Annotated in this window: 67 protein-coding genes, 3 tRNA genes and 2 rRNA genes (2 of these 72 cut by a window edge); 48 read left to right on the top strand and 24 right to left on the bottom strand. The window is 42.1% G+C overall.

Annotated features, from left to right (window positions below; all coding sequences use genetic code 11):
• The 6 genes from GD630_RS01640 to GD630_RS01615 form a co-directional block, all read left to right on the top strand.
• Positions 1-2,068, top strand: partial view of a SusC/RagA family TonB-linked outer membrane protein gene (locus GD630_RS01640; protein WP_143867646.1) — the 3' portion only. It extends 1,301 nt beyond the left edge of the window; only the last 2,068 of its 3,369 coding nucleotides appear in the window; its start codon lies off the left edge, out of view; it ends in the stop codon at positions 2,066-2,068.
• A 13-nt stretch (positions 2,069-2,081) separates the two neighbouring features.
• Complete coding sequence (locus GD630_RS01635; RefSeq protein WP_143867644.1) at positions 2,082-3,767, top strand: RagB/SusD family nutrient uptake outer membrane protein; 1,686 nt, start codon at positions 2,082-2,084, stop codon at positions 3,765-3,767.
• Between the two features lie 76 nt (positions 3,768-3,843).
• Complete coding sequence (locus tag GD630_RS01630) at positions 3,844-6,315, top strand: hypothetical protein (protein ID WP_143867642.1); 2,472 nt, start codon at positions 3,844-3,846, stop codon at positions 6,313-6,315.
• Between the two features lie 8 nt (positions 6,316-6,323).
• The gene (locus tag GD630_RS01625; protein ID WP_143867640.1) at positions 6,324-7,583 is read left to right on the top strand and encodes an alginate lyase family protein; all 1,260 of its coding nucleotides are present in this window, start codon (positions 6,324-6,326) and stop codon (positions 7,581-7,583) included.
• A 2-nt stretch (positions 7,584-7,585) separates the two neighbouring features.
• Complete coding sequence (locus GD630_RS01620; RefSeq protein ID WP_143867639.1) at positions 7,586-10,003, top strand: alginate lyase family protein; 2,418 nt, start codon at positions 7,586-7,588, stop codon at positions 10,001-10,003.
• A gap of 10 nt (positions 10,004-10,013) precedes the next feature.
• The gene (locus tag GD630_RS01615) at positions 10,014-11,243 is read left to right on the top strand and encodes a glycoside hydrolase family 88 protein (RefSeq protein ID WP_143867637.1); all 1,230 of its coding nucleotides are present in this window, start codon (positions 10,014-10,016) and stop codon (positions 11,241-11,243) included.
• On the opposite strand, the gene GD630_RS01610 is transcribed toward GD630_RS01615, so the two are convergent.
• Complete coding sequence (locus GD630_RS01610; RefSeq protein ID WP_143867635.1) at positions 11,244-11,759, bottom strand: hypothetical protein; 516 nt, start codon at positions 11,757-11,759, stop codon at positions 11,244-11,246.
• A gap of 531 nt (positions 11,760-12,290) precedes the next feature.
• Between GD630_RS01610 and GD630_RS01605 the strand changes: the two genes are divergently transcribed.
• The 11 genes from GD630_RS01605 (at position 12,291) to GD630_RS01555 (ending at position 34,110) form a co-directional block, all read left to right on the top strand.
• Positions 12,291-16,316, top strand: a complete 4,026-nt coding sequence (locus GD630_RS01605; RefSeq protein WP_143867633.1) for a hybrid sensor histidine kinase/response regulator transcription factor — start codon at positions 12,291-12,293, stop codon at positions 16,314-16,316.
• A gap of 334 nt (positions 16,317-16,650) precedes the next feature.
• Positions 16,651-19,788, top strand: coding sequence for a SusC/RagA family TonB-linked outer membrane protein (locus GD630_RS01600; protein ID WP_143867631.1), 3,138 nt, complete (start codon positions 16,651-16,653; stop codon positions 19,786-19,788).
• Between the two features lie 13 nt (positions 19,789-19,801).
• Positions 19,802-21,271 carry a RagB/SusD family nutrient uptake outer membrane protein gene (locus GD630_RS01595; RefSeq protein WP_143867629.1) on the top strand — a complete coding sequence of 490 codons (1,470 nt, stop codon included), beginning with the start codon at positions 19,802-19,804 and terminating at the stop codon, positions 21,269-21,271.
• 13 nt (positions 21,272-21,284) lie between these two features.
• Positions 21,285-21,896, top strand: a complete 612-nt coding sequence (locus tag GD630_RS01590; RefSeq protein ID WP_143867627.1) for a fasciclin domain-containing protein — start codon at positions 21,285-21,287, stop codon at positions 21,894-21,896.
• A 28-nt stretch (positions 21,897-21,924) separates the two neighbouring features.
• Positions 21,925-23,463: a hypothetical protein gene (locus tag GD630_RS01585; protein WP_143867626.1), complete on the top strand. Its 1,539-nt coding sequence runs from the start codon at positions 21,925-21,927 to the stop codon at positions 23,461-23,463.
• A 302-nt stretch (positions 23,464-23,765) separates the two neighbouring features.
• Positions 23,766-25,310 carry a hypothetical protein gene (locus GD630_RS01580; RefSeq protein WP_143867624.1) on the top strand — a complete coding sequence of 515 codons (1,545 nt, stop codon included), beginning with the start codon at positions 23,766-23,768 and terminating at the stop codon, positions 25,308-25,310.
• A 61-nt stretch (positions 25,311-25,371) separates the two neighbouring features.
• Entirely contained in the window at positions 25,372-26,382 is a 1,011-nt protein-coding gene (locus GD630_RS01575) for a DUF6528 family protein (protein WP_143867622.1), read from the top strand.
• A 63-nt stretch (positions 26,383-26,445) separates the two neighbouring features.
• Complete coding sequence (locus GD630_RS01570; protein WP_143867620.1) at positions 26,446-28,242, top strand: glycoside hydrolase family 71/99-like protein; 1,797 nt, start codon at positions 26,446-26,448, stop codon at positions 28,240-28,242.
• Positions 28,243-28,250: 8 nt separating this feature from the next.
• On the top strand, positions 28,251-30,608 hold the full coding sequence (locus GD630_RS01565; protein WP_143867618.1) for a glycoside hydrolase family 31 protein: 2,358 nt from the start codon (positions 28,251-28,253) through the stop codon (positions 30,606-30,608).
• Between the two features lie 17 nt (positions 30,609-30,625).
• Positions 30,626-33,301: a glycoside hydrolase family 2 TIM barrel-domain containing protein gene (locus GD630_RS01560; protein WP_143867616.1), complete on the top strand. Its 2,676-nt coding sequence runs from the start codon at positions 30,626-30,628 to the stop codon at positions 33,299-33,301.
• A 17-nt stretch (positions 33,302-33,318) separates the two neighbouring features.
• Complete coding sequence (locus GD630_RS01555) at positions 33,319-34,110, top strand: sialate O-acetylesterase (protein ID WP_143867615.1); 792 nt, start codon at positions 33,319-33,321, stop codon at positions 34,108-34,110.
• Positions 34,111-34,399: 289 nt separating this feature from the next.
• On the opposite strand, the gene GD630_RS01550 is transcribed toward GD630_RS01555, so the two are convergent.
• Positions 34,400-34,472 (bottom strand) — tRNA-Met (locus GD630_RS01550).
• 236 nt (positions 34,473-34,708) lie between these two features.
• Between GD630_RS01550 and GD630_RS01545 the strand changes: the two genes are divergently transcribed.
• The 4 genes from GD630_RS01545 to GD630_RS01530 all read left to right on the top strand — a co-directional run bounded on the left by GD630_RS01545 (position 34,709) and on the right by GD630_RS01530 (position 39,231).
• Positions 34,709-35,299, top strand: coding sequence for a TetR/AcrR family transcriptional regulator (locus GD630_RS01545; RefSeq protein WP_007763961.1), 591 nt, complete (start codon positions 34,709-34,711; stop codon positions 35,297-35,299).
• Between the two features lie 17 nt (positions 35,300-35,316).
• Positions 35,317-36,063, top strand: coding sequence for a 3-oxoacyl-[acyl-carrier-protein] reductase (fabG, locus tag GD630_RS01540; RefSeq protein ID WP_007763962.1), 747 nt, complete (start codon positions 35,317-35,319; stop codon positions 36,061-36,063).
• 9 nt (positions 36,064-36,072) lie between these two features.
• The gene (locus GD630_RS01535; protein ID WP_143867613.1) at positions 36,073-36,744 is read left to right on the top strand and encodes an RluA family pseudouridine synthase; all 672 of its coding nucleotides are present in this window, start codon (positions 36,073-36,075) and stop codon (positions 36,742-36,744) included.
• Positions 36,745-36,963: 219 nt separating this feature from the next.
• The gene (locus GD630_RS01530; RefSeq protein ID WP_143867611.1) at positions 36,964-39,231 is read left to right on the top strand and encodes a GH92 family glycosyl hydrolase; all 2,268 of its coding nucleotides are present in this window, start codon (positions 36,964-36,966) and stop codon (positions 39,229-39,231) included.
• Between the two features lie 119 nt (positions 39,232-39,350).
• Here GD630_RS01530 and GD630_RS01525 read toward each other — a convergent pair whose 3' ends face one another.
• From GD630_RS01525 to GD630_RS01470, 13 genes are all read right to left on the bottom strand, one after another.
• Positions 39,351-41,861, bottom strand: coding sequence for a glycoside hydrolase family 95 protein (locus GD630_RS01525; RefSeq protein WP_143867609.1), 2,511 nt, complete (start codon positions 41,859-41,861; stop codon positions 39,351-39,353).
• Between the two features lie 141 nt (positions 41,862-42,002).
• Positions 42,003-43,148 (bottom strand): DUF1735 and LamG domain-containing protein, encoded by a 1,146-nt coding sequence (locus GD630_RS01520; protein ID WP_182505683.1) that lies wholly within the window; start codon positions 43,146-43,148, stop codon positions 42,003-42,005.
• 24 nt (positions 43,149-43,172) lie between these two features.
• Positions 43,173-44,201 carry a glycoside hydrolase family 18 gene (locus GD630_RS01515; RefSeq protein ID WP_143867605.1) on the bottom strand — a complete coding sequence of 343 codons (1,029 nt, stop codon included), beginning with the start codon at positions 44,199-44,201 and terminating at the stop codon, positions 43,173-43,175.
• A gap of 20 nt (positions 44,202-44,221) precedes the next feature.
• Entirely contained in the window at positions 44,222-45,736 is a 1,515-nt protein-coding gene (locus GD630_RS01510; protein WP_182505682.1) for a RagB/SusD family nutrient uptake outer membrane protein, read from the bottom strand.
• A gap of 116 nt (positions 45,737-45,852) precedes the next feature.
• The gene (locus GD630_RS01505; protein WP_238482954.1) at positions 45,853-49,002 is read right to left on the bottom strand and encodes a TonB-dependent receptor; all 3,150 of its coding nucleotides are present in this window, start codon (positions 49,000-49,002) and stop codon (positions 45,853-45,855) included.
• Positions 49,003-49,072: 70 nt separating this feature from the next.
• Positions 49,073-49,153 (bottom strand): hypothetical protein, encoded by an 81-nt coding sequence (locus tag GD630_RS21555; protein ID WP_394368253.1) that lies wholly within the window; start codon positions 49,151-49,153, stop codon positions 49,073-49,075.
• Between the two features lie 183 nt (positions 49,154-49,336).
• On the bottom strand, positions 49,337-50,326 hold the full coding sequence (locus tag GD630_RS01500; protein WP_143867600.1) for a FecR family protein: 990 nt from the start codon (positions 50,324-50,326) through the stop codon (positions 49,337-49,339).
• A gap of 52 nt (positions 50,327-50,378) precedes the next feature.
• Complete coding sequence (locus GD630_RS01495; protein WP_143867599.1) at positions 50,379-50,924, bottom strand: RNA polymerase sigma-70 factor; 546 nt, start codon at positions 50,922-50,924, stop codon at positions 50,379-50,381.
• Positions 50,925-51,265: 341 nt separating this feature from the next.
• On the bottom strand, positions 51,266-52,426 hold the full coding sequence (locus tag GD630_RS01490) for a glycoside hydrolase family 130 protein (protein WP_182505758.1): 1,161 nt from the start codon (positions 52,424-52,426) through the stop codon (positions 51,266-51,268).
• Between the two features lie 280 nt (positions 52,427-52,706).
• Entirely contained in the window at positions 52,707-54,152 is a 1,446-nt protein-coding gene (locus tag GD630_RS01485) for a glycoside hydrolase family 125 protein (RefSeq protein WP_143867596.1), read from the bottom strand.
• A gap of 43 nt (positions 54,153-54,195) precedes the next feature.
• Positions 54,196-55,356: a glycoside hydrolase family 76 protein gene (locus GD630_RS01480; RefSeq protein WP_143867594.1), complete on the bottom strand. Its 1,161-nt coding sequence runs from the start codon at positions 55,354-55,356 to the stop codon at positions 54,196-54,198.
• A 50-nt stretch (positions 55,357-55,406) separates the two neighbouring features.
• Complete coding sequence (locus GD630_RS01475) at positions 55,407-56,357, bottom strand: endonuclease/exonuclease/phosphatase family protein (RefSeq protein WP_143867592.1); 951 nt, start codon at positions 56,355-56,357, stop codon at positions 55,407-55,409.
• A 50-nt stretch (positions 56,358-56,407) separates the two neighbouring features.
• The gene (locus GD630_RS01470) at positions 56,408-58,690 is read right to left on the bottom strand and encodes a GH92 family glycosyl hydrolase (protein ID WP_143867590.1); all 2,283 of its coding nucleotides are present in this window, start codon (positions 58,688-58,690) and stop codon (positions 56,408-56,410) included.
• Between the two features lie 210 nt (positions 58,691-58,900).
• On the opposite strand from GD630_RS01470, the gene GD630_RS01465 reads away from it, so the two are divergent.
• The 7 genes from GD630_RS01465 (at position 58,901) to GD630_RS01435 (ending at position 74,507) form a co-directional block, all read left to right on the top strand.
• Positions 58,901-62,938, top strand: a complete 4,038-nt coding sequence (locus GD630_RS01465; RefSeq protein ID WP_143867588.1) for a response regulator — start codon at positions 58,901-58,903, stop codon at positions 62,936-62,938.
• A gap of 160 nt (positions 62,939-63,098) precedes the next feature.
• Positions 63,099-65,021, top strand: a complete 1,923-nt coding sequence (locus GD630_RS01460; RefSeq protein ID WP_143867586.1) for a LamG-like jellyroll fold domain-containing protein — start codon at positions 63,099-63,101, stop codon at positions 65,019-65,021.
• Between the two features lie 17 nt (positions 65,022-65,038).
• The gene (locus tag GD630_RS01455; RefSeq protein WP_055279267.1) at positions 65,039-66,286 is read left to right on the top strand and encodes a SusE domain-containing protein; all 1,248 of its coding nucleotides are present in this window, start codon (positions 65,039-65,041) and stop codon (positions 66,284-66,286) included.
• A gap of 14 nt (positions 66,287-66,300) precedes the next feature.
• Complete coding sequence (locus tag GD630_RS01450) at positions 66,301-67,689, top strand: glycoside hydrolase family 76 protein (protein ID WP_143867584.1); 1,389 nt, start codon at positions 66,301-66,303, stop codon at positions 67,687-67,689.
• A gap of 32 nt (positions 67,690-67,721) precedes the next feature.
• A complete protein-coding gene (locus GD630_RS01445) occupies positions 67,722-70,967 on the top strand; it encodes a SusC/RagA family TonB-linked outer membrane protein (protein WP_143867582.1) in 3,246 nt (1,081 codons plus the stop codon).
• Positions 70,968-70,980: 13 nt separating this feature from the next.
• Complete coding sequence (locus tag GD630_RS01440; protein ID WP_143867580.1) at positions 70,981-72,909, top strand: RagB/SusD family nutrient uptake outer membrane protein; 1,929 nt, start codon at positions 70,981-70,983, stop codon at positions 72,907-72,909.
• A gap of 35 nt (positions 72,910-72,944) precedes the next feature.
• On the top strand, positions 72,945-74,507 hold the full coding sequence (locus GD630_RS01435) for a LamG domain-containing protein (RefSeq protein WP_143867579.1): 1,563 nt from the start codon (positions 72,945-72,947) through the stop codon (positions 74,505-74,507).
• A gap of 122 nt (positions 74,508-74,629) precedes the next feature.
• Here GD630_RS01435 and GD630_RS01430 read toward each other — a convergent pair whose 3' ends face one another.
• Together GD630_RS01430 and GD630_RS01425 are read right to left on the bottom strand one after the other, a co-directional pair.
• Positions 74,630-74,899 carry a hypothetical protein gene (locus tag GD630_RS01430; protein WP_055279272.1) on the bottom strand — a complete coding sequence of 90 codons (270 nt, stop codon included), beginning with the start codon at positions 74,897-74,899 and terminating at the stop codon, positions 74,630-74,632.
• 287 nt (positions 74,900-75,186) lie between these two features.
• Entirely contained in the window at positions 75,187-76,530 is a 1,344-nt protein-coding gene (locus GD630_RS01425; RefSeq protein ID WP_143867576.1) for a sigma-54-dependent transcriptional regulator, read from the bottom strand.
• An 87-nt stretch (positions 76,531-76,617) separates the two neighbouring features.
• Between GD630_RS01425 and GD630_RS01420 the strand changes: the two genes are divergently transcribed.
• The 15 genes from GD630_RS01420 (at position 76,618) to rodA (ending at position 101,873) form a co-directional block, all read left to right on the top strand.
• On the top strand, positions 76,618-77,457 hold the full coding sequence (locus GD630_RS01420; protein WP_007764021.1) for a peptidylprolyl isomerase: 840 nt from the start codon (positions 76,618-76,620) through the stop codon (positions 77,455-77,457).
• A 5-nt stretch (positions 77,458-77,462) separates the two neighbouring features.
• Positions 77,463-78,695 carry a M16 family metallopeptidase gene (locus GD630_RS01415; protein WP_143867574.1) on the top strand — a complete coding sequence of 411 codons (1,233 nt, stop codon included), beginning with the start codon at positions 77,463-77,465 and terminating at the stop codon, positions 78,693-78,695.
• A complete protein-coding gene (locus GD630_RS01410; RefSeq protein ID WP_007764028.1) occupies positions 78,692-80,044 on the top strand; it encodes an MATE family efflux transporter in 1,353 nt (450 codons plus the stop codon). The genes GD630_RS01415 and GD630_RS01410 overlap by 4 nt, the downstream gene beginning before the upstream one ends.
• Before the next feature lie 19 nt (positions 80,045-80,063).
• Positions 80,064-82,391 (top strand): ATP-binding response regulator, encoded by a 2,328-nt coding sequence (locus GD630_RS01405; protein WP_143867573.1) that lies wholly within the window; start codon positions 80,064-80,066, stop codon positions 82,389-82,391.
• A gap of 42 nt (positions 82,392-82,433) precedes the next feature.
• Positions 82,434-86,945, top strand: a complete 4,512-nt coding sequence (locus GD630_RS01400; protein ID WP_182505757.1) for a translocation/assembly module TamB domain-containing protein — start codon at positions 82,434-82,436, stop codon at positions 86,943-86,945.
• A 2-nt stretch (positions 86,946-86,947) separates the two neighbouring features.
• Complete coding sequence (gene tamL / locus GD630_RS01395; RefSeq protein ID WP_143867571.1) at positions 86,948-89,284, top strand: translocation and assembly module lipoprotein TamL; 2,337 nt, start codon at positions 86,948-86,950, stop codon at positions 89,282-89,284.
• Positions 89,285-89,412: 128 nt separating this feature from the next.
• Positions 89,413-90,324 (top strand): nucleotidyltransferase family protein, encoded by a 912-nt coding sequence (locus GD630_RS01390; protein WP_143867569.1) that lies wholly within the window; start codon positions 89,413-89,415, stop codon positions 90,322-90,324.
• Positions 90,325-90,465: 141 nt separating this feature from the next.
• Positions 90,466-92,424: an ABC-F family ATP-binding cassette domain-containing protein gene (locus GD630_RS01385; RefSeq protein ID WP_143867567.1), complete on the top strand. Its 1,959-nt coding sequence runs from the start codon at positions 90,466-90,468 to the stop codon at positions 92,422-92,424.
• A gap of 48 nt (positions 92,425-92,472) precedes the next feature.
• Positions 92,473-94,509, top strand: coding sequence for a M13 family metallopeptidase (locus tag GD630_RS01380; protein ID WP_143867565.1), 2,037 nt, complete (start codon positions 92,473-92,475; stop codon positions 94,507-94,509).
• Positions 94,510-94,660: 151 nt separating this feature from the next.
• A complete protein-coding gene (purH, locus tag GD630_RS01375) occupies positions 94,661-96,184 on the top strand; it encodes a bifunctional phosphoribosylaminoimidazolecarboxamide formyltransferase/IMP cyclohydrolase (protein ID WP_007764054.1) in 1,524 nt (507 codons plus the stop codon).
• Positions 96,185-96,199: 15 nt separating this feature from the next.
• A complete protein-coding gene (locus tag GD630_RS01370) occupies positions 96,200-97,222 on the top strand; it encodes a rod shape-determining protein (protein WP_007755856.1) in 1,023 nt (340 codons plus the stop codon).
• Positions 97,223-97,229: 7 nt separating this feature from the next.
• Positions 97,230-98,075 (top strand): rod shape-determining protein MreC, encoded by an 846-nt coding sequence (gene mreC / locus GD630_RS01365; protein ID WP_143867563.1) that lies wholly within the window; start codon positions 97,230-97,232, stop codon positions 98,073-98,075.
• Entirely contained in the window at positions 98,072-98,569 is a 498-nt protein-coding gene (mreD, locus tag GD630_RS01360) for a rod shape-determining protein MreD (RefSeq protein ID WP_007755858.1), read from the top strand. The genes mreC and mreD overlap by 4 nt, the downstream gene beginning before the upstream one ends.
• 3 nt (positions 98,570-98,572) lie before the next feature.
• Positions 98,573-100,435: a penicillin-binding protein 2 gene (mrdA, locus tag GD630_RS01355; RefSeq protein WP_143867561.1), complete on the top strand. Its 1,863-nt coding sequence runs from the start codon at positions 98,573-98,575 to the stop codon at positions 100,433-100,435.
• Positions 100,416-101,873: a rod shape-determining protein RodA gene (rodA, locus tag GD630_RS01350; RefSeq protein ID WP_007764064.1), complete on the top strand. Its 1,458-nt coding sequence runs from the start codon at positions 100,416-100,418 to the stop codon at positions 101,871-101,873. Before mrdA ends, rodA begins: the two co-directional genes overlap by 20 nt.
• 307 nt (positions 101,874-102,180) lie before the next feature.
• On the opposite strand, the gene GD630_RS01345 is transcribed toward rodA, so the two are convergent.
• From GD630_RS01345 to GD630_RS01315, 7 genes are all read right to left on the bottom strand, one after another.
• Positions 102,181-103,077, bottom strand: coding sequence for an Abi family protein (locus GD630_RS01345; protein WP_143867560.1), 897 nt, complete (start codon positions 103,075-103,077; stop codon positions 102,181-102,183).
• A gap of 243 nt (positions 103,078-103,320) precedes the next feature.
• Complete coding sequence (gene gldH / locus GD630_RS01340; RefSeq protein ID WP_007755869.1) at positions 103,321-103,791, bottom strand: gliding motility lipoprotein GldH; 471 nt, start codon at positions 103,789-103,791, stop codon at positions 103,321-103,323.
• Complete coding sequence (locus GD630_RS01335; RefSeq protein WP_007755872.1) at positions 103,769-105,139, bottom strand: PSP1 domain-containing protein; 1,371 nt, start codon at positions 105,137-105,139, stop codon at positions 103,769-103,771. The genes gldH and GD630_RS01335 overlap by 23 nt, the downstream gene beginning before the upstream one ends.
• Before the next feature lie 16 nt (positions 105,140-105,155).
• Positions 105,156-106,283 carry a DNA polymerase III subunit gene (locus GD630_RS01330; RefSeq protein WP_143867558.1) on the bottom strand — a complete coding sequence of 376 codons (1,128 nt, stop codon included), beginning with the start codon at positions 106,281-106,283 and terminating at the stop codon, positions 105,156-105,158.
• 1 nt (position 106,284) lies between these two features.
• On the bottom strand, positions 106,285-107,238 hold the full coding sequence (metF, locus tag GD630_RS01325; RefSeq protein ID WP_007764101.1) for a methylenetetrahydrofolate reductase [NAD(P)H]: 954 nt from the start codon (positions 107,236-107,238) through the stop codon (positions 106,285-106,287).
• A gap of 187 nt (positions 107,239-107,425) precedes the next feature.
• On the bottom strand, positions 107,426-107,938 hold the full coding sequence (locus GD630_RS01320; RefSeq protein WP_007764121.1) for a ferritin-like domain-containing protein: 513 nt from the start codon (positions 107,936-107,938) through the stop codon (positions 107,426-107,428).
• A 366-nt stretch (positions 107,939-108,304) separates the two neighbouring features.
• Entirely contained in the window at positions 108,305-108,481 is a 177-nt protein-coding gene (locus GD630_RS01315; protein WP_182505681.1) for a hypothetical protein, read from the bottom strand.
• A 797-nt stretch (positions 108,482-109,278) separates the two neighbouring features.
• On the opposite strand from GD630_RS01315, the gene GD630_RS01310 reads away from it, so the two are divergent.
• The 5 genes from GD630_RS01310 to GD630_RS01290 form a co-directional block, all read left to right on the top strand.
• On the top strand, positions 109,279-109,620 hold the full coding sequence (locus tag GD630_RS01310) for a hypothetical protein (RefSeq protein ID WP_152276079.1): 342 nt from the start codon (positions 109,279-109,281) through the stop codon (positions 109,618-109,620).
• Between the two features lie 982 nt (positions 109,621-110,602).
• A 16S ribosomal RNA gene (locus tag GD630_RS01305) occupies positions 110,603-112,130 on the top strand.
• 235 nt (positions 112,131-112,365) lie between these two features.
• Positions 112,366-112,442 (top strand) — tRNA-Ile (locus GD630_RS01300).
• Between the two features lie 35 nt (positions 112,443-112,477).
• Positions 112,478-112,551 (top strand) — tRNA-Ala (locus tag GD630_RS01295).
• A gap of 140 nt (positions 112,552-112,691) precedes the next feature.
• Positions 112,692-115,343, top strand: a 23S ribosomal RNA gene (locus GD630_RS01290) (it continues 228 nt past the right edge of the window).
• Together the 16S and 23S rRNA genes with 2 tRNA genes alongside form the textbook arrangement of a ribosomal RNA operon.

The following is a 115,343-nucleotide window of genomic DNA, read 5'->3' as shown; positions in this document are numbered from 1 at the left end:
GGCTTCGTTAGGATATGTCGATATAGATGGTTTATATACTAATAGTGGCTATAAACGCTACATGTTTCGTGTGAATAATGATATTCGTTTGCATAAGATGCTTTCTGCAAATTTGGATGTATCATTTAAAAGGTCGAACAACAAATCTCCGGCAGATAGCTATATTTCTTCAAGAAGTGTGGCTTATATGGCTCGGGTAATGCCAGGGATATATGATGATAGGTATGATGATGGTCGTTATGCTTTGGGAAAAGATGGTTCGAATATATTGGCAGAGGTGAATGATGGGGGAGTAAATGAAAAAATATACAATCAGTTAGTAGGTCGTTTTGTTTTAGATTTTAAGCCATTGGAAGGGTTGTCATTGAAAGCTGTACTTGCTCCTACGTTGAACTTTAATAAATTTAAGGCCTTTGCCAAAGTTGTTGAGTATACAGATAAGAACGATCCTTCCAGAGTTCTATACACTAGTCGTCCAAAAACGACTCTAAATGAAACAAGGGCTGATGGTACTGTTTTTAATGGCCAGTTCTTGGCTAATTACAAAAAGACATTTGCCAAAGTGCATAATTTAGACTTCTTGTTGGGATACGAAGAAAATACAATAAAATCTGAAGCATTGAAAGCGTCACGTGAAGGATTTTTGATTACAGAATTTCCATATCTTGATTTGGGAGCGGAAGATTTGAGAGATAATAGCGGCTCTGCTTCGGAGTCAGCTTTAAGGTCTTACTTTGGGCGTATCAATTATAATTATAAGAATAAATATTATCTTCAGGCAAATGCCCGCTATGATGGCTCTTCTCGTTTTCATAAAGATTCGAGGTGGGCGTTTTTTCCCTCTTTTTCTGCAGGATGGATTATATCAGAAGAAAAGTTTATGAAGAATATTTCATTCATGTCCTATCTTAAATTAAGAGGATCATGGGGGCAAGTAGGGAATGAGAGGATAGGAGATTATCCATATCAGGCGGCAATAACTCATAATGATGCTCTTTTTTGGCAAAATGGAGAAATTGTATCAAGCAAAACTGGTGCTCAGACGATTTATGCTATTCGGGATATCACATGGGAAACGACAGAATCTTATGACATAGGAGTAGACATGATGTTTTTTAATGAGAGATTAAAATTAACGGCAGACTATTATAAGAAGAGGACTAAAAATATTCTTCTTAAATTGGATATTCCGAGTTATCTTGGATATGCAAACCCTAACCAGAATGCAGGAGAAATAAGTACTAAAGGCTGGGAACTTGAAGCGTCGTGGAGAGAACAGATTGGAGATTTTAAATATTCATTTTCTTTTAATATATCGGATGCAAAGACTGTAATTGATGACTTGAAAGGAACTCAACAAAAAGGGAATCTTGCAAAAATAGAAGGAGGAGAGTTTGACGAGTGGTACGGATACCGTGCAAAAGGAATTTATCAAAATCAACAACAAGTGGATAATCTTCCGAAGATGAATTCGTCTGTTCAGATAGGTGATATCTGTTATGAAGATATTAGTGGTCCTGACGGAGTTCCTGATGGGATAATATCTGATTATGATAAAGTATTGCTGGGTGGTTCTCTTCCTCGATATACGTATGGGGGCAATATATCATTAGGTTATAAAGATTTAGATATATCGTTGGCATTTCAAGGCGTGGGAAAAATGAAGTCCCGACTGTCTAATGTTCAGGTTCAACCATTTATGGAGTCGGGAATCGGAAATGTTCCTAAAATAATTGATGGAAAGTTTTGGAGTCGTAACAATTCCGTAGAGCAGAATATGGCTGCCCGATATCCTCGCTTGTCAACATCTAGTGCCACAAATAATTATACGATGTCGGATTTCTGGCTGATAGATGGCTCTTATTTTCGGTTAAAGAACATAACTGTGGGATATAGAATACCTGTTGGAAGAATGTTAAGCCAGTATATTAAAAATATAAGGGCTTATGTAAGTATAAACGATTTGTTGTCCATAAATAAGTATCCGAAGGGCTGGGACCCGGAATCGTCTGCAACTGGTTATCCTATTGTTACTACTTTTATGGGAGGTTTCAATCTTAATTTTTAAAATACACATGAATATGGAAAAGATAAGAATATTTTCAGTATGGATGATGGCATTGATTCTAACGTCATGTAATAATCTGGATTTGAATCCATTGTCCGAATCTTCTACCGGCAATTTTTATTCTAATCAACAAGAACTGGAAATGGCGATCAATGATTTATATCGCTCTCCTTTTTATTCGGTAGATGATGAATTAATGACCGATAATATGACTACTCGTACCATTAGTAATGCTGTGGTGACGGGAACTATAAATAGTGATTGGACAGGTTCTGCCGATTTATGGACCAATAGTTACAAAGCTATAGCGAGAGTAAATAGTTTTATGCTTTATAAAGACCAGGCTAAAGACAATACTGATCCTGATGTCATGACCCGGCTTGAAGCGGAAGCTCGCTTTATCAGAGCATATCAATATTCTGTATTAGTTAATCATTTTGGTGATTTACCATTTCTCACCAACTATATAAGCTTAGAAGATTCATACAAAATGGGAAGAACTAGTAAGAATAAAATCTTGGATTTTGTATATGATGAGTTAGGTTGGGCGGCAAACAATCTTCCGGAAACATATGCTACGAATCAACAACAACGGTTTACCAAAGGAGCAGCATTAGCTGTAAAAGCACGAACGGCATTGTATGCAGGCGAATGGGAAATAGCTAAAACTGCAGCAAGCGCAGTTATGGAACTGGAGAAAAAAGGGATTTATCAATTGCATCCTGATTACAGGACGCTGTTTCTGTCGGAAGGACAAAATAATAAAGAAATAATAATGAGTAATCCTCGGTCAGAAACATACGGGGTAGTGAACGCGGGAGCTACGGTGTTGGGGCGTTATCTCACACGTACGGCTGGATTTACATGTTCGGTGATGCCTACTCGAGAACTTATAGATTCCTACGAATGTACCGATGGTTTGCCTATAGATAAATCGCCTCTTTACAATCCTCAGAAGCCATTTGATAATAGAGACCCGAGATTGATTGAAACAATCGTGAAACATGGTTCTGACTGGCTTCAATTCCGATATCAGCCTCATCCGGACACTCTTAAGGTGAGGAGTTATAAAGACAATAAATTAGTTGATAATAAGGATTCGAGAGGAAAAGATTCTTATGCAAGCTATACCGGATTTGTATGGAAAAAAGGATATGATCAGACGATGGCTGATAGAAAGGTCGATGATGTTGATTTGATAATTATACGTTATGCTGAGATGCTGTTGACATATGCTGAAGCGAAGATAGAACTGGGCGAAGTAGACTCATCAGTTTTGGAGGCTATAAATAAAGTTCGGGCTAGAGCTTATAAGACAACTGTGGAAGCTACTGATTATCCAAAGGTTGTAACAACCAATGTAGAACAACTTCGTACAATAATAAAAAGAGAACGGAGAGTTGAATTCGTAAAAGAAGGCTTGAGGTATATGGACCTAATTCGTTGGAGAATAGCAGAGGATGCATTGACTAAACCTGTATTGGGTATGCCTGACGCTGTTAATCAAGATAGAAAGAAATGGCCCTTTCCGGGAACTCCTACTATTGATGAAAATGGTATCCCCGATTATACTTCAATGCTTAATGATTGTAAAATATTGGGGGAAAGAAGTTTCAATAAAGAACGGCAGTATTTGTGGCCGATCCCTAGTAGTGAGCTTCTTGTAAATTCTAACTTAAATCAAAATCCTAATTATTAACAGATAAACTAATTCTTGGGGAAAGATGCTTTGTTTTAGAAAAGATACTTTTCTCAACTAAAGTTACATGAATAATATGAAACGAATAGGTTACTTATTTTTAATAGTTTGTCTCTTGACTGGATGTCAGAGCAGTAAACAGAATGAACCGATACACTCTAGTTTCAGTGGTATTTATCCTCACTTAGCCTATTATAATAATGAGGGTGAATGTGGAACGGGAGCTGTTGTAAACTGGGCAGATCGTTTATGGGTAATTACTTATGGACCTCATTTGCCTTACGGCTCTTCAGATAAATTGTATGAAATTACTTCTGATTTACAACAAATAGTGAGGGAGGAAAGTATTGGTGGTACACCTGCTAACAGATTTATTCATAAAGAGAGTAATCAGTTATTCATAGGTCCGTATGCCATAGATAAAGAGCGCAATGTAAGAGTTATTCCTCTCACTGAATACCCGGGACGTTATACGGGAATTGCCCGTCATTTGTCTGATCCGGCTAATAAACTGTATATTGCTACAATGGAAGAAGGATTTTATGAAGTCGATGTAAATACCTTGGCGGTGAAAACTTTATATGTGGATGGAAATGTGATGAATGCACATGAAGATGATACAAAAGCTAATAAACCTAATCCATTATTGCCTGGAGCACATGGAAAGGGGTTCTATTCGGGGCAAGGAGTAGTGGTTTATTCAAATAACGGAGAGGCGGATGAAAGGGCATTAACCGATTTTAATCTCACTTCCGGAGGATTATGCGAATGGGATGGGGAGAATTGGAAGTTGGTTCGTCGTAATCAGTTTACTGAAGTTAGTGGCCCCGGAGGTATTTATGGTAGTGCAAATCCGGAAGCAGATCCGATTTGGGTGACAGGCTGGGATTCCCGCTCCATATTGGTTGGGGTGAGAGATAAAGGTACATGGGCATTTTACCGTTTGCCAAAAGCAAGCAATAGTTATGATGGTGCGCATGGCTGGAATACTGAATGGCCAAGAATAAGAAATGTAGGGACAAATGATAATCCTGACTATTTGATGACTATGCATGGAATGTTTTGGCGATTCCCAAAAACATTTTCTGCGGATCAAACGGTAGGTATACGTCCTCGGTCGGCTTATTTGAAGGTTATCGGAGATTTTACACGTTGGAATGATAAACTTGTTTTTGGTTGTGATGACTCTGCTCATAAGGAATTTCTAAATAAGCGTACGGTGAAGGGAGATATTGAAGGTCCCGGACAATCAAATTCTAATCTTTGGTTTACTGATGTCGATAAACCTGATAAACTGGGTAGTACAACTGCAATAGGCGCAGTATGGATTGATGATTTGGTGAAGAGTGGTGAAGTTTCAGAGCCTTTTCTATTTGCAGGTTGGGAGAAAAGATGTGCATGGCTCCGAAACTCGGGAAAAGTTTCTGTAAATATATTATTGGAAGTAGATGAAAAAGGTAATAATCAATGGCAGAAACTGAAGACGGTTAATGTACCTGCCGGACAGTCTGTTTTTGTAGAGTTTACAGACTCGGAAAAGGGAGAGTGGATACGTGCCACCCCTGATAAATCTGTAATATTGAGCTTAGAATTTGCATATACGGGGAATGAACGTAGTATGGAGAATAATGATAGCTTTGAGGGAATTTCAGTAATAAATGATAATACATCTGCTGGAGCTCTTTTGTACGGTTTGGGAGATAATCGTCGGGTATTAGGTGTGTTGGCCGGAACATTTCATGGAGATAAATTTGTAGAATCGGGATATTACGAATTGGATGGTAATATGAGTTTAGAGAAAAAAGTGGATGTGAAAACCGAAAACTTTATCCGTACCCGTTTTGCCATACCTCAGAATGTGATTTCAATCGAAGAATCCTCTGTGCTCATTGTTGATGACAATAATCGTCGTTGGCGTCTGCCTTTAGGCAATGAAGCTTATAAGCCACTGACTGATGCCGGAACTTTGCGCATTTGTCGTGAGGTAGCCACCGAACGTGATCTTTTTAACTGTATGGGGACCTTCTTTGAATTACCGGCAGAGAATGCAGATGGATTTGCTAAGATACGTCCGATATCTTCTCACAATTTTCGTATTCATGACTATGCATCATACAGGGGATTACTGGTTATGAGTGGATTGAATCCATATGAGGTTCAAAACAATCCCCATGTCATATGTTCATCGGATGGCAAGGCAATGCTATGGGCCGGAACGATAGATGATCTTTGGACACTTGGAAAGCCTGTTGGACATGGCGGTCCATGGAAAAATGCACAAGTTAGTGCAGACGAATATTCTGATCCTTATTTAATAGGCTTCTATGATAAAAAAGAATTGGTTCTTTCTCATAATCACAATTCGGATGTGACATTTACCTTAGAAGTAAATCCTATCGGACATGGAGAATGGATAACTTACAAAAAGATAAAGGTGGAAGCAGGCAAATCGTTTAATTTTAAATTTCCAGATAGCTTCCAGGCAAGGTGGATACGTTTTTCTGTGAATAAAAGCTGTAAAGCAACTACATTTTTAACTTATAAATAATACTGTATATGAAAACAATACATTTTTATATAAATCTACTACTCATCGTAGTGTTAACGTTTAGTTTTGAATCTTGTGCTGAATTTAAAGTTCCTGTGATAGAAGAGTATGCAAATGCTGAAGAACCCAAACCTGAGGAACCGGAGGAGCCTGAGGAACCGGGTGAAAATGACTTAATTATACCAATTTCTCAAAGTACGCAATTTCCTAGATTCCATACACAGGCTCAGATTGAATTTGTTGCCGGAAAAATCAATAAAAAAGAAGAACCTTGGAAAAGCGCTTATAATAAACTTATCGAGTTAGCTGATTTTTATCAGGATAGAGAACATGAGGCTGTGGAAGATTTTCATACTCCTGCTTTTTATGGTGGACAGGATGAGAATATTGATGCTAAGCAAGGTTTGGCTCTTGATAGCCATGCGGCATATGCCAATGCTTTAGCATATGCATTGAACGGTGATAAGAAATATGGAAATAAAGCTATTTACTTTTTGAATGCATGGGCTGCGATAAATAAAACTATAACAGAGAATGATAAAGATGGCAATGATACAGGGACGGTACTCACTGCTGCAAACTTGATTTCACAGATGATGATTGCGGCAGATTTGTTGCTGGGACAAGATATTTGGGCTGTTACAGAAAAAACAGCCTTCAAAACGTGGATACAATCTGTGGCTTTGCCACAATCATTCCGATTAATCAGAACCAAATCTAATAATTGGGGAGATTGGGGACTTTTTGCCACTGCTATGGCTTATCATATTTTAGAATTGAACGATAAAGTTAAGGAAGAACTGGATAGAATACCGGCACGTCTTCCTAAATGTATATCGGCTGATGGAGCAATGCCTAATGAAACAAGAAGAGAAGCTAATGGGTTATGGTATACTTATTATGCGCTGACGCCCATAACATTGTCTGCTCAATTAGCATATAATACGATTGAAACGAATTTGTTTACATGGCAGTCAGGAGAAAAATCATTAAAAAAGGCATTGGATTACTTACTTTATTATGAGTTAAATCGCACAGAATGGCCACATTGGACTTTTACAACAGATAAGGTAAGGAGTAAAGATGCTCCTACTGATTTGTATGAGGCTATGAATGACTATTTTGATGATGAGTATAAATCATTTGTCGGTAGTTTTCAACCAGTTTTGGGAGGTTATAAAGGAAACAGGGTATCTCATCATGGGTGGACGTTTGCAACATTAATGAGAGTTACCGATCGTAAGATGTCTAAATATCCTAACTTGTAAAAATGAAGAATAAAGTATTGGTTCTAATATTTTGTATGGGAGTTTGTCTTCCATACAAAATATATAGTCATGACTGGTTGCCTTCCGATTCTCTCTTTTTTAGTTCACTCAGACTTGATATCCCGGATATGCTGAATGTGAGGAACAGTGTGGAAAAAGGCGACTATTCGGCAGCTAAATTTCTTTTGCTTCAATATAAAAGGTTGGCTGGTGGTGGAAAATGGTTCATGGAACCATTTGTAGCTGAGCGACTATCAGACGAAACAGATATTGCAGCTGATAGTGTTTGTATGCATTATATTTATGATGATATAAATTTGAAACGACCTTATGTAGAGGGAAGGGTATATATGGGAGAACATTTCGACTGGCTATTTAATCCTAGGGAAAGCGGTGACCCCAATTATACTGTTGAATGGACTTATAGTTGTGTTTCGCGAATCAATTTTTTAAATAAACTTGTAGTAGCATATAAAAAGACAGGAAACGAAAAGTATCTGGAGAAGTGGAGGTGGTTTATGTATGACTTTGCGAAAGATAATCCTTTGACAGTGAAACCTATTTGGAGAACTTTAGATACAGCAATAAGAATACGGACATGGCTTAATACATATTTGACTTTTAGGAATTCTGCACGATTTACTGCAGAAGACAATACGCTTTATTTAAAGTTGATTTATGAACATGCAGAGCATCTTAAAAATACACTGTTAAGGGATTTTGAGCGTACGGGAAATCACGTGACGACAGAGTGTGCGGCATTATTTACCATGGGTTGTGTATTTCAGGAATTTGCAAAAGCAGAAGAATGGCGTACAGTCGCAATGAATAGGTATGTGGATGAAATAAAGAAAGTTGTGCCTCCTGACGGGTTGCAGGCCGAATTATCGCCTAGTTATCACTATGGGGTGGTAGCTACCTATAAACAATTGTATGATATTGCAAAAATAAATGATATCAGATTACCGGAGTCATTTACATCCAGATTGTTGGATATGTATCGGGCGCCAGTCTTACTTATGGATCAATGGGGAGACCATGTGAGGACTAACGATTCAAGTTTGAAAAAGATTAAAGAGATATCAAAAGAAGGGTTGAAGATTGGTTATGATCCGGTATTGGCATGGGTAGTATCGGATGGGAAAGAAGGTGAGGAATTACCTAGTACGACATTTTTGAATTATGCGGGATTTTATATGATGAGAAGTGGATGGAGGGACAATGGTATGTTTTTATTCTTCAGAGGGGGACCGCAGGGAATTGGTCATGTCGAACAGGAAAAACTTCAGATAGTATTGAAGGCGTGGGGGAAAACATTATTATTTGATCCGGGCAAATATCCTTATGATCAGTCCGACTGGAGGCGTTTTTCAATTAATACTCCTTCGCACAATACTATCATAGTAGATGGAAAATGGCAATACCGAAAGAAGGTGATACCTGAAAAATTCTCTCCGGTAGATAATCTTTTTTGTACGACGCCTTTGTTTGATTACGTTTCCTCCAGTTATACCGACGGATATGTGACTAATGTATATAACCCGAAGAAAAGTTACCAGCCTCAAATATGGATGAATGATCGGGACACAACAGTGACACATACTCGGAATGTCTTGTATCTTAAACCTTATTATGCTTTGATTATTGACCAGCTCGAAGGTAGTGGAGAACATGTATTTGATGCACATTTTCATCTTGATGCACCGACAGCTGCATTAAATTCTGATGGTCATTACGTGCATAGTGTGCGAAATGATAGCGTACAAATAGGTATATATGCAATAGATAAAGAGAATTTGCAAACGGAAATAATTCAAGGGCAGGATACGCCTTTATTAGGCTGGTATCCAATAGAACACCGTGCTATCCCAACTGTACGTTTTCGTAAAAAACAGGAAACTCCGGCGTCTTTTGCTACGTTCTTATATCCGTATAAAAATGTAAGTCCAATGTTTAGTACGGAAAATATAGATGTTAGGTCAGAATATATGATTTGGGGACAACGGATTTTTACAGACGAAGAAACGGCTGAGGTAGTATTAGATAAAAGGAATAATCTGTCTGCATTCAGTTTCCAATCAGTTTTGATCGGTAATCTTGATATAGTTGGTAAAGGCGTAGTTATTAGGCAAAGTAAAGTGTATGCAGATTTGGTAAGTGTAGGAATATGGGGTGCTTCAGACTATCAAGATAAGATGTTTGCTTTTCGTTTCCCTGACTTGACAGATGTTGTCTTACAACAAAACGGTGATTCAATCATTGCATTTAATGCAGGAGAAAAAGAATCTAGGATGCTGATTCGTAAGCCGTTCAAAAAAGAAGTTATACTAGAGCCAGGAGAATGGGTTGTGATTTCGGAGGCAAAAGAAGAAAAAAACGTGCAGCCTTTGATGTTTCCATTGTTTAACGAACGAAAATAAGAGTGTAATAATGAAAATAAAACTAGCAATTATAATTTTGGCTTTTTTTTCCATTGGATGGGAGGCTAAAAGTCAGGATATTGTAAAAAAGAACTTTGAATTAGCAGAGATTCAATATCAAGCTATGCTCAAGAAAGCTATGGATATAACCTGTTTTCCTCGTACGGTGAAACAAGATAAATTATGGTGTGTACCGGCTGAGGACTGGACATCCGGTTTTTGGCCGGGCATTTTGTGGTATATGTATGAGTATACAAAGAACAATCGTTGGAAAGATGAAGCAATGAAATGGACTCATAGTCTGAAAGATATTCAGTTTTTCGTTGGTCATCACGATGTTGGATTTATGATGTATTGCAGTTATGGTAATGGTTTTCGTTTGACTGCTAATCCGAAATATATTCCCATACTTGTTCAATCTGCCAAGTCTTTATGCAAGCGATACTCGTATAATGTGGGATGTATTCAATCGTGGAATGCAAGAAAGTCGATTGGGAGGAAAAATACTTGGGAGTATCCTGTAATAATTGATAATATGATGAATTTGGAGTTGCTGTTCTGGGCAACTCAGGCTACAAATGACTCTGTTTATTGGGATATTGCGGTAAGTCACGCTGAGAAAACGATGAAAAATCAGATTCGATCAGACTTTAGTTCCTATCATGTAGTAAATTATGCTCCTGACACTGGGGAAATATTACATAGGCAGACTGCTCAAGGCTATGCTGATAGTTCTACATGGGCTCGTGGGCAGGCATGGGGAATTTATTCGTTTACGATGGTTTATAGATATACCAAAGATGAGCGTTTTCTGCAGACAGCCATAAATATGGCCGATTTTTTTCTGAATCATAAGAATCTGCCTAATGATTGCATTCCATATTGGGATTTTAATGCTGGCGAAAAAGGTTTTAATCCTGATTTTGAATATGTTTCCTCGGATTATAAAGTGATTCCTCGCGATGTTTCAGCGGCTTGTATTGTGGCTTCTGCTTTATTTGAATTGTGTGGCTATGTTTCAGATATAAATAAGAAACAAACTTATTATGATATGGGTATAAGAATATTGAATAATCTAAGTAATAATTATTATAGGGCGAAAGAAAAAGAAAACCATGGTTTTCTTTTAAAACATAGTGTAGGCAATCTTCCTGGAAATAATGAAGTAGATGTTCCATTGATATATGCGGATTATTATTTCTTGGAAGCATTAATCAGATATTCAAAGTTTCGCAAGTAGTCATATACCGCATGAATTCTCCTCTTTCTCGAAGGAGGAGAATCCATGTGGTATATTTGTAAAACTTGAATAAAATAGTTGGCGCGATTCGTCAGAAACTCTCAGAACATCTTGATATTGTTTCTTTGTACAAATGATGGCTGTTGTTTGAGTAAAACATCGGTGCTTACGCCTGCATTGATGAGATTGCCCTTTCGCGTGGTGGGCAAAACCGGATTCTTGATTTTGGGAAGAGTGGAACGAATCATTCAGATACATTAAGTAGTCGCCCCTTAAAAAGCATATTTCAGCGAAAGCATCTCCACTCGGAATGTTTCGCTGAAATATGCTTTTTAAGGGACGACTATTGAGCTCACAGGTGAAACTACCGAATCTACGGTTATTGTCTCCATCTCGGCCTTCCGGAACGCATACTTGCATTTCTGTGTCAGCGATATCAATACCAGCAGCATCTGGATTTACAATTGCCAGTTTGTTCCCATCAGGGGACTTGATCGTTTTCGTATTTCTTGTCATAGTCTATAAGTATTTGTAAGAAGAATAGGCAGGCCTGCAGTCTTTCGGAATGTGAGGTGCTCTTCCATATGGCATCTATCGGCCAATAATCATTCTACAGACCTGCAGTGTCACACTTTTAATTGAACTTGAAAATTCATTAGTGCTCTGACTTACTTACTTGCTAACAACAAAGATATGATAAATGATATATGATAGAAAAATGAAAAACGAGCGGTTATGGCTATGCCATAACCGAATGGGTTCTTTTTATTTCATTCACACACAGTGGGTCAGGGACTTTTAATGAAGCTCATGGCAGAAAATCTACTCAAGACCTCCCTATGCTTAATTGAATTGCCCTGAATTTACTTAAAAATGAAAAACAAACAAAAGGGCTAAAGAGAAAGGTTAAAAGCTGGATGAGATAACTCTTGTCTGAGCAAGCTTATCAATAATTAGATGCGTTTGCCTTGATCTAATTTGGGGAATATCATAAAAACTGTTACTTTTGTGGGAGATTAATGTGTGCTATAAACCATCATTTTTGATATGCGCGAACAAAGACTATCTAAGATCCATTTTTTTATTCTGCTATCTCTTTTTGGATTTGTATTTCCACTCCGGTCACAGGAATACAAGTTCAGAACATTGGGTGTGGAAGATGGATTGTCGCAAATAACGGTGAGCGATATTTGCCAGGATGAGAAATCGCGTATATGGATTGCCACTCTGGACGGGCTGAATTGTTTCGATGGCAATCACATCAAAGTCTTCAACCACTTTCATAACGACTCTATCAGTTATGGTAATTTATATGTGACTCAAATGGTGGAAGACGGTCAGGGAAGTCTTTTCCTGTTGGCCTCTACCGGACTTTTCCAGTTCGACCTTGAAACAGAAAAATATTATATTCTTCCGGTGACTTCTCCCTCCACTCTTGCCAAAGGAAAAACGGGAGTGTGGATTGCAGAAGGAGGGAAACTGTTCTTATACAATAAGAATACCCGCCTCTTGAAACCGATGTATGCCGATTTGCAGCTGCCGGATAGTGGCCCGACGATGGTGGAAGGTTCCGAAGGAAGTCTCTGGATTGCTTTGAAAGAGGGCGGGGTGATGCGTGTAGATACTTGCGGATCGATGTCACTTCACTTGCCCGGAATTAAAGTGATGAAACTGATAAAAAGTAACGACCAGAATATTTGGATCGGTTCGCAGGATCAGGGTGTTTTCTGTTTTTCACCTCAAGGTACGATCATACATCACTATGAATATAATGACAAGAGTGTTTACACGGTTCGGGATGATATGGCGAGAGCGTTATGTCAGGATCTGGAAGGGAATATATGGGTAGGCTACAGAAGTGGATTGAGTAAGATTGAAGTGGCTACCGGGAAAATATTCCATTATCAGGCTGATCCTAACCGGGTGGGTGCTATGTCCAATCGTTCGGTGACGTCTCTTTATACGGACAAACAAGGAACTGTTTGGGTGGGGACTTATTGGGGAGGGGTAAACTTCTTCTCTCCGGAATATCAGCATTTTGTGCATTATCATGCTTCGGACACCGGATTGTCTTTTCCGGTGGTCGGTGCTATGGCAGAAGATAAAGCCGGGAATATCTGGATTTGTACGGAAGGAGGGGGATTAGATTTATATCAACCGGAACAGGGAAAGTTCAAGCATTTTAATGCGCATACGGGATATCATTTCAGTACGGACTACCTGAAAGATGTTGTTTTTGATGAGGCTAATAATTGCTTATGGATTGCAGCCGACTTTACCAATAAGGTGAATTGTTTTCATCTTAATAACTATCGGAATGATATCTATAATCTCGAACCGCTTGGAGAAGAAAGTGTAGGAGAAGCCCTGTTTGCCTTGGCGGATACTCCTCGTAAATTGTATGTCGGGACAACATCCGCTATTGTGAGTTTGGATAAACAGACCTTGAAATCCGAGGTGTTGTTTCACCAGAAGGAACTGTTTACACATAATTATAACACCCTATTGCTTGATTCGAAAAACAGATTATGGTTTGCTGCCGACGATGGTTGTGTAGCCTATGTGATTGATGAAAAGCGGTTTGAAACCTATAGGATAAGTCTGAAGAAACGGGTCAGATCTCAAAAAGAGTTGGTCAATGTTATCTATGAAGATCGAAAGGGAAATATTTGGGTCGGGACACATGGCAACGGACTTTTCTTGCTGGATAAGAAAGAACGTTTGTTTCGTTTACATACTCCTGAAAGTGTGTTGTCGGGAGAAAATATCAGGGTACTGGGGGAAACCCCTTCTGGGAATTTATTGATTGGTACCGGGCATGGATTGTCAATGCTGGAACAGAAAGAGGGGAAAGTGATAAACTTCAATTCTAAAACCGGATTCCCGCTGACTCTTGTGAACCGGAAATCCATGCATGTATCCCGCAACCATGATATTTATATGGGAGGAGCTACCGGATTGGTAACCATTCGTGAAAGTAGTCTGTATTATCCTCCGAAAATATACGATCTGGAGTTGGCTCATTTGTATGTCAACAACAAAGAGATAACAACAGGCGATCAAACCGGTATTTTAAATAAATCCTTTGCCTATACCGGACGGATCAAATTGAATTACTTGCAAAATGTGTTTTCTATCGGTTTTTCAACAGATAATTTTCTGCATATAGGCGGTGGTGAGGTAGAATATCGGTTAATGGGGTATAATGATGAATGGAGCGAGAACCGTCTGGGAAATGACATTACTTATACAAATATCTCTCCGGGTGATTATGTCTTTGAGATCAGGCTGAAGAACTTCCCGGAAGTAATCAGATCGCTGGATATAACGATTACGCCACCTTTCTATGCTACTTGGTGGGCCTATACTATTTATGTATGCGTGATTCTGACTATTCTATTCTTCATTGTGAGAGAATATAGAATCCGTCTGTTCCTGAAAACTTCATTGGATTTTGAACTTCGCGAGAAGCAATACATTGAAGAGATGAATCAATCCAAACTTCGTTTCTTCACGAATATCTCGCATGAAATCAGAACTCCGATCACTCTTATCCTGGGGCAGGTTGATCTGTTGCTGAATTCCGGCAAATTGTCTACCTATGCTTATTCAAAACTGCTGAATATACATAAAAATGCAGGTAACCTGAAATCATTGATTACGGAGTTGCTTGATTTTCGGAAACAGGAGCAGGGACTTTTGAAACTGAAAGTTTCTCAATTTGACTTATATTCTTTGCTCAAAGAGCATTATGTATTGTTTAAGGAGTTGGCTGCTAATAGGAATATTTCGTTTGTTTTGCATGTCGACTGCGAGCAATGCCTCGTGTGGGGAGACCGGATGCAAATACAGAAGGTGGTTAATAACTTGCTGTCTAATGCTTTTAAATATACTTCAGACGGTGGAACTATCCGTATGGAATTGGCTGATGGAACGGAGGAATGTATGTTTTCCGTTTCCGATAATGGTGCGGGAATATCCGAGGAAGACTATGTTAAGATATTCGAGCGGTTCTATCAGGTTGAGAATATAGGACAGTATGGAGGAACAGGTATCGGACTGGCTTTGAGTCAGGGTATTGTGAAAGCTCATCAGGGGGATATAACAGTAGAAAGTCAGTTGGGAAAAGGTTCTTGTTTTAAGGTCACTCTGAAAAAAGGGGATGCTCACTTTGACTCTTCTGTGGCCCGGATTGAACCGGAGCAGGATAAGGAATATATTTATTATTCGGAAGACAAAGAACTGCTGGTTAAAGAGGTGCAGTCAGCCCAAAGTGAAAGCGGGACTACTGACTGTAAATTACTGGTGATCGATGATAATGAAGAGATCAGAAATATCCTTGTGGATATCTTCTCTCCGTTGTATACGGTTGAAACTGCAAGTGATGGCAAGGAAGGGTACGAGAAAGTAAAGGTAATGCAACCCGACCTGGTTATTTCGGATATCATGATGCCCGGAATGCCCGGAACAGAGTTATGTGCCAAGATCAAGAACAATATAGAAACCTGCCATATACCTGTCGTTCTTCTGACTGCCCTTAGTGCTCCCGAACGTGAGTTGGAAGGATTGAGAATTGGAGCGGATATTTATGTGGTGAAGCCATTTAATATGCGGCGGCTGGTGATGCAATGCAATAATCTGATTAATACCCGCAGACTTTTACAGAATAAATATGCCCATCAACTGGATAGCAAGGCGGAGAAGATTGCAACAAATGAACTCGACCAGAAGTTTATCGAACAAGCTACTCAAGTGGTGGAAGATAATATGGAAAATCCCGAATTCAGTGTAGATGCTTTCTCACGGGAGATGGGAGTAGGACGTACCGCCTTATTCCAGAAGATAAAAGGTATTACGGGAAGTACGCCAAATAATTTTATCATGAACCTTCGTTTGAAAAAAGCAGCATATTTTCTACTGAATGCTCCGGAGATGAACATTTCGGATATTGCTTACCGGTTAGGATTTGGAAATCCTCAATACTTCAACAAATGCTTTAAAGAACTTTTTGATATTGCTCCTACACAGTATAGGAAATCTCATGATGCCCCTTCCGATCCCTCTGTAAAGTGATTAAAATAAGTCATCTGAATTTTTAGACTAGATAAAACGAATAATTCGATAGGGTGCAATATGCCCAAATACGATACTTTTGTGGCGTTGGATCATGCCAGCTTGTACTTGAGTTTTCTTTAATTGGGTGTGTCCGCACACACTCTTATTTAGCAGACCGGGTATTGTATAATCTTATTCTAATATAATAATTATTGTATAGTATTATGAAAGATGATTATTTGTGTAATAAATAAAAGACAACATTTTACGGGAGAGTACCAATGTATTTCTCCTGATTAATAAAATAGTGAGTCAAACCTTAATAATTAACCAATTTAATTTTATTCTAGTTATGAAAAATGTACAGAACAGGACAAAAGCACGGTGGCTTCAGTCGCTTCTTTTGATTTCCTTGAGTCTCTTTTCCTTTGTCAGTCCGACTTATGCTCAAGGCGGATTTACGGTGAAAGGAGTGGTGGTGGATAAAACCGGATTTCCTTTACCTGGTGCCAATGTGATGGAAAAAGGCACGTCTAATGGAGCTATTACAGATCTGGATGGAAATTTCTCATTGACAGTTTCTAAGAAAGGGGTCACTTTAACCGTATCGTTTATGGGATACACTACTAAAGATGTAGTGGTGAAAGATAAAACGATGAATATAACACTTGAAGAAAATTCCAAATTACTGGATGAGGTAGTTGTAGTAGGTTACGGTACGATGAAGAAGCGTGATGTGACGGGAGCTATTACTTCTATTTCAAGTGAGGCCATCGAACAGAAAATGGCGACTAATGTATTTGAGGCATTGCAGGGTACCACTGCCGGTGTGCAGGTTGTATCCGGTTCAGGGCAGCCCGGTGAATCTTCATCCATTAAGATTCGTGGTACATCTACTTTCTCTGCCGAAGGAGTCACTCCTCTTTATATTGTAGACGGTGTGCCTTTGGAGAGTATCGATGGTATCAATACCAATGATATTACTTCTATGGAAATATTGAAGGATGCCGCTTCCGCAGCTATTTACGGTTCCCGTTCAGCAAACGGTGTGATCATTATCACGACTAAAAGCGGTCAGGAAGGTAAAGCACGTATTGATATAAAGTATAATCACTCATGGGGCACATTGTCTCATAAAGTGCCGCAGGCTAATCGTGCGGAACGTTTGCTGTACGACCAGTACCGTAAAGAGTATTTTGAAACGTATGGTGGAGGTAATGCGAATGAAAGTATAGATATTCTTGATGATCCTTTGAACTCATTCTTCAATGTAGATAATGATTATCTGGACATGATCACGACTACTGCCCAAAAGGACCAAGTAGATATCAGTGTAGGTGGCGGTACAAAGAAATTGAAATATTTCATCAATACCGGTTACTATAATGAGAAAGGTATTATTTCGAATACCGGCTTCCAAAGACTGAACACCCGTATCAACTCAGATTATTCACCGACAGACTGGATGAATATGGGTAGCCGTATTTCTTTGACTTATTCTAAAAAGAAAGGTCTGAATGAAGGTACTTTATTGAGTGCAGTATTGACTCGTCGTCCTTATTTCAATACTTATTATCCGGATGGTTCTTTGGTCGGGGTATTTAATGGTCAGAAGAACCCCATCGCACAAATTAATTATACTACTGACTTTACTGATTCTTATAAGGCTAACTTCTTCCAGTTCTTTGAAATCAAATTCAACAAATATCTGAAGTTCAGAGCTAATATTAATGCTAACTTCTATTTGGACAAACGAAAAAAACTGGAACCGAGTCTTATTACTGATGAATGGCAGAAACAGAATAAAGGTTATTCTTATAATTACCTGAACTGGAACTGGATGAATGAAGACATCCTTACTTATGCGCGCAAAATAAAAGATCATAATTTTACGGCTATGGTAGGTATCAGTGCTCAGCAATGGCGTTATGAAAACGAGACATTTGTGGGGATAAACTCGTCTACAGATTTTATCTATACAATGAATGCTTTTGCCGCAAACCTGGATTTGTCATCTACAGGTTCAACATTAAGTAATCACTCTATGGCTTCCGTTTTTGCTCGCGTGACTTATGATTATAAAGGAAGATACCTGCTCAATGCCATTATGCGGCGTGATGGTTCTTCTCGTTTTGCCAAAGAAAACAAATGGGGTAATTTCCCTTCCGTATCTGTGGGATGGCGTTTCTCGGACGAGAAGTTTATGAAATTCTCGAAGAAGTTTCTCGAAGATGGCAAGATCCGCGCAAGTTTCGGTATTACAGGTAACGAAGCGATTGGAAACTATGACTATATCTACTCTTATTCTCCGAATTCTATCTACGATGGAGTGGGAGGGGTTATTCCTACCCGCATCGGCAAGGACAATCTGAAATGGGAGGAAACTAAACAGTTCAACCTTGGTTTGGACTTGAATTTTTGGAATAGCCGTTTGACAATCACTGCCGATTACTATGATAAATATACAGACGGTTTGCTGGCAAACTACCAATTGCCTAAAGAGTCCGGTTTTGCATATATGAAGACCAATGTCGGTGAAATGAGTAACCGCGGTTTTGAAATAGCCGTTACCGGTGATATTATTCGTACGAAAGATTGGAAGTGGAATGCTTCTTTCAATATCTCCAGAAACATCAACCGTATTGAAAAATTGTCTGAAGGTAAGGCGTATATGGAAGGTGATATCTGGTGGATGCAGGAAGGTGGTCGTGTGGGTGACTTCTATGGATTCAAAAGTGCAGGTATCTTTGCATACGATGAATCGAATGCTTTCACTGATAAATGGGAACAACTGACTCCGGTATTTGAAAATGGCGTATTCCAATATAAATATTTGTTGAATGGAAAGGAATATACAGGTGATATTCGCCAGAAAACGTTACCGAATGGCAAACCGTTCCGTGGAGGAGATTACAACTGGGAGGAACCGGAAGGAACCCGTGACGGTGTGATTGATGATAATGACCGTATGGTGATTGGTAATGCCATGCCTGATGTAACGGGTGGTTTGAATACAACCGTGACTTGGAAAAACTTAAGCCTGTATCTGGGATTCTATTATTCATTGGGAGGACAGATTTATAATGCGGCCGAACATAATCGTAATATGTTCAAATACACCGGAACCACTCCTTCGCCGGAAGTCATCCATAATATGTGGTTACATCCGGGTGATCAGGCTATCTACCCGCGTCCATATAATGATGATTATAACAATGCACGTATGGGTAATTCGTTCTACTTGGAAGACGCTTCATTTATTCGTTTACAGAACATACGTGTGGCCTACGATCTTCCTGAAAATTGGATAAAGAAGCTGATGCTGAAGAATATAAATATCTACGCTTTTGTAAACAATGCGTTGACATGGACCAACTATTCGGGATTCGATCCTGAATTCTCTACCAACAATCCTCTGCAAGTCGGTAAAGACTCTTACCGCTATCCGAGAAAGAGGGAATATGGTATTGGCTTTTCTGCAAACTTTTAATTGAAGATATCGTATGAAGAATATAAAATATTTTGTTGGAGCTGTATGTCTGGCTCTATCATTGAATAGCTGTTCTGATTTTCTGAATGAGGAACCGGTAAGTGAAATCCCGGCAGGTGATATGTGGCAGACTGCCCGTGACGCCAAGGCTGGTATAAATGAAATTTATGGACTGTTGCGTTCCACTTTACGCGAAAATTATTTCTATTGGGGGGAGTTCCGTTCGGATAATGTAGCTCCCGGAGCACCGGTAATGGCCGATCAGGCACGTGTGATTAATAACCTGATGTCTACAGATGAGAAATGCGGGAAGTGGACTACTTTGTATCAAATGATTAACCAGGCAAATCTGGCTATTAAGTATATTCCCAATATCAGTATGCCTGATGTGGCAGACCGGAATGATTATCTTGGACAAGCTTATGCATTGCGTGCTTTAGCTTACTTTTATGCTATTCGTGTTTGGGGGGATGTACCTTTGTTTACAGAACCTACAGAGAAGTATTCGGAAGCGATCTACAAGGAGCGTACGGATAAAAACTACATTTTGGAACATGTTATTCTTCCGGACCTGAAGAAAGCGGAAGGACTGATAAACCGTAACAAGAATTACGAACGTAAACGCATCTCTATCTGTGGCGTATGGGCCATCATGGCGGATGCTTATATGTGGACAGGAGAATATAATCTGGCCGATCAAACGATTGACAAGATGGCGACTATTGCTTCCAAAAAGGGTGGGCGTTTTGTAGATTTCGAGCCTAATATTGCTACTTGGCATACCATGTTTACGGAAGAACTGACTAATAAACCTTCTGATGATACACCGGAAAATGATGAATATAACTCCAGAGAGTTTATTTTCCTTGTTCATTTCAACATGGATGAAGTTGGCACGAATGGCTACAGTTATATGTATCAATGGTTTTCCGGCTCAGGAAATCGTGCGGCAGTCATGTCCGATAAGTTTATGAGTATCTTTGATGAGAAGGATATGCAAGGTGACCAGCGTAAAGACTTTACGGTGAAAAACTATCAGAACGGGAACGAACTGCGTAAATATATGGCGGGTGATATAAGTAACTCTCTGAACAAAACCTGTGAAGTGGCTTATCCGATCTATCGTTATACAGACATGATGTTGCTCCAAGCGGAGGCTCGTGCTCGTCAGGGGAAATGGGGCGAAGCTTTGGAACTGGTGAAATCTGTACGCGACCGTGCCGGTCTGAATACACTGACAGAGAATGATTTTGCTTCTGAAGACGAAGTCGTTAATTATATATTACGTGAACGCCAGGTGGAATTGGCCGGAGAAGGACGTCGGTGGTTTGACTTGCTGCGTACCGGAAAGTGGAAAGAAGTGATGAAACCTATCAACGGTATGGAGCAGGATGGAAATGAACTTTTCCCGATTCACTATTCACATATCTTGGAGAACCCGAAGATTGTACAGAATACGTATTATGGTAATACTAACAACTAAAATGGTAGAAACAATGAAAAAGACAATATTATATAAGACTCTTTTCTTTTGTTGGGCAATATTGGCATTGACCGGCTGCGACCTGGACTTACAAAAGAATTATGATTATGAGCCTTCGGTAGATGACCCGTATGTAAAAGTGACAGCGTGGGAGTATTTTCAAGATCACAAAGATATGTTCTCGGAAATGATAGCTGCAATCGAATATACAGGTTTGAAGGATTATTATACGCAGACAGATAATAAATATACATTTCTAGCTTTGAATAATACGGCTATGCAGACATATCTCCTTGATAAATTTCCGGGTGAAACGTCTATTACTGATTGTGATAAAGAAACTGTAAAAGATATGCTTCTATATCATATAGTAGATGGTGAATACAGTTCTTATGGACAGTTGCAGGTAGAGCCAATGTTCGTATTGACTATGTTGAAAGGAGAGAATGGACTGATGACAATGTCTGTTTGGAAGAATCCATGGCAGGCTGCAGTTGGTAAGATTCTCGTGAACCAGACCGGAAGTAATGGAAAATCACCGCAACGGCAGGCTAAGACTAGTAATATTCTGCCGACAAATGGTGTGATTCATATATTTGAGAACTATTGTAAATATTCCAAATAACCACAGTTAATTAAAAAGAGAACTAATTATGATTCGTAAAATATATACCTTATTAATACTAGGACTTTGCTTGGGCTTTGCTGCCTGTGGCGACGATAATGATGGTCTGGATCCTAATGCGGCTGCCCCTGTGATCAATTTTCCTATGGAACAACTGGACATTGACTTGAATAAAGTAGACAATCTGCCGGTAGTGGCCGTTATTAAATCACAGGCAGGACTTCAGAGTGTGACAATGAAATTGCAGACAGTAGAGGGAGTGACAGAATATAAAACTGTAACCGACTTTTTCAATCCCAATTCTTATAGTCTCTCTGAAAACTTGGAATATAATGCTAACTACGAGGCTTTTATAATTGAGGCTACGGACAAACTGAATCATGTAACGAGCGGAACTTTGCCGATTGCTGTTACTGATGTAATGGCACGTCCTGTCATAACATTCGATCCCGAAGAGATTGTATATGATGAGATGGATGAAAATCCTGTAATGCCACAGACTACTTTCAAGGTTGTTTCGGAAGCTGGTCTAAAGAAAGTGGAGAGATTCTTGGTTTCTGCAGATGGTCAAACATCAAAAGGGGGTGATGTTTTGAATGGTGATAAAGAATATAAATATGAAGGAGATATCGCCTATAAGGAAGGAGATAAAGGTTTTAAAGTGAAAGCGGAAGATGTATATGGTAATGTCACGATTTCAACTTTACCGGTAATATATAAGACTGTTCCAGCTCCTGTGCTTACACTAGGTAAAGAGTTGATTTCTACTGATGAAGGAGTAGATACGGAAGTACCGATGCATATAGAGTCTGTTCGTGGTGTGAAATATGTTGCGATTTCACGGGTGGAAAATGGAGTAAGTACGGAGATATTCCGTGAGGAAATAGTAGGTGAGAATAAGAATTTTGATTATAAGCCTACAGTACAGTTGACAGAAGAAACATCTCAACTTAAAGTGATTGTTTCTGATGGTCGAGAGGGGAAGGAAGTCATTGGAACCGTGAAGACGTATGTGAATATGGAAGTAGTCCAACTTAAGGTTGGTAGCCACATATTGGCGAATGCAGAACCGTTTGCTGTGATTTCGTTGAATGATATGAAAACTTATTCGGTGGATGAAGCTATTGCTAGTGAGGAAAGTGCCAAGAATGTCGATATAAAATTCTTTATAAATTCTAATAATAGCGTTCTTTCGTTCCGCTTTTATTCTATGGAAAATGTGGATCAGAAAAATAGTTTATACAAAGGATCAGGAGGGAAAACATTAAGTAATTTGCCGATAAAGAATATGACTAAGTACGTTTTATTTCCTGCAAGTTTTGATTATGATACAGCTTCCCGTTCCTCTATTGAGAATGAATATTTGACAGGAAATGCAGATCAGAAAGTGTATATGACAATAGAGAACTTTGTCGGTAGTGTAATAGGATTTAAGACGGGTGGCTCTTCAAGTGCCGGTGGAGAAAGATATGGAGTTATGAAAGTCCTTGATGTCTCTGGTAAGATGGATAATAATACGACGAAGCAGATTGCAACTGTCGAAATTAAATTCCCCAAGAAGAAGTAATACAGGGCAGTATTACCACTTACTATTTAAGGAATAGAAAACTTCGTCTTGATTAAGACAAAATTTTCATCTCATTAGAAGTAAAGTTGCTGTCGATTGGATGTAAACTATAAACGGAGCTTTCGTCTTTATAAATGAAGCTTTCAATTATAAGAACAAAGCCTTCATTTATAAAAATAAAGCTTGCGTTTATAGTTTGTAACTAAGGCAAGTGAAGTTTGCAGTAAAAGGGAAGAAAGTTCTCCGTTAGTAGAGAAGAATTTCTTTATTGATAGATAATGTGGAAGCTAATAGGAACTCTTATGAGAAAGCATATATATAGACATTTCCTCTTTTTGTCTTTGTTGGGACTGATGCAGTTTGTTGTTGCCGGTTGTTCTTCCTCAGACGAAAAAGAACCTTTGAAACCGGAAGGGGGAGACATCCCTTCGGACAAAGAAGAATATACTTTTCTGAATGTAGAATATCGGAAATGGCAGAATGGAACCTTTCAGGCGTGGACAACGGCTGATTCACAGGAAACCCGTACTATCGACAATATGAATTGGTATACTCCGTCTTCTGATTATACTCGGACGGCATGGGGAGGGCGAATTGGTTTGCAGCCATCTTCTGTGGTTGGAAAGGAGGGATTCTTTCGTGTGGCTAGTTGTGGAGGACGTTCTTATTTGCTTGATCCGGATAATGGAGCGGTTATAATTCATGGAATTCAGCACGTCCGTCCGGGAGAATCATCCGCTCATAAGGAGACTTTCAATACTCGGTTCGGTAGCGAAACCCGATGGAGTGAAGAGACTGGTAAATTGATAGCGGACAATCATATAAACTACATATCGTATGGCTCTAGCCGTATAGAAGCATTTCCGGCAGCAGTTCGCGCTAATTTGCTTACACCAAAGACACAAAAGATGGCGTATGCGGAAAATCTGTATTTGCTTCGCACTTTTATGTGGGATATGAGTAAAAATTTAGGCTATGCGTTTAATGATGATAAATATAATCGCCTGGTGCTTCTTTTCGAGCCGACATTTGCATCGTACATAGATAATCTGGTATGTGAAAAGTCTGCCTTATTCGCAGGTGATAAGCATTTTATCGGTTTCTATCTCGACAATGAATTACCATTTGCCAGTTATCAGAATGCTGACCCTTTGCGGGGAATTGATTTAAAGCATTTCCTAGCTTTGCCCGAACGCTATAAAGCGGCACGGGAGTATGCTGAAAAGTTTATGCAGGATAGAGGGATCGTTTCAGTTGCTAATATCACGAAAGAGAATCAAGAGGAGTTCCGGGGAATGGTTGCTGATTATTATTATCGGCTGACTACTGAAACCGTGAAGCGACATGATGCGGAACACCTGATATTGGGAACACGGTTACACGATTGGAGTAAATATAACCGGAGGGTAGTGGAAGCTTGTGCTCGCTATTGTGATCTGGTCTCTATCAATTACTATGCTCGTTGGCAGCCGGAAACCGATTTCCTGGCAAACTTGAAAGCATGGTGTGGAACGAAACCTTTTTTAGTTTCCGAATTTTATACGAAAGCGGAGGATGCAACTTACAAAGGTATCAAATATGCTAATGTTGAAGGCGGTGGTTGGCTGGTGCGTACCCAAAAGAACAGAGGAGAATTTTATCAGAATTTCTGTCTCCGCTTACTTGAAGCCCGAAATTGTGTTGGCTGGGTACACTTTGAATACAATGATGGCTACGATTCGGATGGAAAAGCGTCCAATAAAGGAATTGTCTCTATCGAATATGAACCTTATAAATCATTCCTGTTGCCGATGCGACAGTTGAATCTCGCTGTTTATTCATTGATAGACTACTATGATAAAGAGTAGATTCGATACGGAAAAACGAAAAACTTTAAGAAACGAATAGATAATTAAAATAAAGAGAACCATGAAAAAACTTAGTTTATTAGCAGTCCTTTTAGGATTTAATATAGCTTTGGGAGCTTGCTCCGATGATGAGACTCCTGATGTGAAAAATGAATTGTTCCAGCTTCCTGAAAAAGCTTACGTTTTGGCGGAACAGTCCAGACGTGCTATCGTAATCAGGGATGCGGTGACACAACATAATATTTGGAGTTGGGACCCTTATACGGCTTGTGTACCTGCTGCACAGCAGGGTTGGTTTGTTAATCCGAGTGAAGTAAAACCGGTTTTTAATAGACGCTATATTTTGATGACTGCTTCTGGTGGGGCGGTGGCATTAATTCGTATATCGGACCATAAACTGATGTTCTACGCAAATTGCGGACAGAACCCTCACTCTGCAGAGATATTGCCGGATGGAAATATTGTGACGGCAGAGTCAAAATCAGGTGAAATCAATACCTTTGTAGTGGATACAGTTAAAGTATTGGGAGCGAAAGCCAATACTTGGAAAATCGGTAATGCTCATAATGCGGTATGGGACAGAAAAAGATCTTACCTTTATGTTACGGGTACTATTAGCGGTGGGGTTACTGCTTTATTCCGATTCAAATATAACGGTGATCGTACCAATCCGAAGTTGACCAACCAGACTCGTATCTATACATTCACCAATGAATCGGGAGGACATGATTTATTTCCGGTATATGGTGAAGAGGATAAATTATGGCTTACTGCCGCTTCAGCTGTCTATAAATTTGATCTCACAGGTATTACGGACGCTACGACTAATGAGTCTGCCGAACCTGCCTGTGAGAAAGTTTACAGTATAGCCGATATAAAAAGTATCTGTAACAGTCCGGATGGAATTCTGATGCTGAAACCGACTGAAGAGTGGTGGGCTGAAGGACTTGTAAATGAGAAGGGAGAAGAACTCTTCAAGATGGACGGAGCGAAGCTTTATAAAGGACGTTGGATGATAGACAATACTTTCAGTTATCCGGAAAAGCATGATTTGGTGCTGGGTGAGGACTGATAAAGCATTGTATTTGTAGAAGATTGATAAAGTACATAAGTTGAATAATTAAGTTATAGAATAATGAGGAAACCTCTTCTTCTTTTATTATTGGTATCGGTCGTATTACCGGGCTTGGCGCAGAATGGAAAGAAAGTGTATGCCGATTTTCATGGCGTGCGCTATACTCGTCAGCATGATGGAAAGCTGGGGCGTTGGGAGATGTATGCCAATACGGAAAAATCAACAACCGGAAGAAAGTCGCTGTGTTATAACGCTGATCTGATAGACAGTGAAGGACGGCATGAGATTGCGGCAGTCGCTTATCCGCAAGTCGGGATGCAATCGAATTTGGATCCCGATTATATCGAATATCAGATACTGTCGGCTAAGGTGGCCAAGATAGACGGCTTCTTTATCGAATGGGGATTCAAGCCTCATGAAAATGACATCCTGTTGCGTGAAATGCAGAAGGTGGCGGCGAAGTATAATTTCGAGATAGGTGTAAACTGGTGCGACGGTTGGCTGTATTATGATTGGATCACTAAAATCTATCCGCAAATAAACACTCGTGAAGCGAAGACAGGATATATGGCAAAGTGTTATCAATATCTTGTCGACAGTGTCTTTACTGGTCCTACTGCACCTATTGTAAAAGGAATGCCCGTTTTCTATCACTTCGGTCCGGGAGCGAAAGTTGACGAATACCGGAAAGTTCTGTCAGAAGTAAAACTTCCTCAGGGAATGAAACAACCTGTTGCCTTACGTCGGTGGGCTGATTGGGGAAAACTGGAGAATGATAAATATGTTCCCGTCACTCGTAGTGATGAAATGGATGCATGGAAACAAGTCGGGGAAATTCCAACCGCATGGCTTCCTGCACGTGTCCGGACAAGAGATCAGGAACACGCCGAATGGGATAATTATGCTACTCAGGATGATGTCATCGAATTTATGAAACCTTTCCGTGACTCGATCTGGCACAGTAATAATCCTGCCTATACAATTAAATCCGGATTTGCAATGCCGGGTATGGATAATCGGGGATGTGCAGGTTGGGGACGCGGACATTTCTTCTATATACCTCGCAATAACGGAGAAACATATAGTAGTATGTGGAAATTTTGCATGGCGGAGAAAGACAGTCTGGATATGATGTTCATCGCTTCCTGGAGTGACTACACCGAAGGACACGAGATCGAACCGACCATCGAGAATGGGGATCGTGAACTGCGTACCACTTTGAAATATGCCGCGGAGTTCAAAGGTGAACAGGCGGACGAACGTGGTTTGACCTTGCCGTTAATGCTCTTCCGTTTGCGGAAAGAAACCCGTTTCTTGGAAAAGTCGAAGATGGATGTGTCTGCTTGTTATCGTTCGCTTGATAAAGCGGCATTGCTGATTAGTCAGGGGCGCTACCCGGTAGCGATAGGACTATTGTCTCAAATAGAGAACGATATAAAGACAGCTAAGTCAGCCTTGAGTGTTGAGATGAAACGTTTGCGTGAGTCGGATATGAAGATTCAGGGAAAACGTAAATCCGGGGGATATACTGCTGAAGAAACACTTTCCATATCCTTGCCCAAAGAATTGGTTTCCAAACTACAGATGAATAACTATGTGGGATACTTATATTTTGAATATCTGGATAAAGGGAATGAAGCTCTCTTTATACGGTCGTCCACATTGCGTGAGCCGAAAGAACCGTTTAAAATCGTATCCCGGATACGTACTGACAATACGGGAGAATGGAAGAGAGCGAAAGTGGAATTGTATAAGGACAACATCGTCAACGGATTTAATATGCCTACCTTCTATTTGAAAGGAAACGTTGTAATCCGCAATTTGTCATTAGGTTATAATATCTACACAGTCAAATAAATCTATTGATGAAGAGTTTGAAATATTGGTTATTAGTTTTAGGGATACTTTCGTGCTTCGGATGTTCCTCTTTAATACATGAAGATAACAGAGGTTGTTCATTTATCTGTGACAGTATTCAATATAGAATTGAGTTTATGTCGGCGGGATGTGTACGGATTCTGTCATACCCCGAAGGTGATACTTTGGTCACAAAAAGACTGGTTGTCGATGTGGAGAAACCGACGTTTACCGATTATAAATGGGAGGAAACCGAACAAGCATTCGTCTTTTGTACTCATGAACTTCTTGTGAGTTTCGACAAGTCGGATGAGGCTTTTACTTTCCGTGAGGCATCGACCGGAAAATTGCTGTTAAAAGAGAAAGACCGTAGAAAGGCACGAAACTTCAAACGTTCGGAAGTAGGCGGAGAACAATGTCTCGAAGTTACTCAGCGATTTATACCTACTGATGAGGAGGCTATTTACGGACTGGGGCAGTATCAGAACGGTATCATGAACTATCGTGGAAAATCCGTACTTCTCTTACAGGCAAATATGGACATTGTCAATCCGTTCCTTATATCGACGAATGGATATGGTATCTTATGGGATAATTACTCTTCAACTAAGTTTGAAGATACAAGCGAAGGTTATTCTTTCATTTCCGAAGTGGGCGACGCTTCCGACTATTATTTCGTATATGGTAAAAATATGGATGAAGTTGTTGCCGGTTATCGTGAATTGACGGGAGATGTGCCGATGTTTGGGAAATGGGTATATGGTTTTTGGCAGTCGAAAGAACGCTATAAATCGTTTGATGAGTTGAAAGCGGTCGTGAAGGAATATCGTAGACGGGGAATTCCGTTGGATAATATTGTACAAGACTGGGAATATTGGGGAGACAAGCCTCATTGGAACAGTCTTACTTTCAATCCGGTTCATTTTGATAATCCCCGACAGGTCATTGACGAATTACATCAACAGGATAATGTCCATTTCATGCTCTCTGTATGGCCTGGTTTTGGACCGGAAACCTCAGTTTACCACTCGTTAGATTCCATCGGAGCTTTGTTTGATGAACCTACATGGGCGGGTTATAAAGTTTTTGACGCTTATAATCCTGCCGCACGGACCATTTTCTGGCAATACCTGAAGAAAGGGCTCTATGATATGGGAGTGGATGCTTGGTGGATGGATGCGACAGAACCGTCTTTCCGGGATGGGTTCACCCAACTGAAGCAAGAAGAGCGGACTAAATCGGCTGGAAAAACTTATTTAGGCAGTTTCCATCGTTATCTGAATACTTATTCTTTAGAAATGCTGAAAGATTTCTACCGACGTCTGCGGGCGGAAAGTAAACAGAAACGTGTATTCATTCTTACCCGTTCCGCTTTTGCTTCGCAACAGCATTATGGAACAGCTGTATGGTCAGGCGATGTCTCGGCGTCTTGGGAGAATATGCACAAACAACTGATTGCCGGACTCAACTTATCCATGTCCGGCATTCCGTATTGGACGTCTGATACCGGTGGATTCTTCGTTACCGAACGTGATGCGCAATATCCCGACGGGCTGAAAAGCAATGATTATAAGGAACTGTATTCACGTTGGTTTCAGTTTAGTGCATTCACTCCGATTTTCCGTGCTCACGGTACAAATGTGCCACGTGAGGTATGGCAGTTCGGTGAGAAGGGAACCTCCTTCTATGATAATCAGGTAAAATATATAAATCTGCGTTATCGTCTGTTACCTTATATTTACTCAATGTCTCATCAAGTGACGGCTGATCATTATACCCTGTTGAGAGGATTGGCAATGGACTTTACGGCAGATAACCGGACTTTTGATGTCGATAATGCCTATATGTTCGGTACATCTTTCTTGGTACGTCCGGTATTTCATTCGCAATCGGAAGAAAAGAATGTTACTGTCTATCTGCCGGAACATGAAGGCAGGTATTGGTATGACTTTTGGACAGGAGAGGCGTTTAACGGTGGAAAAGAATATGTACAGGCAAATATTCCGGATGTACTTCCTTTGTATATAAGGGCAGGTTCTATTCTTCCTTTGGCTGAAGCGAAACAATATGCAATGGAGTATCCGGACCGTGAATTGGAACTTCGTATTTATGGTGGAGCGGACGCTTCTTTTTTATGGTATGAGGATGAAGGGGATTCCTACCGTTACGAAGAGGGAGTCTGCTCGCAAGTTCCGATGGAGTGGAAGGAGGCGGAGCGGACATTGATTATCGGGATGCGTGATGGTAGCTATCCCGGTATGCCGGAACGGGTGAAAATGTATGTGAGATTGTATCTGCCTGATGGAACTGTTCTTGAAAATAAGGAGTCTGTCTATACAGGTGAAGAGATGAAAATAAAATTTTAACTATAAGTGTTTAGATTATGAAGAAGTTTCTCTATATCTTTATTATGTTGTTTGTTGTTGGATGGGCACAAGCTCAACAGCGTGTGGTGTATACCATAAACGACGGATGGAAGTTTACCAAAGGCTCTCCGTTTGAGGCGCAGTTAAATAATTGCGATGATTCTTCATGGGAGACAGTCAATATTCCTCACACCTGGAATGATAAGGATGCGGATGATGAAACTCCGGGATTTTATCGGGGACCAGCTTGGTATCGGAAACAGTTGTTTGTAGACAAAAGCCAGGAAGGGCGTCAGGCTGTTATTTACTTTGAAGGCGCTAATCAGGAAGTACAACTCTATCTGAACGGACAATTCGTTGGGGAGCACAAAGGCGGATATACCCGTTTCTGCTTTGACATTACTTCCAAACTACGTTATGGGCAGGAGAATTTGTTTGCCATTTGTGTGAATAATGCCTATAATCCAAATATTCCACCCTTGTCCGCAGATTTCACTTTCTTTGGTGGTATCTATCGCGATGTCTATCTGCAATTTATGAATCCGGTACACATTGCGACGAATGATTATGCTTCGTCAGGAGTTTATATCCGTACTCCCGAAGTGAATAGCTCCGCAGCCTCTGTGGAAATAACTACGCTATTGACGAATAATACACTCCGGTCTGCAGAAGTCATTGTGGAAAATCTGATTTGCGATGCGGATGGCAAAGAAGTGAAAAGGACTCAGGCGGATATAAAATTGGTATCCAGTGAAACAAAGGCGGATATCTCTAAAAAGATAAAAATAGATTCTCCTCGTTTGTGGGATATAGACGATCCTTATCGGTATATGGTATATACGCGTATTTTTGATAAGAAAAAAGGTGCGTTGCTGGATGAGGTCGTGAGTCCGTTAGGTTTGCGCTGGTTTGAGTTTGATTCGGAGAAAGGCTTTTTCTTGAATGGGAAATGGCGTAAACTGATCGGTACTGCCCGTCATCAGGATTACTTCCAGAAAGGGAATGCGTTACGGGATGAACTGCATGTGCAGGATGTGCTCATGTTGAAAGAAATGGGAGGCAATTTCCTACGTGTTTCGCATTACCCGCAAGATCCTGTCATTATGGAGATGTGTGATAAACTGGGTATTGTGACTTCGGTTGAGATTCCCGTCGTTAATGCTGTTACAGAAACGGAAGAGTTTTTGACTAACAGCGTTGAAATGGCAAAAGAAATGGTACGTCAGGACTTCAATCGTCCGTCTGTCATGATTTGGGGATATATGAATGAGATTTTTTTGCGTCGTCCCTACACGGAAGGTAAGCAACTCGAAGATTATTATCATTTTACTGAAAAGGTAGCCCGGACTTTGGAAGCGACAATACGTAAGGAAGATCCTTCAAGATATACTATGATGGCCTATCATAATGCACCTCGATTTTACGAAGCTGCTCATCTGACGGAGATACCGATGATTCAAGGATGGAATCTCTATCAAGGTTGGTATGAACCGGATATTAATGAGTTCCAACGTCTGCTTGACCGTGCTCATAAGATGTATAAGGGCAAAGTGCTGATAGTGACGGAATATGGTCCGGGTGTAGATCCCCGTGTTCATTCTTATCAACCGGAACGTTTCGACTTCTCGCAGGAATACGGCTTGATTTATCATAAACATTATCTTGACGAAATGATGAAACGTCCTTTTGTTGCAGGTTCCAGCTTGTGGAATTTGAATGATTTTTATTCGGAATCCCGTGTTGACGCGGTTCCTCATGTCAATAACAAAGGCATTCTCGGATTGGATCGGGAAGTGAAAGATACTTACTTGTTCTATAAGACAGCCTTGATTCGCCGCCCGATACTTGCTATCGGTAATAGAGAATGGAAAGCCCGCGGTGGCGTTGTGAATACGGAACAGAATGAGTGTGTCCAATCTGTTCCTGTCTTTTCTAATGCAGAAGAAGTCGAACTGTTTGTCAATAACAAAAGTTTGGGAAAGAAAAAAACGGAAAGCGGTTATGCCTTGTTTGATGTGCCGTTTGTTAATGGGGAAAATCAATTGGAAGCCCTTGCAGTAGCAGGTGATACCAAATTGCATGATATGCTTAGAATCCACTTTCAGTTGGTCTCTTCTCAGTTGAAAGACAAGACTCTGCCATTTACGGAAATAAATGTAATGCTGGGTTCTCCGAGATATTTTGAAGACCGTGTCGCCAATGTCGCATGGATTCCCGAACAGGAATATAAGCCGGGAAGCTGGGGCTTTGTCGGTGGAACCCCTTATCGTCGTAAAACAGGTTTCGGCACTATGCTGGGCTCGGATATTGACATTTGCGGTACAGATATGAATCCGGTTTTTCAGACCCAGCGTGTGGGTATAGAGTCTTTTAAGGCCGATGTGCCGGATGGGGAATATTCTGTATCTTTGTATTGGGCGGAATTGGATTCGGACAAAAAGAAAGAGGCTTTGATTTATAATTTGGGGGCAGACTCGGAACAGACGCTTGTTGGAAACCGTAGTTTCGGAATCTCAATCAACGGAGTAACCGTTGTAGATGATTTCAATGTTGCCCGTGATTATGGATATGCTCGTGCTGTAATCAAGAAATTTGTAGTAACGGTGAAAAACGGGAAAGGATTAAGTATCGATTTCCATAAGAAAGAAGGAGAGACTATACTGAACGCTATCCGTATTTATCGAAATTATTAATAACAAATACTGTATAAATGAGGCGAACTTTTTATTTATTGTCTTTGCTGCTTTTACAGTCCCTGTTTGTATGGGCAGGGAATGGCAAGGATATTCCATCTTCATTGGATTTGTATGTATGTATCGGACAGTCCAATATGGCAGGTCGTGCAACATTGACACCGGAAGTCATGGATACTTTGCAAAATGTGTATCTGTTGAATGATAAAGGACGTTTTGAACCGGCAGTAAATCCTTTAAACCGTTATTCTACCATCCGGAAAGAGATGTCAATGCAGCGTTTGGGGCCGGCCTATAGTTTTGCAAAAGAGATGTTCCTGCAAACGAAACGTCCTGTCGGACTGGTAGTAAATGCCCGTGGAGGCTCGTCCATCAACTCCTGGCTAAAAGGGAGTAAAGACGGATATTATGAAGAAGCGCTTTCCCGGATTCGGACCGCGATGAAACAGGGAGGTATTTTGAAAGCAATCATTTGGCATCAGGGAGAAGCCGATTGTTCGAATCCGGAAGCATATAAGCAGAAACTGATTTCTTTAGTGAAAGATCTGCGTACCGATTTGGAACTGCCGGATCTGCCGGTTGTTGTAGGACAGATTTCTCAATGGAACTGGACGAAAAGAGAAGCTGGTACAATTCCCTTTAATCAGATGATTAAGAAGGTTTCGTCATTTATTCCCAATTCCGATTGGGTATCGTCAAAAGGATTGGGATGGTACAAAGACAAGACGGATCCTCATTTTAATACGGAAGCGCAATTGTTATTAGGAAAACGGTATGCAAAAAAGGTATTGAAGTTCTATAAACATTAATAGCCATAGCCCTTTTCGGAAGAATATGAAAGTCGGTTGATTCATTGGGAGTCAGTCGACTTTTTATGTTGTAAATAAGCTCCCCAACTGAGTAGTGAATAACTAAATGTTACCTTGTTGATATAAAATGGCTCTATCGGGTTAACTGTTTTATTATAAATGAATTAACCTGTTGATAACTTTGTTGATATCCTTGTTGATAACGAAGATGGGGTTGTGAATAGAATCATTACAGGAGAGTCGTCATAAAAAAGAAGAACCGCATTTCTGCGATTCTTCTTTTCCTTAGTTGCGGAGATCCGACTCGAACGAATGACCTTTGGGTTATGAGCCCAACGAGCTACCAACTGCTCCACTCCGCGATGTTTAACGGGTGCAAAGGTACGGCTTTTTTTGAAACAAACAAATAATTTACTGAATATTTTTCGAATAAATCATCGGTTTTTTCTTATTTAGTTGAGAATGAGTAGAATAATGATGAAACTTTTTCTTAGCACCTATTAATATACAAATGTTAATATTCTCTCCTTTTTCTTGTACGGTCTAAAGAAAAGAGTTACTTTTGCTCAAAATATTCAGCAATGTGCAATTATAATCTATGACCGTATCCAAGACAAAAGCCAAATTAGTAGATGTAGCCCGTCAGCTTTTTGCAAAGATGGGGGTAGAGAACACAACTATGAATGATATCGCTCTTGCTTCTAAAAAAGGTAGAAGAACCTTGTATACCTATTTTAAAAGTAAGGATGAGATCTACCTGGCTGTTGTGGAATCGGAATTGGATATTTTGTCGGATATGATGAAGCGGGTAGCCGAGAAGAATATCTCACCGGACGAGAAGTTGCTGGAGATGATATATACCCGGTTGGATGCGGTAAAAGAGGTAGTCTATCGAAACGGAACCTTGCGTGCTTACTTCTTCCGTGATATATGGAGGGTGGAGAAAGTTCGCAAGAAGTTTGACGCAAAGGAAGTGCAGCTCTTTAAAGCCGTTCTTTTGGAAGGGCAGGCAAAAGGCGTTTTCCATATTGATGACGTGGAGATGACAGCCGATCTGATACATTATTGTGTGAAAGGGATCGAAGTTCCATATATTCGTGGACATATAGGCGCACATCTGGATGAAGATACAAGAAATAAATATGTGTCCAACATTGTGTTTGGCGCACTGCATAGAACAGAAATTTAATTAAATAACTTTTTAGTATGGGATTATTAGACGGAAAAACAGCCATTGTAACCGGTGCTGCTCGCGGTATTGGTAAGGCTATCGCTTTGAAGTTTGCTGCCGAAGGCGCAAACATCGCATTTACTGACCTTGTCATTGACGAAAATGCAGAAAATACAGCTAAAGAACTTGAAGCAATGGGCGTGAAAGCCAAAGGTTATGCTTCTAATGCAGCTAACTTCGAAGATACTGCAAAGGTTGTAGAAGAAATACACAAAGACTTCGGACGTATTGATATTTTGGTAAACAATGCCGGTATTACGCGTGACGGTTTGATGATGCGTATGAGTGAACAGCAATGGGACATGGTTATCAATGTGAACTTGAAGTCGGCATTTAATTTTATCCACGCTTGTACGCCGGTTATGATGCGTCAGAAAGCTGGTAGCATTATTAATATGGCATCTGTAGTAGGTGTTCACGGTAATGCAGGGCAGGCTAACTATGCTGCTTCTAAAGCCGGTATGATCGCATTGGCTAAATCTATCGCACAAGAACTCGGTTCTCGTGGTATCCGTGCCAACGCCATTGCTCCGGGCTTCATTCTGACAGACATGACAGCTGCCCTCTCTGAAGAAGTAAGAGCTGAATGGGCAAAGAAGATACCTTTGCGTCGTGGTGGAACTCCTGAAGATGTGGCAAACATCGCTACCTTCCTTGCTTCTGATATGTCATCATACGTATCAGGTCAGGTGATTCAGGTAGATGGTGGTATGAATATGTAATCGAACAGAATGACTGTTGTATACGAAGACAACCATATCATTGTAGTCAATAAGACCGCTTCCGAGATTGTCCAGGCAGACAAGACGGGGGATACACCGCTTTCGGAGACTGTGAAACAGTACTTGAAGGAGAAGTATCAGAAACCCGGAAATGTTTTCCTCGGTGTGACGCACCGGCTGGACCGCCCTGTAAGCGGTCTTGTTGTTTTTGCAAAAACGAGTAAGGCACTCACCCGGCTCAATGAAATGTTTCGTACGAGCGAGGTGAAAAAGACTTATTGGGCAGTGGTGAAGAATGCTCCGAAAGAGCCGGAAGGTGAACTGGTACATTTTCTTGTGCGTAATGAAAAGCAGAATAAAAGTTATGCATACGACAAGGAAGTGCCAAACAGCAAGAAAGCGATCTTGCATTACCGGTTGATCGGTCATTCGGAGAATTACTATTTGCTCGAAGTCGATTTAAAAACCGGACGTCATCATCAGATTCGTTGTCAGCTGGCAAAAATGGGATGCCCTATCAAAGGGGATTTGAAATACGGTTCTCCACGCTCCAATCCGGATGGGAGCATTTGTCTGCACGCCCGGAGAGTACGGTTCACACATCCTGTCTCAAAAGAACTGATAGAGCTTGAAGCTCCTCTTCCCGAAGGGAATTTATGGAAAGGATTCGCCATAGATTAACACGGATTTCCACAGATTCATCTATTATGTTATTTAGTAGACAGTATGTAGTTTTTCTGTGGAAAATCGTGTAAATCTGTGGTCGGAACTTGCCAAAAGAGTAAACCTGCCTGCCATTTTTCTTGTAAACTCTAGCGACAGTTAGTTAATTCCTAAATAGGTAGTATATTTGCATCATTCGCTAACTATAATTTTCAATCATACCAAAGAAAAATACGAATGAAGGCATTTAAACTACTTGCACTTACTTCTTGTGTCTTGCTTGCAGCGGGAAATGGAGTAGCGCAACAGAACTATTCAAAAAGTGAAGGATTATTGCAGTACGTCGATCCGTATATCGGATCCGGTTATCATGGACACGTCTTTGTTGGGACGAGTGTTCCGTATGGAATGGTACAGTTGGGGCCTACCAATATCCATAAAGGTTGGGACTGGTGTTCGGGTTATCATTATTCCGATAGTATTTTAATCGGCTTTTCACATACACATTTGAGCGGTACGGGTTGTACTGACTTATGTGATATTCTCATCATGCCATTGAATGAGATCCGCACCCCCAGAGGCAATCAGGATGATATACGCGATGGGTATGCTTCCAGATATTCTCATGCGAATGAAATCGCCCGTCCCGAATATTACTCTTTGCTTCTCGCCCGTTACAACATCAAAGCCGAACTGACAGCTACAGATCGTGTAGGCTTCCATCGTTATACTTATCCCGAAGGAAAACCTGCTTCCATATTGATCGACTTACGTGAAGGAAACGGATCGAATGCTTATGACAGCTATATCCGTAAGGTAGATGATTATACAGTAGAGGGTTATCGTTATGTGAGAGGCTGGAGTCCTTCCCGCAAAGTTTATTTTGTGTTGAAAAGTGATAAAAAGATAGAGCAGTTTACTGCCTATGACGATAATGCCCCGCAACCTTGGGACCAACTGAAAGTGGCATCGGTGAAGAGTGTCCTTACTTTTGGTAACGTGAAAGAAGTGAAGATAAAAGTCGCTCTTTCTTCTGTCAGTTGTGACAACGCAGCGATGAACCTGCAATCCGAACTTACTCACTGGGATTTTGATAAGGTGGTGGATATGAGTGCCGCCCGATGGAACAAGCAACTGGAGAAGATGACAATAGAAACTGATGATGAGGCTTCCAAACGAGTGTTCTATACCGCCCATTATCATACTATGATTGCCCCTACGCTTTTTTGCGATGTGAATGGAGAGTATAGAGGAATGAATGACATGATTTACACAGACCCGAAGAAAGCCAACTATACGACTCTTTCTTTATGGGATACCTACCGTGCATTAAATCCTTTGATGACTATTACTCAACCTGAAATGGTTGACCATGTAGTCAATTCGATGATTTCCATCTATCGTCAGCAGGACAAACTCCCTATCTGGCCTTTGATGAGTGGAGAGACCGATCAGATGCCGGGGTATAGCTCCGTGCCAGTGATTGCCGATGCATATCTGAAAGGATTTACCGGGTTCGATGCGGAAGAAGCATTGCAAGCAATGATAGCTACAGCTACTTATGAAAAGCAGAAAGGAGTACCTTATGTAGTCAAAAAAGGCTATATCCCTGCCGACAAAGTTCATGAAGCTACTTCCATAGCCATGGAGTATGCCGTGGACGATTGGGGAATTGCCGCTATGGCACGTAAGATGGGAAAGGCAGAAGATGCTGAAACATTCTCAAAGCGTGCTCATTATTACAAGAACTATTTTGATTCTTCTATCCATTTTATTCGTCCGAAACTGGAAGACGGTTCTTGGCGTACTCCTTACGATCCGGCACGTTCCATCCATACTGTTGGAGATTTCTGTGAAGGAAACGGATGGCAATATACTTTCTTTGCTCCACAAGACCCGTATGGGCTGATTGCCTTGTTTGGAGGTGACAAACCTTTTGCAACGAAGCTTGATGGTTTCTTTACCAACACCGACAGTATGGGCGAAGGAGCTTCGAGCGACATAACCGGATTGATCGGACAATATGCGCATGGAAACGAACCGAGCCATCATGTTGCTTATCTTTATGCGTATGCCGGTGAACAATGGAAAACGGCGGAAAAGGTTCGTTTTATCATGAGTGATTTTTACACAGACCAACCAGACGGCATCATCGGTAATGAGGATTGTGGCCAAATGTCTGCCTGGTATCTTCTTTCATCTATGGGACTCTATCAGGTGAACCCGTCGGATGGTGTATTTGTTTTCGGTAGCCCTTGTTTTAAGAAAGTAGAAATGAAGGTACGTGGTGGTAACACTTTTACTGTAGAAGCACCAAATAACAGCAAAGAAAATATCTATATCCAGAAAGTGTATTTGAATGGCAAGCCTTATGATAAGAGTTATATCACTTATCAGGATATAATAAATGGCAGCACATTGAAGTTTGTAATGGGAAAAAAGCCTAATAAGAATTTTGGTAAGGCTCCGGCAAACAGACCAGTTGTTTTGAATAAGATAAATTAAGTGAGAAGATTGTTTTAAATAGGGATGTATTTTTACAGATGAAGTTATATTAGTGATGAATTGGAGATAGAAGAATGATTCTAATTTTCCTATTCATCACTAATATTTAAAAAATAATTTTATTGACACTTATCTAAAGTATACTTCTGGCCACCGACCGTTTGTATATCATATTCATAGTACATTTTTACTTTGGGTAGCTCAAGAGGGGCATTGGCAGCAACCAAAGGTCTGTTTATAGGTTGTCCGACGATAAATGTATTTGTACATTTTTCATTTGTCGCCAATAAAAGACTTCCGTTTAATATTAAAGGAACTTCCGACCGTATTCGCAATGTTCCTCCAAGTTTTGATGTAATAGTAACTTTTTCTAGTGAGTTATTATCCCATTGCATATCGTCTATTACAAATCCTCCGCGACATCTCAACCCTTTTACAGAGCCTTTAGACCATGCGGATGGAAGTGCTGGTAACAAATGAATAGCATTCGTATGACTTTGAACTAACATTTCGGCAATACCGGCAGTGCAACCAAAGTTTCCATCGATTTGAAAGGGGGGATGTGCGTCAAATAGATTAGGATAAGTACCTCCATGTGTACCTTCTTGAGCTAAAGTGGGACTTAATTGTTCCGTAATGAGTTTATATGCTTTTTCTCCATCCAGAAAACGCGCCCAAAGACAAACCTTCCATCCCATAGACCAACCGGTTGAATGGTCTCCTCTATTTATCAAGGACTTTTTTGCTGCTCCAAATAGCAAAGGAGTGTCGAAGATATTAATCTGACGTCCCGGATATACTCCCCATAGGTGAGATAGATGCCGGTGTTGATCGCTAGGATCATCCCAATCATCTATCCATTCTTGTAATTGTCCCCATTTGCCTATTTGCATGGGAGGAAGATTTTGGGCGTAATAATACAAACTATCTACAAATGATTGAGATTCTATAAAAGAATCTGATTTTGTAGGCGATTTTGAATCTGAAAGAATGATTGCAGCGGCAGCTGTATTATGGAATAAATCATATAACATTTGGTTGTCAATAGTAGCTCCAGCCACTAAAGAGGCCTCGCTGCGTACTCCATTTAAAATAGGACTGTTTTCGGGAGAATAGGAGGGGGTAGCAACCAGCCAGTTATTTCTAGGATCACGGACCAGGAAATCAAAGAAGAATTCACAGGCACCTTTCATGATAGGATAAATATCTTTCAGGTACTTTGAGTCACCTGAAAACAAATAACGATCCCATAAATGTTGGCAAAACCAGGCGCCGGCGGTAGGCCAGATACCATAGAATGGGCTATCTACGGCACCGGTAGCACACCAAATATCAGTGATGTGATGTACGGTCCAGCCTCTGCATCCATACATTCGGGCGCTTTCTTTACCTTGTTCTGCTATATTTTTAATTAAGTCAATTAATGGAAGGTGCTCTTCTGATAGATTGGTCAGTTCTGCCGGCCAATAATTCATTTGTAAGTTTATGTCGTTTGCAAACTTGCCATCCCAAGGAGCATATCGTTTTTCATTCCAGATACCTTGTAGATTGGCAGGTTGTCCTCCCGGCTGTGAACAACATATTAATAAATAACGTCCAAATTGGAAATAAGTGGAAATCAAGTGTGGATCAAAATGCTCTTTGGATTCAGCCAGACGAATATCGGTGGCCTTTTGTGCTTGTGCGTTTTCTCCCAAGTTGAGCGAGACAGTACCAAATTTGGAACGATAGAAATCTATATGTTCTTGTTTGGCTTTTATATAAGATTTATATGAAGAATTCAGGTGAGCTAGTGCTTTCTGCTCTTGATTTGCAGAAATGTCTTTGTAGTTTACAAAATTGGTTCCTATGGATACATAGAGAGTTACATTATCAGCGTTTTTAATATGAATGACGCTATCAGATATGGCTTCTATTTGTCCGCCTTGATGTTTTATTTTTACTAAAGTGGTAAAGCGAACTTTTCCTTCTACTCCTTCATGGTCATCGGTTTTCCCATCCAGACGTAGCATTTGCTTTCTGAAAATCTTTTTTTCAACATTGGGATAGGGAGAAGTAAAATGAGCATTAAAAGAAATCTTTCCTTTTTGGGAAGCTGTCAAATGAATAATCAATAATTGGTCGGCAAAAGAAGTGAATGCCTCACGTGTATATTTTACTCCATTAGATTCAAATCGTATTGTAGAAAGAGCATTTTCAATGTCTAAATCTCTGTAATAATTTGAATAGTTATCTATGTTTTGAAAGTCTAATCTTAGAGAACCGACTGTTTGATAAGGCATGCCATTAGAGCCTGTAGAACAAATAGCAGGGCCTGCCAGATTTTGTGCTTCCATATTCTTACCTGAAAAGATCAGATTGCGGATAACGGGAAGTGCATCTTTAGCTTTAGTGTTAACATTATTATAAGGAGAACCACACCATACAGTCTCTTCGTTTAACTGATATTCCTCATGTTGAGGATCTCCGAATACCATAGTACCTATTCGGCCATTACCTAAAGGTAGTGCTTCTATCCAGGACTGGGCTGGATGATTATACCAAAGTTTTAAGGGGACGGATGAAAAGACCTCCATTGTTCCCAATAACATAAGTACATTCGAAAGAAAAATTGCAATATTTTTGTTCATAATTACTATCTTGACGATTCGTTAGAATAAAGGAACAGCCACATTAGTTCGGAAAAAAATATCCCTATGTGGCTGTTCTACTTTTGGGTATATAAGGTTACTTTGTTACCTTTATTTTATTTTTATAGGCAATATTATTTGTTACTCATTTGGGCAACGTACATTGCTAATCCACTGTAAATCTCCCCAGCCTTGCCATTCAGCATCCCATCCGTGACCGGTAACGTCATGAATAATATTTCCTTCGCCTTCATTAATTCTCCAATAAGCGAGCAGACCGTCGGTCAGAGGATTTACGCCACACATATTGTTTATTATTTCTTTGGCAGTTAGGGCTTTGTTCCAAACACGCACTTCACTAATGGAGCCATTTAGAGGTCGTCCGCCTTCAGACCGGCCAATATAGAAACCGCGGCTCTTTTGCTCATCCCTTAAATCAATCCAGGGGGCAGTAGTAGCCTTGGAAATCTCCAGTTTCCCGTTAACGTAGATTTTTACGGTCGCAGCATCAAATACAGCTGCCAAATGATACCATTTTCCGGCAACCAGTTCTGTAGGGACTGTTGTTTCTACACCGTCGCCTGCAATCTGAATTTGATTCGGTTTGATTGTTACATCTCCGAAACGGAAGTTGAAATGTCCTTCTATTCCCATTACAGTGCTGATATAAGGACTGTATTGCTGGAATTTATTAACGCAGACGCGAGCCTCATATGATAGTTGGGATAATTTGAGTGAACTTGGGTGGTTTTCAAAAGGAATTTTGAAATACCGGCTACTGATATTAGCCGCATACGTGCGTAGAGGTTTAGAAACTATAATGTAGACGGTACGAGAAGCCTCTAAAACGGAAAGCCCTCCTCCTTGTACCTGAACAATGCTGACGGGCAATAAATAAGTAACTTCCGGCTCAAACTGATCAAGATTTTGAATTGTTAGTTCCAGTGACTTGGAAACGTGCTCTCCTTGTTCAATTTTTAATTCAGTAGAGGAGAATTTGTAAGTATTCTCCGGGAGTAGTTTGTAAGAGGTGCCTTCTTTTTTATTATATTCTTCTACTTTGGCTGCATTCACTTCTGTATTTACTGTAACTTCAGATTCAACTTTGCATGATGCTGTCACAGAAAGACCGATAGAGGTCGGATTTTCCGTAGATATTCTTTTAACAACAGAAGACTCTGTACCTGTAAAGTACAACATATCTTCATAGGGTGTCGCATCCTGACATGAATTCAGACACAGAATTCCAGCCAAAATGATTCCAATGCTAAAACATATTTTTTTCATATTCATCGTATTTACATTAAATAATTATTTACCGGCCGGATTCATAATCTGAATGGCCTGACGTACATATTTGTAATTGACTTCATGTTTTGCGTCATTCTCAATATTAAGAGCACCGACTCCGCCTTTTGTACCGTCTGCCGGATTCCAATAGGCAAATCCTAAGATTGCAGGTATTTTTCCATGTTCTGAATCCGTAAAGTCTCCTCCTCCAGTTTCCCATTTTTCATAATTCACAGCTGGCACATACTGGTCGGGACGAAATTTAGATTTCTTTGCATACCCCCATCCGCTGGTATCTAAATAGCTTGGTGTAGTGGCCTGATAAGACTGATGAATAAAATAGTCAAAATGTTTGGTTGTCTGGTCTGCAATGGAGGGATCCAGTGTTTCACCATCAATTACCAACATTTTTCCTGTTCCTGATGCAGGACCCAGTCTTTTTCCCAGCTCTTCTACTAGAATAGCCATTCTATCGTTATAGCTTGCTAGATTTCCGTGACCACCATAATGTGGCTCATAGTCCAAATCGAAACCGTCAAAATCATTAGCATATACAGAATCGCATATTGCATTTGCATATTTTCGAATTGCTGCTTCATAGGTTGACGGATCATTGTTGTCCCAGCCCCAGAATTTTTCTCTACTTGTTTGATCCGTATTATGCTCTATGGGAGTAATCTCGGCACCGATGTTATTAATCACAAAACTAATTAATACACGTGTCCCTTTTTTGGTCTGCACATGACGCATATCTTTTAGGCGGGCTTCATCCATGTTTTGCCAGCCTCCCCAACCAGCAAAGACTAAATCCAGACTGTCAGGAAGTCCATCTAAATAATTCACTCTGTTAGGACCTTTGGCTGACCATTGTTTAAACCAGCCGCACGAAATTGGATGCTTGCTTTGCTTGTAAGCTCGCAGGTTTTCGTAATATTCATCACTCATTTCAAAAGGTCTCTGTAAGAACAATGCTTCCGGTTCATTTTCACAAGCCTGGAAAACAGTGAATAATACACCTAGTAATCCGAATATTTTTATATATTTTCTCATAATCTGTTATCTATAAATGATTATCTCTCTTTTTTATCCCACCATAGTTTGGTACCACCAGTGTCAGGCCCGCCTAGCAGACTTATAGCTTTGGTTACTTCCACAGTATTGTTATCATACTCTGATTGTGGGAAAGTCATACGCCTTACCTGAAGTTCTGTATCAATTGTATTTCCGCTTTTGTTCACTATTACCGGGAAAACTTTAGGGTAATCTGTGCGTCTGAACTCAGTCCATGCCTCCTGTCCATCGGGAAACATTGCAATCCATTTTTGAGTAATGATTCGTTCCAGTTTTTTCTCAAATCCATCAGACTCTTTCCATGGAATGGTGATAGTAGACAAAGAATGATCTCCTTTTTTAATATCATTACCTCCAACCTGATCGATAAATTCAGCTGGAATTTTGGATTCATTTGTTAGATAATCAGCTCTCATGACAGCTCCCCAGTCCTTGAAAGATAATTGGATACCTTCCTCATATAAATCTTTGGCATTTCCTTTCATTTCTTCAGTCCAACCGCGAAGAGCTCCTTCTGCTCTTAAAAAATAGACTTCGGACACACACATCCATCGAACTGGATTTTCGGCTTCTATGTTGGGTACGGATAACGGTAAATAATTCTTTTTAGCGTTGATTTGAACTCCGTTTCTCACTCCGAAATAATCATTTTTTTTATCCTTGAATGTCGATAGTCTGAAATAAGAAGATATACGGGCATCATCATAGCCGGATAGGAAAGATTGCATATTGGCTCCCATGCGGGTATCGCTATAGTCATCCCAAATTTTCTTTAAAGGGTTGTAGACTGTCAATCCGTTTGCAGAAGCTAATTGTGCATTATCTTCTACGGCTTCCATTACACCGGAGGCTACAGCCTCTTTGGCATATTGTTTTGCTTTACTCTCATTTACATATACAGTATGCATGGCCAGACGGAGCTTCAGGGAGTTGGCAAATTTCAGCCATTTGGTAAAATCACCTCCATATACTAAGTCGTAATTCTTCAGAGGGCGAGCTTCGGGAGTCTTTTCTACAAAATCTTCTATAATTGCGATCGCTTCATTTAATTCTTTGAAAAAAGTCTCGTATACAACGTCTAGAGCGTCATAGGGAGTTGTAATGAGTCCTTTGCCGAATTCGTTATACGGGAGTGGACCGTAATAATCGGCCAAACGGTGCATGGCTGCAACTTTTAGGACCAGAGACAATGCATATTCAATGTTGTTTTTCTCAGCTTTCTCCGAAACCATTTTCCATGCGGGCATAACCTTTTCAAAAGCAACTTTGAAGGCCCTGTCTTTCCATCTTACCTGATGATTCAAGTCATAAAAATTATTTGCTGCAAATTTATCATTGATAGCTCCCATATATCCGGCGAATATATCTCCGGCCAGATTCTGTGCTTCCTGATAGTCACCTGCAGCCGCATCTGTCGGAATAACGTCTCTCTGCATAGTTGTTATGAAACCTCCCACTTTCAGGTTATCATAATTCAGCATATCATCAGTAACTCCATAGTCATTTGTATTCATATCTCTAAACTCACTTGTGCATGAGCTAAAAAAGCAGCAGTAACTCATTACAGAGCATATTGCAATGCCATATTTCAATTGATTCTTTAAATTCATGTCCATACATTTTTGATTAATTAAAAACCAACTTTCAAGCTAAAGCCTACACTTCTTAAGCTCGGTTGCATAAAATAGTCGAATCCTTGATAGTAAGTCGATGTAGAGGCAGACAATTCCGGATCGAAAGGAGCTTTGTTGTGAAACATAAACAGGTTCTTGCCTATAACAGAAAGTGTCAATTTATCAATAATATTACCTAACCATTTTTTAGGAAATGTGTAACCGAGTGAGAGTTCCTGCAAGCGCACATTGGTAGCACTGTATACATATTGCGAGAGGATACCGGTATTGCCTTTGCCTACTACTTCATAGTAATCGCGCGCGTCGATAGGATTGTTGCCATTCAAAGGTACTCCACCGTTGTCACGTGCTATAGCCGATGCTTCGGATACTCCATAGCGGTCCATTATGGCTTGTGTGGCTGATACTCCCACGCCACCGATACGAGCAGTAATCAAGAAGCTTAGGTTCACCCCTTTCCACTCAAATGAGTTGTTGAATCCCCAGTTAAAACGAGGGGCGGCACTACCGGCTTTGATCCAGTTATTGGAATCTTCTGAAATGGCACCGGTGGCAGGATCCATATAGATATATCCTTTTTCATCGGTCCGCAGACCTGATACGTAAATATCGTTCATCGTTCCTCCTTCTTTCAGAATCATTTTGTAAGAACCTTGTGGTTGGAAGGGTTCTATCTCATTTACTTGGAGTTTTTCTCCAGTTAATGGATTTACTGCGTCATCCGGTAAAAGTTCTTTTATTTTATTACGGTTCATCGTGAATGTAATACCGGAGCGCCAATTCACAGGTCCTAATGCTTGTTTGTATACAAGGCTAGCTTCAATTCCCCAGTTATTGACTTTTCCTCCATTCAAATAGAACTCTTTATATCCGGAGCTGGGAGGCATTGTGAATGTGAAGAATTGGTTATAAGTATTGGAGTTGTAATATGTTGCGTCAATTGAAAGTTTGCCGTCAAACAATCGTAAATTAATACCCGTTTCGAAAGATTTTGTCCGTTCTGGCTTTAAAAATGTCGCGGGCACGTTAGGCAACGTCTCCAATATACCTTCATTGATATTATAAGTGGTGTTGGTAACAAATCGCTGTGGGGCATTACCTACCGCACTATAAGAAGCTCTGATTTTTAGGAATGAAATTTTTGCTTTTGATAGGTCAAAGAATTCGGTCATGACTGCTGACAGTCCGACTGAAGGATAAAAGAATCCCTTCTTTTCATGGTCGGTAAAAGCCAAAGAAGAATACCAGTCGTTACGTCCTGTTACATCCAAAAAAATACCACTTTTGTAACTTAGCTGGGCAGTACCGAATACGGCTTGATTGTTTTCTTCATATCCACTTTGAATAGCGTGTGTATCTGCTCCTCCTTTAATAATATTAGCGAAGATAAATAGGTTAGGAACTGTTTGTAAGTGTCCTTCATATCCGCTTACTTCTTTTTTCGAAGTAGAGAAATTGGCACCTAAATTAAAATTCATTCCAAAATCTCCGAATTTACGATCGAAATTAGCAATTATATCACCATAAACGTTCTTATAGTCAGTCTTTTGTTGCATATAGTTACCTTTGTCCGAAGCAAAAAGTAGGTCTGTTGAGGCAGAAAGTTTTCTTTCATACGTGTCTCCTGCATTATCCATGCGCAGACGACCAGTGATATTCAATCCGTCCATGATGCGATAACGTAATGTTCCTGAAAAGATATACCGGTCTTTTACATTTTCAAATCGTTCCCGATTCATAATCCAGAATGGGTTTTGCATCGACAAGTCTTGAACTCCGTACTCCCAATATTGAGTCTTGAAACCACGCTCGGGGTTATAGCGTTCATAAAGCTTATACTTTTCAATATCATCACCACGGGGGAATAAATACAAGGGGATCAAAGGATTATGATACTGACCTTGTGACATCATATTCTGGCTAAAGCTTTTGATATAAGAAGCGCTAAAATCAAAAGTGAGCTTATCTTTAATCAGCTCAGCTGTATTACGAACAGTCAAATTGTAGCGGTTATACTCATTATTGGGAATAATACCCCTTGCATTAGTGGCAGCTACAGAAATATAGGTCTGGTTTCTATCAGTACCGGTAGACACACTCAAAGAGTTTGTTTCTGTAAAGCCAGTTTGGAGATAATCAAAAGGATCATACGTAGAAGGAGTTTCCAGTTGGTTTCCCCAACTGCTGAATTGTCCTTCTTCAGAACCGTATGTGTTTTGGAATTTAGGTTTTACAAAAGGAGTCATAAATTGTGTGTCATTGCTGTAATTCACTTTAATCTTTCCTTCTTCTCCTTTTTTAGTTGTAATAAGAATGACTCCATTTGCACCTTGTGTTCCATATAAAGCAGCTGCTGCAGCACCCGTCAAAACAGAAACGCTCTCGATGTCATCAGGGTTCAGGTTGGAAATACCATCACTGTCGCCGCCATCCGGATTTTCATAAAATGATTCTGTCTGATCTGTTCTCATGGAAGAGAGAGGAATGCCATCTAATACATACAGTGCGTTATTGTCACCAAACAAAGATTTGGTACCACGCATGACAACGCGAGTAGATCCCCCAATACCTGATGCACTTTGATTGATGGTCACACCAGCGATTTTTCCAGATAAACTATTTACAAAGTTTGCGTCTTTCACTGCTGTCAAATCAGCAGATTTCATTTCCTGTACATTGTATGTCAATGATTTTGTCTCACGTTTAATACCCAGGGCAGTTACAACAACTTCGTTAAGAAGCTGATTGTCTTCAGACATAACAATAGACAGGTTTGAATTATTTCCTATAGCAATTTCCTGTGCGGCATATCCTATATAAGATATATCCAGCATATCTGTTTCTTTGGCCGATAGGGAGAAATAACCATCCATATCAGTAATGGCACCAGTGGGCTTACCTTTTATTTTTACATTGACTCCAATTAAAGGTTCACCTCTTGAATCTACAACATGTCCCGTTACTTTTTTGTCTTTACTATCTTTAACATTCTTCTCGGGGACAATCATAATGTAATCATCCTTTATTATATAAGTAAAGCCGGTTTTTTGAAGGATATTATTCAGGGCTTGTTCTAAAGGTTGATTCTCAATGTTTAAAGAAATCTTTTCTTTGGGAAATTTAGAGTCATTATATGCAATAGACATATTAGACTGTTTTCGGACTTCCGTTAAGGCAGTCTGCACTGAAATGTTTTTTCTTATTATAGTTATTTTACTATTTCTTTGTGCGTAAATATTCATCCCTATTAATAGTAGGAGAATAATTAAAATGCTTTTTCTTGCTGTTTTTAGATATAAATTCATATCTTAGTAGCGTTTTTAGTGTTAAACTTATGGTATTCTTCGCAGGTTACAATAGCAGTTTACTGCAGTTTTAAGACTAGATTCATTTCATATCCGGAGAAGGTGGGGCCTCTTCCGGATACTTTTTTTACATAGGCGTATCCGATTTAGTAGTTAAACAATTAAGGTAAGTGCCTTATTTCCAATAGATATAACAACTGTTTTCTTTTAAGTGATAATCAAATTCACCGATGACTGTCTGCATTACTTCCAGTACCTCTTTTATATTTGCATTTTCTTTGAATACAAGACTATATCGGTCTTGGCTAATTTCCTTTCTTGAGGTATGGAATGCTATTCCGTAATGGCGTTCCAATGTTTGTATTATTTCATTGATAGTGGCTTTGTTGAGTACAATTTCTCCACGTTGCCATGCAGTTACGTCTGCTACGTCTGTCTCAACTAATACACTCTTCAATGTGCTTTTAGTATATACCACTTGTTGTCCTGGTGTCAAAATATAATTTGTGGTATCATTACAGTTCACTCTCACTTTACCCTCTAATAGGGTAGCAGTCAGAAGGTCTTCTTCCGGGTAAGCTTTTACATTAAATTCGGTACCCAAAGCAGTGATTGCCATATCGGCAGATCTCACAATGAATGGTTTTTCTGGATTTTTGGCAACCTTGAAATCTGCTTCTCCCAATAAGTAGACTGTGCGGGTCTTGCCTTCCAAATTTTCAGGGTAGAATATATGAGAACCGGAATTCAGATGAATGGTACTGCCATCAGGAAGAGTTATTATTTCTCTCTTTCCATTTTTAACATAGTGCTCTATCATTGCTACAGCATCTTTTTCGATATGGCTTTCTGTAAACCATAAAGTACCGGTGATTGATAAACAGATGATGAAGACAGCGGCAGCAGCATATCTCCATATCGGTAGGCGGTTTATTTTAATTATAGGAGCTGGTTGCACACCAATCTTATCTAGTACTTGGCGGAATGATTCTTCTGTATTTTTATTAGTATTGCTTTTAGTCTTACGCCACAATTTGCGAAAGACCTCATCTTTTTCTGTTGCAGAATTATCACTTATCATCCAGCGATAGAAAAGATTGGTTGTCCGTTTTGAATAATCAAAACGAATGAAGTTATTTACTATTTTTTCAAAGTTACTTTTCATGTATCTAATTCAAGTGTTTATATATAAGAGACAACTTGCTATACACACATACTTAGTCTAAATAGAAAAAAAATAGAAATAAAATGATTTTTTTCAAATCCTGGAGAGATTTATAGATATGATGCTCTACTGTACGGACTGAAATATTAAGTTTTTCGGCAATTTCCTGGTTGCTTAGGCCTTCTTCCCGGCTCATGGTAAAAATACGCCTGCGCTGTTCGGGCATGTGTTCCAGAGTCATTTGCACTAGAAGTTGGAGCTCATGAATCCGAAGTTCATCGTCCGGCTTTGGTAATTCCTGCTCGGATATTTTCATTTTTTCAGCAGCGATTTCCAGATAGTCAAGTTCTACAATTCGATGTTTTAGAAAATTGTAGATATGATTTCTTACTATGGTATAAAGATAGCTATCCATTTTCTCGCGATTCATCCATAGATCTGGCTGTTCCCATAGTTTTACAAAAATGTCTTGGGCTATATCTTCTGCATCTTCTTCCGATTTCAGAAGTTGCCAGGCGAAAATTTTTACTTTGGGGAAATTCTTATTGAAAAAAGTTCGAAAATGTACTACTTTGTCTTCTACATCTGTAATAGCCATTGTGTTTTATCCTTTGCTTTTATGGTTAACAAGTAAACTACAACTATAAAATTAGAGAGTTTGTGGCAAAGTTACAGATTTAATATTCAAATCAAAAATTTCACTATCAATTTAATTGAAATTTGTTTTAGGGGATATTTTATGATCTTGAAGTCGATATTGGAGAATTGTTCATTCTAAATTGAACAGTAGTTTTAGGTTTGTATGTTCTTCTATGGCTGTTTATGCTTGTTTCGTATCTATTTAATTGTAATTTGTGTGGAGCCATCTTGATAAATTGAAATCAGGTATTGACCGCTAAATTAGCAGATATCAATACCTGATTTTCGATGTTATATTGATTATGGCAGCGGATCAGCCTTTGCCGGCCGTTTCGGATCATAAACGGCTACTCCTACTTTAGAGTCAGCACAACCATAATACAAATACCATTTGTTTTTGAAGTAGACCATTCCTTCGATAAATACGGTTCCATCCACATATTGCCCACTCTTTTCAAAGCTGTCCATCGGGCGGAAGAACGGTTCGTCGAGACGGGTGATAAAGCGGGTAGGATCGTTGGCGTCGAAGAGTGCTTGTCCGGCAGCATAGACATTGGCGGTATAGCGTTTGTCACCTCTTCCAGAATGGTTCTTACCATTATAAAGGAGGACAATACCTTTCGGGGTGTAGATAGCAGGAGGTCCACATTCGGTGAGGTGACTGTCGAAATAGCCGTCGCGGGGGGAGAATAATTTCTTCAGAGAACCGTCAATGTTTACAATCGGTGTCCAATTGATCAAATCATCGGAAGTAGCTGCAAAGACATGCTCTTCTCCCCAGTACATGAAGTATTTCCCGTTGATTTTCTTGATGAGCTGTTTCCCTTTAACAACTTCGGTCAAGATAGAGCCGGACTTACAACCCAAGTTGAAGAACTTTCCATCATATGCTTTGGCAAAAGCGGGACCATGTTTCGTCCATTCTTTCAGGTTACGGGAAGTTGCTACGGCCAGGCGGGGAATGTGGCGGTTCCATTGTGTATACATCATCACATATAATCCGTCTTCTGTGACTGCTACTCGAGGATCTTCGCAGCCACCCGGCCATTCCAGTTCTTTCTGCGAATCAGTGTCGGGATAGAATACAGGTGCTTTTTCTCGTTTAAAATGGGTGCCGTCGGTGGAAGTGGCATAGCCGAGACGGGAAGTACGGTGGCCGATACCGACTCCGGATTTGTCTTCTGCGCGGTATAACACAACAATCTCTCCGTTGTAGAGTGTGGCTGCCGGATTGAACGTATCGTTTGATTCCCAAGCGATGGAATCTTTGGTTAACGGACAATAAAACTTAGTGTTTTCAATAGGGGAGATTACCGGATTCACATTCTTTGGGCGTTCAAAACCTCCGAAAGCCCAGTCGGGTAACTGATTTTCTTTATGTTGGGAGGACTGTCCGTGAATGGTACAGGTCATCATAGTCGTAACAAGTAGGAATAAAAAAATTGGTTTCATATTGCTTATTGTATATTATTTAATCGTTGTTCATATTATATAGGTTATTCCTTTTTTAGAGGACAGATATTCTCTACATACAAGTTAGAAAATAAATAAATGCTGTCATCTGTCACATGATCGGGTGCAAATGATTGATCCTAAATATATTATTATGTGACAGCATGGTGTGATAGCAATGTGACGATTATGTTGCTGTCACTTTGTTCAAGATTGGGATTCTATTACTTTTCTGCAATGAAGATACTGTTACTTCATAAGCAGAATCCGATAAGAAAGTAGCAGGAGCCTACCGGATACTATTCAGTAAATTGACCTTTCCTTCATTGACAAGCTTTAGAATCAGTTCTCCAAACAATGTATTTTGCCATGCAAACCATGCTCGGGTGAAGTTTTTGGGATCATTTTTATGGAAAGATTCGTGCATGAAACCTGTTCCGGCATCCGTATCCATCAGCATTTTGATACAAGTCTTGATTTCCGCATCGTTCTGGCTGGTAAATGCTTTCATCATGATACTCATAGGCCAGATCATGTCATATCCGATATGTGGACCACCGATACCTTCGCCGGCCGTACCTTTGAAGAAATAAGGATTGTCTTCACTCCAAACAAATTTGCGGGTATTCTGGTAAATCGGATCACTCACTTTGACATCCCCCAGATAAGGCAGGGCGATAAGGCTCGGCACATTGGCGTCATCCATTAACAGCTGATTGCCGAAGCCATCCACCTCAAAAGCATAGATCTTACCATATTTCGGATGATTGTAGACAGCGTACTTTTTCAAGGCTTTCTCTACTTTGTCTGCCAGTGTGGTGCATTCTTTGGCTAAAGCCGGCTTTTTATTAACGGCATTCAGAATCTCGGCAGCTTTGCGCAGGGAAGTAACGGCAAAGAAGTTAGACGGAACGAGGAACTGGAAAGTCGTGGCGTCATCAGAGGGACGGAAAGCGGAAGCTATCAGCCCGACCGGTTTCACCGGGTTACCCCAACCGTCGTTTGTCATTGTGTCAAGTGCGCGTTCCGTTTTGCGTTGGAAACGATAAGGACCTTTCGGATCTTCTTTTCGTTGCTGTTCCTTAAACGTTTTCAGAACCTTGGCGATGGCTGTAAGCCATTCGTCGAAGAATATACTGGCGTCTCCCGTTGTCTTCCAGTAATGATAAGCGAGCCGGATAGGATAACAAAGTGAGTCGATTTCCCATTTACGTTCATGCAGTTCGGGCTTCATGTCAGTAAGGTCGCTCATCCATTCGCCCCCTTCGGCATTCATATTGAAAGCATTGGCATACGGATCGATGTTAATGCATTTGAACTGGCGGTTGATAACGCCTGCCAACATCTTTTTCAGTTCCGGGTCTTTGTTGGCGAGTTGCACGTAAGGCCATACTTGTGCTCCGGAGTCACGCAACCACATGGCATGGATATCACCTGTATACACAAATGTGTCGTCTTTCCCGTCAAAATGGACAGTGGTATCCAATGTGTTTGGAAAACAGTTCTCAAACATCCATGCCAGTTTGGCGTTAGTCAGCAATTGCTTGATATGCGCAATCTGTTCTTCTACGGCTTGTGAGACAAACAGGCGTTTGGCAGCTTCCGGACGATTACTCCGGTAATTATTGATTTTCGTATTGTCTTGTTGGATGACTATTTCACTGTTTGCCATCGCTTGTGCGCTGGTTGCGCCAAACAGTGCTATAGATAAACCTATGGCTTTTGTTATATTCATGGTAATTGTTTTAAAATAAATGATGAATGAGTAATGAATAAGGTTAATTTATTTCGGCAAAAAACTCAATGAGGCAGGCATTGTCTAGCAACCATTTATACGGTTCTTCTTTGTGCCCCGACCAATCTCTTCCTAATAGTCCGTTTTCATCCCGATAGTTTTCCCAAGCATGAAGTACATTTTCCACCATCGCATTGACATAGGCAGGATTCTTGTCAATCTTATATAGAGCTTTCAACCCTCTGAATAAGATAACGTTAAACCAGGCCATGTCTTTGTGTACCTTGAATGTCGGATCTTTCTTATCAGCTTTTGTACGGAAAAATGTGTCCGTTCCTGCAGCCGTTTGCTGAGCGTCACGCAAGTACTGCTCGTCTCCTGTTTCCTCATAAAGTAGTACGCCTGCCTGAATCATTTGCCCGCTGTTGTAAGCATATTTTTCTTTGGCGATATTTCCTTTCAGGTTGATATTGTCCCAATAGAGATGATCGTTGGGATCGGAGAGATTTTTCTTTGTCCAAGCATAAGTCTCTTTGGCTTTTTCCAGATACTTGTTGTCTTTGGTCAACCGGTACAACTTGACACCCAGCACCGCAGACGGTGCATTGGAACAAGTGTGCTTTCCCTCTTTCTGCTGTTCACACCAGAAGATTCCACCACCCAGTTCGTCGCTCCATCCGCTGTAGATGTATTGATACAAGGCAACAGCCTTCTCCAGATAAGCCGGATGATGAGTGAGACCGTAATAGTCGCAATAATCCAAAGCAATCCAGATGTTATCATCATAATAGCGTCCGTGCTGTCCGTACTTGGTAAGATATGACTGATAACAAGCCGGTTGGCGGCTGTCGTCCCAATACTGGTTCATTCCTGCGAGAATTCTGTTTTCTAGTATTTTCTTGTACTTTTTGTTTCCGGTGGCCTTGTACAGCGCCACACAACCCGACATCATTCCTGAGTAAGGCCACAAGAAAGAAGCTTTTAGCATTCCGTTTTGTTGCATACCTCCCGCCAGGTAAGTGATTTTCTGGTCGGGGTTGACGGGATAGGTCTCTGTGAGCAGCCCGTCTGCGGTATGGTATAAATTCAAGACATTGTTTAACACCGAGTCGGCAATGGAAAGATAGCGATTATTCTTCGGTGTCTTTCCGATTGCGGAAGCAAGGCTGAACAACATACATACGAGGATACATATATTTTTCATGCGAATATCAGGTTGTGTGGTGAAACTTTCCGGTTTGTTTGCTGAAAGGATTATTTCTGCCGATGTTGGTCAAACTCCAGTTCTACCTTTACAGGGAAATGGTCAGAGGGAGTGCGAGCTTGATAAACTTTGATGTCGATTTCTTCCGGGCAGTCATTGGCGTTCTTTTTTTCACCATTGCCTACGATACTCCGGTAAGTATCCGTCAGTACACCATATCTTTTCACATGGAAAGAAGGAGAAACGAATACATGGTCGATACGGCTTTCTGTAAAGCTGTTCGGATCGAAATCATTGAATGTTCCGTTGGTCGCATAACGGAAATCGCACTTCTCGTATGAGTCGCACAATACACCTTTGCTTACGAAAGCGTCGTATGACTGATGAGTTTGGTCGACATTGAAATCACCGGTCAGGATTGCCGGAAGATTTTTACCTTTGCCGAGTTCTTTCATCTTGTCTTGTACAAGAAATGCACTTTCTACACGGGCTTTCTTACCGATGTGGTCCATATGCAGGTTGAAGAGCAGGAATTCAAAACCGGTATCCTTACATTTGAAATGTCCCCAACTGCAAATACGCGGCAATACGGCATCCCAACCTTTACTCGGTACGTCGGGAGTCTCCGAAAGCCAGAAGTCCCCCTTTTCTATAATATCGAATTTGTCGGTACGATAGAAAATAGCGGAATGTTCTCCTTTCTCTTTACCGTCATCACGCCCTACGCCGATGTAATCATATCCGGGTAATGCTTTTTTCATATCTTTCAATTGATGGAGAAAGCATTCCTGCGTCCCGAAAATATCGAAATCGTGGTATTGTACTATTTGGGCGATGACCGGATAACGTTGCCCCCAACCGTTTCCACGAGCTGAATCGCTGCCGTTGGCATTTCTCAGATTATAGGAAGCAACAGTAAGCGTAGTAGGCTGGTAGTTGCTGTGGCAAGCACAAAGGAGCGCCGAAACAAGGACAATTAGTAAAAGGTTTTTAAGTTTCATGTTTTTATGGTTTGTATAATAGATTTCTTGACCCTCAAAAATACGATATTTTATTCAAATGAAAGAGAATAAGGCACGTCTTTTTCTGTAATTCCCCGTTGTTTGTTGGGCTTAGAGCTCATTTGGAATTGAATATTGGCACCTTTCATCAGTTGGTCATGTGTAAGATAATTGCGGGAGTATGATTTTCCGTTTATTTTCATATCCTTGATGTAGCAATTGTCGGCTTGATTGTTTTCCGCCTTGATGGTTATTGTCTTCCCGTTTTCCAGATGCAGCTTTGCTGATTTGAACAAAGGAGTCCCCAAGATATATTCATCCGTTCCCGGGCAAACAGGGTAGAAACCTAGTGCGGAGAATACGTACCAAGCGGAAGTCTGTCCGTTATCTTCGTCGCCACAATATCCGTCGGGGGTAGCAGTGTAGAGTTTGTTCATAATTTCGCGTACCCGGTATTGAGTTTTCCAAGGCTCACCGGAATAATTGTAGAGATACACCATGTGTTGAATCGGTTGGTTACCGTGTGCATATTGTCCCATGTTCATTACTTGCATTTCACGCATTTCGTGAATCATGCCGCGACTCTCCATGCCTAGTTTGCCCGGAATCACAAAGACGGAATCCATCATAGTATTAAATTCTTTCTTGCCGCCCATCAAGTTAATAAGTCCTTGTGGGTCATGGAATACACAGAAACTCCAATGCCAGCTGTTCCCCTCGCAGAATTCACCACTCCAGTCTACCGCATCGAAATTACGGTTGAATACTCCTTTGTCATCCTTGCCGACCATCAGTTTGCGTTCCGGATGGTAAACATTCTTATAGTTCAAGGCGCGTTTCTTGTAAATGTCGATTTCACCGGCCGGTTTCCCTAGCTTTTTACCTAATGTGTAGATCGCCCAGTCGTTATAAGCATACTCTAGTGTGCGGGCTACGTTTTGTCCGATTCCTATGTTATTGGCTACATATCCTAGCTTGTTGTAAGATTCGTAACCGAGACGACCGGAAGCAGTACCTTGAAGATGGGCATTCGTGCCATGTTTCAGCGCCTCCCAAAGCACCTCAATATCATATCCCCGTAAACCTTTGATGTAAGCATCGGCTACTACAGAAGCCGAGTTGTTGCCTACCATACAATCCCGATGACCGGGACTGGCCCATTCCGGCAGGAAGCCGCTTTCTTTGTAAGCATTCACCAATCCCTCCTGCATTTTCAGGTTCATCGACGGATACATTAGATTGAGAAAAGGAAACAAGCAACGGAATGTGTCCCAAAATCCGGTGTCGGTGAACATATAACCGGGAAGCACTTTGCCATTGTAGGGACTGTAATGCATCACTTGCCCTTTTGCATCTATCTCGTAAAAACTGCGTGGAAAAAGCATGGAACGGTATAGGCAAGAATAGAAGGTGCGTAGATTGTCAATGTTGTCGTCCTCAATCTCTATTTTACTCATCTCACGATTCCAGACGGCTTTTCCATTGCTTACTAGTTGGTCGAAGGTATGATTGCCGAGTTCTTTGAGATTGAGTTCCGCCTGTTCCGGACTGATAAAAGAAGAGGCAACACGGGCATGAACTATTTCACCTTTTTTTGTGGCAAATCCGATGATAGCGCCAGTGTGGTTTCCTTTTACTTCCGTTTCATTCGGAAGAATATTATTTTCGGAAACTGCGGAAACAAATGTGAACGGTTTGTCGAAGTAAATGACAAAGTAGTTCTTGAAGTTTTCCGGTACACCGCCACTGTTTTTTGTCGAATAACCGATAATTTTGTTTTCTTCCGGAATTACTTTTACATAAGAACCCTTATCGAATGCGTCTACGATAACGTAGGAATTCTTGGTCTCCGGATATGTGAAACGGAACATCACGGCACGTTCGGTAGGGGCGAGTTCGGTGGTCACATCATGATCGGCCAGATACACCTTATAATAATAAGGTTTGCTCACTTCCGCTTTGTGGGAGAACCAACTGGCACGTCGGTCTTGGTCGAATACCAGTCCGCCTGTGATAGGCATGATGGCAAACTGACCGTAGTCATTCATCCAGGGACTGGGTTGGTGGGTTTGCTTGAATCCCCGAATTTTGTCGGCATTATATGTGTATGCCCAGCCATTACCCATCTCACCGGTCTGCGGTGTCCAGAAATTCATCCCCCACGGCAATGCTGTGGCGGGATATGTATTCCCGGTAGACAATTCAAACTTGGATTGAGTACCTACCAGAGTACTGACATAATCTACCGGGTTCTTTACGGCAGAAGATTGCAGGCTGTATAGTACGGCACTTCCAAGAAATAACAAGTGTTTAAATGAAAAATGTGTTTTCATGAACAAATGAATTTATAGATTTGAAAATAATTTCTACGACGAAAATAGGGAGAAAAGAGATGTGCTTTTAGGAATAGTAGAGCTAAATCGTCTCTTGTCGCTAGAATGAACTACTCTGGCACGGAACTTTACTTATATTCTCGCCAAAAAAGAACCGGAAATATTTTTTTGTTTACCTTTGTCATATAGCAAACCCAAGAAAAATGCACTATGAGAAGACCATTCGTTTTTATCTGTTTATGTATCCTTAATTTGTTGATATATAATGCATCTGCATATAATCTAAAGCAGATTGCTGATAAGGAATATATGTCTAACAGTTCTATTACATCTCTTTGCCAGGATGAGCGCGGACTGATGTGGATCGGTACTTGCGACGGACTGAACATTTATGATGGACAGGAGATTGAGGAATTTAAAATCCGTGACAAGGAGGATTACTTGTCCGGTAATTTGATTGACAATATAGTATATACAGGCGAAGATATTTACTGGATTCAAACCTACTATGGTTTGAACCGTTTGGATCGGAGAACGAATGCTATTACGCACTATAATGAGTTTCAGAAACTTTTTTTTATGAATAAGGATAATAACGGTAACCTGTTCATTATTCAGGATAGCAACTGCATCTATTACTATCACAAAAAGGAGGGTGTTTTTAGAAAAATCAATATTACGGGAATCCCTATTTCCGACATTGTGGACTTCTTTATTGACGCCACTAATCGGATGTGGGTAGTTATGAAAGGATACAATCGCTGTTATGACATACAGCAGGAGCCTACTTCGGGGGATATCACCCTATTGCCTCAAAAGACCGGATTGATTTATCGCACTTCGTTGATTTATTGTTTTAATGATGCGGAATCTCTTTATTATATTGATAAGGATTATAACTTTTATGCTTTCCATATTCCGACACAGAAAAATGAGTTTATAGCTAATCTTGAGAAGGAGATACAGACACGAGGAAAGGTTTCTTCTATCGTTCATTATCATGATAGTTTCTTTGTAGGGTTCTTGATGGATGGCATTCTATTGTTGGAAAAGCAAAAAAATACGAGCCATTACCGGATTCAACCGTTACCGGTCAATAGTGGTGTGTTCTGTCTCAAGAAAGACCGTTTTCAGGATATTGTCTGGATCGGTACGGACGGGCAAGGTGTATATCTTTATTCCAATCCCCTCTATTCCATTAAATCGGTAGTACTTGGTAATTATACTGAAAAAATAGAACGCCCTGTACGTGCTTTGTTACAAGATGATGAACGTACGTTCTGGGTCGGGACAAAAGGCAATGGTATCCTTAAAATCTATGATTATGAGGTTGATAAGAATTTATCCGATTGCCGGGCGGAGGTTTTGACTACCTCCAATAGTGCCTTGAGTAGCAATGCTGTTTATTGTTTTGCCCGAAGCCATCGCAATTTGTTGTGGATAGGAGAAGAAGAAGGGTTGACCTATTACTCGTATCGGGAAAAACGTATTAAGCGTCTGCCGGTGCGGATAGGGAATGAAGAGTTCAAGTACATACATGATATTTACGAAACGGCAGACTCCGAACTCTGGCTGGCAAGTGTCGGGATGGGAGTTGTGAGAGCTCGTATTGCCGGGACGCCGGATAATCCGCTCATTGTAGATGCCCAACGTTACATTATTAATGACGGTGAACTGGGATCGAATTATTTCTTCACTATTTATGCGGAGAATGAAGCTAATTTATTATTTGGTAATAAGGGATATGGAGTTTTCCGTTTTAATAAAACAACTAATGGGTTGGAGCCTGTATCTACTCATAAGTATGAAAACATGACTTTGAACAATATACTTGCCATCAGTAAGGACAGTAGTAATAATTATCTGTTTGGAACAAGTTACGGGCTGATAAAATATACTTCGGAAACTTCTTATCAGCTTTTTAATGCTAAGAATGGCTTTTTGAATAATACGGTTCATGCTATTCTCAAAAATTCTCCTGATAATTTCTGGTTAAGCACTAACCTGGGATTAATTAACTTTGATACAAAGCGGAATGTGTTTCGTTCGTATGGCTTCAGCGATGGTTTGAAGGTTGTGGAGTTCAGTGATGGCGCTGCTTTTCGTGACCCCGACACCGGTACACTATTCTTTGGAGGAATCAACGGTTTTGTTGCAATCCGGGCAGACGGTCGTCCCGAACAGCTTTATATGCCTCCGGTTTATTTCGATAAGTTGTCAATCTTTGGTAAACAATACAATCTGGGAGAATTCCTTACTCGGAAAGAAGAAACTGAGGTATTGAATTTGCAGTATGATCAGAATTTCTTCTCTGTTTCGTTCGCTTCTGTGGATTATCTGAATGGTAATAACTGCACCTATTTTTATAAATTGAAAGGGCTGAGCGACCAATGGGTGAATAATGGTTCGGAAAGTGCTGTATCCTTTACCAATATGGCTCCCGGCGAATATACGCTGTTAGTGAAATATTATAATAGCGTTTTTGATAAGGAAAGCGATGTTTACTCTTTGGTTATCCGCATAGGTGATCCCTGGTATGCTTCCTGGTGGGCTTACTTAATTTATGCTTTATGCTTGCTCTTGCTGGCGGGCTTGTTGATTCGTTCATTTATATTGCGTTCGAAGCGTAAGAAACAGGAATTGCTGAATGAAATAGAGAAACGCCATCAGAAGAATGTATTTGAATCCAAGCTTCGTTTCTTTACTAATATAGCGCATGAGTTCTGTACACCATTGACTTTGATTTATGGTCCTTGTGGACGAATTCTTTCATCAAAGGGACTTAGCAAATTTGTGGCTGATTACGTACAGATGATTCAGACGAATGCCGAACGTCTCAATAATCTGATTCACGAACTGATTGAATTCCGTCGTATTGAAACTGGTAACAGGGAAGTGCGTGTGGAGTCGCTGAATGTATCCTCTATTATGAAAGGAATAGCCAAAACTTTTGTGGAGATGGCTAAATCCAGAAATATTACTTTCTTGAGCAAGATACCCGAACAAGTGATGTGGAACTCTGATAAAGGCTTCCTGAATACTATTATCATAAATCTGATTTCGAATGCGTTTAAATATACTCCTGAGGGGCAAGGCATTAAGATAGAACTTGATACGACCGAAGAAAATGTGCTGATTCTTCGTGTGGCAAATGAGGGGAGTAGCATTAAGGAGAAGGACTTCCAGTATATCTTCAACCGGTATGCTATTTTAGATAATTTCGAAAATCAGGATGAAAGGAATTTCTCGCGCAACGGATTGGGGCTGGCCATCTCTTATAATATGGCAAAACTGCTGAATGGTACTTTAAAGGTGGAAAATACGTCTGACGGATGGGTGATGTTTACATTGACTTTGCCGATGATGGAGTTGACTACCGGAATGCAGGAGATAAAACAAGCTACGGCGGAATATATTCCTAAAATCGATACCCAGCCAATCTTGAAACTTCCTCAATATGAATTTGACAAAATGCGTCCGACGCTTCTTGTAGTCGACGATGAAATAGAAATGTTATGGTTTATAGGAGAGATCTTTTCCGGAGATTTCAATGTGGTTACTTTGCAGGATCCTGAACGGCTCGATCAGGTAATGAATGAGGTTTATCCGAATGTGATCATTTGTGATGTCATGATGCCTGGAGTCGGTGGCATTGAATTGACACAACGGATAAAGTCTGTGAAAGAAACGGCACATATTCCTATTATTATCGTATCCGGACGGCACGAAATGGAACAGCAAATGGCAGCTCTTTCTGCCGGTGCGGAGATGTATATAACCAAACCGTTTAGTGCGGAATATCTTCGTATTTCAGTGTGTCAGGTGATGGAACGAAAAGAGATCCTGAAGAATTATTTCAGTTCACCGATCAGCTCTTTTGAGAAGTCGGATGGAAAGTTGACACATAAAGAGTCGAAGAAGTTTCTTCAGTCTGTTCTGAAGATTATTAATGATAATATAACAAACAAGGAATTAACGCCACGTTACATCGCCGATCGGTTGGCTATCAGCCCACGAAGTCTGTATCGGAAGATGGAAGAGATAGGGGAGGACAGTCCGACTGATTTGATAAAAGAGTGCCGTTTGCACATAGCGAAAGATCTGTTGCTGACCACAAAAAAGACAATTGATGAAATTGTGTTCGACTCGGGCTTCTCTAATAAAGTTACTTTCTTCAAGGCGTTTCGTGAGAAGTATGATTGTACGCCAAAAGAGTTTAGGATGAAGCAGTTGGAGGAGGTAAAATAGGAAGTAAATATCCGTGTTAATGTAGTAAATATCCGTGCCAAAAGGTAAAAAAGGAGGTTTAATCTTCTTTTGATAGAGTTTAGGGATTTTATCTTTGCTCCATCGAAGTTTTTAAGTAGATAAACTCGATAAGGTATTAATTTATTTAATCTTTAATCTAATGAAAAGGAAACTTAGTTTTTTATTTCTCTCAGCATTAACCATTCCATTTTTGATGGTTTCTTGTAGTGATGATAAAGAAGAACAGGAAGTGAAACCGGCAGCCGATTTAGTGGTTGATAATAGCTCGGTAACATTGCTGCAAGGAGACGAAATTACGGTGGGTATCACCTCCGGTAATGGCGATTATTATGTGAAACCGTTCGATGAAAGTGTGGCTACGGCTACTGTGAATGGCAATAAGGTAACCATTAAAGCTATGGAAAATAGTGAGCTTGAAGAAAATAACCGTACAGAAACCACCGTATTGGTGATAGACGGGCGTAAGAAAGTTGCTAGAATTCAGGTGCAGGTTGCCAAGCTTTGGAATTTGACTGTCGATACGCCGGAAGAGGGCTTCGATTTGTTTATCGGTGAAAAACGTTTGATTAAGATTCTGACTGGTAATGGCGATTATCAGATATCTGTGCCGGAAGGTGCCGATAAGTATCTGGAAGTGGGTGAGCTTTCCGGACAGACGTTCCCGGTGACAGCCAAGTTTGAGACGGAGACAGATCATCCGATTGAAATAACGATCACAGATAAGAAAGATAAAACAGTTGTTATTCCTATTGTGGTGAATATTGTTGATTTAACATTGAAAAGTAATGACGCTATTTTTGCTGAGCCGGATGCCGAGTCGCAATATATCGCTATTGAAAAAGGTAATGGCGGATATACTTTTACCTATCAGGTGGAAGGTGGGGAACCGACTGCGGATGCGACCATTGTTGAGGCTTCGGAAGATGAAAATTTGATTACACTAAAGCCTAAAGCCAGAGGTGATGTAAAGGTGATAGTGACAGATCAGAAAGGATCAGAAGAAGTGATTGCGGTGAAAGTGAACCCGTATAAGCTCAAAGCAAGTGTGGAGACTGTATCAATTGGAGGCTTTAAAGCTTCAACGGAATTTTCGATTGTGAAAGGTAATGGTGAATATGTCTTACAGGCGTTGTCGGAAGCAGATCAAGAATTGATGGATGTAATAGTTTTAGATGAAGGAACTTATAAAGTGACAGCAAAAAAACTAGGGGCTACAAATCTTGTTATTACAGACCAAGCCGGTGAAAAATTGACGTTACCGGTGAGCGTAAATCCGGTGGCTGCCGATATCGGAGGCGATCGTTATTTTTATATGGATGTAAAGAACCTGAACCACAGAATTCCGGAACTAGGTTTGCAGCATTTAAGTCAGGTGACTTATGAAATAATTTTTTATCCTAATGATACACGTGGCTTACAAACTTTTATGGGATTGGAAGGTAACTTATTGTTACGTTCGGAGGAAGGACGTGATACTAATCCGCATTTCCAAATAGCCTTTAAAGCTAATGGTCTTAGTAATCCATATTTGTTGAGTGAGCAGGTTGTCTATTCAGACCGTAAAGATGCTAATGCTAAAAAACCGGGTAAATGGTATCATGTCGCGTTGGTCTATGATGGAACACAACCGAATATCATGGAGGCATATAAGCTCTATATAAATGGAGTACCGGAGAAACTAACTGGGAAAGAGGACTATAGTAATAAGGCTCCCAATAGTTCAATGGACTTAACGATTATGAATGCTGATAATTATTTCATGATAGGACGTGCAAATAATAATGATTATCGTAATGGGTTGATACGTGTTTATCAGGCCCGTATCTGGAAAACAGCTCGAACGGAGCAGGAAATAAAGGAAAATTTATGTGAATTGAAATCCGGATACAATACGGATGATTTGGTAGGATATTGGATATTCTCCGATGGTATTGAAAAGTCTGAATATGAGGACTTATCAGGACATGAGATGAATGCAAAAGTTGGTGATCATAATGGCGCAAAACCTTCTACTATCGCAGCAGATCGCTATAAACCGGTAGAATGTCCCCATTCATACTAAACAAGAAATGTAATAACATGAGAAACAATATGATAACAAAGAATTTAATCAAATTTGCCCTGCTGTTTTGTCTTATCGGTCTGACGGCTTGTGACAATAAGTTGAATCCTGGATTTGATCCGGATGATTATGAACCGATTGTTCCGCCTGAACCGGTCCGGACGATGGATGCAATGGCTAGTGGTGAGCGAGTTGTGCTTTCGGGGGCATCACTCACGGATATCACACTGAAGTGGACTCCTACCGAAGCGCATGGTAACACTGTATATCGTTATGAAGTATTGATTGACACCATCGGAGGTGACTTTACAAAACCTGTAGAGACGGTCTTTTCTGATAATAACGGTTTGGAACCTCAACTGACTTTGACGCATTATCAAGCAAATACGATTGGTAAATTGGCTAAGTTCCGTTGTAATACTAATGGTACTTTGCGTTGGAAAGTCCGTGCATATTGCGGATTAGATCAAGCACTAAGCAGTCTGGAGGGGTATTTCGTTATTTTTATGATGGATGGCATTGATGATCTACCAACGGAAACTGAGCCTGTTTACATTACCGGTGTAGGAACGGAAGATAACGGAGATGAGGCGGAAGCGCAACAGATGCTTCGTCAGAATGATGGAATTTATCAGACTTTCACCCAACTGAAAGCTGAACAGCCCTTTGTATTTATGTCTACAGTCGGGGGACGCAAATGCTATTATTATGTAGATGATAATGGTGTATTGCGTGAGCGTAACAACGATGAGGATTACACGATTACTGTGCCTAAATCAGGCATCTACCGTATCACTATCAATATGGGTGAACAGACTATCAGTTATGATGAAATAGGGGAGGTTTATCTCTATAACCACTCTGGAGGATATAAAAAGACTTTTGACTATTTAGGACAAGGTAAATGGGGAGTGAAGAATTATACCGCACAGAAAAAGAAAGAAGATTGGGCGGGAAGTGGTGAAACTCGTCATAGCTTTAAAATGGAGATAAACGGAACAACCTATCGCTGGGGACATAAAGATAGAGATAAGGGACAACCGAATTTGTCGACAGATAAGAGCTATTATAATCTGTACCAGCTTGCGTTGGGTACAGACCCATGGGACTACAGTTTCCGTTTCTGTGATGAATTGCTCCAATGGGGTGAAATACAGGGAAATATCTTTTATGCTACAGTGAAGACAGATGTTACTCTTTATTTCAATGCAGAATTTGGAACTTATACCCATCGTTGGGTAGCTTCGGAAACGAATAAAGATTAAAACTGAATAATAATATGAAGAACTATATATCATTATCAAAAAAAGCATTACTGCTTGGTGGTGCGTTTGTAATGTTCACTTCTTGTGATGACGGAGATCTGGCGGATATCTACAAAGGGAGCTCCTCCGGTGAATATGTGTCGGATGTTAATTGGACAGAGGCCGCCAATAAGAGTACGGAAACTTATATCAAGTATTTCTTTGAGAATGCCGGTGGGCGGAATACTTTTGCGGGAGAGATCTATTGGGAGAAACCGAATACACCGGAAACCGGAGAGCCGGTGAGTACGGGCGGTAGTGGCGGATGGTCACAGGGACACGCATTGGATATAGTGACAGACGCTTATGTGCGCCATGCGGATAATCCCGAGTATCAGACTTATCTGTATGAAAATATCATGAAACCTTTCTTGCCGGCTTTCGATGAATGGAACAGGACTTGCGGTTATGGAGGTAATGATTTCTGGAATAACTTTTATGATGATATGGAGTGGATGGCATTGGCTTGTCTGCGCGTATACGAGTTGACAGGAGATCAAGATTATTACAGTGCTTTGATGAAGATGTGGGATCATATCAAAGGAGCAAAGAATGATTATAAAGGTGTAGGAGGAATGGCATGGAAAACAGATCTGCCGGCCTCGCGTATGTCCTGTTCAAATGGTCCCGGATGTCTTCTGGCTATGAAGTTGTATCAACTGACTGTGACGGAAGCCAAAGACGGATGGGAGGATAAAGCCGCTTATTATTTGAATTTTGCTAAAGAAGTATACAATTGGATGACTGCTTATTTGTGTGATACTTCTACCGGTCAGGTATATGATAATCTGGGCATTAGAGATGATGGTACTCCGGGCGATCCGGATAAGGTGGCTCTGTCTTATAATCAGGGTACGTTTATGGCTTCTGCTTTGGCTTTGTATAATGCTACCGGTGAAGAAGAGTATCTTCGTAATGCTGTTGCTTTCGGTTCTTATCAGGTAAATAAGAAGATGGATTCCAATTATCCGGTTTTCAGTGGAGAAGGAAATTCGGGGGATAATCTTTTGTTTCGTGGCATATTTGTCCGTTACTTCCTGGATATGGTGAAACAGCCTGTCAGCAGCCTTTATCCGGAAAAGACAAAGACTAAATTTATCGCAGCATTGCGTAGTTGTTCCGATGTACTTTGGACATTGGCTCACCCTGAAGGTTATTATGTATGGGAATATGATTGGGCAAAGGCACCTACCTTTGGTAATCGTAACAATAGGGAAGACCGTCTGACAATCTCTCTGAATGCGGAAGTGCCCGGAGCGACACTGATTGAGATTCGTGCCCGATATGAAGATTGGGTACAAGGTAAAACTACCGAGAAAGCCAATTGGATTGGACCGGAGTTCGGAAAGAAAGCAGAGGAATAAGATTCATTATACATAGAAAATCGAAAAGAAAGATGAAACATATAAGAAGAAATATTTGTCTGATGGCTGTTTCTTGCGTTCTGCTGGCAAGTGCCCCTACGCAAAGTATGGCGCAAACAGGCAGAACGGCAAGGACACAAGCTTCTCAAAATCAAAAGATAATGGTGTCCGGTACAGTATTGGATAAGACGACAAATGAGCCTTTGATTGGTGTATCTGTTGTAGTGAAAGGAGTGGCTAATGCTGGTACGATTACCGATATGGACGGTAAGTTTACGTTGAAGTTACCATATGCGGAAGCTCCGTTGGTTTTTTCCTATCTGGGATACCAACCGCAGGAAATTATTCCTGGTGCTAAAAAAGAGCTGACTGTCTTGTTGCAGGAAGATACAAAAGCCTTGCAGGAGGTGGTGGTAGTAGGTTACACTAAGCAGCGTAAGGAGACGATGGTCGGTTCGGTAGCTACGATTACCACAAAAGACTTGACACAGAGTCCTACAGCTAATATTAACAATGCACTTGCCGGACGTTTGCCGGGTTTGGTCGTCAATCAATATGCCGGTGGTGAACCGGGAGTTGACCAAAGTGAATTGTTTATTCGTGGTAAGGCGACTTACGGTAACCAGAGTGCTATTGTCATTGTCGACGGAATCGAACGTGACATGAGTTATCTTGCACCGGATGAAATAGAAACGTTTACTATTTTGAAAGATGCTTCTGCAACGGCCGCTTACGGTATTCGTGGCGCGAACGGTGTGATAGTCATTACAACTAAACGTGGTAAAGCTGCCGAGAAAGCAACCGTAAACCTGAAAGCTTCTATCGGTATCAATCAGCCTATTGGATTTCCTGAGTATTTAGGTTCTGCCGATTATGCGACTTTGTATAATGAAGCGCGGTTGAATGATGCGAAGATGACAGGAGCTGATGTAAGCAGTTTGAATCTTTTTTCACAACAGGCTATTGATAACTTCCGCCGTGCCAAAGGAGATAATTCCGATGGATTGGGATATGATTGGGATTATTACGATTTTGCTTTTAAACCTGGTATGCAGGAAGATGTCAGCCTCTCTATACGTGGTGGTACGGACAAAGTACGCTATTATGTGCTAGCTAATTATTTCTCACAAGGAGGCAACTATAAGTATTCGGATGCCGGTGAATATGATTCACAGACCAGATTCACACGTTACAACTTTCGTTCGAATATTGATATTAACATTAATCGTTATTTGAGTACTCGTCTGGATTTAGGTGCCCGTATTACCGACCGTAACGCACCGGGTACGACTGCCGGTCGTTTGATGACAATTTGTGCGACACAGCCTCCTTATCTGCCTATTTTGGTAGAGGAAAACTCCCATCCGCAGAATGAAGAATACATACAGCAGAATTCTCGTGGTATGCTTTATGGCGATAACATTTATCGCTACAATATTCTGGGAGAATTGAGCCGCACCGGTTATCTGAATGAAAAGAATACTTATCTGAACGGTAGTTTTGCCATGAATCTGGATATGGGATTTCTGACGAAAGGGTTAAAAGCAGAGATAATGTTTTCTTATGACGCTTCCGAAGGACGTTGGATTAACCGTAAGCTGGATACTTATAAAGACGGTTACCGTGAATATCCGAAATATGCTACGTTTATGCCGATTGAAGGTTCTGACGCTTATATGGAAGGAGGACACTATACCGGTGCTTACAAGACCGGCAATAAGTATGACATAGACCAGACCATCGGTAACGGGTTCAGCCACAATGCTTCTGACGGGCGGACGTATATACAGGCACGTGTGGACTACAATAGAGTATTTAAGGATCGTCATGAAGTGACGGCCATGTTACTGGCCAATCGTGGTAACCGTACAGTCAATAATGAGTTAGCTTATCATAGCCAGGGTATTACCGGACGTTTTGCCTACTATTACAACCAGAAATATCTGATGGAGTTCAATTGCGGTTATAATGGTTCCGAGAATTTCGCTCCGGGTAAACGCTATGGATTCTTTCCTGCCGGTTCTATCGGTTGGGTTATTTCGGAGGAGCCTTTTATGAAAAAAGCCTCTTGGATTGACTTCTTGAAAGTAAGGGCTTCTTATGGATTGGTAGGTAGCGATAATGTAAGCAGCCGTTTTCCTTATTTGGCTTTCTACGGCGGAGGTAGCGGTTATCACTTCGGAAATAATTTCGGTACTGAGGTCGGCGGCACTTCTGAAGGAAATTTGGCGAATGAGAATCTGACATGGGAGAAGGCCCGTAAATTGAATGTCGGTATTGACTTTACTACGTTGAATCAACGCTTGGCTTTGACTGTTGATGCCTTCTATGAATATCGCTTCGATATTATTACGGATATGAACGGTGACGGTATCATGGGGTATCCAGATATCGTAGGTAAAGATGCGGCTTTACAGAATCTGGGTGAAGTCAGTAACCGAGGTGTGGATGTAGAGTTGAGCTGGAACGATAAGATTGGAAAAGATTTTCGTTATTATATCCGTCCGAATCTTACTTTTTCCCGTAACCGTCTGGAGTATAAAGCGGAAGTTGCCCGTAAGAACTCCTGGCGTAAGGAGACAGGCAAACGTCTGTATGAGAACTTTGTTTATGTGTTCGACCATTTCGTAGCCAATCAGGATGAAGCCGACCGTCTGAATAAGATTGGGTATCAACCGTGGGGACAATTGATTCCGGGAGATGTGGTATATAAAGATTTAGACCGCAATGGAGTGATTGACGATGAAGACCGTACGGCAATGGGAAATCCTCGTAGCCCGGAGTTGATGTTCGGTATTCCTTTCGGTTTCCAATATAAGAATTTTGACTTTAGCGTATTGTTGCAGGGAGCAACTAATACTTCTATCTTGCTGAATGGGGCTGCCGTATTTGACTTCCCGCAGTTTGAACAGGATAAGATCGGCCGTGTGAAGAAGATGCACTTGGACCGGTGGACACCGGAGACTGCTGCTACTGCCAAATATCCGGCGCTGCACTATGGAACGCATGATAATAATAAGAACGGGAACAGCAGTTTATTCTTGTATGATGCTTCCTATCTTCGTCTGAAAAATGTGGAAATAGGTTATAATGTATCTCCTAATTGGTTGCGTAAGTTCCACGTACAACAGGCTCGTATCTACGTGCAAGGTTTGAATCTGCTGACTTTCGATAAATTGGGGGATGTGGATATAGACCCGGAAACGAAATCCGGTGATGGAGCTTCTTGGTATCCGATTCAAAAGGTATTCAATTTCGGTATTGATATTACATTCTAAATAAGATAGAAATATGAAAAAGTTATATAGATATTCAACAATCGTGTTCTCAGTCCTGTCGTTGTCTCTCACTTCGTGCAGTGACTACTTGGACCGTGACGACGATGATAACATAACGGAAGCGGACGTATTTGCCCGTTACGAAAAAGTGAACGGACTAGTTTCCGATGTATATGCGGCTGCAAAGAAAGCAGACCGTCCGCTGGTATTCTTCGAACACTTCAGCAACAGTGCCATTACGGACGAATGTGAAGGAACCAATGTAGAAGGAAACATTACGAATAACTTCAATAACGGTGCCTGGAATCCGAATTCTTTGCCCGGTAGCGTAGGGCAATATTGGGAGGCTCTTTATGAAGGCATCCGTAAGGCGAACCTGATTATAGAAAATGTGGAGAAATACAATACTCCCGACAATCCTCAGCAAGATGGTGACTTGCGCAACCGCATCGGAGAGATGTATTTTATGCGTGGCTATTTTCACATGTTGTTGATGCGTATGTATGGAGAAGCTCCTTATATTGATTATGTGGTTCATGCGGGAGATAATATGGACTTTAAGAAAGAATCGGTTCATGCGATGGTAGAAAAGATTGTGGCGGATGCACAGACTGCTTATAGCATGGTGCCTAATAAATATGTGAAAACTTCCGAGAACTTTGGTCGTGTAGATAAAGGTGCTTGTCTGGGGTTGATTGCTTTTGTCCGGTGGGTTGCCGCTACTCCATTGTGGAACGGTGCTTCTCAGTATGGATATAATCTGCGCCGTGTATTTGAGAATGAATATGCGTATGATATCAATCGTTGGAGAAGGGCGAAAGAAGCCGCTAAGGCTGTTATGGATTTTGAGGTTGGTGGAACAAAGCGTTATTCTCTCTATACCAAACATGATGCGAATGATTTTAAAGACCCTGCTGACGGTAATCTGAATGATAGCCGTGTATATGCCCGTTTGTGGGATATGTTCTATGATATGGACGCGTTTGCTAATGAGTATGTATTCTTTATGACGAAAAGTAAGGATCAAGCTTGGCAGGGCGATATCTATCCACCTAGCCGTGAAGGTAGCTCACGTCAGCAGCCCGTGCAGGAACAAGTGGACGAATATGAATATATTGTAGGTGATTATGGTTATCCGGTCTATTCAGCGGAAGCCCGCAAGGGTGGCTATGATGATGCGAACCCATATGTGAAAGGAACTCGTGACCCGCGTTTCTACCGTGATATTATTTATCACGGTGCTCCTTACCGTAATAACAATAATGAGTCGAAGATAATTAATACTGCTAGTGGTTCCGATAAGATTGGGGCAACCAATGCGACTACTACAGGGTATTATTTGCGTAAGTTCCAGCAAGAGTCTTGGAATAAGTCGGGTAACTTCAGTATCAATGCGCCTGCTATCTGGCGTCTGCCTGAGTTTATCTATATTTATGCAGAGGCTTGCAATGAGTTGGGAGAAGATATAGATGAGGCTTATAAACAGGTGAATATAGTTCGTGAACGTTCATTCATGAAACCGATGCCGCCGGAAGTGAAGACTAATCAGCGTTTGATGCGTGAATATATTCAGCGTGAACGCCGTGTGGAACTCTTTTATGAGGGAAAACGGCCTTGGACCTGTCGTTTGTATTTGGAACCGACCAGTAAGGAGGAACTGGCAAAAGAAAGTCTTTGGAAGTCCAGCGCAAGTGATAATTCAAAACGCACACAGAAGTATTGGGCTGCCAATAACGGTGCATTGCCTCGTTGCCAGCGAATGATTAACGGTATGCGTCCGGTGCAAGATGAGAATGGTGCAATTTCTGTTGGCGGTGTGAAATACAGGATGGAACGTTTCTGTGTGGAAGAACGTGTTTTCTCTATTCAGCATTATTTATTCCCTATTCGTCAGAGTGAATTACAGAAGACACCGTCTATTGAGCAAAATCCCGGATGGTAAACGATAGGAATGTATAACTTAAAAAAGAAAATCAGATGAAACGAATCTATACATATATGTGTCTGTTGCTTTTGTCCGTATGCTCGTTTGCCGTTGCAGGATGTGACGACGATGATGATAACGGTGTTGCTAAAGATTTGATAGAGGTGATAGTAAATAAACCGGTGGTACGTATCGGTCAGAATGAAGAAGTCAAGGTGAATATAGTGGTGGGAAATGGAGACTATACAGTGAGAAGCTTTAACAGTGCGATTGCGACTGCTGCGGTTTCTGGCGAACAGATTATAATAAAAAGTGGTTCGCAGAACGGAGCAACTACTGTGGAGGTGATGGATGGTGAAGGAGTGACTGCTGATATTTCTGTCAATGTAGGTGTATTTGAGTTGGAGGTGAATGAACCTCAAGTTACGTTGGAAGTTGGGGATGAAAAGCAATTGATTGTCAGTATGGGAAATTTCTCCAGTAATGATGAACTCTCCTTTACTGTGGAAGATGAAACTATTGTTAGCATGGTGAATACCGATGTATTCCGTCCTTTCTATACCTTGACAGGATTGAAGAGTGGGCATACAACGGTGACTTTCACAGATCATAAAGGGAAGCAGGCAATAGTTCAGGTGACTGTGAATCCTATTTCTATTGATGTTTCCAACTTGACCCCAAGAGTCGGAGTGAATAATAAAGTAATGATTACCGTAGAAAAAGGAAATGGTGGTTATACTCTGACTGCTGAGGATGAGACGATTGTAGATATACAGCAATTGGATGACACTCATTTCAATTTGGTAGGTAAGAAAGCGGGGGTTACTACAATACTAGTCAAAGATGCGGCAGAACAGGAGTTGAACTTGACTGTAACGGTTGTACAGGCAGATAAAGTGGCATACTTGGGCAGTGGTAACTACTTTAAAGTACCATTTGAATATAATGGTGTGGTAGATGAATCATTAAAGAACTTGAATGCGATAACATTTGAAGCTCGTTTTAATATTGAGTCTTTGAATGGAGATGGGGATGCGCGAATTAATACAATAATGGGGATAGAGAAAATTTTCCTATTGCGTGTAGATATCCATAAAGGTGTTAAAAATGAAGAACGCTTCCTTCAGTTATCAGCAGATGATAAAGGCGGTATCCGTTATGAAGGTTCAACGAAGATAGAAACCAATCAATGGTATGATGTTGCTGTAGTATTGGACGGCAGCAAGAGTGGTAGCGAGCGAATTGCATTGTATGTGAACGGTGTCAAGGAAACTCTCCAACTTTCGAATGGTGAACCGAATAATTTGAAAGATATCAATCTTACTTCTAACTTCTTTATTGGTCAATCTGATGGTAAACGTCGGTTGAATGGTTCTATCAGCTATGCCCGCATTTGGACAGCAGCTTTGTCCGGTGAACAAGTTGCCGGGCAGAGTGGCAAAATCCTGAGTGAAAATAAAGAGGGATTGGTTGCCAACTGGTTGTTCAATAATGGAAACGGTAATACGAAAACGTTTGTTTCTCTTGCAGAAAAGAGTTTTGAAGCGGAAGCTGCCAAAGTTGTTTCGACTTGGAAACCGGATCCTATATTAGAAGAGACTTCTCCGACAGAATGATAGTGAAAAGATAGGATAATAAAAAAGCCATCCCCGGAATAGACGAAGTAGGGATGGCTTTTTTTTGTTGTAGTGTGCTTACTATTCTTCGGCAGACTATGTCCTGCTTGCTGTTGGAAAGGTTATTCCTTGACAGGCTCAGCCGGTTTGTCTTTGGTTGCAGTATCTGCGACTGCTACATCATTGACAAATGCGGTTGATGCACTCAGTTCTGCTTTGGCAGGTTCGTTTTTTTTGGTTACAGTATCTTTTGCTACTGTGTCATTAACGATAACTGCTGCATTAACTTCTGTCTGGGCTGTCACAGCTTTCTCAGAGTTCTGGGCCTTGACAAGGAATGAACCACCACAAACAAACATAAACATTGCTACTACTAATACTAATTTTTTCATAATCGTTTGTTTTAAGACTGTTAGATATATGTTTTCAATTCTCTCTCTTGTGTTAAGGAATTGGTTGTTGCTTTAAACACTGTCCTCTGATAAAGATCAAAGGGTGTGCCAAAAGAAAAGATATATTCGTAAATGTTTGATAATTAGATGTGTAATAGCCGATTAATGACTGCTTCTGTGTGGAATTTACTGAGGAATGTGTGGAAAAAGTGACGGAGAGTGTGGAATTATTCCACACTCTCCGCTTTAAAATTTTCTTCTTGTGTGATTGACAAGAATTGTGGTTACTATAAATCTATATTATATAGCTTCAGCTTATTATATAAAGTCTTCCGGTCAATATCCAACAATTGCGCAGCTTTGCTTTTGTTGTTTCCTGTTTGACGCAATGCTTCCAGAATATGCTCTTTTTCAGTCTCCTCGTTGCGAAGGGCCATATTTGTAGTATTAAATGAGGGAGCCTCCAATAACTCTGTCCCGAGTTCTGCCAATGTGATGAAACTGCCTTGTGCCAATAACGTCGCTCTTTTAACGATGTTCTTCATCTGCCGCAGATTACCCGGCCAATGATAACTTTGTAAAGCCTGCGAGGCTTTCGGATCAAAACCGATCAGATGTTTATCCAGCTCTTTGTTTGCCTGATCGAGGAAGAAGTTGGCAAAAAGCAAAATATCCTCTTTCCGCTCTTTCAAGTCAGGCATTCGTAGGGTAAATTCGTTGATACGATGATAGAGGTCCTCACGGAATGTCCCCTTTTCGATGGCTTGCTCCAGATTCTCGTTCGTTGCGGATATCAAACGAATATCTACCGAAATTTCCTGTGTAGAGCCGACCGGACGTATCTTTCTCTCTTGCAAAGCACGGAGCAATTGTATCTGTACTTCATAACTGAGATTTCCGATTTCATCCAAAAAGATAGTACCGCCGTTGGCTGCGACGAAAGCACCTGTCTTGTCCGTCAACGCTCCTGTAAAGGAGCCTTTCACATGACCGAAAAATTCGGAAGCTGCCAATTCTTTGGGGATGGAACCGCAATCTACGGCAATGAACGGTTTATTGTTCCGCTTGCTGAGTTGGTGGATGCGGTGTGCTACATATTCCTTTCCCGTTCCGCTCGAACCATTGATAAGAACGGACATATTAGTCGGAGCTACCAGACCTACATAATTATAAAGTTGTTTGGCGGCGTCACTCTCTCCTTCCAGATAAGAGTGCTGCCCTTCGTCCGTAGCTTTTGAAGTAGCTTGCGATGAGGAAACTTGTGATGGAGAATCTTGTAAAGCTTCAGATATCTTCTTCAGTAATTCTTCCGGATTCACGGGTTTGGCAATATAATCCCGTGCTCCGAGTTTCATTGCCTGTACGGCGGACTGGATATCCGCATAACCGGTCATAATAATCAGAGGAATGGCTTTTCCCTGTTCATTCATCCATTTCAGTAAATCGATGCCTTCATGATCGGGCAACCGCAGATCTGATAATATCAAATCTACAGTTTGGCTTTCGATATGCTTCCGGGCACGTGCAATGGTACTTACTGATGATACTTCAAATCCTTTTTTGCCTAGCCAGGTTTTGAGCATCATTCCAAAAGTTATATCATCTTCAACGATCAATATGGATCTCATCATGTCAGGTTTTGATTCTTTTAAGTCACAAAGGTAAGAGGATTTAGGCGAAAGTGGTATATTTGCAAACTTAAATTAAATAAAAGCGTTATGAAAAAGATTGTATTGATATTATTAACCATATCGTTTTGCGGACTTACCGCCTGCAAGACCGGAACTAAAAAAGGAGAAGACATGGATAAAGAAACATTGGTAAAGATTGAGACAACTGCGGGAGACATCAAAGTGAAGTTGTATAATGAGACTCCCAAGCATCGTGATAATTTTATTAAATTGGTGAAAGACGGAATGTATGAAGGTACACTGTTTCACCGCGTTATCAAAGATTTTATGATTCAGGCGGGTGACCCGGATTCGAAGAATGCTCCGAAGGGCAAGATGTTGGGTGCCGGTGATGTAGGTTACACCATTCCGGCTGAATTTGTATATCCGAAATTCTTCCATAAGAAAGGCGCTCTCTCGGCAGCCCGTCAAGGAGATAATGTGAACCCGAAGAAAGAGTCTTCCGGCTGTCAGTTCTATATCGTGACAGGAAAAGTTTATAATGATTCTACGTTGTTAAGTATGGAGAGCCAGATGAATGAGAATAAGATTAATGTTATTTTCAATACATTGGCGCAGAAGCACATGAAAGAAATTTATAAGATGCGGAAAGCAAACGATGAAAACGGGCTTTATGACTTGCAGGAAAAACTGTTTGCAGAAGCACAGGAGATGGCTGCCAAGCAACCGGAATTTCATTTCACTCCGGAGCAGATTGAAGCATATACTACAGTAGGTGGTACCCCGCATCTGGATGGTGAGTATACCGTATTCGGCGAAGTAGTGGAAGGGATGGATGTAGTAGACAAAATCCAGCAGGTAAAAACCGACCGTAGCGACCGTCCCGAAGAAGATGTGAAGATAATAAAAGCGACCATACTTGACTAAATGATATGAAAATCAACAGGCATATTCTTGACAATGGGTTGCGTCTGGTGCATTCGCAGGATGAAAGTACGCAGATGGTAGCTCTTAATATATTATATAAGGTGGGAGCTCGTGATGAGCATCCCGAACATACCGGTTTCGCGCATTTGTTTGAACATTTGATGTTCGGCGGATCGGTCAACATTCCCGATTATGATATGCCGCTCCAATTGGCGGGTGGGGAGAATAATGCCTGGACGAATAATGATATTACCAACTATTACCTCACTGTTCCCCGCCAGAATGTGGAAACCGGCTTTTGGCTGGAATCAGACCGTATGTTGAGTCTTGATTTCAGCGAACGGAGTCTGGAAGTGCAGCGAGGGGTGGTAATGGAGGAATTTAAGCAACGTTGTCTGAATCAGCCTTATGGAGATGTAGGACATCTCCTGAGGCCATTGGCTTACCGGTCGCACCCTTACCAATGGCCTACCATCGGTAAGGAACTGTCACATATCGCCAATGCAACGTTGGAAGAGGTGAAAGCATTCTTTTTCCGATTTTATGCTCCGAATAATGCGATACTGGCTGTCACCGGCAACATCTCTTTCGAGGAGGCGGTGACACTGACAGAGAAATGGTTCGGCCCTATTCCCCGCCGGGAGGTTCCTCAACGGAACTTGCCGCAGGAACCGGAACAGACGGAAGAACGACGATTAACGGTAGAGCGGAATGTTCCTCTTGATGCGTTGTTCATGGGGTATCATATGTGTGACCATCATCACCCTGATTACTATGCCTTTGATATCCTTTCGGATATATTAAGCAACGGGCGTTCCAGTCGCCTGAACCTGCGTCTCGTACAAGAAAGGCAGTTATTCTCAAGTATTGACGCTTATATATCCGGCAGTGTAGATGCGGGTTTGTTCCATATTGCCGGAAAGCCGTCGGCAGGCGTGACACTGGAACAGGCGGAAGCTGCCGTTCGCGAAGAATTGGATCGCCTGCAACAGGAACTTGTCAGTGAACAGGAGTTGGAAAAAGTAAAGAACAAATTTGAGTCTACTCAGATATTCGGTAATATCAATTATTTGAATGTGGCGACTAACCTTGCCTGGTTCGAACTGCTCGGACGGGCGGAAGGCATGGAACGGGAGGTGGAACGTTATCGCTCTGTCACTGCGGAACAGTTGCAGGCTGTAGCCCAATCGGCTTTCCGGCGGGAGAACGGGGTTATACTCTATTATAAAAGTAAATGAGAAATATTTATAGAACATACAGAGAGCATTACAAGGCGTTATTCTATCTTGGACTTCCTATTGTCATCGGACAGATAGGAGTGATCATACTTGGATTCGCAGATACGTTGATGATTGGTCACCATAGCACGATAGAGTTGGGTGCAGCTTCTTTCGTGAATAATGTGTTTAATCTGGCTATTATTTTCAGTACGGGATTCTCGTACGGGTTGACACCTATCGTGGGAGGGCTGTATGGAACCCACCAATTTGCCCCTGCCGGACAGGCGTTGCGCAATAGTTTGCTGGCCAATCTGATGGTTGCGCTTCTGCTGACTATATGTATGACGCTGTTATTCCTGAATATAGAGCGTCTTGGTCAACCGGAGGAATTGATTCCTCTGATTAAACCTTATTATCTGGTTTTACTTGCTTCTTTGGTGTTTGTTATGCTTTTCAATGGCTTCAAGCAATTTACGGATGGAATTACAGATACTAAAACAGCCATGTGGATCTTGCTTGGCGGAAATGTATTGAACATCATCGGAAACTATATTCTGATTTATGGAAAGCTCGGCTTTCCTGAATTGGGATTGTTGGGAGCAGGTATCAGTACTCTGTTTTCACGTATAGTGATGGTCGTTGTCTTTGTAATCATTTTTATGCGTAGTCCGCGCTTCATTCGTTATAAGGTCGGCTTTTTCCGTTTGGGATGGTCGCGTGCTGTTTTTAGCCGTTTGAACGGATTAGGATGGCCGGTTGCCTTTCAGATGGGAATGGAGACGGCTTCCTTCAGTCTGAGTGCCATCATGATTGGCTGGTTGGGAACGATTGCGTTGGCTTCCCATCAAGTCATGTTGGCAATTTCACAATTTACTTTTATGATGTACTACGGGATGGGAGCTGCCGTTGCTGTCCGGGTCAGTAACTTCAATGGTCAGGATGATATGGTGAATGTGCGTCGTTCCGCCTATGCCGGTTTCCATCTGATGATGGCATTGGGTGTCGTGTTGTCTTTCATTGTTTTTCTTTGTCGGAATTATCTGGGAGGTTGGTTTACCGACAGTTCTGAAGTTGCCGCTATGGTTACTTCGTTAATATTTCCTTTTCTTGTCTACCAGTTTGGCGACGGCTTGCAGATCACTTTTGCCAACGCCTTGCGTGGAATTGCGGACGTAAAACTGATGATGGTCATCGCTTTTATCGCTTATTTCATTATCTCGTTGCCCGTAGGCTATTTTTGCGGTTTCGTGATGGGATGGGGTGTTGTAGGCGTATGGATGGCGTTCCCTTTTGGACTGACAAGTGCAGGGCTGATGCTTTGGTGGCGTTTCCACTACATGACGAAACAGCCTGCCCTCCGACAATAACTTGTAATTCGTTGTTTCTATGGCTTCCTACCGTTCTACAAAACTCAAAATAACCATTGGTTACACTTTGCTACTGGCTATTCTTCTTTTCTCGTTGGTGTTTGTGCATCGTGAGATGGAAGCATTATCGGCTGCGGACAACCAGCAGAATTTGCGTACGGATAGCTTGTTGGCCCTTCTCCATGAGAAAGACCGGAATACAATTCAAATGTTACGAGTGTTGAGCGAAGCGAACGATAGCCTTCTTTCTGCATCGGAGATTGAGGAAATTATTTCCGAACAGGATTCCGTCATTACCCACCAACGAGTACAACATCGTGTCATAACCAAACGCGATTCTCTGTTGACTGCTCCGAAGAAGAAAGGTTTCTTCAAGAGGTTAGCGGAAGTATTTGTCCCTTCTAAACAGGATAGTGCCGTACTTGTCAACACTTCTTTGGAAGTAGCTACGGATACGATTCTGGAACCTGCCACTTCTAAGGATTCCTTACAGCAAAAGATCCGTATGGCTACGGAGGAAAAACGTTTGCAACGGAAAAAGACCATCCGGCGTACCAGTACGAAGTATCAGCGGATGAATACGCAGTTGACTGCAAGAATGGATAGCTTGATAAAGGGGTATGAGGAAGAAATGACCCAGCGTGCACTCCAGGATGCGGAGCAGCAACAAGCAGTAAGGATGCGTTCGGCACGCACTATTTCGGGAATCGCTATTGGTGCGGTGTTTCTGTCTGCCTTTTTCTTGATATTGATCATACGCGATATATCTCGGAGCAACCGCTATCGTCGACAACTGGAGGAAGCCAACAAGCGGGCGGAGGATTTGCTTGTCGCCCGTGAAAAGTTAATGCTTGCCATTACTCATGACTTTAAAGCACCGTTGGGCTCTATTATGGGGTATACCGAACTGCTATCCCGGTTGACTCGAGATGAACGGCAGCGTTTCTATCTTGAAAATATGAAGAGTTCTTCGGAACATCTCTTGAAGTTAGTCAGTGACCTGCTCGATTTTCATCGGCTCGACCTTAATAAAGCGGAGGTGAATCGCGTCACCTTTAATCCTTCGCAGCTATTTGATGAAATTTATATTAGTTTTGAGCCTTTGACTGCCGCTAAAGGATTGACTTTACAAAGTAATGTCGCTTCCGATTTGAATGGGAGATTTATTAGTGACCCTTTGCGTCTCCGTCAGATTGTGAACAACCTTTTATCCAATGCCGTCAAGTTCACTCAAAAAGGTAAGATAACATTGACGGCTACATACGACTCTTCAAAGTTGACAATAGCCATTGCAGATACCGGAAAAGGGATGGCTCCGTCAGACCGCGAACGCATCTTTCAGGAGTTTACCCGTTTGTCCGGTGCACAAGGTGAAGAGGGGTTCGGGCTCGGATTGTCCATCGTGAAGAAACTGGTAACTTTACTCGAAGGAGAAATTGATGTGCAAAGCACGCCGGGAGAAGGAAGTTGCTTTACGGTGACTCTTCCTCTTTATCCGGTGGGGAAATCGGTAATGGAGGGTGAACTCTCGGAAAGTGATAAAGGGGAATCTATCCAAGAGCCAGCTACCATTCTTCCGATGAAGGTGATCCGTGTTCTTTTGATTGATGACGATAAAATCCAACTCAGCTTGACGGCAGCTATGCTGAAACAGCACGGCATTGATGCTGTTTGTTGCGAGCAATTGGAGGAACTTATAGAACAACTTCGCACTTCTGTTTTTGATGTATTACTGACCGATATACAAATGCCGGCCATCAATGGTTTTGATTTGGTGAAACTACTTCGCGCTTCCAATATTCCGCAGGCAAAAACGATCCCCGTGATTGCTGTTACTGCCCGTAGTGAGATGGATAAGGCTGCGTTGAACGAACATGGATTTGCCGGATGTCTGCATAAACCATTTACGGTAAAGGAATTGTTGCAGACGATCAATGAAGGACAATTGGCTGCGGATGAAGCGCATATCACAGAAGATATGGGAAGCGGATTGATGAATTTCTCCGCATTGACAGCCTATTCGGAGGACGACCCGGAGGCGGCGTGTTCCATTATTGAGACTTTCATCGAAGAGACTGGGAAAAATGTTGACCGGATGCAACAAGCCTTAGACAATGAAGATACGGACGGGATAGCTGCTATGGCTCATAAACTTCTTCCGCTTTTCACACTGATTGGCGCATCCGAAACAATTGCTCCTTTAAAATATTTGGAAAGTTGTCGTGGAGAGATGTTCGTTGACGAGATAAAGCAAACAACGCTTACAGTGCTGGCAATGGTTCCGCATATAATTAGTGAGGCAAAAGAGTATCTTTCTTATCGTTATCCAAACCTTTTCTCAAAATAAATTGTTTACTTTGTGTCTTCAATTTACACTGACACGCTTTGCATGAAACGAAAATGGATACGATGGGTAAGCTGGATATTGCTTACTCCAATAATACTCTTTGTAATACTGATGGTATTACTTTATATTCCTCCCGTACAAAATCTTTTACGCCGGGAAGTAACCGCATACGCTTCTGAAGCAACCGGTATGCAGATTCAGGTGGAACGGATTGACCTTCGTTTTCCGCTCAATCTGTTAGTTCGTGGTGTAGAAGTCATTCAACAGCCGGATACTTTGTTGTCTTTAGAGAGCTTGAATGTGCGGGTGCAGGCGTGGCCACTTATCAAAGGAAAAGTAGAAGTCGATGAAGTTACACTAAATCAGGTTGCAGTCAATTCCGCAGGTCTGATAGAGGGAATGAAGATAAAAGGTGTCTTGGGACGTTTCTTTCTGCAGAGTCATGGGGTGGATTTATCCAATGAAATAGCGATTATTAATCAGGTCGATTTATCAGACACCCATGTCCAATTGGTAATGAACGACACCACGACCGCTCCTAAAGACACGACCGCTTCCGCTCCTGTCAATTGGAAAGTAGACCTTCATCAGTTGAATTTGGAAAATGTGTCATTCAGTATGCAGCTTCCGGCTGATTCCATGCGTATGGCAGCCCACATCGGCGAAGCGTCTGTAAATGATGCGCAAGCAGATCTGAAGAATCAGTTTTATAGCTTGAAACAATTCCTGTTGTCGGGAGGCTCTGCCAATTATGATACCGGAGCTGCTAAACCGGTCGAAGGCTTCGATGCTTCTCATATTGCGGTCCGTGATATCCGGATCGGTTTGGACTCCTTATTATATAAAGGTAGGGATATGAATGCCGTACTCCGTGAATTTTCAATGAATGAACGTTCGGGACTGAGCATTACCTCGTTGGCGGGCAGGGCTTATTCTAATGATTCAATTATCAGTGTTCCGGGCTTAAAGCTGCAGACTCCTCATTCTGAAATCGATTTGTCTGCCCATACGTATTGGGAACTTGTCAATATCCCTACTACGGGACGTTTGTCCGCCAATCTCAACGCATACATCGGTAAAGAGGATGTTATGCTGTTTACGGGTGGGCTGCCGGATAGTTTCAAAGAAGCCTATCCTTTCCGTCCTCTTGTTATTCGTGCAGGGACGGACGGTAATCTGAAAGAGATGCAGATTTCGCGCTTTACGGTAGATTTGCCGGGAGCATTTTCTTTAGAGGGCGGTGGGCTTCTTGAAAATCTGGCGGACAGTATCACGCGCTCGGGAACGGTCGGGTTGAAGATGACCACCCAGAATCTGAACTTCCTGACTGCTTTGTCCGGTGAGGCTCCCAATGGGACTATTGTAATTCCCGATAGTATGGATCTGGTTGCGAAGATTGATATAAACGGTCCTGCATATAAGGCCAATTTGAAACTGAGAGAAGGACAGGGTACTATGGATGTGGACGCGGCATTGAATACGCTCACTGAAGTCTACAAGGCGGACTTGAAAATAAACAACCTTCAACTGCATAATTTCCTACCGAAAGATTCAATTTATGAACTCTCACTTTCGGCTGACGCTGAAGGGCGAGGACTGGATGTGATGTCCTATCGTTCTTTTGCCAAATTGAATCTGTCGTTAGATCAGCTTCATTATGCCCAATATCATCTCTCGAATGTTGATTTGATTGGAGCTTTGAAAGGGGCATTGGTAACAGCCCGTCTGACCAGTGACAATGCTTTGCTGAAGATGACGACTGAGGCCGAATATAACTTGGCACACAGTTATCCCGATGGAAAAGTGACAATGGATGTCACTCAATTGGATTTGCATGAGTTGGGATTAATGCCGCAGCCGATGAAGCATCCGCTTGCTTTTAACTTTTCTGCGGAAGCCCGCCAGAATCGGGTGTTTACCCATTTGGTGTCCGGAGATATGAAACTCAACTTGAGTGCACGCTCCGGAGTGGAACCGTTGATTCGGCAGTCTACTCATTTTGTGGATGTGCTGATGAGACAAATTGATGAAAAAGCATTGGATCATGCCGAATTGCGTGAAGCTTTGCCGACTGCTATACTCTCTTTCTCTGCAGGAAAAGAGAATCCGTTAGCCTATTTCCTGGCTACCCAGAACATATCCTATCAGGATGCATCCATGAAGTTCGGAACCGCTCCGGACTGGGGTATTAATGGTAAGGCAGCCATTCATACATTGAAGGTCGATACTTTGCAACTGGATACCATATTCTTTACTGTCAAGCAAGATACTACCTCCATGAAGCTGCGTGCCGGAGTGATTAACGGACCGAAGAATCCGCAGTTCTCTTTCTCGACTGCTATTACGGGAGAAATTCGTGACCGGGATGCGGAGTTGCTGGTCGATTATAAAAACGAAAAAGGAGAAACAGGCGTACTGTTGGGTGTCAATGCCCGTCCTTTATTTGAAGGACACGGAAAAGGCAACGGTATTGCTTTTACCTTAATCCCGGAAAACCCGATTATCGCTTTCCAGAAATTCCATTTCAATGAGAAGCATAACTGGATCTATCTGCATAAGAATATGCGTGTATATGCCAATGTGGATATGTGGGATGATGAAGGGATGGGTTTCCGTATTCATTCCGTTCCGGGAGATACCGTGTCTTTACAGAATATCGATGTTGAAATCCGGAGAATCCGTTTGGCGGAGCTTAGCAGTGTACTTCCCTATTTCCCGGAGATAACCGGACTGTTCTCTGCGGAAGCTCATTATGTACAGACGGAAAAGGACCTTCAACTGTCTGCGGAGTTGTCTATCGATGAGTTGACATACGAACGGCAACGTATTGGAGATGTTACGCTAGGTGCTACATGGCTACCGGGCGAGCAGGGAAAGCAGTATCTGAATGCGTACTTGAATCACGACCAAGTGGAAGTATTGCTGGCGGATGGTAAGTTGATACCTACCGGGACGGGGAAAGACAGCTTGGAGGTGAATACGGAACTGGAGCATTTCCCGCTTCGGGTGGCTAATGTGTTTGTTCCCGATCAGATGGTCACTTTATCGGGCGATTTGGATGGTAATCTGAAAATAACGGGCAGCACCGAACAACCTCTGATTAACGGAGAACTGTCATTGGATAGTGTAGCTGTTCTTTCCCGACAGTATGGTGCTCGTTTTATGTTCGATAATCGTCCGGTGCAGATAAATAATAACCGTCTGTTATTTGATAAATTCGCAATTTACACTACGTCGAAAAATCCGTTTACGATTGATGGCTATGTAGATTTCCGCGATATGAGTCGTCCGATGGCAAATCTGAATATGCTTGCGCAGAATTATACGCTTCTGGATGCTAAGCGTACCCGTGAAAGTTTGGTTTATGGAAAGGTATTTGCCGATTTCCGTGCAACAGTAAAGGGACCTTTGGATGGATTGAATATGCGGGGAAACATCAGTCTGCTGGGTAATACCGATGTTTCGTATATACTGACAGACTCACCGTTGACTGTACAGGATCGTCTGGGCAGTTTGGTCACTTTTACTTCGTTCAGTGATACTACTACCGTTGTCCGTCAGGAAGTGCCGACAGTTTCTTTAGGCGGTCTGGACATGGTTATGATGGTTCATATTGATCCTTCCGTCCGTTTGAAAGTAGATTTGGATGCGAGCAATGACAATCGTATCGAACTGGAAGGGGGAGGTGACCTTTCCATGAAATATACTCCGCAGGGTGACTTGACCCTGACAGGACGTTATACCTTGAGCGGTGGTTTGATGAAATATGCTTTGCCGGTGATTGCAGCCAAAGAGTTTGCCATAGATAACGGTAGTTACGTAGAATGGACAGGCAATCCGATGGACCCGATGTTGAACTTTAAGGCGACCGACCGTATCCGCGCTTCCGTATCCGAAGGAGAGAATGGTGGAACACGTACGGTTAATTTCGATGTTTCCATTGTAATCAAGAACCGGTTGGATAATCTTTCGTTTGCATTTGATGTGTCGGCTCCCGAAGACGCAACCATACAAAATGAACTTACGGCTATGGGAGCGGAAGAACGCGGCAAACAGGCACTTTATATCATGGTGATGAAAACCTATCTCGGTACCGGACCGATTGGCGGTGGAGGTGGTGGAGTAGGCAAGCTGAATATGGGGTCTGCCTTGAATTCCGTGTTGAGTAGTCAGATTAACTCGTTGATGGGCAATTTGAAGAATGCAAGTGTCTCGGTGGGTATCGAAGATCATGATCTTTCAGATACCGGTGGTAAGCGTACGGATTACAGCTTCCGTTACTCGCAACGTCTCTTCAATAACCGGTTCCAGATCGTTATTGGCGGTAAGGTCTCTACGGGTGAGAATGCGACGAATAATGCCGAGTCATTCATCGACAATATCTCTTTGGAATACCGTCTGGATAGGACAGGAACCCGCTATGTCCGTCTGTTCTACGATAAGAACTATGAGAGCGTGCTCGAAGGCGAGATTACGGAGACCGGAGTCGGTCTGGTACTTCGCAAGAAACTGGATAAACTCAGTGAACTGTTCATCTTTAAGAAAAAGAAGTAAGAATGAAAGGAATATATAGTAACATATTAGTAGGCTGTCTGATTGGTATCATGTTGTTTTCGGGGTGTTCGGTGACGAAGCATTTGCCCGAAGGCGAAATACTCTATACAGGGAATAAAACGGTTATTCAGAATAAATCGAACACTTCGGTAGGTCAGACGGCATTGACCGAGATAGAAGCGGCGCTTGACAAGGCTCCGAGTACGAAGATTCTGTTTCTGCCCATTCCTTTTAAGATGTGGATGTACAATGATTTTGTGAAGTACAAGAAAGGATTCGGGAAATGGATGTTCAACCGTTTTGCAGCCAATCCTCCTGTTTTTATTTCTACTGTCAATCCGGAGGTGCGCATCAAAGTCGCCACCAATCTGTTGCATGATTATGGCTATTTCAATGGAAAAGTAACTTACGAAACATTGGCGGATAAGAAGGATAGCTTGAAAGCCGGTATTCTTTACACGGTGGATATGAAGAATCCCTATTTCATAGATACGGTGTATTACGAGCGTTTCACTCCGCAGACATTGCGGATTATGGAGCGGGGACGTAGACGTTCCTATATAAGTCCCGGCGAACAATTCAATGTTGTGGACCTGGATGACGAGCGTACACGTATCAGTACGTTGTTGCGTAATCGGGGATACTTCTATTTCCGTCCCGACTATATGACTTATCAGGCGGATACCACCTTAGTGCCCGGCGGGCATATCAGCCTCCGGCTGATTCCCGTACCCGGTTTGCCTGCTGCCGCGCAACGTCCTTATTATGTAGGCAATGGCTCTGTTTACCTGTTTGGAAAGAATGGAGAAGCCCCGAATGACAGCATGATGTATAAGAACCTGAATATTCACTATTATAAGAAGTTGCAGGTTCGTCCTAATATGCTTTATCGTTGGTTGAATTATCAACAGTTTGTACGTAATGCACAGATGCGTGCTTCCAATCGTACTAGGCTTTACAGTCAATACAGGCAAGAGCAGGTTCAGGAAAAGTTAAGCCAGTTGGGTATATTCAGCTATTTGGATATACAATATGCTCCTAAGGACACGACAGCAGTTTGTGATACGCTGAATGTGAGTGTACAAGCCACTTTTGCCAAGCCATTGGATGCCGAGTTGGAGTTGAACGTAGTAACTAAGAGCAACGATCAGACCGGTCCCGGTGCTGCTTTTGGTGTTACCCGTAACAACGTTTTCGGTGGTGGAGAAAGCTGGAATGTAAAGCTTAAAGGCTCTTATGAGTGGCAGACTGGAGGTGGAGAGAAAAGTTCTTTGATGAACAGTTGGGAGATGGGACTTTCCACATCACTGACTTTTCCCAGAGTTGTGTTCCCACGTTGGGGAAAAATGGAATTTGACTTTCCGGCAACCACAACTTTCCGGTTGTATATCGATCAGTTAAACCGTGCGAGATATTATAAATTGTTGTCATTCGGTGGAAATGCGACATATGATTTCCAGCCGACACGTACAAGCCGTCATAGTATCACTCCTTTCAAATTGACATTCAACGTCCTGCAACATCAGTCGGAAGAATTTATGGAGATTGCTCAGGAGAATCCGGCATTGTATATCAGTTTGAAAGACCAGTTTATTCCTGCTATGGAATACACGTATACGTATGACAATGCTTCGACGCGGAGAATAAAGAATCCTATCTGGTGGCAATCTACAGTGACTTCTGCCGGAAATCTGACCTCAGTGATCTATCGTGCTTTCGGTCAGCCTTTTAATAAAGAAGATAAACGATTGCTGAATGTTCCTTTTGCACAATTCGTGAAGTTAAATACGGAATTCCGTCATTTATGGAATATTGATAAGAATAACAGAATTGCGTCCCGTGTGGCATTGGGAGCACTCTTCTCTTATGGAAATGCCACGATAGCTCCTTATAGCGAACAGTTTTATGTCGGAGGTGCTAACAGTATCCGTGCTTTTACGGTGCGTAGCATAGGTCCCGGTGGATATCATCCGGCGGAAAGTCGTTATTCTTACCTCGATCAGACAGGTACGTTCCGCTTTGAGGCAAATGTGGAATATCGTTTCCGTATTTATAAAAGTATTTGGGGAGCCACTTTCCTGGATGCGGGAAATGTCTGGCTGATGCGTAAAGATGAGGCTCGTCCGAATTCACAACTCGAACTGAAGACTTTCCCGAAACAGATTGCTTTGGGTACAGGTGTCGGTTTCCGTTATGATATGGATATTCTTGTGTTCCGTCTCGATTTCGGTGTACCTTTGCATCTGCCTTACGATACGGATAGAAGTGGGTATTACAATGTTACCGGAGCCTTTATGAAAAATTTGGGAATACATTTTGCTATCGGTTATCCCTTCTAATGAATGATTTTTGTACGATTTTGGTAAATAATGATTGATATTTGTCCTGTCGGATTCAACTATTTTTGTACTTTTGCAACGAAATCTGATGCCGTTGACATCACTAACCTTTTAATATTACACAATTTATGAAACCAACTTTATTCTTATTGGCAGCCGGTATGGGCAGCCGCTATGGAGGCTTGAAACAATTGGACGGTCTGGGTCCTAATGGCGAAACTATTATGGATTATTCAATCTATGACGCTATCAATGCCGGATTCGGCAAACTTGTATTTGTAATCCGCAAAGACTTTGAACAGGATTTCCGTGAGAAAATTATTTCCAAATATGAAGGCCATATTCCTTGCGAGCTTGTATTTCAAGCGTTGGATGCTCTTCCCGAAGGTTTTACTTGTCCGGCAGACCGTACAAAACCCTGGGGTACTAACCATGCGGTAATGATGGGTGCCGATGTGATTAAAGAACCGTTTGCTGTAATTAACTGTGATGACTTTTATGGTCGCGATTCTTTCCAGGTGATGGGTAAATATCTGGCTGCTCTTCCCGAAGGTTCGAAGAATGTTTATTCAATGGTAGGCTTCCGCGTAGGAAATACCTTGAGCGAAAGCGGTACGGTATCTCGTGGAATCTGTAGCACAGATGCGAAAGGATTGCTGACTTCTGTTGTAGAACGTACGAAGATTCAACGCTTGAACGGTGAAGTGAAATATATCGATGATAATGGTGAATGGACTGCTACTCCCGACACGACTCCGGTAAGTATGAATTTCTGGGGCTTCACTCCAGATTACTTCGCTTACAGCGAGGAGTTCTTTAAAACTTTCCTGAGCGATCCGAAGAACATGGAAAATCTGAAGAGCGAATTCTTCATTCCATTAATGGTGGATAAATTGATTAATGACGGAACCGCTACTGTTGAAGTGTTGGATACTACCAGCAAATGGTTCGGTGTTACTTATCCGGAAGATCGCCAGAGCGTAGTAGACAAGATTCAGGCATTGGTAGATGCCGGTGAATATCCTGCTAAATTGTTCTAAAGAGGGACTTAGATTAAGATAGGAAGCAGTCATTCGTTCGGAATGGCTGCTTTTTTGTTTTTGATAACGGATGATACTGACATTTATACAATAATTATTCATTATCTTTGCAGTCCAAAATCTTATAAATCAGAGACAGAAGTGATTTCAGTAGAAGGATTATCAGTAGAATTTAATGCGACACCCCTTTTTGAGGATGTCAGTTATGTTATCAATAAGAAAGACCGCATTGCGTTAGTCGGCAAGAATGGTGCGGGAAAATCGACCATGTTGAAGATATTGGCAGGTTTACAATCGCCGACACATGGAGTTGTAGCTACTCCGAAAGATGTAACTATCGGATATTTGCCTCAGGTCATGATTCTTTCCGACAACCGGACGGTGATGGGAGAAGCGGAACAGGCATTCGAACATATTTTTGAACTTCAGGCAAAGTTGGAACGAATGAATCAGGAACTGGCTGAACGGACAGACTATGATTCGGAGGAATATCATCAGTTGATAGACCGTTTCACGCATGAGAACGACCGCTTCCTGATGATGGGGGGCACGAACTATCAGGCGGAAATCGAACGGACACTTCTTGGACTGGGATTCAGCCGTGAGGATTTTGATCGTCCTACTTCAGAGTTTTCCGGTGGTTGGCGTATGCGTATCGAACTGGCAAAATTGTTGTTGCGCCGTCCGGATGTGCTGCTGCTCGACGAGCCGACCAATCATCTTGATATCGAAAGTATCCAATGGCTGGAAAATTTTCTGGCAACTCGTGCCAATGCTGTCGTACTAGTCAGCCACGACCGCGCTTTCTTGAACAACGTAACCACACGTACTATCGAAATTACCTGTGGGCAGATTTATGATTACAAAGTGAAGTATGACGAATTTGTTGTCTTGCGTAAGGAACGTCGCGAACAGCAGCTCCGCGCTTACGAGAATCAACAGAAACAGATACAGGATACGGAAGATTTCATTGAACGCTTTCGCTATAAAGCAACCAAAGCCGTGCAGGTACAAAGCCGCATCAAGCAATTGGAAAAGATAGAGCGTATTGAAGTGGATGAAGAAGACAACTCCTCGCTTCGCTTGAAATTTCCTCCTGCCAGCCGTAGCGGAAACTATCCGGTGATTTGCGAAGACGTGCGCAAAGCGTATGGTAATCATGTTGTTTTTCATGATGTAAACCTCACTATCAATCGGGGAGAGAAAGTAGCTTTTGTCGGTAAGAACGGTGAAGGTAAATCTACATTGGTGAAATGTATAATGGGTGAGATTGACTTTGACGGCAAACTGACCATCGGTCATAATGTTCAGATTGGTTATTTTGCACAGAATCAGGCACAGATGTTGGATGAGAATCTGACGGTGTTTGATACCATAGACCGGGTAGCAACGGGAGATGTCCGTTTGAAGATACGGGATATTTTGGGTGCCTTCATGTTTGGCGGCGAAGCTTCGGACAAGAAAGTCAAAGTCCTTTCCGGTGGAGAACGTACCCGATTGGCAATGATCAAACTTCTTCTTGAACCTGTAAACTTCCTGATTCTTGACGAACCGACCAATCACTTGGATATGCGTTCAAAGGATGTGTTGAAAGAAGCGATCCGTGAATTTGACGGCACAGTCATTCTTGTCAGTCACGACCGTGATTTTTTGGACGGACTTGCGACTAAAGTATATGAGTTCGGTGGAGGAGTGGTGAAAGAGCATCTCGGAGGTATTTATGAATTTCTGCAAAAGAAAAAGATAGATAGCCTGAATGAACTTCAAAAAGGCGCCGGATTGTCTGTTTCTCCTACGGCAACAGCCAAAGGAAATGGAGAACAGGAAGCCGTGCAACCTTCGGAGAACAAACTTTCTTATGAGGCACAGAAAGAGTTGAATAAGAAGATTAAGAAACTCGAACGTCAGGTAGCGGACTGTGAAGCCTCGATAGAAGAGACGGAAGCCGCGATTGCCATTGTGGAAGAGAAGATGGCGACTCCGGAAGGGGCTTCGGATATGCAGCTATATGAACGCCATCAGAAACTGAAACAACAGTTGGACACAATCGTTGAAGAGTGGGAACGGGTGTCGATGGAACTGGAAGAAGTGAAAGGCTAGGGCCTTCCTTCGCATAACATGATAATTCTATAATATATTATATTAAGTATGAAAGTAACCAAGTATTTACCAATTCTTGCGGTATGCCTTATGACAACAGGATGTAACAGTAAGAAAGAGGCCGTACTGACGTCCGGTATCGACCTTGCTAATCTGGATACCACGGCTGTGCCGGGTACAAGTTTTTATCAATATGCGTGTGGCGGTTGGGTGAAAGATCACCCGTTGACTGACGAATATTCCCGTTTCGGAACATTCGATATGTTGCGTGAGAACAGCCGTGAACAATTGAAATCCCTGATTGCCGAACTGGCCGCAAAGACGGACAATGCTCCGGGAAGCGCCGCTCAGAAAGTTGGCGACCTTTACAATATCGCAATGGATAGTGTGAAGTTGAACCAGGAGGGAGTAGCTCCGATTAAAGACGAATTGGCCGCTATCGATGCGCTGAAAGACAAGAACGAAATCTACGCATACATTGCCGAAAGTCAGAAGAGAGGTATACGGCCTTACTTCACGATGTTTGTTGGTGCGGATGATATGAACAGTTCGATGAATATAGTACAGACCTATCAGGGTGGTATCGGAATGGGACAACGCGATTATTATCTGGAAGAAGACGAACAGACTACCAACATCCGTAACAAATACCAGGAACACATCGCCAAGATGTTCCGGTTGGCAGGTTATGATGAGGCTACTGCACAGAAAGCGGTAAAAGCTGTAATGAACATTGAAACCCGTTTGGCTAAAGCGGCCCGTTCACAAGTGGAATTGCGTGATCCTCATGCCAATTATAATAAGATGGATATGGAAACGCTGAAAAAGAACATCCCGACTTTCGACTGGGATACTTATTTCGCTGTTTCAGGTTTGAAAGACCTGAAGGAAGTGAACATAGGTCAGCCTGCCGCTATGAAAGAAGTTGCCGATGTGATTAACACTGTATCATTGGACGATCAGAAATTGTACTTGCAATGGAGCTTGATAGATGCTGCCGCTTCATATCTTAGCGATGACTTTGAAGCTCAGAACTTCGATTTTTATAGTAGGACGATGTCCGGTAAGAAAGAAATGCAGCCTCGTTGGAAGCGTTCGGTAAGTACGGTAGACGCTGTTCTCGGTGAAGTGGTAGGACAGATGTATGTAGAAAAATACTTTCCGGCTGCAGCAAAAGAGCGTATGGTTACCTTAGTGAAGAATCTGCAAACTTCTTTGGGCGAACGTATCAAGGCGCTGGAATGGATGAGCGAACCGACTAAGGTGAAAGCATTGGAGAAACTGGATGCTTTTCATGTAAAGATCGGTTATCCGGACAAGTGGAAAGATTATTCGGCTTTGGAGATTAAGAATGATTCTTATTGGGCGAATATCGAGCGTGCCAGTCAATGGGATTACAATGAAATGATTGCCAAAGCCGGTCAGCCGGTAGATAAGGATGAATGGTTGATGACACCGCAGACTGTTAATGCTTATTACAATCCTACTACCAATGAGATCTGCTTCCCCGCAGCTATCCTGCAGCCGCCATTTTTCGATATGAACGCCGATGATGCAATGAATTACGGTGCTATCGGAGTCGTTATCGGGCATGAGATGACACATGGATTCGACGATCAGGGACGTCAATATGACAAAGACGGAAACCTGAAAGAGTGGTGGACGGAAGAGGATGCTGAAAAGTTCAAGGAACGTGCCCAAGTAATGGTGAACTTCTTTGACAGTATTGAAGTAGCTCCCGGTGTGCATGCCAACGGTCAGTTGACTTTGGGTGAAAATATTGCCGATCATGGCGGTCTGCAAGTTTCTTTCCAGGCTTTCAAGAACGCGACAGCTAATGCACCGCTTGAAACAGTAGACGGATTTACTCCCGAACAACGTTTCTTCCTTGCTTATGCTAATGTATGGGCAGGAAATATCCGTCCGGAAGAAATTCTCCGATTGACAAAACTCGATCCTCACTCATTAGGCAAGTGGCGTGTAGACGGTGCACTTCCTCATATTGGAAACTGGTACGAAGCATTCAATATTACTGAGCAGGATCCTATGTTCGTGGCTAAAGACAAACGGGTGTCCATCTGGTAATAGTTTTTGAACAAAAATATACTTTGCGAAGAAGCGTTGATTTTCTGTTTGAGAGAGTCAACGCTTTTTTTTATTAATTCACACCTTATTTATTACGTACGATAAACAATATTTCGTAACTTTGCACACCAAATACTTAATAAGCAATTCAATGTCAGAGTCTAAAAGAATAAAAACTGCATTGGTATCTGTATACCACAAAGAAGGTTTGGATGAAATTATTACCAAACTTCACGAAGAAGGAGTAGAGTTCTTGTCAACAGGAGGAACTCGTCAGTTTATTGAATCATTGGGATATCCTTGTAAGGCAGTGGAAGATTTGACCACTTACCCTTCTATTCTCGGTGGTCGGGTAAAGACGTTACATCCGAAAATATTCGGAGGTATTCTTTGTCGTCGCGGGCTGGAGCAAGATCTGCAACAGATTGAAAAGTATGAAATCCCTGAAATAGATTTAGTCATTGTTGACCTGTATCCGTTTGAAGCTACCGTAGCTTCCGGTGCATCCGAAGCAGATATTATTGAGAAAATCGATATAGGCGGAATCTCTCTGATTCGTGCCGCAGCCAAGAACTACAACGACGTAATTATCGTTGCTTCTCAGGCACAATACAAACCGTTGCTGGATATGTTGATGGAGCACGGCGCTACTTCCTCACTCGAAGAACGCCGTTGGATGGCAAAAGAAGCGTTTGCCGTTTCTTCTCACTACGATTCAGCGATCTTCAATTATTTTGATGCAGGCGAAGGTTCTGCTTTCCGTTGCTCTGTCAATAGCCAAAAACAACTTCGTTATGGTGAGAACCCGCATCAGAAGGGCTATTTCTACGGAAATCTGGAAGCGATGTTCGACCAGATTCACGGAAAGGAAATCTCTTATAATAATCTTCTCGATATCAATGCTGCCGTTGATTTGATTGATGAATTTGACGACCTCACTTTCGCTATTCTGAAACATAATAACGCTTGCGGTCTGGCTTCACGGTCTACTGTGCTGGATGCATGGAAAGATGCATTGGCCGGTGATCCTGTTTCCGCTTTCGGAGGCGTGTTGATTACAAATGGGGTTGTTGACAAAGAAGCAGCCGAAGAAATCAACAAGATTTTCTTTGAAGTGATTATCGCACCGGATTATGATGTGGACGCACTCGAAATCCTTGGACAGAAAAAGAACCGCATCATTCTCGTTCGCAAGGAAGCCAAATTGCCGAAGAAGCAATTCCGTGCTTTGCTGAATGGCGTATTGGTGCAGGATAAAGATACTAATATTGAAACGGTAGCCGACCTCAAAACTGTAACAGACAAAGCTCCTACTCCGGAAGAGGTGGAAGATATGTTGTTTGCTAACAAGATTGTGAAGAACAGTAAGTCAAACGCCATTGTATTGGCAAAAGGCAAGCAGCTTCTCGCAAGCGGTGTCGGACAGACCTCACGTGTAGATGCATTGAAACAAGCAATTGAAAAAGCTAAGTCGTTCGGATTCGACTTGAATGGCGCGGTGATGGCTTCGGATGCCTTCTTCCCTTTCCCCGATTGTGTGGAAATTGCGGATAAGGAAGGTATTACGGCAGTAATCCAACCGGGCGGCTCGGTAAAAGATGATTTGTCTTTTGCTTATTGCAATGAGCATGGTATGGCGATGGTGACTACCGGTATCCGTCATTTTAAACACTAAAAATAATAATTAAGAATGGGATTGTTCTCTTTTACACAAGAAATAGCGATGGACTTGGGTACAGCCAATACCATCATCATCACGAACGGGAAAATCGTGGTGGATGAGCCTTCGGTTGTGGCTTTGGACCGTCGTACGGATAAGATGATAGCCGTGGGGGAAAAGGCGAAGTTGATGCACGAAAAGACCCACGAAAACATACGCACTATCCGTCCGTTGAGAGATGGTGTGATTGCCGACTTCTACGCTTGCGAGCAGATGATGCGCGGTTTGATTAAGCGGGTGAATACACGCAATCACTTATTCTCACCCTCTCTTCGTATGGTGATCGGTGTTCCTTCGGGAAGTACGGAAGTTGAACTCCGTGCCGTTCGTGACTCTGCCGAACATGCCGGCGGACGGGATGTCTATCTGATCTTCGAACCGATGGCTGCGGCTATTGGTATCGGCATTGACGTAGAGGCTCCGGAAGGGAATATGATTGTGGACATAGGTGGTGGTTCTACGGAAATTGCCGTTATCTCTTTGGGAGGTATTGTTTCCAATAACTCCATCCGTGTGGCGGGTGATGATCTGACGGAAGACATCCGTGAATACATGAGCCGTCAGCATAACGTGAAAGTCAGCGAACGTATGGCGGAACGTATCAAGATAAATGTGGGCGCTGCCTTAACCGAATTGGGTGAAGGAGCTCCGGAAGATTATATCGTTCACGGTCCTAACCGTATCACGGCTCTTCCGATGGAGGTACCTGTATGCTATCAGGAAGTGGCTCACTGTCTGGAAAAATCAATCTCGAAAATAGAAACGGCTATCTTGAGTGCGTTGGAAAGTACACCTCCTGAACTTTATGCTGATATTGTGCACAACGGTATCTATCTTTCCGGTGGTGGCGCATTGCTTCGTGGGTTGGATAAGCGACTGACTGATAAGATCAATATTCCTTTCCACATTGCGGAAGATCCTTTGCACGCTGTAGCTAAAGGCACGGGAGTTGCATTAAAGAATGTAGATCGTTTCTCTTTCTTAATGAGATAACTCAGGGATGCGGAATTTAATAAACTTCCTTCTGAAATACAATTACTGGTTCCTCTTTATCTTATTAGAGGTAGCCAGTTTTGTTTTGTTATTTCGGTTCAACCGTTATCAGCAGAGTGCTTTTTTCACTTCTGCCAATACGGTTGTGGGGGCGGTTTATGATGTATCGGGAGGCATTTCCTCTTACTTTCATTTGAAATCGGTCAATGAGGATTTACTGGACCGGAATATGTTGCTCGAACAGCAGATCTCCAATCTGGAGAAAGCGTTGAAAGAACGCCAGGTGGACTCTATTACCATTAACAGTGTCCGGCAGATGCCTCAAAGTGACTATCAGCTGTTCAAGGCTCATGTGATAAAAAACAGTCTGACACTGCCCGATAACTATATCACGCTCGACAAAGGTTCTTCCTCCGGCATTCGCTCTGAGATGGGAGTGATAGACGGTAACGGAATTGTAGGTATCGTGTATGAAACTTCTCCATCTTATTCGGTGGTGATTTCTGTACTGAACAGCAAGTCCAATATAAGTTGCAAGATTATAGGCAGTGATTATTTCGGCTATCTGAAATGGGAACATGGAGATTCGCGTTACGCTTATCTGAAAGACCTGCCCCGTCATGCGGAATTCAATTTGGGCGATACCGTAGTGACCAGCGGATTCTCGACCGTATTCCCGGAAGGCATTATGGTAGGTACGGTGGATGATATGTCCGACTCTAATGACGGGTTGTCCTACCTGCTGAAAATCAAGCTGGCTACCGATTTCGGAAAGCTCGGCGATGTCCGTGTGATAGCCCGGAATGGGCAGGAAGAGCAGAAGAAACTTGAAAATAAGGTAACGAAAGAATGATTATCACCTATATACATAGAATCGGATGGTTTATCGGCTTGGTGCTTCTTCAAGTGCTTATCCTGAATAATGTCCATATAGCAGGTTATGCTACTCCTTTTCTTTATATTTATTTTATCCTAAAGTTTGACTCCGGCACTTCGCGGAATGAGTTGATGTTGTGGGCTTTCTTTTTCGGACTGACTATCGACGTATTTGCTGATACTCCGGGAATGAATGCGGCTGCGACGGTGCTGCTTGCTTTTCTCCGTCCTTCTTTACTGCGACTGTTCACACCTCGCGATAATCTGGATAGCTTCATCCCGTCTTTCAAGACGATAGGGATTACTCCTTTTCTTAAATATACGACTGCAAGTGTTTTTGTACATAGCCTGGCGTTACTCTCCATTGAGTTCTTCTCGTTTTCCAGCATTTGGCTGTTGCTGCTGCGGGTGTTACTTTGCACCATTCTGACTGTAACCTGTATTGTAGCTGTTGAAGGCATAAGGAAGTAAAAAATGGCAAAAGATTATAGATTAGAGAAACGTAAATTTGTTATCGGAGGCATTGCTCTGTCTATTGTTTTGATTTATCTGGTACGGCTTTTCGCATTGCAGATCACAACAGATGACTATAAGAAGAATGCTGACAGTAATGCTTTTCTGAATAAAATCCAATATCCTTCGCGTGGAGCGATTTACGACCGGACCGGGAAACTGTTGGTATTCAATCAGCCTGCATACGACATTTCGATTGTTCCGAAGGAAGTCGAGAATCTCGATACGCTCGACTTGTGCCAGTCGTTGAATATCACCCGTGCCCAATTCTTGAAGATTATGAGCGATATGAAAGACCGTCGCCGTAATCCGGGATATTCCCGTTACACGAATCAAGTGTTTATGTCGCAGTTGTCGGCGGAGGAATGCGGTGTCTTTCAGGAAAAGCTATTTAAGTTTCGTGGCTTTTATATCCAACGTCGTACGATCCGCCAATATTCTTACAATGCGGCTGCCCATGCGTTGGGCGACATCGGAGAGGTATCTGCCAAAGAGATGGAAGCGGATGAAGACGGATACTACATTCGTGGAGATTATGTCGGAAAGTTAGGCGTAGAGAAATCGTATGAGAAGTACCTGCGTGGAGAAAAAGGTATTGAAATTCTGCTTCGTGATGCGCATGGCCGTATCCAGGGGCACTATATGGATGGGGCCTACGATCGTCCCTCTGTTCCCGGCAAGAACCTGACATTGAGTCTGGATATTGATTTGCAGATTTTAGGCGAACGCTTGTTGAAGAACAAGATCGGAAGTATTGTAGCTATCGAGCCGGAGACCGGTGAGATCCTTTGCCTGGTATCTTCCCCGAATTATGATCCGCATTTGATGATCGGTCGTCAGCGTGGTAAGAATCATCTGATGTTGCAACGCGACAAGATGAAACCATTGTTGAACCGTGCTTTGATGGGAGTCTACCCTCCGGGCTCTACTTTCAAGACAGCACAAGGGCTGACTTTCTTACAAGAAGGTATTATAACAGAGCAAAGTCCGACTTTTCCCTGTTCGCGCGGATTCCATTACGGCAGGCTGACGGTAGGTTGCCATAGCCATGGAGCACCGCTTCCGCTGATACCCGCCATTGCTACATCGTGCAACTCTTATTTCTGTTGGGGGCTGTTCCGTATGTTCGGTGACCGTAAGTATGGTTCGCCGCAAAATGCTATTACCGTATGGAAAGATCACATGGTTTCGCAAGGGTTCGGTTACAAACTGGGAGTCGACCTGCCGGGAGAAAAACGGGGGTTGATTCCGAATGCACAGTTCTATGACAAGGCTTATCGCGGGCATTGGAACGGATTGACGGTGATCAGTATTTCTATCGGTCAGGGAGAAATCTTGTCTACCCCTCTTCAGATAGCCAATCTAGGAGCGACGATTGCCAATAGAGGATATTTTGTCACGCCTCATATCGTGAAAGAAATTCAAGATAACCGGATAGACAGTCTTTATCGCACTCCTCGTTATACCACAATTGAAAAAAGACATTATGAATCGGTAGTGGAAGGTATGCGTGCCGCCGCTACCGGAGGAACTTGCCGTATGCTGTCAATGATGGTCCCGGAATTGGAAGCCTGCGGAAAGACAGGTACGGCACAGAATCGCGGACATGACCATTCGGTGTTTATGGGCTTTGCGCCAATGAACAAGCCGAAAATAGCCATTGCCGTCTATGTGGAAAATGGAGGATGGGGAGCCACATACGGAGTGCCGGTCGGTGCTTTGATGATGGAACAATATATGAAAGGCAAGTTGTCGCCGGAAAATGAGATAAGAGCGGAAGAAATTAGTAACAGAGTGATATTGTATGGTAACGAGGAGCGATAGTTTATGGAAATCTTTGGACTGGGTGACGATTTGTATTTACCTGCTCCTGATTATTGGCGGATGGTTCAGCGTGTGCGGAGCCAGCTATGACTATGGCGAGCGTGATTTTCTCGACTTCTCGACTCGTGCCGGTAAGCAGTTCGTTTGGATTATCTGTTCTTTCGGGCTAGGATTTGTGTTGCTGATGTTGGAAGACCGGATGTACGATATGTTCGCGTACATTATATATATAGGGATGATTCTTCTGTTGATTGTCACGATTTTTATTGCTCCGGATACAAAAGGTTCCCGTTCCTGGTTGGTGATGGGGCCGGTCAGCCTGCAACCCGCCGAGTTCGCTAAGTTTGCTACAGCTTTGGCATTGGCCAAATATATGAATGCCTACTCATTCAGTATCAAGAAAGAAAAGTGTGCTTTAGCTTTGGGATTGATTATTCTTCTGCCGATGTTATTGATTATCGGGCAGAGGGAAACAGGGTCCGCATTGGTATATCTCGCCTTTTTCTTGGTGCTTTATCGGGAAGGAATGCCGGGAGTAGTACTTTTTGCAGGTGTCTGTGCGGTAATCTACTTTGTGGTCGGTATTCGTTTTGACGAGGTCTTTATTGCAGATACCCCTACGCCGTTGGGAGAGTTTATTGTATTGTTACTGATTTTATTGTTTGCCGGTGGCATGGTGTGGGTATATCGTAAGAAATGGGCGGCTGCCCGCAATATTATCGGTGGAAGTCTGGGGATATTGTTGATTGCCTATTTGATCTCGGAATATTGGGTACACTTTAGTCTGGTCTGGGTGCAGTGGGGACTGTGTGCTGTTGCAATAGGCTATTTGATTTATTTAGCATTAAGTGAGCGTCAGCGTGCTTACTTTCTAATCGCTTTATTTACCATCGGCTCTATCGGATTTTTATATTCCAGCAATTATGTATTCGATAGCGTATTGGAGCCCCATCAACAAGTCCGCATCAAAGTGGTATTGGGTTTGGAAGAAGATTTGACCGGTGCGGGATACAACGTCAACCAATCCAAGATTGCCATCGGTTCCGGTGGATTGACAGGGAAAGGTTTCCTGAATGGTACGCAGACCAAACTGAAATATGTTCCCGAACAGGATACTGATTTCATCTTCTGTACGGTGGGAGAGGAGCAAGGTTTTGTCGGTTCGGCAGCCGTCTTGATAGCTTTCCTGATCTTGATTTTCCGCTTGATTTTCTTGTCGGAGCGTCAACCCTCCACCTTCGGTCGGGTCTATGGCTATTCAGTCCTCAGCATTTTCCTGTTTCACCTATTTATTAATATAGGCATGGTGCTGGGACTTACTCCGGTCATCGGTATCCCATTACCTTTCTTTAGCTACGGAGGTTCTTCTTTATGGGGCTTTACGATACTGTTGTTCATTTTCCTACGTATTGATGCGGGACGGAGTAGAAGACTCTAACAAATTGTTTATCTTTCGAATAACGTTTACGGCGAAGGTGGGGTGAAGAAACAGGCGAATAGTCGTCCCTTCTATATGAATCTGGGATATTAATTATTGCATTGTTTTGGGTAGTCAAAAAAAAGAGCATTTCTTGTACTGACAAAATGGTCGTAATATGCGACCGAATTTTCATAACCATCCTAAGAGTGAGCTATTATGATAATAGATAGAAACGAATATGTTGAACAGTTACTCACAAAATGTTGGAACGGAAGGTAATGACTGCTGGAGACAATAGTGAGAATACCTTTAATCAGCCTTTAAGCTATTTCCAAAGCGGTTCGTTATACCATGACTTAGAGAATCCCATTGCAGCAACATCAACAATAGAGTATTCAGACAGGAGCACCTTTAACTTCTGCTTGAAGTTATTGTTGGGATGAATCGCATCTATCAGGTAGGCCACACAGCACAATTGAGCATATAGCTTTTCCTGTGATATAGCTTTGTCTTGAATCCAAGGATTTTGTAGTTTCTTGGGCAGTTGTGGCTTCCAAGGATATTTCCTGTTCCATATACGGGCATGGTGTGCTATGCAGTTACGCAATACGGACAGGCTTTTTATCCAACTTTCAAGATACAGGTGCTGTGGCAAACCAAGCTCTCTTGCAATCTGCTTTTTAAGGTTGTTGTCTGATAAATTGCAGTATAGCTTTGAGAGTGTTCCGAAAGATGACACTTCCAAGGTTTTCCACGCAGGTGGATATGGTGGGGTATCGTACTTGGCGAAGTGTTCAATCAAAAAATCTTCTTTTGAGCGCTTCAATTCGTCTTCTATATTGGAGAGGCATTTAGAGAAGATTGTTGTGTTGGAGAATAATGATTCATTAGCAAACCAAAATGCACCATAGTTAGATGATACAACCTGAATAACTTTAGTACGCAATGCAATCTCGATGCTTTGTATGGCTGAAAAAATGATAGTGCGTAATTCTTTGTCAAAATTATACAAGACCACTACGTTCTCAAACTTACTCTTAGGCTTAAATACATGGTTCACCTTGTCGCTTTCCATAGGTTTCCAATAATTAGCCAAACGGAAATAACTGATGATTTTCAAGCATTCGACCGCCGCTTGCTCATCGTCAAACAGAAGTCCTTTGCTTTTCAACATAGCCATCTGGTCGGAAAGGCTTATGGATTGCTTAGTGTATGTTACCATAGGTATATAAAAAATAAGTTCCGCCCTGGTACGCATTGTAAAGAGGCGTGGCGGAAATTGTTAGTGCAAAGGTAATGCTTTTTCCTCAGAGTACCAAACATTCTTATGTTTTTCTATCAATCGCTTATCTCCTTATGTCGGATGCAAAAATAGCCAGCCGTTGTTGAATGTGCAAAGGTTAAGCGGTAATCGGTTGTAGATACCGTTATTCTTTTTGATAAATATTTAAGTTTTATTTTCTGCTTACCGTGATATTCGTATCCCCACATCATTTATCCCCTGCAATATGTCGTCTTTCATACCGGATACTACCTTAAAAGTGTAGTTTCCTGGATGTAGCGGGCGAACCGAGCGTATGAAAGTCTCCGACTGATAGACACTGCCCCAGCCTTTGCCGAACCATCTTCCTGTAGAGTCGGTTAGGTGAATAGCGATGGTATCGGTGCGCCACACAGTGGAATCCTGTAGATTCTGACTGATAAATAAATGAAGGTCCTGATAAGGATAATCCGTACGGTTACGAACTTCCGCAAATAGTCTCAAAGTCGGAGGGAGGCTGTCTGTGATAGGAACAAAAAAGGAGAGTGTATCACTCTTTCCCCACCCGTTGTCGGGAAGGGATTGATAAGAGTGATACACGGTATTCTCGTTGCATGCCGCCGTTAGGCAAGCAGTGAAAAGGCAAAATAAACTATTCCTGAACAGGCTTTTCATTATTGGTTTGCGGTTTCGGTTTCTCTTTATTCGGCTCTTTGACTGGTCTTTCTGGCTTTTCCGGCCTTTCTTGAGCTTGTGGTCTTTCTTGATTCATCCCTCTTTCCGGTCGTCTGTTTTCATTATTCCGTCCCTGATTCTGTCCTCTGTTCCGATTATTATTATTTCTCGGTCGGTTCTCTCTTTCTCCCCTGTTAGCGTTTTCAGCCGATTGAGGGCGGTTGTCGTTATTAGCTCCTTTTTTCTTCTTCTTATTATTCCGGTTCGCATTATTGCCACCCTCTTTATTGCGGTTACGGTCAAAGCGGGTAACGCTTTCCTGCTCCAGCAAATCAATCGGTTTCTTCAGTTCCGGCTTTCTTTCTTCTTCGAACAGACTGTCCGGTTTCATACCTTTTCTATTCATCGAAATCACTTCAAAAGCACGCTTCCCGCTGATGGTAACCAGATTTGCCGGGAAATTCTTGTCTGTGGAATAAGAGATCTGATTGCTTAAGATATCCGCTTTGAAGAAATAGAAAGTACCATCCTTCGTTTCCAGTTCTATCTCTTTGGACGGAAGACGTTTTTGAGCTTCCACGTAGCAATCTACTTCATAGTTCAGGCAACATTTCAGCTTGGCGCATTGTCCGGCAAGCTTTTGCGGATTCAGGGAAATATCCTGATAACGTGCGGCACTCGTAGATACGGAAACAAAGCTGGTCATCCACGTCGCACAGCAAAGCTCACGTCCGCAAGGCCCGATGCCTCCGATACGTCCCGCTTCCTGACGGGCGCCGATCTGTTTCATCTCGATACGTACGCGGAATGCTTCAGCCAATACCTTGATCAATTGGCGGAAGTCCACGCGCTCATCGGCAATGTAATAGAAGATAGCCTTATTGCCATCCCCCTGGTACTCTACATCTCCGATTTTCATGTTCAGATTGAGACTTAACGCAATCTGGCGTGCACGGATCATAGTGCCATGTTCCTTGCTTTTCGCCTCGTTGAACTTTTCCATATCCACCGGTTTGGCTTTCCGGTAGATGCGTTTGATTTCCGTGTCCGCCTTGAAGTTCGCTTTCTTCATTTGCAGGGGAACCAGTCTGCCGGTCAGCGTCACCACACCTATATCATGTCCCGGAGCAGCTTCAACAGCCACAACATCGCCCTTTTCAAGTTTGATTTTGTTACTGTTGCGATAATATCCCTTCCGGGTGTTCTTAAATTGTACCTCAACCATGTCACTCTCTTCCGCATTGCCCGGTATATCCGCCAGCCAATCGTAGGTGTTCAGTTGTTTATCTTGTCGGGAGCATCCTTTGCAGCAAAGACCGCCGCTCCCATTATGAAGTTTATATTCCATAGTGTTTATTTATTAATTATTGCTTCAACAGTACAATCATCTTCAGTGAGAAGTCGAAGAATACCATTTTAGCGTTTACATTCTGTTCAATATGTATTTGCGCTTCGCTTAGCTCGTCCATGATTCCCATTACGTTACGTTCGTTGACAAACGGGGCGAAGCGGGTTGCAAAGTTCTGTTCACTGATCGTCATATATGTAAGATCACGTTGGTGCAGGTTAAAGATGAAGTTTTCCCGAATCATGCGTTGGCAATATTCCAGAAAATTCTTTTGGCGTTCGCGTCCCATGCCTGCCACCTGTTCGCTCCACATCTTCATTTCCCTGATTTTCCGTTGATAGGACAACCGCATCAGGCTGACGAATAAATCGAAGAACAGTTGATTCTCTTCGTTCAGATGAATCGTTTCGAGTGCCTTGATAAAATTTCCATTTGCCAGATGGGCGATGGAAAGGCTGTCGGCAGGTTGAATGCTGTACTTCGTTTGTAGCACCCGGTCGATGCTTGCCTCGTCAATTTTCCGCACGTTCATGCGTTGCGTGCGGCTTTGGATGGTGGGCAGAATCATGTCCGGCATTTCCGATACCAGCAGGAAAATAGTTCTTTCGGGCGGCTCTTCAAGCAGTTTCAACAGTTTGTTGGCACACACCGGATGCAATTTTTCCGGTAGCCACACGATTGTAATCTTGAATCCTCCCTCACTGGATTTCAGACTGAGTTTTTTCAGAATTTCATCACTCTCGTTGGCGAATATCTGCGCTTGCTTATTCTCCGCTCCAATATTGTTCAACCAATGATTCAAGTTGAAGTAAGGGGAGGTGAGCAGTTGTTCTCTCCATTGCGGAAGAAAATCGGCACAGACCGATACTTTGGGACTTTTCGCCTTGTTCACGATCGGAAATACAAAATGCACATCCGGATGTACCAGCTTGTTAAACTTCACGCAGGACGGACATACACCGCAGGCATCCGTTTCACTTCGGTTGGAGCAACTGATATAGCGTGCGTATGCAATGGTCAATGGTATTTTTCCCACCCCTTCCGGACCGCAAATGAGCTGGGCGTGCGGGATGCGTCCTTCATTCACCTCCTGAATGAGCCGTTGCTTGACTTCTTCCTGTCCGATTACGTCTCTGAAAAACATATCAATAAATGATTTTGGCTACTTCCTTGATACTGTCCACCGCTCCGATAGAGTAGAAATGGATGCTTGGTACTCCGTGAGACATCAATTCCTTGCATTGGGCTACACACCATTCGATACCCACTTGTTCGGCTTCCGCATCCGTTTTGCATTTCAAAGCCTCTTTCACGAGTTCTTCCGGCAAATCCACCTTGAATGTCTTGGGAATCATGCTCAGTTGGGACAGTTTCTTGAACGGCTTGATTCCCGGAATGATTGGAACATTGATACCTGCCGCTTTGGCTTGTTCTACAAACTCAAAATATTTTTTGTTATCGTAGAATAATTGTGTTACGGCATATTCTGCGCCTGCTTCCACTTTTTTCTTTAGCCAATAAAGGTCGGATTCAATATTGGGAGCCTCTTCATGTTTCTCCGGGTAGCATGCCACACCATAAGAAAAGGGGCTGTTGGTCACTTTCATTTCCGAACCGTCCACAAAGATACCCTTATTGAAATTGTTGATTTGTTCCTGCAACTCGATTGCGTGATGATATCCGTCGCCTTCGGGGGTGAAAACAGATTCGTGTTTTGCCTTGTCCCCACGTAGCACTAACAAATCAGTGATGTTCAAAAATTGCAGGTCGAGCAGTACATATTCCGTCTCTTCGCGTGTGAAGCCACTGCATAGGATATGCGGAACGACTGTGATATTATATTTATTTTGGATGGCGGCAGCCACAGCAACAGTGCCCGGACGTCTTCTCAAGCGGTTTCGTTGGAATAGCCCGTTGCCGAGATCTTTGTAAACGTATTCGCTGCGATGGGTCGTGATATTAATATACTTCGGATCGAATTCCCGAAGTGTATCGACTGTCTGATATAGCTTTTCTATTCCGGTTCCTTTCAGTGGCGGCAGGATTTCGAAAGAAAAAGCCGTTTTTTTGTTGTTATGTATTAAATCAATTACTTTCATTCTTTTCCCTAATGTTCGTTATCTACTTGGATGAAACGTGCATATTGGGACAAAAATACGAAAAAAGAAAGATTTCTTCTTGATTTACGCTAAAATAGTTTTGTTTTTATCGTACTAATATGCATAAAAGAGGGATTACCCCGTGTAGGATACGCCCTCTCTTACCTAATCATTATTATTTTAGAATTTATTTATCAAGAAATGATTTCTTCATTCTGGCGATGTCAGTCAGATAATCTTGTAAATCTTGTTCATGTTCCTCCTCTTCGGCAAGAATATGTTTTGCGATGTCGCAGGTAGTGAAATCTTTCCCATTGGTAAAGTCGGCAATCTCCTGATAACGAAGGATTGCACAGCGTTCGGAAGCAACGTTGTCTTTTAGTAAACTAATGGAATCAAACTCTTGTGGAGCATCATATTTGCATCTCGCCAGTTCAAACCATTTCTTAGGATCGAGCACCGGAACACCTTCTAGTTCGATGATGCGGTTGGCAAGCAATTGTGCGTGTCGACGCTCTTCTTCAGCATGTTCTTCAAACTCGCTCTGCACATCGGCACGCATAGCTCCTTCTACTACTAATGCACCTACCCAATATTGGTAGTATGCCAACCATTCTTCAGCCAATGCTGCGTTCAACTGTGAAATCAAACTTTCCACATCTAATTTCCCTTGTAGGATTTTTACACTTTCTCTAGCCATAATTTAATGTTTAGGTTAATATGTTTAAGCTGACTATGTAACAGCCTGAACTTATTTTTGTTTTAGAGGTCTGCCGGTTTTAACAGAAAGAGTGTTTTTGTGGGAATTCTAATGTTCTACGCTAAACTAAATTTTTACTCAATGCACAAATTCTCGTTTAGCGTATCGCATTTATAACTGGCAATTGGTTCTCGCCAGTTATTTTTCAGAATATCCCTCGATAAATGTCCTTGTATTCTATTCTCTGTGAGTTTGAATAGATAAATCATCTGCCATCCTACACCAATCATACCTTATGTTGTTGAATACTAGTATATTAATGGTGTGTAGGATAGTGGTGTAGGATGGTTGCAGATGCGGTGTATCCTACACCTTTCCCTCGCTCATCCTTATGCCTTGCTTTACTATCCTTACACACTTTTCCTTGCCATCCTGCTTTTCGCCAAGTGTTTCCTGCGTATGAAACTTTAGTTTCACCCGCTTGAAACTTTTGTTTCCCCTGCCTGAAACTTTAGTTTCCCCTGCTTGAACCTTTAGTTTCATTTGCTTGAACTTCTAGTTTCCTGTGGTGAAACAACATTTTCTGTTACTTGAAACTGTCTGTTCTACCGCTCTCTTTCGGCTCTTGATACTTGCTTTTCAGTCATTACTACCTGTCTTCTCAGTCATTAATAGCCTATGTATTGAGTATTAACACCCTGTATGTAGGTTGTTAATATCCCATATGTGAGTTATTAATATCCTATATATTGGTTATTCCTATCCTGTATTTAGGATGTTAATATGCTGAATATCTATTGTTTATGTTTTTTAACCCATCATCTGTCATTCGGTGATAGGCGGGTGATAGGTGACAGGTGCGGTGATAGGTTGCGGATAACCTATCACCATGCCTTAAACCCCGATGAACAGGGGTGTTCATGATTGCCGGTGATAGGTGATAGAGGAAAGTGTGAAAAATATCTGTGTATAAGTTTTCCGGGCGGATTATTTTTTTCTCTGTATTACTTGTTTAATAGAAATTTATAGCTACTTTTGTCGTAGCATACTTTCGTGCGTTGAAAGGAGCTTTGTTTTGTTTTTTATCGAGAACGGTTATTTGTTGCATTCATATATGAAAATCCGCTAATTTTTTACCAGTGAATGGCAATGAGTGACAGGTCTCACGCAACATTGTATATATAACCTTGTTATATGTCCAATTGAGCGTGGAACTATCACTTATGTTCACTGGGGGTCTTAGCGGATACCTATATATGGCATAAGCAGATAGTTCCTGCGCTCTCTTTTTTAATGAACCCTCGCACCATCGGGAACTGATGCGTACAAAACAATACGTGATGAATGCAGATTTTAAAGTCGATATTGTCCGCCTGATGCAGCATCCCATAATGAAAAAGCCTCTCGGTGATCTGAGTGAATCCGAACTGTGCTGTGCCCACGACATCCTTCGTCGTCTGATAGATTTTTCCGATGATGAATCCTTCACTCTTGTTGATGTTCTCCAGATTTCCCGTTTGTACTATGCTTGGGGCGAACTTTCCTATATCATGGGTGAAAACCCAGAAAAGACAATCAGGCATTTCCGCTCCTCCCTGCGTTTTCTGCAGAAAAGCGGTATTGACCTTAGTCTGGCTAAATGGCTTGAGTTGGTAAGTTTGCGGATCTCTGAGGAACTGTAAGATGAAAATCCGATTTGTTTTTGCTTTATACGGATAAGATACCGGTAAGATGCTGGTAAGATACCGGTCTTGCGTAGAGGGGATGGCCTGTTCTGGAGAAATTATGTTTAGATAGAGAATCTGTCTATTCTGGAGGAGAAGTGCTTTTAACGCCGTTTGTTTGGCTCACCCTAACCTTTATTTCGTTTTTTGTTCCTAATCAGTTGATTTGAGAGGCGTTGAAAGTCTGAAGGTCTCCTGCCTTTAGCCCTCCTCAGAAAGAGAGTGTCCGATGTTTATTCGTTGGTGCTCTCTTTCTTCTCACTTCTCTTTCTCTCTTTTCTCTTTGCGCGCACACATACGCACGCATGAGTATAATAATGTATCCTTTCCCTCGCTTCCTTTGTCCTTTTCTCCCGCTGTTGAAAAAATATGTTCTGCAACATCGTTATGATTCAGCTAGTTAGCATATATCTTTCAAAAAACTTCAAAAAAACAGTGGAATATATTTGGAGCGTATCCGAAAAGCGAGTACTTTTGCACCCGCTTTCCAGGAGAGGAGAGCCTTGCGGAATTGACATGATGACAAAGCGTAGGACCGCTTAACTATAAGAACAAAAAAGATCCGGAAAAGTTTGGATTATAATAAATAAAGTTCTTATCTTTGCAGTCCGATTCGCAAAGAAACGCGGTTTTTCCGTTTTTCGTTTTCGTCCCTTCTTTCCCTTTCGCCAAGAGAGCCTGAGAAACGAACCGAAAAAGAAAAACGAAAAAAAACTTCCGAAAAGTTTGGCGGTTAAAATAAAACCCCTTACCTTTGCACCCGCTTTTGAAAACGAAGCGCAAGTTCTTTGAAATATTGATAAACAATACAAGTAGTACAAGTTAAAATAGAATCGTCAATGCTTATATAAATATAGGTATAGAAAATAGAGTCAATAAATTGTACGGCATCCTGAACAGAGCAAAACGCTATCCTTAGGGATAGATGAACAATACTTTTACAATGAAGAGTTTGATCCTGGCTCAGGATGAACGCTAGCTACAGGCTTAACACATGCAAGTCGAGGGGCAGCATTTCAGTTTGCTTGCAAACTGAAGATGGCGACCGGCGCACGGGTGAGTAACACGTATCCAACCTGCCGATAACTCGGGGATAGCCTTTCGAAAGAAAGATTAATACCGGATGGCATATGATTATCGCATGATAATCCTATTAAAGAATTTCGGTTATCGATGGGGATGCGTTCCATTAGTTTGTTGGCGGGGTAACGGCCCACCAAGACCGCGATGGATAGGGGTTCTGAGAGGAAGGTCCCCCACATTGGAACTGAGACACGGTCCAAACTCCTACGGGAGGCAGCAGTGAGGAATATTGGTCAATGGACGAGAGTCTGAACCAGCCAAGTAGCGTGAAGGATGACTGCCCTATGGGTTGTAAACTTCTTTTATACGGGAATAAAGTGGTCCACGTGTGGATTTTTGTATGTACCGTATGAATAAGGATCGGCTAACTCCGTGCCAGCAGCCGCGGTAATACGGAGGATCCGAGCGTTATCCGGATTTATTGGGTTTAAAGGGAGCGTAGGTGGACAGTTAAGTCAGTTGTGAAAGTTTGCGGCTCAACCGTAAAATTGCAGTTGATACTGGCTGTCTTGAGTACAGTAGAGGTGGGCGGAATTCGTGGTGTAGCGGTGAAATGCTTAGATATCACGAAGAACTCCGATTGCGAAGGCAGCTCACTGGACTGCAACTGACACTGATGCTCGAAAGTGTGGGTATCAAACAGGATTAGATACCCTGGTAGTCCACACAGTAAACGATGAATACTCGCTGTTTGCGATATACAGTAAGCGGCCAAGCGAAAGCGTTAAGTATTCCACCTGGGGAGTACGCCGGCAACGGTGAAACTCAAAGGAATTGACGGGGGCCCGCACAAGCGGAGGAACATGTGGTTTAATTCGATGATACGCGAGGAACCTTACCCGGGCTTAAATTGCATTTGAATGATCAAGAAATTGGTTAGTCGTAAGACAAATGTGAAGGTGCTGCATGGTTGTCGTCAGCTCGTGCCGTGAGGTGTCGGCTTAAGTGCCATAACGAGCGCAACCCTTATCTTCAGTTACTAACAGGTCATGCTGAGGACTCTGGAGAGACTGCCGTCGTAAGATGTGAGGAAGGTGGGGATGACGTCAAATCAGCACGGCCCTTACGTCCGGGGCTACACACGTGTTACAATGGGGGGTACAGAAGGCAGTACACGGCGACGTGATGCCAATCCCAAAAACCTCTCTCAGTTCGGATCGAAGTCTGCAACCCGACTTCGTGAAGCTGGATTCGCTAGTAATCGCGCATCAGCCATGGCGCGGTGAATACGTTCCCGGGCCTTGTACACACCGCCCGTCAAGCCATGAAAGCCGGGGGTACCTGAAGTACGTAACCGCGAGGAGCGTCCTAGGGTAAAACTGGTAATTGGGGCTAAGTCGTAACAAGGTAGCCGTACCGGAAGGTGCGGCTGGAACACCTCCTTTCTGGAGCGATGCCGTAATAAGTTGAGAGTTGAGAGTTGAGAGTTGAGAGTTTACTCCCATTATCTGGACTTGCTTTCTCACTGAAAAAAAATGATGACTTTAAAGGTTCTGTTTTTGTACTACTGGTACTTGTTTATTTATAGATATAGATCAACCATCTATAGCATTATAGATAGAGATAAACAAGAGAAAAAAGAAGCCGAGTCTAACATATACAGGTAGACAAGGTTGAACTAGTCCTATAGCTCAGTTGGTTAGAGCGCTACACTGATAATGTAGAGGTCGGCAGTTCAACTCTGCCTGGGACTACCAAGCTCAAGAACGACAGTAATTCTTGATAACCTCTTGGGGGATTAGCTCAGCTGGCTAGAGCATCTGCCTTGCACGCAGAGGGTCAACGGTTCGAATCCGTTATTCTCCACGATCTCTGAAAAAGAGAAACGATCTTTGACATGATGATACAAAAAGTAAAATTTTAGTAAGAGCTAAAAGTATATATCGAACCGTACGTTCGCGGTATATAGACTAGCAATAGTTCAATATGCCGGGAAGTCAGTTTGAAAGAAAGTAAGCAAGGGCGCATGGCGGATGCCTTGGCTCTCGGAGGCGATGAAGGACGTGATAAGCTGCGATAAGCTTCGGGTAGGTGCAAATAACCCTTGATCCGAAGATTTCCGAATGGGACAACCCGACATTCTGAAGGAATGTCATCCATCCTAGATGGAGGCTAACACAGGGAACTGAAACATCTTAGTACCTGTAGGAAAAGAAAATAATAATGATTCCCCAAGTAGTGGCGAGCGAACGGGGATCAGCCCAAACCATTGTTGTTACGGCAACAATGGGGTTGTAGGACCACGATGTCGCAAGACATTTCATGAGTAGAACTCTCTGGAAAGTGAGACCATAGACGGTGATAGTCCGGTATACGAAGTGAAACGAAGCGTAGTGGTATCCTGAGTAGCGCGGGACACGAGGAATCTTGCGTGAATCTGCCGGGACCATCCGGTAAGGCTAAATACTCCCGAGAGACCGATAGCGAACCAGTACTGTGAAGGAAAGGTGAAAAGCACTTCGAACAGAAGAGTGAAATAGTCCCTGAAACCATGCGCCTACAAGCGGTCGGAGCTGCGCAAGCAGTGACGGCGTGCCTTTTGCATAATGAACCTACGAGTTACTTTTTCCGGCAAGGTTAAGCATTTCAAAATGTGTAGCCGAAGCGAAAGCGAGTCTGAACAGGGCGATTAGTCGGAAGGAGTAGACGCGAAACCAAGTGATCTACCCTTGGTCAGGTTGAAGGTTAGGTAACACTAACTGGAGGACCGAACCGATAAGCGTTGAAAAGCTTCCGGATGAACTGAGGGTGGGGGTGAAAGGCTAATCAAACTTGGAGATAGCTCGTACTCCCCGAAATGCATTTAGGTGCAGCCTTGTGAGTTACTAATGTGAGGTAGAGCGACTGATAAGATGCGAGGGCTTCACCGCCTATCAAGTCTTGATAAACTCCGAATGCGCATTAGTCCTATCACAGGAGTGAGGGCATGGGTGCTAAGGTCCATGTCCTAAAGGAGAAGAATCCGGACCATCAGCTAAGGTCCCCAAATAGATACTAAGTTGAACTAACGAAGTCAGATTGCTAAGACAGCTAGGATGTTGGCTTGGAAGCAGCCATTCATTTAAAGAGTGCGTAACAGCTCACTAGTCGAGGAGTTTGGCGTGGATAATAATCGGGCATTAAGTATCTTACCGAAGCTATGGGATGTGTAAACATCGGTAGGGGAGCATTCCACTCCGCGTCGAAGGTGAGGCGTGAGCCTTGCTGGAGCGTGTGGAAAAGCAAATGTAGGTATAAGTAACGATAAAGGGGGTGGGAAACCCCCTCGCCGAAAGACTAAGGTTTCCTGATCAACGCTAATCGGATCAGGGTTAGTCGGGTCCTAAGGCTCAGCCGAACGGTGAGGCCGATGGCAGAACAGGTTAATATTCCTGTACTACCTTAAGGAGTGACGTGGAGACGGAGGAGTGACAGCGCCGCGGACTGACGGAATAGTCCGTTGAAGGGTGTAGATATTGATCTTTGCAGGCAAATCCACAAAGAGAGTCGAACCTGATAGTATACCGCGTTCTTCGGAACAAGGTAATAGTGCGTGTAAGCATACTCCCGAGAAAATCCGCTAAACTTAATCCTTAAGGTACCCGTACCGCAAACGGACACACGTAGTCGGGTTGAATATACTAAGGCGCTTGAGTGATTCACGGTTAAGGAACTAGGCAAATTGACCCTGTAACTTCGGGATAAAGGGTCCCAACGAGAGTTGGGCGCAGAGAATAGGTCCAGGCAACTGTTTAACAAAAACACAGGGCTGTGCCAAATTGAAAGATCACGTATACAGCCTGACACCTGCCCGGTGCTGGAAGGTTAAGAGGAGATGTCATCGCAAGAGAAGCATTGAATTGAAGCCCCAGTAAACGGCGGCCGTAACTATAACGGTCCTAAGGTAGCGAAATTCCTTGTCGGGTAAGTTCCGACCTGCACGAATGGTGTAATGATCTGGACACTGTCTCAACCGTGAGCTCAGTGAAATTGTAGTATCGGTGAAGATGCCGATTACCCGCGATGGGACGAAAAGACCCCGTGAACCTTTACTATAGCTTAACATTGAATTTGGGTAATTGATGTGTAGGATAGGCCGGAGACTTTGAAGCAGGTACGCCAGTATTTGTGGAGTCGCTGTTGAAATACGGCCCTTTGATTATTTGAGTTCTAACTCCAGGATTGGAGGACACTGTTTGGTGGGTAGTTTGACTGGGGTGGTCGCCTCCAAAACAGTAACGGAGGCTTCTAAAGGTGCCCTCAGGACGATTGGTAACCGTCCGCAGAGTGTAATGGCATAAGGGCGCTTGACTGGGAGACATACAAGTCGATCAGGTAGGAAACTAGAGCATAGTGATCCGGTGTTTCCGCATGGAAGGGACATCGCTCAAAGGATAAAAGGTACTCCGGGGATAACAGGCTGATCCCTCCCAAGAGCTCATATCGACGGAGGGGTTTGGCACCTCGATGTCGGCTCGTCACATCCTGGGGCTGGAGAAGGTCCCAAGGGTTGGGCTGTTCGCCCATTAAAGTGGCACGCGAGCTGGGTTCAGAACGTCGTGAGACAGTTCGGTCTCTATCTATCGTGGGCGTATGAAATTTGCGTGGCTCTGACACTA

This window comes from Bacteroides zhangwenhongii, assembly GCF_009193325.2.
Taxonomy (GTDB): Bacteria; Bacteroidota; Bacteroidia; order Bacteroidales; family Bacteroidaceae; genus Bacteroides; species Bacteroides zhangwenhongii.
This window is presented reverse-complemented; position numbering and strand designations above follow the sequence as displayed.

Excerpts from the sequence above, each read along its gene's own strand:
- GD630_RS01405 (WP_143867573.1), top strand. The coding sequence starts at position 80,064 with ATGGCTTCCTACCGTTCTACAAAACTCAAAATAACCATTGGTTACACT.
- GD630_RS01320 (WP_007764121.1), bottom strand. The coding sequence starts at position 107,938 with ATGGCTAGAGAAAGTGTAAAAATCCTACAAGGGAAATTAGATGTGGAA.
- GD630_RS01315 (WP_182505681.1), bottom strand. The coding sequence starts at position 108,481 with ATGAAACTAAAGGTTCAAGCAGGGGAAACTAAAGTTTCAGGCAGGGGA.
- GD630_RS01445 (WP_143867582.1), top strand. The coding sequence starts at position 67,722 with ATGAAACATATAAGAAGAAATATTTGTCTGATGGCTGTTTCTTGCGTT.
- GD630_RS01310 (WP_152276079.1), top strand. The coding sequence starts at position 109,279 with ATGAATGCAGATTTTAAAGTCGATATTGTCCGCCTGATGCAGCATCCC.
- GD630_RS01470 (WP_143867590.1), bottom strand. The coding sequence starts at position 58,690 with ATGAAAACACATTTTTCATTTAAACACTTGTTATTTCTTGGAAGTGCC.
- GD630_RS01510 (WP_182505682.1), bottom strand. The coding sequence starts at position 45,736 with ATGAATACAAATGACTATGGAGTTACTGATGATATGCTGAATTATGAT.
- GD630_RS01370 (WP_007755856.1), top strand. The coding sequence starts at position 96,200 with ATGGGATTGTTCTCTTTTACACAAGAAATAGCGATGGACTTGGGTACA.
- tamL (WP_143867571.1), top strand. The coding sequence starts at position 86,948 with ATGAAAGGAATATATAGTAACATATTAGTAGGCTGTCTGATTGGTATC.
- GD630_RS01500 (WP_143867600.1), bottom strand. The coding sequence starts at position 50,326 with ATGAAAAGTAACTTTGAAAAAATAGTAAATAACTTCATTCGTTTTGAT.
- GD630_RS01570 (WP_143867620.1), top strand. The coding sequence starts at position 26,446 with ATGAGGAAACCTCTTCTTCTTTTATTATTGGTATCGGTCGTATTACCG.
- GD630_RS01380 (WP_143867565.1), top strand. The coding sequence starts at position 92,473 with ATGAAAGTAACCAAGTATTTACCAATTCTTGCGGTATGCCTTATGACA.
- GD630_RS01390 (WP_143867569.1), top strand. The coding sequence starts at position 89,413 with ATGAAACCAACTTTATTCTTATTGGCAGCCGGTATGGGCAGCCGCTAT.
- gldH (WP_007755869.1), bottom strand. The coding sequence starts at position 103,791 with ATGAAAAGCCTGTTCAGGAATAGTTTATTTTGCCTTTTCACTGCTTGC.
- GD630_RS01495 (WP_143867599.1), bottom strand. The coding sequence starts at position 50,924 with ATGGCTATTACAGATGTAGAAGACAAAGTAGTACATTTTCGAACTTTT.
- GD630_RS01475 (WP_143867592.1), bottom strand. The coding sequence starts at position 56,357 with ATGAAACTTAAAAACCTTTTACTAATTGTCCTTGTTTCGGCGCTCCTT.
- GD630_RS01635 (WP_143867644.1), top strand. The coding sequence starts at position 2,082 with ATGGAAAAGATAAGAATATTTTCAGTATGGATGATGGCATTGATTCTA.
- GD630_RS01430 (WP_055279272.1), bottom strand. The coding sequence starts at position 74,899 with ATGAAAAAATTAGTATTAGTAGTAGCAATGTTTATGTTTGTTTGTGGT.
- rodA (WP_007764064.1), top strand. The coding sequence starts at position 100,416 with ATGGTAACGAGGAGCGATAGTTTATGGAAATCTTTGGACTGGGTGACG.
- GD630_RS01535 (WP_143867613.1), top strand. The coding sequence starts at position 36,073 with ATGACTGTTGTATACGAAGACAACCATATCATTGTAGTCAATAAGACC.
- GD630_RS01530 (WP_143867611.1), top strand. The coding sequence starts at position 36,964 with ATGAAGGCATTTAAACTACTTGCACTTACTTCTTGTGTCTTGCTTGCA.
- GD630_RS01485 (WP_143867596.1), bottom strand. The coding sequence starts at position 54,152 with ATGAATATAACAAAAGCCATAGGTTTATCTATAGCACTGTTTGGCGCA.
- GD630_RS01610 (WP_143867635.1), bottom strand. The coding sequence starts at position 11,759 with ATGACAAGAAATACGAAAACGATCAAGTCCCCTGATGGGAACAAACTG.
- GD630_RS01505 (WP_238482954.1), bottom strand. The coding sequence starts at position 49,002 with ATGTCTATTGCATATAATGACTCTAAATTTCCCAAAGAAAAGATTTCT.
- GD630_RS01435 (WP_143867579.1), top strand. The coding sequence starts at position 72,945 with ATGAAACGAATCTATACATATATGTGTCTGTTGCTTTTGTCCGTATGC.
- GD630_RS01565 (WP_143867618.1), top strand. The coding sequence starts at position 28,251 with ATGAAGAGTTTGAAATATTGGTTATTAGTTTTAGGGATACTTTCGTGC.
- GD630_RS01415 (WP_143867574.1), top strand. The coding sequence starts at position 77,463 with ATGAAAATCAACAGGCATATTCTTGACAATGGGTTGCGTCTGGTGCAT.
- mrdA (WP_143867561.1), top strand. The coding sequence starts at position 98,573 with ATGGCAAAAGATTATAGATTAGAGAAACGTAAATTTGTTATCGGAGGC.
- purH (WP_007764054.1), top strand. The coding sequence starts at position 94,661 with ATGTCAGAGTCTAAAAGAATAAAAACTGCATTGGTATCTGTATACCAC.
- GD630_RS01585 (WP_143867626.1), top strand. The coding sequence starts at position 21,925 with ATGATTCGTAAAATATATACCTTATTAATACTAGGACTTTGCTTGGGC.
- GD630_RS01425 (WP_143867576.1), bottom strand. The coding sequence starts at position 76,530 with ATGATGAGATCCATATTGATCGTTGAAGATGATATAACTTTTGGAATG.
- GD630_RS01455 (WP_055279267.1), top strand. The coding sequence starts at position 65,039 with ATGAGAAACAATATGATAACAAAGAATTTAATCAAATTTGCCCTGCTG.
- GD630_RS01465 (WP_143867588.1), top strand. The coding sequence starts at position 58,901 with ATGAGAAGACCATTCGTTTTTATCTGTTTATGTATCCTTAATTTGTTG.
- GD630_RS01400 (WP_182505757.1), top strand. The coding sequence starts at position 82,434 with ATGAAACGAAAATGGATACGATGGGTAAGCTGGATATTGCTTACTCCA.
- GD630_RS01625 (WP_143867640.1), top strand. The coding sequence starts at position 6,324 with ATGAAAACAATACATTTTTATATAAATCTACTACTCATCGTAGTGTTA.
- GD630_RS01515 (WP_143867605.1), bottom strand. The coding sequence starts at position 44,201 with ATGAGAAAATATATAAAAATATTCGGATTACTAGGTGTATTATTCACT.
- GD630_RS01605 (WP_143867633.1), top strand. The coding sequence starts at position 12,291 with ATGCGCGAACAAAGACTATCTAAGATCCATTTTTTTATTCTGCTATCT.
- GD630_RS01460 (WP_143867586.1), top strand. The coding sequence starts at position 63,099 with ATGAAAAGGAAACTTAGTTTTTTATTTCTCTCAGCATTAACCATTCCA.
- GD630_RS01560 (WP_143867616.1), top strand. The coding sequence starts at position 30,626 with ATGAAGAAGTTTCTCTATATCTTTATTATGTTGTTTGTTGTTGGATGG.
- fabG (WP_007763962.1), top strand. The coding sequence starts at position 35,317 with ATGGGATTATTAGACGGAAAAACAGCCATTGTAACCGGTGCTGCTCGC.
- GD630_RS01620 (WP_143867639.1), top strand. The coding sequence starts at position 7,586 with ATGAAGAATAAAGTATTGGTTCTAATATTTTGTATGGGAGTTTGTCTT.
- GD630_RS01480 (WP_143867594.1), bottom strand. The coding sequence starts at position 55,356 with ATGAAAAATATATGTATCCTCGTATGTATGTTGTTCAGCCTTGCTTCC.
- GD630_RS01330 (WP_143867558.1), bottom strand. The coding sequence starts at position 106,283 with ATGTTTTTCAGAGACGTAATCGGACAGGAAGAAGTCAAGCAACGGCTC.
- mreC (WP_143867563.1), top strand. The coding sequence starts at position 97,230 with ATGCGGAATTTAATAAACTTCCTTCTGAAATACAATTACTGGTTCCTC.
- GD630_RS01520 (WP_182505683.1), bottom strand. The coding sequence starts at position 43,148 with ATGAAAAAAATATGTTTTAGCATTGGAATCATTTTGGCTGGAATTCTG.
- GD630_RS01630 (WP_143867642.1), top strand. The coding sequence starts at position 3,844 with ATGAAACGAATAGGTTACTTATTTTTAATAGTTTGTCTCTTGACTGGA.
- GD630_RS01345 (WP_143867560.1), bottom strand. The coding sequence starts at position 103,077 with ATGGTAACATACACTAAGCAATCCATAAGCCTTTCCGACCAGATGGCT.
- GD630_RS01590 (WP_143867627.1), top strand. The coding sequence starts at position 21,285 with ATGAAAAAGACAATATTATATAAGACTCTTTTCTTTTGTTGGGCAATA.
- GD630_RS01575 (WP_143867622.1), top strand. The coding sequence starts at position 25,372 with ATGAAAAAACTTAGTTTATTAGCAGTCCTTTTAGGATTTAATATAGCT.
- GD630_RS01335 (WP_007755872.1), bottom strand. The coding sequence starts at position 105,139 with ATGGAATATAAACTTCATAATGGGAGCGGCGGTCTTTGCTGCAAAGGA.
- GD630_RS01545 (WP_007763961.1), top strand. The coding sequence starts at position 34,709 with ATGACCGTATCCAAGACAAAAGCCAAATTAGTAGATGTAGCCCGTCAG.
- GD630_RS01440 (WP_143867580.1), top strand. The coding sequence starts at position 70,981 with ATGAAAAAGTTATATAGATATTCAACAATCGTGTTCTCAGTCCTGTCG.
- GD630_RS01420 (WP_007764021.1), top strand. The coding sequence starts at position 76,618 with ATGAAAAAGATTGTATTGATATTATTAACCATATCGTTTTGCGGACTT.
- GD630_RS01525 (WP_143867609.1), bottom strand. The coding sequence starts at position 41,861 with ATGAACAAAAATATTGCAATTTTTCTTTCGAATGTACTTATGTTATTG.
- GD630_RS01555 (WP_143867615.1), top strand. The coding sequence starts at position 33,319 with ATGAGGCGAACTTTTTATTTATTGTCTTTGCTGCTTTTACAGTCCCTG.
- GD630_RS01410 (WP_007764028.1), top strand. The coding sequence starts at position 78,692 with ATGAGAAATATTTATAGAACATACAGAGAGCATTACAAGGCGTTATTC.
- GD630_RS01580 (WP_143867624.1), top strand. The coding sequence starts at position 23,766 with ATGAGAAAGCATATATATAGACATTTCCTCTTTTTGTCTTTGTTGGGA.
- GD630_RS01615 (WP_143867637.1), top strand. The coding sequence starts at position 10,014 with ATGAAAATAAAACTAGCAATTATAATTTTGGCTTTTTTTTCCATTGGA.
- mreD (WP_007755858.1), top strand. The coding sequence starts at position 98,072 with ATGATTATCACCTATATACATAGAATCGGATGGTTTATCGGCTTGGTG.
- metF (WP_007764101.1), bottom strand. The coding sequence starts at position 107,238 with ATGAAAGTAATTGATTTAATACATAACAACAAAAAAACGGCTTTTTCT.
- GD630_RS01595 (WP_143867629.1), top strand. The coding sequence starts at position 19,802 with ATGAAGAATATAAAATATTTTGTTGGAGCTGTATGTCTGGCTCTATCA.
- GD630_RS01600 (WP_143867631.1), top strand. The coding sequence starts at position 16,651 with ATGAAAAATGTACAGAACAGGACAAAAGCACGGTGGCTTCAGTCGCTT.
- GD630_RS01450 (WP_143867584.1), top strand. The coding sequence starts at position 66,301 with ATGAAGAACTATATATCATTATCAAAAAAAGCATTACTGCTTGGTGGT.